Source organism: Gilliamella sp. B2828, assembly GCF_026537125.1.
Lineage (GTDB): Bacteria > Pseudomonadota > Gammaproteobacteria > Enterobacterales > Orbaceae > Gilliamella.
Window position 1 is genome coordinate 251929 of the sequence record NZ_JAFNMU010000002.1, and the last position, 97135, is coordinate 349063.

Annotated in this window: 81 protein-coding genes, 6 tRNA genes, 2 rRNA genes and 3 pseudogenes; 18 read left to right on the top strand and 74 right to left on the bottom strand. The window is 33.8% G+C overall.

Annotated features, from left to right (window positions below; translation table 11 throughout):
• Positions 1-54: 54 nt before the first annotated feature.
• The 9 genes from crp to accD form a co-directional block, all read right to left on the bottom strand.
• Positions 55-687 (bottom strand): cAMP-activated global transcriptional regulator CRP, encoded by a 633-nt coding sequence (crp, locus tag J3U19_RS02985; RefSeq protein ID WP_025316411.1) that lies wholly within the window; start codon positions 685-687, stop codon positions 55-57.
• Between the two features lie 86 nt (positions 688-773).
• Positions 774-980 (bottom strand): YheU family protein, encoded by a 207-nt coding sequence (locus J3U19_RS02990; protein ID WP_267340011.1) that lies wholly within the window; start codon positions 978-980, stop codon positions 774-776.
• A 299-nt stretch (positions 981-1279) separates the two neighbouring features.
• On the bottom strand, positions 1280-2311 hold the full coding sequence (locus tag J3U19_RS02995; RefSeq protein ID WP_267340012.1) for a hypothetical protein: 1032 nt from the start codon (positions 2309-2311) through the stop codon (positions 1280-1282).
• Positions 2312-2455: 144 nt separating this feature from the next.
• Positions 2456-5152, bottom strand: a complete 2697-nt coding sequence (locus J3U19_RS03000) for an inverse autotransporter beta domain-containing protein (protein WP_267340013.1) — start codon at positions 5150-5152, stop codon at positions 2456-2458.
• Positions 5153-5622: 470 nt separating this feature from the next.
• Positions 5623-7140, bottom strand: coding sequence for an amidophosphoribosyltransferase (gene purF / locus J3U19_RS03005; RefSeq protein ID WP_267345418.1), 1518 nt, complete (start codon positions 7138-7140; stop codon positions 5623-5625).
• Between the two features lie 18 nt (positions 7141-7158).
• Positions 7159-7644, bottom strand: a complete 486-nt coding sequence (locus tag J3U19_RS03010; RefSeq protein ID WP_267354561.1) for a CvpA family protein — start codon at positions 7642-7644, stop codon at positions 7159-7161.
• A gap of 126 nt (positions 7645-7770) precedes the next feature.
• A complete protein-coding gene (locus tag J3U19_RS03015) occupies positions 7771-8355 on the bottom strand; it encodes an SPOR domain-containing protein (protein ID WP_267345420.1) in 585 nt (194 codons plus the stop codon).
• Positions 8356-8367: 12 nt separating this feature from the next.
• Positions 8368-9639, bottom strand: a complete 1272-nt coding sequence (gene folC / locus J3U19_RS03020) for a bifunctional tetrahydrofolate synthase/dihydrofolate synthase (protein WP_267340017.1) — start codon at positions 9637-9639, stop codon at positions 8368-8370.
• Positions 9640-9645: 6 nt separating this feature from the next.
• Positions 9646-10536 (bottom strand): acetyl-CoA carboxylase, carboxyltransferase subunit beta, encoded by an 891-nt coding sequence (gene accD / locus J3U19_RS03025; RefSeq protein WP_267340018.1) that lies wholly within the window; start codon positions 10534-10536, stop codon positions 9646-9648.
• 320 nt (positions 10537-10856) lie between these two features.
• On the opposite strand from accD, the gene tmaR reads away from it, so the two are divergent.
• Positions 10857-11177, top strand: coding sequence for a PTS system regulator TmaR (gene tmaR / locus J3U19_RS03030; RefSeq protein ID WP_267340019.1), 321 nt, complete (start codon positions 10857-10859; stop codon positions 11175-11177).
• Positions 11178-11235: 58 nt separating this feature from the next.
• Here tmaR and yciH read toward each other — a convergent pair whose 3' ends face one another.
• The 12 genes from yciH to casA all read right to left on the bottom strand — a co-directional run bounded on the left by yciH (position 11236) and on the right by casA (position 23859).
• On the bottom strand, positions 11236-11556 hold the full coding sequence (gene yciH, locus J3U19_RS03035; protein WP_267340020.1) for a stress response translation initiation inhibitor YciH: 321 nt from the start codon (positions 11554-11556) through the stop codon (positions 11236-11238).
• A gap of 7 nt (positions 11557-11563) precedes the next feature.
• Positions 11564-12268 carry an orotidine-5'-phosphate decarboxylase gene (pyrF, locus tag J3U19_RS03040; RefSeq protein ID WP_267340022.1) on the bottom strand — a complete coding sequence of 235 codons (705 nt, stop codon included), beginning with the start codon at positions 12266-12268 and terminating at the stop codon, positions 11564-11566.
• A 34-nt stretch (positions 12269-12302) separates the two neighbouring features.
• Positions 12303-13475 (bottom strand): GDSL-type esterase/lipase family protein, encoded by a 1173-nt coding sequence (locus J3U19_RS03045; RefSeq protein WP_267345422.1) that lies wholly within the window; start codon positions 13473-13475, stop codon positions 12303-12305.
• A complete protein-coding gene (locus J3U19_RS03050) occupies positions 13468-14856 on the bottom strand; it encodes a DUF459 domain-containing protein (RefSeq protein WP_267345423.1) in 1389 nt (462 codons plus the stop codon). The genes J3U19_RS03045 and J3U19_RS03050 overlap by 8 nt, the downstream gene beginning before the upstream one ends.
• Before the next feature lie 18 nt (positions 14857-14874).
• On the bottom strand, positions 14875-16275 hold the full coding sequence (locus tag J3U19_RS03055; RefSeq protein ID WP_267340025.1) for an MBOAT family O-acyltransferase: 1401 nt from the start codon (positions 16273-16275) through the stop codon (positions 14875-14877).
• A 63-nt stretch (positions 16276-16338) separates the two neighbouring features.
• Positions 16339-17325, bottom strand: coding sequence for a DNA polymerase III subunit delta' (gene holB / locus J3U19_RS03060; RefSeq protein WP_267345424.1), 987 nt, complete (start codon positions 17323-17325; stop codon positions 16339-16341).
• Positions 17322-17963 carry a dTMP kinase gene (gene tmk / locus J3U19_RS03065; RefSeq protein WP_267340028.1) on the bottom strand — a complete coding sequence of 214 codons (642 nt, stop codon included), beginning with the start codon at positions 17961-17963 and terminating at the stop codon, positions 17322-17324. Before tmk ends, holB begins: the two co-directional genes overlap by 4 nt.
• Positions 17964-19195: 1232 nt before the next feature.
• Entirely contained in the window at positions 19196-19867 is a 672-nt protein-coding gene (gene cas6e / locus J3U19_RS03070; RefSeq protein ID WP_267340029.1) for a type I-E CRISPR-associated protein Cas6/Cse3/CasE, read from the bottom strand.
• Positions 19868-20611, bottom strand: coding sequence for a type I-E CRISPR-associated protein Cas5/CasD (gene cas5e / locus J3U19_RS03075; protein WP_267340030.1), 744 nt, complete (start codon positions 20609-20611; stop codon positions 19868-19870). It abuts the gene before it with no gap.
• A gap of 12 nt (positions 20612-20623) precedes the next feature.
• A complete protein-coding gene (cas7e, locus tag J3U19_RS03080) occupies positions 20624-21688 on the bottom strand; it encodes a type I-E CRISPR-associated protein Cas7/Cse4/CasC (RefSeq protein ID WP_267340031.1) in 1065 nt (354 codons plus the stop codon).
• A 5-nt stretch (positions 21689-21693) separates the two neighbouring features.
• Positions 21694-22311, bottom strand: coding sequence for a type I-E CRISPR-associated protein Cse2/CasB (gene casB, locus J3U19_RS03085; protein ID WP_267340032.1), 618 nt, complete (start codon positions 22309-22311; stop codon positions 21694-21696).
• A gap of 39 nt (positions 22312-22350) precedes the next feature.
• Positions 22351-23859 (bottom strand): type I-E CRISPR-associated protein Cse1/CasA, encoded by a 1509-nt coding sequence (gene casA, locus J3U19_RS03090; RefSeq protein WP_267340034.1) that lies wholly within the window; start codon positions 23857-23859, stop codon positions 22351-22353.
• Positions 23860-24458: 599 nt separating this feature from the next.
• Here casA and J3U19_RS03095 point away from each other — a divergent pair.
• A complete protein-coding gene (locus tag J3U19_RS03095) occupies positions 24459-24887 on the top strand; it encodes a hypothetical protein (protein ID WP_267340035.1) in 429 nt (142 codons plus the stop codon).
• 14 nt (positions 24888-24901) lie between these two features.
• Complete coding sequence (gene frdD, locus J3U19_RS03100; RefSeq protein ID WP_267340037.1) at positions 24902-25258, top strand: fumarate reductase subunit FrdD; 357 nt, start codon at positions 24902-24904, stop codon at positions 25256-25258.
• Positions 25259-25332: 74 nt separating this feature from the next.
• On the opposite strand, the gene J3U19_RS03105 is transcribed toward frdD, so the two are convergent.
• From J3U19_RS03105 to J3U19_RS03125, 5 genes and pseudogenes are all read right to left on the bottom strand, one after another.
• Positions 25333-26190: a hypothetical protein gene (locus tag J3U19_RS03105; protein ID WP_267340039.1), complete on the bottom strand. Its 858-nt coding sequence runs from the start codon at positions 26188-26190 to the stop codon at positions 25333-25335.
• A 236-nt stretch (positions 26191-26426) separates the two neighbouring features.
• A pseudogene (yejF, locus tag J3U19_RS03110) lies at positions 26427-28001 on the bottom strand (microcin C ABC transporter ATP-binding protein YejF); the annotation flags it as partial.
• A complete protein-coding gene (locus J3U19_RS03115) occupies positions 27998-29029 on the bottom strand; it encodes an ABC transporter permease (RefSeq protein ID WP_267340043.1) in 1032 nt (343 codons plus the stop codon). The gene J3U19_RS03115 and the pseudogene yejF, both read right to left, overlap by 4 nt.
• Entirely contained in the window at positions 29029-30117 is a 1089-nt protein-coding gene (locus J3U19_RS03120; protein ID WP_267340044.1) for a microcin C ABC transporter permease YejB, read from the bottom strand. Before J3U19_RS03120 ends, J3U19_RS03115 begins: the two co-directional genes overlap by 1 nt.
• A 1-nt stretch (position 30118) precedes the next feature.
• Positions 30119-32080 (bottom strand): extracellular solute-binding protein, encoded by a 1962-nt coding sequence (locus J3U19_RS03125; protein WP_267340045.1) that lies wholly within the window; start codon positions 32078-32080, stop codon positions 30119-30121.
• A 589-nt stretch (positions 32081-32669) separates the two neighbouring features.
• Between J3U19_RS03125 and cas3 the strand changes: the two genes are divergently transcribed.
• Positions 32670-35378: a CRISPR-associated helicase Cas3' gene (cas3, locus tag J3U19_RS03130; RefSeq protein ID WP_267345425.1), complete on the top strand. Its 2709-nt coding sequence runs from the start codon at positions 32670-32672 to the stop codon at positions 35376-35378.
• Between the two features lie 162 nt (positions 35379-35540).
• Here the strand turns inward: cas3 and J3U19_RS03135 are convergent, their stop codons facing one another.
• The 17 genes from J3U19_RS03135 to J3U19_RS03215 form a co-directional block, all read right to left on the bottom strand.
• Positions 35541-36257, bottom strand: coding sequence for a hypothetical protein (locus tag J3U19_RS03135; protein ID WP_267340048.1), 717 nt, complete (start codon positions 36255-36257; stop codon positions 35541-35543).
• A 913-nt stretch (positions 36258-37170) separates the two neighbouring features.
• Complete coding sequence (locus J3U19_RS03140) at positions 37171-37398, bottom strand: hypothetical protein (protein WP_267340050.1); 228 nt, start codon at positions 37396-37398, stop codon at positions 37171-37173.
• A 37-nt stretch (positions 37399-37435) separates the two neighbouring features.
• Complete coding sequence (locus J3U19_RS03145; protein ID WP_267340052.1) at positions 37436-37951, bottom strand: ClbS/DfsB family four-helix bundle protein; 516 nt, start codon at positions 37949-37951, stop codon at positions 37436-37438.
• A gap of 13 nt (positions 37952-37964) precedes the next feature.
• Entirely contained in the window at positions 37965-38279 is a 315-nt protein-coding gene (locus J3U19_RS03150) for a chorismate mutase (RefSeq protein WP_267340054.1), read from the bottom strand.
• Between the two features lie 660 nt (positions 38280-38939).
• Entirely contained in the window at positions 38940-39278 is a 339-nt protein-coding gene (locus J3U19_RS03155) for a hypothetical protein (protein WP_267340056.1), read from the bottom strand.
• Positions 39278-39583: a DNA/RNA non-specific endonuclease gene (locus tag J3U19_RS03160; protein WP_267340057.1), complete on the bottom strand. Its 306-nt coding sequence runs from the start codon at positions 39581-39583 to the stop codon at positions 39278-39280. The genes J3U19_RS03155 and J3U19_RS03160 overlap by 1 nt, the downstream gene beginning before the upstream one ends.
• 20 nt (positions 39584-39603) lie before the next feature.
• The gene (locus J3U19_RS03165; protein ID WP_267345426.1) at positions 39604-40260 is read right to left on the bottom strand and encodes a hypothetical protein; all 657 of its coding nucleotides are present in this window, start codon (positions 40258-40260) and stop codon (positions 39604-39606) included.
• Positions 40245-40970 carry a hypothetical protein gene (locus J3U19_RS03170; protein WP_267345427.1) on the bottom strand — a complete coding sequence of 242 codons (726 nt, stop codon included), beginning with the start codon at positions 40968-40970 and terminating at the stop codon, positions 40245-40247. Before J3U19_RS03170 ends, J3U19_RS03165 begins: the two co-directional genes overlap by 16 nt.
• Before the next feature lie 496 nt (positions 40971-41466).
• Positions 41467-41542, bottom strand: a tRNA-Ala gene (locus J3U19_RS03175).
• Positions 41543-41668: 126 nt separating this feature from the next.
• Positions 41669-42667: a protein translocase subunit SecF gene (secF, locus tag J3U19_RS03180; protein ID WP_416380342.1), complete on the bottom strand. Its 999-nt coding sequence runs from the start codon at positions 42665-42667 to the stop codon at positions 41669-41671.
• A gap of 12 nt (positions 42668-42679) precedes the next feature.
• Complete coding sequence (secD, locus tag J3U19_RS03185; protein ID WP_267340064.1) at positions 42680-44536, bottom strand: protein translocase subunit SecD; 1857 nt, start codon at positions 44534-44536, stop codon at positions 42680-42682.
• A 60-nt stretch (positions 44537-44596) separates the two neighbouring features.
• Positions 44597-44929, bottom strand: coding sequence for a preprotein translocase subunit YajC (gene yajC, locus J3U19_RS03190; RefSeq protein WP_267340065.1), 333 nt, complete (start codon positions 44927-44929; stop codon positions 44597-44599).
• Positions 44930-45117: 188 nt separating this feature from the next.
• Positions 45118-46983: an NADH-quinone oxidoreductase subunit N gene (gene nuoN / locus J3U19_RS03195; protein ID WP_267345428.1), complete on the bottom strand. Its 1866-nt coding sequence runs from the start codon at positions 46981-46983 to the stop codon at positions 45118-45120.
• Positions 46984-46989: 6 nt separating this feature from the next.
• The gene (locus J3U19_RS03200) at positions 46990-48534 is read right to left on the bottom strand and encodes a complex I subunit 4 family protein (protein WP_267345429.1); all 1545 of its coding nucleotides are present in this window, start codon (positions 48532-48534) and stop codon (positions 46990-46992) included.
• Positions 48535-48551: 17 nt separating this feature from the next.
• Complete coding sequence (locus J3U19_RS03205; protein ID WP_267345430.1) at positions 48552-50399, bottom strand: NADH-quinone oxidoreductase subunit L; 1848 nt, start codon at positions 50397-50399, stop codon at positions 48552-48554.
• Positions 50396-50698: an NADH-quinone oxidoreductase subunit NuoK gene (gene nuoK / locus J3U19_RS03210; RefSeq protein ID WP_267340072.1), complete on the bottom strand. Its 303-nt coding sequence runs from the start codon at positions 50696-50698 to the stop codon at positions 50396-50398. The genes J3U19_RS03205 and nuoK overlap by 4 nt, the downstream gene beginning before the upstream one ends.
• A gap of 1 nt (position 50699) precedes the next feature.
• On the bottom strand, positions 50700-51191 hold the full coding sequence (locus tag J3U19_RS03215) for an NADH-quinone oxidoreductase subunit J (RefSeq protein ID WP_267340074.1): 492 nt from the start codon (positions 51189-51191) through the stop codon (positions 50700-50702).
• 352 nt (positions 51192-51543) lie between these two features.
• Here J3U19_RS03215 and ppc point away from each other — a divergent pair, with 352 nt between their 5' ends.
• Entirely contained in the window at positions 51544-54192 is a 2649-nt protein-coding gene (gene ppc, locus J3U19_RS03220; protein WP_267345432.1) for a phosphoenolpyruvate carboxylase, read from the top strand.
• A 37-nt stretch (positions 54193-54229) separates the two neighbouring features.
• Here the strand turns inward: ppc and J3U19_RS03225 are convergent, their stop codons facing one another.
• From J3U19_RS03225 to aspS, 5 genes are all read right to left on the bottom strand, one after another.
• Entirely contained in the window at positions 54230-55288 is a 1059-nt protein-coding gene (locus J3U19_RS03225; protein ID WP_267340076.1) for an SEL1-like repeat protein, read from the bottom strand.
• Between the two features lie 132 nt (positions 55289-55420).
• Positions 55421-56887: a 4-hydroxy-3-polyprenylbenzoate decarboxylase gene (gene ubiD, locus J3U19_RS03230; RefSeq protein ID WP_267345433.1), complete on the bottom strand. Its 1467-nt coding sequence runs from the start codon at positions 56885-56887 to the stop codon at positions 55421-55423.
• A gap of 91 nt (positions 56888-56978) precedes the next feature.
• Positions 56979-57395: a hypothetical protein gene (locus tag J3U19_RS03235; protein WP_267340079.1), complete on the bottom strand. Its 417-nt coding sequence runs from the start codon at positions 57393-57395 to the stop codon at positions 56979-56981.
• Between the two features lie 10 nt (positions 57396-57405).
• Positions 57406-57858, bottom strand: a complete 453-nt coding sequence (gene nudB, locus J3U19_RS03240) for a dihydroneopterin triphosphate diphosphatase (RefSeq protein ID WP_267340081.1) — start codon at positions 57856-57858, stop codon at positions 57406-57408.
• 10 nt (positions 57859-57868) lie between these two features.
• Positions 57869-59626 carry an aspartate--tRNA ligase gene (aspS, locus tag J3U19_RS03245; protein WP_267345434.1) on the bottom strand — a complete coding sequence of 586 codons (1758 nt, stop codon included), beginning with the start codon at positions 59624-59626 and terminating at the stop codon, positions 57869-57871.
• Between the two features lie 286 nt (positions 59627-59912).
• Here aspS and J3U19_RS03250 point away from each other — a divergent pair, with 286 nt between their 5' ends.
• The 6 genes from J3U19_RS03250 (at position 59913) to J3U19_RS03275 (ending at position 64879) form a co-directional block, all read left to right on the top strand.
• Positions 59913-60458, top strand: a complete 546-nt coding sequence (locus J3U19_RS03250; protein ID WP_267340084.1) for a cysteine hydrolase family protein — start codon at positions 59913-59915, stop codon at positions 60456-60458.
• A gap of 31 nt (positions 60459-60489) precedes the next feature.
• Positions 60490-61266 (top strand): DUF3100 domain-containing protein, encoded by a 777-nt coding sequence (locus tag J3U19_RS03255; RefSeq protein ID WP_267340085.1) that lies wholly within the window; start codon positions 60490-60492, stop codon positions 61264-61266.
• A gap of 10 nt (positions 61267-61276) precedes the next feature.
• Entirely contained in the window at positions 61277-61726 is a 450-nt protein-coding gene (locus J3U19_RS03260) for a hypothetical protein (RefSeq protein ID WP_267340086.1), read from the top strand.
• Positions 61727-61746: 20 nt separating this feature from the next.
• A complete protein-coding gene (locus J3U19_RS03265) occupies positions 61747-63066 on the top strand; it encodes an amidohydrolase (RefSeq protein WP_267340088.1) in 1320 nt (439 codons plus the stop codon).
• A gap of 80 nt (positions 63067-63146) precedes the next feature.
• Positions 63147-63920 (top strand): molybdopterin-synthase adenylyltransferase MoeB, encoded by a 774-nt coding sequence (locus tag J3U19_RS03270; RefSeq protein WP_267345435.1) that lies wholly within the window; start codon positions 63147-63149, stop codon positions 63918-63920.
• The gene (locus J3U19_RS03275; RefSeq protein ID WP_267340090.1) at positions 63917-64879 is read left to right on the top strand and encodes a tRNA-dihydrouridine synthase; all 963 of its coding nucleotides are present in this window, start codon (positions 63917-63919) and stop codon (positions 64877-64879) included. Before J3U19_RS03270 ends, J3U19_RS03275 begins: the two co-directional genes overlap by 4 nt.
• On the opposite strand, the gene J3U19_RS03280 is transcribed toward J3U19_RS03275, so the two are convergent.
• The 6 genes from J3U19_RS03280 to J3U19_RS03305 form a co-directional block, all read right to left on the bottom strand.
• Positions 64874-65836 (bottom strand): hypothetical protein, encoded by a 963-nt coding sequence (locus tag J3U19_RS03280; RefSeq protein ID WP_267340092.1) that lies wholly within the window; start codon positions 65834-65836, stop codon positions 64874-64876. The genes J3U19_RS03275 and J3U19_RS03280 overlap by 6 nt on opposite strands.
• A gap of 331 nt (positions 65837-66167) precedes the next feature.
• Positions 66168-67046 carry an L-ribulose-5-phosphate 3-epimerase gene (locus tag J3U19_RS03285; RefSeq protein WP_416380341.1) on the bottom strand — a complete coding sequence of 293 codons (879 nt, stop codon included), beginning with the start codon at positions 67044-67046 and terminating at the stop codon, positions 66168-66170.
• Positions 67047-67125: 79 nt separating this feature from the next.
• Positions 67126-67770: a 3-keto-L-gulonate-6-phosphate decarboxylase UlaD gene (locus J3U19_RS03290; RefSeq protein WP_267340094.1), complete on the bottom strand. Its 645-nt coding sequence runs from the start codon at positions 67768-67770 to the stop codon at positions 67126-67128.
• A gap of 22 nt (positions 67771-67792) precedes the next feature.
• Positions 67793-68485, bottom strand: a complete 693-nt coding sequence (locus J3U19_RS03295; protein WP_267345436.1) for an L-ribulose-5-phosphate 4-epimerase — start codon at positions 68483-68485, stop codon at positions 67793-67795.
• Positions 68486-68489: 4 nt separating this feature from the next.
• A complete protein-coding gene (locus J3U19_RS03300; RefSeq protein WP_267340097.1) occupies positions 68490-68963 on the bottom strand; it encodes a PTS sugar transporter subunit IIA in 474 nt (157 codons plus the stop codon).
• 27 nt (positions 68964-68990) lie between these two features.
• Positions 68991-70757, bottom strand: coding sequence for a PTS ascorbate-specific subunit IIBC (locus J3U19_RS03305; protein WP_267345437.1), 1767 nt, complete (start codon positions 70755-70757; stop codon positions 68991-68993).
• Between the two features lie 444 nt (positions 70758-71201).
• Here J3U19_RS03305 and ulaR point away from each other — a divergent pair, with 444 nt between their 5' ends.
• Together ulaR and ulaG are read left to right on the top strand one after the other, a co-directional pair.
• Complete coding sequence (gene ulaR, locus J3U19_RS03310; RefSeq protein WP_267340100.1) at positions 71202-71963, top strand: HTH-type transcriptional regulator UlaR; 762 nt, start codon at positions 71202-71204, stop codon at positions 71961-71963.
• Positions 71964-71988: 25 nt separating this feature from the next.
• Positions 71989-73056 carry an L-ascorbate 6-phosphate lactonase gene (gene ulaG, locus J3U19_RS03315; protein WP_267340102.1) on the top strand — a complete coding sequence of 356 codons (1068 nt, stop codon included), beginning with the start codon at positions 71989-71991 and terminating at the stop codon, positions 73054-73056.
• A gap of 240 nt (positions 73057-73296) precedes the next feature.
• On the opposite strand, the gene murJ is transcribed toward ulaG, so the two are convergent.
• On the bottom strand, positions 73297-74838 hold the full coding sequence (murJ, locus tag J3U19_RS03320; protein ID WP_267340104.1) for a murein biosynthesis integral membrane protein MurJ: 1542 nt from the start codon (positions 74836-74838) through the stop codon (positions 73297-73299).
• A 129-nt stretch (positions 74839-74967) separates the two neighbouring features.
• Positions 74968-75225, bottom strand: a complete 258-nt coding sequence (locus J3U19_RS03325; RefSeq protein ID WP_267345453.1) for a citrate/2-methylcitrate synthase — start codon at positions 75223-75225, stop codon at positions 74968-74970.
• A gap of 758 nt (positions 75226-75983) precedes the next feature.
• Here J3U19_RS03325 and J3U19_RS03330 point away from each other — a divergent pair.
• Entirely contained in the window at positions 75984-77543 is a 1560-nt protein-coding gene (locus J3U19_RS03330; RefSeq protein ID WP_267340106.1) for an AbgT family transporter, read from the top strand.
• Between the two features lie 24 nt (positions 77544-77567).
• Positions 77568-78797 carry a peptidase T gene (pepT, locus tag J3U19_RS03335; RefSeq protein WP_267340107.1) on the top strand — a complete coding sequence of 410 codons (1230 nt, stop codon included), beginning with the start codon at positions 77568-77570 and terminating at the stop codon, positions 78795-78797.
• A gap of 120 nt (positions 78798-78917) precedes the next feature.
• On the opposite strand, the pseudogene J3U19_RS03340 reads toward pepT, so the two are convergent.
• The 11 genes and pseudogenes from J3U19_RS03340 to znuA form a co-directional block, all read right to left on the bottom strand.
• Positions 78918-79214, bottom strand: a pseudogene (locus tag J3U19_RS03340) (TonB-dependent receptor domain-containing protein); the annotation flags it as partial.
• A 110-nt stretch (positions 79215-79324) separates the two neighbouring features.
• Complete coding sequence (locus tag J3U19_RS11530) at positions 79325-79612, bottom strand: TonB-dependent receptor domain-containing protein (protein ID WP_416380552.1); 288 nt, start codon at positions 79610-79612, stop codon at positions 79325-79327.
• Positions 79613-79665: 53 nt separating this feature from the next.
• Positions 79666-80013 (bottom strand): hypothetical protein, encoded by a 348-nt coding sequence (locus J3U19_RS03345; protein WP_267345439.1) that lies wholly within the window; start codon positions 80011-80013, stop codon positions 79666-79668.
• 458 nt (positions 80014-80471) lie between these two features.
• Positions 80472-80547, bottom strand: a tRNA-Lys gene (locus tag J3U19_RS03350).
• Positions 80548-80678: 131 nt separating this feature from the next.
• On the bottom strand, positions 80679-81410 hold the full coding sequence (gene ybgF, locus J3U19_RS03355) for a tol-pal system protein YbgF (protein ID WP_267345441.1): 732 nt from the start codon (positions 81408-81410) through the stop codon (positions 80679-80681).
• A 63-nt stretch (positions 81411-81473) separates the two neighbouring features.
• A complete protein-coding gene (gene pal, locus J3U19_RS03360; RefSeq protein ID WP_267340123.1) occupies positions 81474-81959 on the bottom strand; it encodes a peptidoglycan-associated lipoprotein Pal in 486 nt (161 codons plus the stop codon).
• Positions 81960-82128: 169 nt separating this feature from the next.
• Positions 82129-83424 (bottom strand): Tol-Pal system beta propeller repeat protein TolB, encoded by a 1296-nt coding sequence (tolB, locus tag J3U19_RS03365; protein ID WP_416380257.1) that lies wholly within the window; start codon positions 83422-83424, stop codon positions 82129-82131.
• 400 nt (positions 83425-83824) lie between these two features.
• Positions 83825-84634 (bottom strand): bifunctional DNA-formamidopyrimidine glycosylase/DNA-(apurinic or apyrimidinic site) lyase, encoded by an 810-nt coding sequence (gene mutM, locus J3U19_RS03370; protein WP_267345443.1) that lies wholly within the window; start codon positions 84632-84634, stop codon positions 83825-83827.
• Between the two features lie 10 nt (positions 84635-84644).
• Positions 84645-86945: pseudogene (mrcB, locus tag J3U19_RS03375) on the bottom strand (bifunctional glycosyl transferase/transpeptidase); the annotation flags it as partial.
• Positions 86946-87104: 159 nt separating this feature from the next.
• Positions 87105-88466, bottom strand: a complete 1362-nt coding sequence (gene mepM, locus J3U19_RS03380; RefSeq protein ID WP_267345446.1) for a murein DD-endopeptidase MepM — start codon at positions 88464-88466, stop codon at positions 87105-87107.
• A 28-nt stretch (positions 88467-88494) separates the two neighbouring features.
• A complete protein-coding gene (znuA, locus tag J3U19_RS03385; protein WP_267340132.1) occupies positions 88495-89457 on the bottom strand; it encodes a zinc ABC transporter substrate-binding protein ZnuA in 963 nt (320 codons plus the stop codon).
• A 93-nt stretch (positions 89458-89550) separates the two neighbouring features.
• On the opposite strand from znuA, the gene znuC reads away from it, so the two are divergent.
• From znuC to J3U19_RS03400, 3 genes are all read left to right on the top strand, one after another.
• Positions 89551-90288: a zinc ABC transporter ATP-binding protein ZnuC gene (gene znuC, locus J3U19_RS03390; protein WP_267345448.1), complete on the top strand. Its 738-nt coding sequence runs from the start codon at positions 89551-89553 to the stop codon at positions 90286-90288.
• Positions 90289-90328: 40 nt separating this feature from the next.
• The gene (gene znuB, locus J3U19_RS03395; protein WP_267340134.1) at positions 90329-91129 is read left to right on the top strand and encodes a zinc ABC transporter permease subunit ZnuB; all 801 of its coding nucleotides are present in this window, start codon (positions 90329-90331) and stop codon (positions 91127-91129) included.
• 126 nt (positions 91130-91255) lie between these two features.
• On the top strand, positions 91256-92779 hold the full coding sequence (locus J3U19_RS03400) for a YifB family Mg chelatase-like AAA ATPase (RefSeq protein WP_267345449.1): 1524 nt from the start codon (positions 91256-91258) through the stop codon (positions 92777-92779).
• A 5-nt stretch (positions 92780-92784) separates the two neighbouring features.
• On the opposite strand, the gene J3U19_RS03405 is transcribed toward J3U19_RS03400, so the two are convergent.
• The 7 genes from J3U19_RS03405 to J3U19_RS03435 all read right to left on the bottom strand — a co-directional run bounded on the left by J3U19_RS03405 (position 92785) and on the right by J3U19_RS03435 (position 97028).
• The gene (locus J3U19_RS03405) at positions 92785-93123 is read right to left on the bottom strand and encodes a DUF413 domain-containing protein (protein ID WP_267345450.1); all 339 of its coding nucleotides are present in this window, start codon (positions 93121-93123) and stop codon (positions 92785-92787) included.
• A gap of 132 nt (positions 93124-93255) precedes the next feature.
• A tRNA-Trp gene (locus tag J3U19_RS03410) sits at positions 93256-93331 on the bottom strand.
• A gap of 8 nt (positions 93332-93339) precedes the next feature.
• A tRNA-Asp gene (locus J3U19_RS03415) sits at positions 93340-93416 on the bottom strand.
• A gap of 32 nt (positions 93417-93448) precedes the next feature.
• A 5S ribosomal RNA gene (gene rrf / locus J3U19_RS03420) occupies positions 93449-93564 on the bottom strand.
• Between the two features lie 152 nt (positions 93565-93716).
• Positions 93717-96615 (bottom strand): 23S ribosomal RNA (locus tag J3U19_RS03425).
• Positions 96616-96818: 203 nt separating this feature from the next.
• Positions 96819-96894 (bottom strand) — tRNA-Ala (locus tag J3U19_RS03430).
• A 57-nt stretch (positions 96895-96951) separates the two neighbouring features.
• Positions 96952-97028: transfer RNA gene (locus J3U19_RS03435), tRNA-Ile, on the bottom strand.
• Positions 97029-97135: the final 107 nt, after the last annotated feature.

The window sequence follows — 97135 nt, forward strand, 5'->3', positions numbered from 1 at the left end:
ACCGTATAATATAAATCATTTTATCAACTTGTTATCAAGTATTTGTTTAATCACTTAGCGTGTTCCATAAACAACAATAGTTTTACCATGAGCTGAAATTAAATGTTGATCTTCAAGCATTTTTAAAATTCGACCTACCGTCTCACGAGAACATCCAACAATCTGACCTATTTCCTGACGAGTAATTTTAATTTGCATACCATCAGGATGAGTCATGGCATCAGGCTGTTTGGCTAGATTTAATAAGGTTTGTGCAATACGACCAGCAACATCAAGGAAAGCTAAATTACTGACCTTTTCGGATGTCACTTGCAATCGACTAGCCATTTGGCTGGCAAGTTTCATTAAAATATCGGGATTGACCTGAACAAGTTGCTTAAATTTCTTGTATGAGATTTCAGCAACTTCACAACTTGTTTTGGCTTTAACCCAAGCGCTTCGCTCTGTTCCTTCTTCAAAAAGACCTAATTCACCTAAAAATTGATTTTGATTTAAATAGGATAATATCATTTCATTACCTTCATCATCTTTAATCAATACGGCAACAGATCCTTTTACAATATAATAGAGAGTTTCTGCTTTTTCACCTTGATGAATAAGGGTACTTTTAGCTGGATACTTGTGAATATGGCAATGAGATAAAAACCATTCTAATGTTGTATCCGTTTGCTGTTTACCAATCATCATTCCTTCCTCTCCATTAAATTTACAACCTACACACTATAACAAAGTTGGACAATAAATCATATACTAAGCGATAAGGATTTTAGCCATTATTTGACAAGTTTAATATCAATTGTTTGGTGTAATTCAGACCAAAAGATTGCCACTGTTCCATCAATTAATTGAGATTTTACTTGAGTAACCTTTTCTTGAAGGGATTTTTCTTGCAAACCATAATCGGTACCTTCCCGTAACACAAAGTGTTCAATTATGTTATCTAAAGTTTGTGGGTCAAGATTTTGCCAAGGAATAATCATGATAAATTAATATTATTTAGGATTACTATTATTTTAAAGCATCCATTTAAAAATAAGAAGAATCATTTCATTTTTTAATTTTATTTAACTAATAATAGTGAAAATAAATCATCTTATAAAATTATATTAATTATCTTAAAGACTAAAATAAAATTTCTATTATTCAATATAATGTTATGTGTGGTTTTATTCTATTTAAATAACTTATAAATATTTTTTAATAATAAAAAACCACTCATACGAGTGGTTTTAATAGCATTCAAAGTAATTATTATTACTTATAAAATATCAATTTATATTTATTGTTTAGTTTCAACAAATAATTTATAACCTTGAGCACCTGCTTTGTAGTTTGTGTTATATATTGAGTTATTATTTGCTGATTTACTTCCTAAGTAAATAGTATCGCCTTCAGCGGTTGTAGTGTCTGATGCTAATACTTCATCAACCGCAGCAGTTGATTGATAATCACCTATAAGTTTCCATTGATATGTATATGCTGAAGTTTTAACTAACTCACCTGAATCAATGTTATCGTTTTTATCAGCATCATTCCAAACTACAGCACCGAATTTATCGCCATATTTAGGATTAGTTGCACCAGCCTTAGCATAGTTAACTGTGGTATCTAGTTTATCAGTTGCATCATATTTAAAGATACCAACTTTAAAGGTAGAACTAACAATTGGACCTTTACCTATTGTTGGCTCACCAGGACCAACTGAAGTATCTGGTAAAGAGTCTGGCTCCTCACCACCAACTACTGGATTAGCACTTGACCAAACGTCAGATACGCTTATCCATTTATTGCTGTTAGGTAAACCAAATTCAGTACGTTCTTGCAATTTAAAACCAATTTGGTCTGCGCCAGCGAATTGATCATCAATTTCAAATATAATAGAACCTGATTGAACACCATTTACATTTGCCGCAGCTGTAAATGAAAGACCTTTAAGATCTTTAGCTGCTATTGCTTTCCAATCATTAAATGAACCATCATCTTTTTTAGCTCTTACATATACAGTAAGTGTATCTTTGATATTTCCATTATCTGCATCACCATCTTTATCCAATACATTATATGAAATCTTCAAATAGTCACCAACTTTAACGTTGTCATTGTTTCCAATACTTGTGGTACCAGCAGCATCAGTAGTGAATGTTACGGTAACAGTATGCTCTACAGTATCACCATTTATTTTAGAAAGTACTGGTGCATTACCTTGTATTACTTCGTTAGTTGTTGCATGTAATGTTGCAAATGCGCTACTTGATGCATAACCTGCTAATAATAAGCCAAATGCAATTTTTTTGATTGTTAAATTTTTCATGTTTAACTTCCTATTTTTATTTTTAAATTGAATATGTTGTATTTACATTAATACAACACTTTTGTTGGTGTTCCCAAATATAGGCTACCGAAATTATTCGTTAGCCTAAAACTTTATATTCCTATAACTTTACACATAGATTAGTTAATTACCTGTAATTGTTACTTGCAATTTAAATCCTTGATCTCCTGCACATGCTAATGGTGAAGGTCTAACCGACGGTTCTAAATTCAAATGAGCAGGCGCTCCAGCAACAACATCAATACCTTTACCTACTGTTGCATAACTAAATGTTTTCTTACTTCTTATGGTGTAGTGAGCACCAGTTCCCATAGCAACATTAAACCATGGACCATTAGGATTATCCTTATGACTAGGTAACGCAGAAGTTGCCGCACTACCAGGGCAGGCTTGTTCATTAGAACCAACAAGCGACCAAATAACAAATGGATCCGGAAGTTCTTGACCATCAACACCATAGCCCTTCACATAATATTCGCTATCTACTTGCCATTCTTTAATACCAGTTGGATCAAACTCTAGTGAATCGCCTTTGTTTTCTGCTACTAACACACCATCAGCCCGATAAACTTTAATAGTATTAGTCTTACCGCCTATGAAATCAATCGTCGCTTTATTGAAAGAAGTACCAAATCTATCAATGGTTATTGCAAAATCAACAGCACCAGCAAGATTAGAGGCTACATCTAAAATGTAACTATCACCTATAACTTCAATATCAGCAGCCGTTGCAGCATTAGAAGATACTTTTTGACCCTTCTTAACTTTTTCAAAACTTTTTACAATTACACAAGGTTCTTGTGATGGGCAAACATCAACATTACCCGACGTTCCGTCAATTAAAGTTACTTTTTTACCATTACTTGTAGCTGACCAACCCTTTAATACTGACGCAAAATTATTAGGTATACTGTTCATTAGTTCATCATCACTAAAACCTTCAATATCGTTTTCAGAAGTAATTGCTTTGATGTCACCTTTAGGTTTAAATAATGTTGCTAAAATAGTAATTGAACTTTTACCATCTGCAGCTCTTTTAGCCATTGAAGTCTTATTACCATTTTCATCTATCACCCAGACCCCAACTTTTCGCATAATTGGATTTGGTAATACTTCAAATGAAATTGAGTTAGATGTTGCAGATTTACCTTTTTCATCAGTTACTGTTACCGCTAAAGTATATTTACCTTTAGTACTAACAGGACGACGTTGACCGGCAGAATCAACATAACTAGGTGCTACAATTTTCCAATTGTTAATATTGGCACGAGGTGTTAACCAATTTGATGAATTACATGTTCCTGTTGCAAAACAAAAGAAACCACCGCCGGCATCGATTTCCATCATATCACCAGACCATGAAACGTTGCGTATACCTTTAGCATTATGAACTCCAATGCTAACGCCATAAGTCTCACCTTCTAATAACTGGAGTGATTCAAGACCCAAATCGACACTCATTTTCTTTTCTTTATATTCAAGAACTATATAATTGTTACGATCAACAAGATCATAACGACTACCTTTAACTGAACGAGCGACTTGAACCATATCAGGATCCATTTGATCTTTGAGAGGTACTCCAATACGGTAATTCATAGTCAATTCAGCTTTAGTTGCTTTATTACTATCTTGACCACGTTTATGTTCGGCTTTAACCGTAAATAGTGGAACAGGAGTATAATCAACACTCGCAGTTACTGCTCTAGGATCCTTCTGTAAATTATCTTTACCAAATAATGCTACTTTATCACCATAGTATTGTTCATACATCAACGAACCACCTAAGTGTGGATATTGTGGTAAGTATCCTTGAAAACGAATATCAAAGCCTCTTGCTGCACGTTCTAAATAATCATCGAAATCTTTAGAATCTTTCCAATCAGATAATGGATGATAGTAGTTAACGGCAAACTTCATATAGTCAGTCCAAGCTTCAGCACCAATCCCTAAACGATTATGTGAACGTTGAAAATCGTGGTCTAAAAATACGTTGTATCCTAATAACCATGTTTTATCAGCTACATCCCAGCGTTGTCCAATACCGAAGTTACCGATACGCCGATTATGCTCATATTCTTGAAATGATAATTGAGTAAAGATCAAAAAATCTTCGGTGTCATACCATGGACTAAACAATTTGGCATTGATATTGTTAAATGATCCCGTATCACTTACATCAAACTGTAATTGAGCAGTACCAAATTGTCCCAAAAAATTTTGTGCGGCACCTTTTAGTGGATCAATAACTTGGTTTCTTACACCATTACGTACATAATTTTCGGCATAATCTTTTGCTTTATTTTTTACATGACCAGATATGCCGCCATTTTCAGAAGAAGTGATTTGTTTCCAATCTTGAGTAGCTAAAGTCTGTAAGGTTGACGCAACTTGACTTGCTAAAGCATCTTTATCAGCTTTAGTGTCATAATTATCATCTGAACCTAATTTAGGTAAATTAGCATATTTATCTTGATTTTCAGAATCCGATTTTTTCATTGCTGGCAATATCGGAGAATTCTCAGGGAGTACTAAACGCTCTCCAACTTCTACCAAATCTTTTTTGTCATAACGTCCAGCATTTATTTCTCTTAATTCTGAAATAGAGACACCGCTTAAAAGTGCAATTTGATATAGGCTACGTTGTTGGTTATTCACCATCTCACGAACCTTTGTACCATTTTTTAACTCGATCACTTTATTACTATCGACTGCTGTTACTGTTTTAGAAACAGTATTATCGACTGCCCAACTCGTTTGACAGCCCAAAGCCATAATAACTAGTGTAGAGATAACTTTTAAATTAAGATTATTTCTCATCTTAATTATTCCTTATATTTCACCGACACATTGCTACACAGTAACAAGTTCTTTTTTTTATTTGTAAATAAAGCCCATTTACCATTAAATTTTAATAACAATTTATTCTGATAAAAAGATGCTTTAAATTTGTTTTCTTTCTATATTTATTATGTAAGGATTTTAAAATTTTTTTTAAAACCTTTATACGAGGTGAATGATATTACAAAATTGTCATTAATCAAAATAAATTTACATTTTTTTTGACTATTTTTTGTAAATAAAAATAACTTCTTTATTTTTCATAATGTTAAGTAAAATAAAGATTATATAATTTTATTAAACTAAGTGTTCAATTTAATAAACATTGTAATAATTAATATTAAATGACTTTTTTGTTATGATTAAGAGTGTTTAACAAATTGATTAGATAAGAAAGACAGATAAATTATTCAGTAATGTATCTGTCTTTTAACTTTTTAGATGATTTTTTATTGTTCTTCATTATAAATTTCTAGATTTTCCGATTCTTTGGATGATGTTGACTTTATCTTATTATTTCTATTTATTTTTAATGAAGACAAATAGGTATCATCAATGCCGTCAGTAATGTATTTTCCATTAAAAACAGAGCACTCCAAATGTTTTATACTTGGATTTAGAATTTTAATTGAATCAATTAAATCAGAAAGATTTTGAAAAATAAGTTTGTCAGCACCTATATCTTTAGCTATTTCATCAACCGTTCGATTATAAGCAATTAGTTCGCTTGCAACAGGCATATCAATACCGTAAACATTAGGATACCTTATTTCTGGTGCGGCAGAAGCCAAATAAATTTTTTTTGCGCCACATAAGCGAACCATTTCAAGAATCTTTTCCGATGTAGTACCTCGTACAATTGAATCATCAACTAAAAGAACATTTTTTCCCTCAAATTCAATACGATTTGCATTGAGTTTTCTTCTTACGGAGAGTTTACGCGCAGCTTGTCCTGGCATAATAAATGTTCGTCCAACATAACGATTTTTAACAAATCCTTGTCGATAAGGTTTATTTAATATTCTTGCAATTTCAAGCGCTGCATCACACGAAGTTTCTGGAATCGGTATAACAACATCAATATCAACATCCTTCCATTCTTTTGCTATTTTTTTCCCTAGTTTTTGCCCCATTAAAATGCGAGATTGATAAACAGATACTCCATTCATCAATGAATCCGGTCTTGCAAAATAAACATATTCAAAAATACATGGATAATATTGTGGGTTATCTGAACATTGCTGTGAATAAAATTGCCCATCTTGAGTGATATAAATCGCTTCGCCAGGTTTAACATCACGCATAAATTCAAAATCAAGGATATCTAATGCCACGCTTTCTGAAGCAACCATATATTCAATTTTTTGATTTTCTAGAATTCTCCTACCGATTACTAGCGGACGGATTCCATAAGGATCACGAAAAGCCACTAAACCATGTCCAATAATCATTGCTACACAAGCATAAGCACCTTTAATAATCTTATGTACATTATGAATTGCGGTAAAAATATTTTCTGAGCTAAGTGGGTAAGTTGGAAATTTATCTAGTTCGCTAGCAAAAATGTTAAGTAAAACTTCTGAATCAGAATTAGTATTGATATGACGCCTAGCTAATTCAAAAACTTGATTACGCAGTTTATCGGTATTAGTTAAATTACCATTATGAGCAAGAGCGATACCATAAGGTGAATTGACGTAAAACGGTTGTGCTTCCGATGGACTAAAGCTTCCGGCTGTAGGATAACGGATATGACCAATTCCTAAATTACCTTGTAAACGCTGCATATGATGTTCTTGGAATACATCTTTAACTAAACCATTAGCTTTACGCATACGAAAGCGATTTTGATCATCGATTGTAACAATACCTGCAGCGTCTTGTCCCCGATGTTGCAAAACAGTCAATGCATCATAAATTGATTGGTTGACCGTACTATTCCCTACAATACCTACAACACCACACATATAATGACTACCTCAAGCTTACTGAACTAAAAAGGAAGATGAATTTTGGATATAATCAAAAAACCAACGAATAATAATATGAAAATGAGGAATAAGCTGTGACTCTATCCAATAAGATGATTTTGACAATGGTGTAAAGGTATCAACAAAAAAGAGTAATGCTGCAACAACTAAAATACCTCGTAATATTCCAAAGCAAATACCTAAAACTCGGTCAGTGCCTGATAAACCTGTTTTTTGAACTAATTGACCAATAACATAAGAGACGACAGAGCATACCAATAATGTTGCAAGAAAAAGGATAGTAATTGCTACTGCGATACGAACAATATCGTTATCGAAATAGGTCAAGTATTGAGTTATATATGTATAAAAATGACCTGCAATAAAAAAAGCTAATATCCAACTAACAAGAGATAAAGCCTCCCGAATAAAACCTCGAACGATACTCACTAAAGCTGAAAAAGCAATAATACCTATAATTGTAATATCTACCCAATTCATCATAATAATCCACTATTTTATGTTATGAAAATATTTTTATTACTGCTAATCGTTGTGAATAAATAATACTATATTTAAATTTATTAAATTATAAATTAATTTTAACTTTGTTATAAAAAATCTTTCTTAATTAGATACTATAATACCTTTCAATTTTGTCAAATTATCTAAATTAGTAATAATTTGTTCTGCTTGTTCTTTTTTTGCATACGGACCAACCTGTAATTTAATCAATTGATTCTGATCAGGATTTTTAGGTATCACCTTCACGTTATAATTATTTAATCTCAATAATGCAACGAGTTCTTCAATTTTTTGTTTATTTTTTAGCGCGGTGAGTTGAATCATAAATGATTTGGGTTCCTGTTCTGAAACTTTGGAGTCCGACTCATCATCATTTTCGGAAATATCATGTAATGTTAATGGGTTTGAATTTTGATCTACACCTGAAATATACGAAGTATTAGGCATATTACTGATATTGATATTATCAAACTCATCACTTGATTCATTAGATGAATTTATGAATTGATTTTGTTGATTCACTATTTCTGGTTGTAAAATTGGGGTAGCTAAAGTTCGTTGATTCGATTTATCTGTTAATATCCATGGGGCTATTACAGCTAAAATTAATAATAATGTTGCAAAACCAACAAGTTGATTCCTTATTCTATTTTGATTACTGCTACAATTTTTTTGATTTTTCATCATGATCAATTATACTTAATCCGCTAATTCAGCTAAAACATTAGATACAGTATGAAACGAACCACATACTACTATGATATCATCTTTTCTAGCCTCTTGTAGAGCCATTTGATAAGCATCAAAAACGTTATCAAATGTTGACACATTAAGCTTATTATCCTCTATTAAATATTGTTTTAATACTTCACTTCGACATCCGCGCTCGCCATAAAGTGAAGCACAATACCAAACATCTCCTTTCAATGTTGACAATGTACTTTTAATATCTTTATCTTTAAGCATAGCAATAACAAATCTAACTTTTCCTAAATGTTTTTTTTCTGAATGTAATAATGCTAATTGTTTTGTTAGATAGTCAGCTGCATGGGGATTATGAGCGACATCAATTATGACAAGTGGTTCTGTATTTATTATCTGAAATCGTCCAACAAGATTCGAATTCAATAAACCTTCCCTTATCTGTCTTTCCTCAATTTGTATTGATGAATAACTTAAAGCTGCAATTGCTGTTGCAGCGTTAGCTAAAGGGACGTTAGGAATTGGCAAAGATTGATATTGATGTCGACTAGAATAAAAATCCCATTTATCTTTATTCTTTTGCTCATAAGACCAATCATAATTAATATAGTGAATAGGACAATTGACTGACTTAGCTGTATCTAAAATTGAGATAGGAATATCGGGTTCCCCCACTATTGCAATACTTTTAGACTTAAAGATACCAGCCTTCTCTCGACCTATACTTTCACGTGTGCTGCCTAAATAATCAACATGATCAATGCCTATTGTTGTCACAATTGCAACATCAGCATCGACAATATTAGTTGCATCAAGCCTGCCACCTAAACCAACTTCTAAAATAACCACATCTAATTTAGCTTGTTTGAATTGATACAGAGCAGCAAGAGTAGCATATTCAAAATAGGTAAGTGAGATTTCACCACGCGCATTTTCAATGTGTGTAAATGCATCTATAGTTTGTTGCTCTGTTGATTCTTGATTATCAATTCGCACTCGTTCTGTATAACGTAATAAATGAGGAGAGCTATAAACACCTACATGCAAATTGGCTGCAAGTAGCATCATTTCAAGCGTTTTACAAGTTGTTCCTTTACCATTAGTACCAGCGACCGTAAATATATATGGTGCTGGTTTCAATAAATTAAGACGCTGTGCAACTGTTTTGACACGCTTCAAACCAAGTTCGATCGTCGAAGGATGGAGTTGTTCTAGATAACAAAGCCATGCTGATAGATCAGACTGGGCATTAGGTTTTTCAACTTGCATGACTAGTTAAATTGCTTCATTATTAGTGACATCATAAAAAGGAGCTGGAAGTTTCATTAATTTTGCAATTAAACCAGCAATTTTTGGTCGCATATCTTTGCGATGAATAATCATATCAAGGGCGCCTTTCTCTAACAGAAACTCACTACGTTGAAATCCTTCAGGTAAGGTTTCACGAACTGTTTGTTGAATAACGCGAGGACCAGCAAAACCTATTAATGCTTTTGGTTCAGCGATATTAATATCACCAAGCATAGCTAAACTTGCCGATACACCACCCATTGTAGGGTCAGTCATAACTGAAATATAAGGCAAACCTTCATCTTGCATTTTAGCCAAAATAGCACTCGTTTTTGCCATTTGCATCAATGAGTAGAGAGCTTCTTGCATTCGAGCGCCACCACTAGTTGAAAAACAAATTAATGGACACTTATCGGCAATAGCTTGCTCAGCAGCACGTGTGAATAATGCACCAACAACTGAAGACATTGAGCCTCCGATAAATGCAAATTCAAAACAAGCGACAACAACCGGAATACCCAACAGTGTCCCTTTCATAACCACCATAGCTTCTTTTTCACGGGTTTCTTTTTGAGCAGCGGTTAACCTATCCTTATATTTTTTAGTATCTTTAAATTTCAAGATATCTTTTGGTGCAAGTTCTGCACCGATCTCAACATCCGAACCCTCATCTAAAAATCGGTATAATCTTACCCTTGCCGCAATATGCATGTGGTGATCACATTTTGGACAAACTTCCAAATTACGATCCAGTTCAGCTTGATAAATGACTTGCTCACAATTACTGCATTTAGTCCAAACACCACCAGGAATGTTCGCCTTTTTATGATCTGACGATATATTATTTTTACTTAGAATTTTCTCAATCCAGCTCATTATTATTCTCTCAATAGATACTCTTTAGAAATATTAGGCTATTGTATAATATTTTGTAATAATTCTTAATAGTTGTTTTAATTTTTCTCTTTTTTGTAAAAATATTTGAGGAAATGCATACGTTTGAGTATAAGATTAGTTACAAATTTCTACAATAATGAAAAATGCCGATAAACAATTCATAAAAAAGCGATTAATTATTAAATTTTCCAACAAAATTTGATGGTGTTTAAAAATATAATTAATATGATCTTAAAAAATTATTAGTATATAATTAGCTGAAGTTTATTTTTCAATTTTTTAAAATCAAGGGGTTTTAGATGGACAAGGAAAAAACAAGTGCACCATCATTTCAAGATGTATTAGAATACATTCGCCTATCACGTCGTTTAAATAAATTAAAACGTGAAATTTCAGATAATGAGAAAAAAATTCGCGATAACCAAAAACGTGTACTCTTACTTGAAAATCTAAGTGAATATATTAAACCAAATATGTCGTATGAAGAACTTCAAGCGATTATTGCGAATATGAAAAGCGATTATGATGATCGAGTTGATGATTATATTATTAAAAATGCTGAAATTTCTAAAGAACGTCGCGATATCAGTAAAAAAATGCGCACTTATCGTTCAAATTAAGGTTTGAATATATAACTCCCATAATTTGATCCATGGGAGTTATGTTTTATCAGTGAAATTATCCGCCGGCTAATTTCACTTTGAAGCCTTTATCTTCTAGCAATGACTTTAACAGATCTCGTTTGTCGCCCTGAATCTCAATTGTTCTATCTTTAACAGAACCGCCACATCCACAACGTTTTTTTAGTTCTCCAGCTAATTTAAACAATTGAACATTATCTAAATCAAAACCAGAAAGAACACACACACCCTTTCCTTTACGACCCGATGTTTGGCGCTGAATACGTATGATACCATCACCTTTAGGATGAGATGATTTTTGTTCAATTGGTTTAATTCGCCCTTGATCGGTCGAATAAACAAGAGGGTTAACAGACATAATTTAATTAACTCTTACTTAAATCAAGGGTAGATAAAATAGCTTGTAATGTTTTAGCGGGATCTTCTGCTTTAGTAATTGGTCTGCCAATGACTAAATAATCGGAACCAGCCGCTTGAGCGCGTTGTGGTGTCATGATTCGACGCTGATCATCAGGACCTGAGCCTATAGGACGAATACCTGGTGTGACCAATTTAAAATCACTACCAAGTCTAGTTCTAAAGCTTTGTACTTCTTTCGCTGAGCAAACAACACCATCAAGTCCACAATTTTTAGCCAGCATCGCTAATTTGGTCGCTTGTTCTAAAGGTGAAACATTAATACCAATATCTTTAAGATCTGCTGCTTCCATACTTGTTAATACTGTTACAGCGATTAAAAGTGGTGCATCTTTACCATAAGGATAGAGAACATCTTTTGCCGCCTCCATCATACGAGCACCGCCGCTAGCATGAACATTAGTCATCCAAACACCTAAATCAGCCGCCGCTGATACTGCCTTAGCCACGGTATTTGGAATATCATGAAATTTAAGATCTAAAAATATTTCGAAGCCTTTATTCATAACCTGTTTTATGAATTCAGGACCAGCATGAGTAAATAATTCCTTACCAATTTTTAAACGACAATCTTTCGGCTCAACCCGATCAATAAAATTCCAAGCTGACTTAACATCAGAAAAATCAATAGCAACAATAATTGGTGATGACATAACTCATTTATCCCTTTTTTATCTTAAATTTAATCTATCTCTTTTGTACAAATTCATTTAAATCATTATAAAAAATTCGCGCACTTTCTTTATAACCTTTCAAAGTTTGATGAACTAAATCTGGGCGAGCTAAACCTCGTTTACGCCATTCTTTAATAACAAATTTGCCTCCCATAGCTTTTTGCCAATCCCAAAATAAGGTTTTTTCAGTTTTAGCTACTTGCTTTTGAATATTCATTATTGCCGAAAATGATTTAGGTATATCTTTTTGATTAACCATTGTATCAGGTGGTGTCATTATTAAAATAGCGGCATTGGGTAATGATTTACGAATGAGCCGTATATTATTAATTAAATTTTTTCGGTATGCGTTAAGATCTAAGGTTTCATCAAAACTCTCATTGGTTCCATACTCAAGTATAATTAAATCACTTTTTGATAAAGAAAGTTCTTTAAACCAACTTGGACTCCATTTTTGCCAAATAGCCTGCCTTGCCCCATTTGTGGCAATTGCTGAGACAATAACACCGGGTTGCTGATAACGAGTTAACCAAATACCTCCAAGTTCAACAGTACTTTGTCCAGTTATTTTTATTGGCATTTTAGCAACAACAGATACACTTTGCCAAATATTGGCTTTAGGTGCATAATCAAATTTAATTCTATTATTGTTAATATCATAAAGCCTAAATAAATTAGACGTATTTTTTAGAGGTTTAAAAATTAACTGAACTCGCCAATCTGTATTATAATCTGTTTTAGGTAAAATCTGTAATACCGCATAATTTTGGTTAGGTTTTGCGATAAATCCCCCCATAGGAAAATCTCTATTGCTCAAAGTTCTACTACTTAAAACATCCCAGTTTTTACTTTTCCAAGTCACAGCTGCATGGCTTTGACCTTTTACCGCAATTGGTGTTATCCACCCGATACCAGCATTACCATATTTCTCCTGCATCAATGACCTAAATTCGCCAGTAAAAAAATCAGCAGCGGTATGAGAATCACCAAATTGAGTTATATTAACAACATTATTAACTCTTTTATTGGTCATCAATGATTTCAATCGAGTAGCAAATTGTTTAGCATTTGGGTCTCCGAAATCAATGACTCCAGCGTCCGTAGTTGCTTTACTTTCAGCCACACCATATCCAAACGAAAGAGACATAAAAATAACAGTCAGAAAAGACTTTAAAAACCTATTCACTATGGATATCCTCTAATTTTTTGAAAATTATTTTTTCCATAATGGCCTTTGCCAGAATTTTTTGACCTGAAGGTGTAAAGTGTACACCATCATCAACCCTTACTTTGATTTTCTCTTTATTCGTTTCAATAAAACTATTAAATTTTTCATATGAACAACCGAGTAATTCATTGGTTGTTAGAAAATGTTGTTGAGTTTTTTTAAGCTCTGACTGATATAATTTATTAAGATAAACCATACCATCATTTAGTTTTTGCTTACGCATACAAGGAGGTGCAAGCCAAAGGACTTGTACACGATGTTTTTGTACATGATCTAAAATACTGACAATACGTAAACGGTACTGTTTTTCCCATAGTTTAGACTTAAATCTTGCATTTGTTGCATAGCCTTTGACAGGAAAATCCCACGGATCATTAGCACCTAAAAAAACGACAAGTAATTTAATTGAAGGATCTTCAGATAATTTATCATCAATCGCTTTTGGCCAATCGAAAGCTTTAGGATAACTAAGTCCAGTGCTGCGTTTGCTTAAATCAATACTTTCAATTTTATATTGTTTGAATAACATTTTTTTAACATAGGGTGCAACACCTTGCATTAAAGAATCACCAGCAAAAAAAACTTTATCATTTTGAGTCAATACAATTGGTGTTGGCTGATCAACTAATGATACATCCTCAAACAAAACCTTTGGTATGTCATTTTGAGCTATCGGCGCAACTTGTGTTTGAATTGTTGTAACCTCTGTAGATGGTTGTTGAACTTTCTCATTAACATTATCTACAACATTGCTAATTGTTTCTTGTTTATTTTCTAACTTACTGTCTGGCTCGATAATTTCTAATTTAGGTAATTCATCTCCTATTGATTGTTCCTCCATAAATAATTTTAGAATATCTTCTTTAGTTTCAAGTTTATTTTCTTTTGATTCTGATAGAGTTTCTTCAATAGTCTCTACCGACTTAGTAGATTCATCAGATTGATCAGATTGATCAGATTGATCAGAAATCATTTTTTTAGAAGAGACTAAGTCATCTTGAGATGTGGTAATTTCTTTAGCTGTTTCTTTTTCGAACTCTTCAGAGGAGGTATCTTGAGTAAGCGTATTGGAATCCAATAGGTGTGAATGATAAGTTTGTTGCCAATAAATTAGTATTGATTTGTAATAAATTGACATCAATACAAGCGCTGTCAAAAGTAGAATCAAACAAATATACCGAGCGGATAAATTACTTCTAACAATTTCGGAAATAACATTATTTTTGACAAATTTTCTTGAACGCTTGAAAACGCCTTTATTCAATGCATTAGGGCATTGCCATTTCAGATTTAAATAGATTTTTTTCTTATTTTTCGAAAACGATTTTTTATAGTCCATAATAAGTTATCATCATAATCAAAAGTTAGCATAGATAAAGTTTGGCACACCTGAAGGTGCAATATATATAGTCAACCACAATACTGATATAAAAATGATAGGTAAATAATGTTGATTTATTTTACTTATCAGTAAAGTAAACCAATCTGGAATATTTTTTAAAATCGGATAAATAAAAAATACTACACAGATATTTAAAAAAATTACCGTATATTTTGGTTCAATTAAAAAGTTGTGTGTTAATGCAGTTAAATAATCCAATGCATCAGGTAAGCTTTCACAATTAAAAAATAACCAGGCAAAACACACGTAATGCCAAGTTAGAAACCTGGCTAATGTAGGTGAGCGCTCAGTTATCCAGCCACGGCCAAAATAACGATCACAAATATTAAGCACCATGATACCAACTCCGTGACATGCTCCCCAAATAATAAAATTAATTCCAGCCCCATGCCATAAACCCGATAACAACATAGCTAACATCACGTTAACTTGTGTACGAATAAATCCTTTGCGATTGCCGCCAAGAGGAATGTAAATATAATCACGAATCCAATGCGATAAACTAATATGCCAGCGACTCCAAAATTCCCGTAAATTACAGGCTAAATAAGGAAAGTTAAAATTATTTGGTAAACGGAAACCTAATAAAAAAGCCATACCGGTAACTAAATCAGTATAGCCTGAAAAATTTAAATAAATTTGAATTGCATAACCATAAAGCCCAACTAACAAATCAATAACACTAAATTCTAAAGGATTTGCAAAAATTGGTGTAACCCAGTTTTCACTTATAATTCCACCCAAACAATAAACCTTAATTACAGATAAAATAATTAAAGTAAATGCTCTAAAAGGATGTAAAATCTTGCGAGGATGGCGAGTGGTTATTTGAGGTAGAAAGTCTTTAGCACGATTAACTGGACCAGCAATTACACTCGGAAAAAAAGATAAAAAAAGTGCAAAATCCCAAAATTTGGCTACAGGTAATTCACTTTTTTTTACTGAAACGATATAGCTAACTGAATGAAGAGTATAAAATGAAATGCCAATAGGAATAAGTACTGTTACAACCGGTAGCGCTATTGGTAAATGAAAGAAATTAAATAAAGCCTGCAATTCGTACCGGAAGAAGTCAAAATATTTAAACAGCGACAAATTCGCTATTGATAGGCATAATGCCCATATTAACCACCTATTGTCATTTTGATCTGATGCAGCAATCCTAATTGAGAAAAAATAAATTACACAGGTATAAATAAAAAGAATGAGTGCAAACTGCAAGCTAAAACTCGCCACAATAAGATAGCTTGAGACTAAAAGTAATTTATTTTGTAATCTAGGAAAAAAACGATACCGCCAATATAATGCAAAAAAAACGATAAAGATTAATCCAAATTCAATAGATAAATAACTCACTGCATTCCTTTTTATAAAACATATATCGAACCTGAAAAGTTCTTTCAAAAATATATTAACGTCTTAATCACTAATCATCTCAGACTGAGCTAACACATTATAAATAATTAACTCTTTATTCAGGCCTGTTACAGACAATAATAAACGTCTAGCCTGCAACCATAATTCATAGAGTGCAGAAATTTTTTCATTACTTTTAGTTGCTAATAATCTTACTAATGGCACCTGATCACGATTAACAATAAAACGACCAGCTTTTTGTTTCGCTTTTAATGCATCGCTTAATAAAGCGCAAAACCAAATGATACATTCGATAAATTCTTCATTATCGAATGTTTTTGCCAGTTGCCAATAATCATTATGGGATACAACGCGTAATAAATGGTCACAAAATGCTTTTCTTTGCTGCCACTTTTCTGGTTTTAATAAAGCAAGTGCTGCTAGTGGCGCATTTTCGCTCAATAACAGTGCAGAGGCAAGCTCATTATTGCTACTTTGCTGACTATGTTTCTTTTTTAACCATTCAATGGATTGTTCCAATTTAGGAACGGATAAAAAATAAGAAAAACAACGACTATGAATTGTTGGTAATAGATGGCTATTATGCTCATCACTTAAAATAAAATAGGTATTTTCTGATGGCTCTTCTAATGTTTTGAGTAATGCATTAGCTGCGGCTTCCGTCATTAAAGCTGCATGCTTAATCCAAATGACTTTATTGCCGCCTTGTTGTGATTTTTCGTACACTTTAGTAGTAATATTTCGTATTTGATCAATACCAATAGATTGCTTACCTTGTTCATGAGTTATGATGTAAAAATCTGGATGATGATGAGACATAAACAACTTACAACTATGACAATTTAAACAGGGTTCTAAATTCTGTGCAGACAAACACAATAAACGATTGGCCACCATCATAATGAAGTCATCTTCACCACTTCCTTGCACATAGTTAATCAATAACGCATGATGAGTTCTTTTATGTATAATTCCTTCAGCAAATTGTTGATAAGGAGATATAAGCCAAGGATAATCATTTAAAATCATACATTAGCAACCTGTTTTGTTAACCATTTTGTTAAGATAAGTTCAATTTGCCTTGTTACTTGATCGATTGATTTAGATGCATCAACGATAAAAATGGTTTCATCTTGATTTGCCAGTTCTAAATAACGTTGACGGATTCGCTCAAAAAAGGGGAGGGATTGCTGTTCAATACGATCAAGTTCTCCTCTTGCCCTAGCTCGCATTAAGCCAATTTGTGGTTCAATATCTAAATATAAAGTTAGATCAGGTTTAAAGTTACCTAAAACTTGCTCTTTCAATGTGGTAATAAAAATTTTATCTAACTGACGACCACCACCTTGATAAGCTTGAGTTGATAAATCATGCCTATCACCAATAACCCATTTCCCCGCATTCAGTGACGGCTTGATTACATTATCAATCAATTGAATACGAGCAGCATATAACATTAGCAATTCCGCTTTATCGGTCAAAGGTTCATCATCTAAACCATTTTTAATAAGCTTGCGTAATGCTTCAGCAATTGGTGTACCACCAGGCTCACGAGTAAATTGTAAATCGCAAATATGATATTGAGTTAAAATACGAGCAACGGTATTGATTGCAGTCGTTTTACCCGCACCTTCAAGACCTTCAATGACAATAAATTTGCCTGTCATACTAAATTCCTAAACTATTTATGATGATCATATGTTTAATATCGAGCTATTGTACGCTATTTTTGATTATTATTTTAGTTTAGTTTAGCCACTAACTATTCCCTTCAATTTTCATGTTTTGAAATAAATTTTGTAACTATTTCGGCTTTTTGATAAATATAATTCGCTTATTGATATTCATTAAAAGATAAATACAAATAAGGATCTATATTAGTCAGGAGATAAAGTTGAACTTTATTAAGACTTTCAAAGTGTATACTGTTATCACCTGAAACCGACAACGGGGACTCTCTTGATTTCAATTTCGAAGGTTATCCCTGTGTTTACAGGGAACACAGAATACTTTAAAAAAACAAATAACTGCAAACGGTTTATCCCTGTTTATACAGGGAACAGGCTAAATAGATAATTCTTTGGTTTGGTTTTAGTTTATTAGCAAACCAAAATTCTACAAATTTCTTTAAATGACATGAACATATTGATTTTAAATAAGTAAAAAAGAGACTAAATTTAGTCCAACTAAATCAATCTGAATTATTCTAATAACACCATCAGTTTGGAGGTCGAATCCTTATTCAGGATGCGTTATTCCTGTAGGAACAACTTTATCTCATTGTATAAAAACAGTGATTTGTTACCAACAACAGTAATCTAATAGATCTTGATAGATCGCCAAAGTAAACATCAGTTCTAATTTTAAATAACCTAAATGGCTGAACAGCCCTAATCTAGATAATATATATTCTGAAATAACGACAGACATACTCATTACTAGTGACACTAAATCCAATATAGACGAGAAATTAAGGTTATACAATCTCAAAAGGTAAAATGTCATTAGAGCGTGAAGGAGCTCAATACTACCATAGCGAAATTCACACTAATTTTTACAATTTTTGAATATAAATCATAATGAAATTCTAATTTAACTCTATAAAACAAATTGTTCAATCCTTCGGCTCAAGTTATTTTAGAAAGCACATCCAAACGGTGATTTCACCGCCCAAAACAAATAAAAAATCAGAGATTAAAATTCATTTTACACCCATGTGTGTTATTTTTGTGTATAGCTTTAACATAGTACAAACAATCAAATCACAGAAAAAGATCCTAACTTGATTTATATTGATACATACAACCCCATTAAATATCAATCTATTCATATTAAAGAATATCATTAATGGTTTTTTAAAGAAATTAAATTTAATGGAATCTATTTCATATAATAATAACTATTGATAACGTTTAATTAAAAATAATCCACAACCAAACCCTTTACTTTTACCAATACCTTGATAAAGAGTTTCTAAAAAAAGTTGAGGATCGGTAACCGTTAAAATTCCCTCAAAATCAACACTAGTAAAAGTGATTGGGTTCATACCTGTTCGTTTATGGAGTTGATGTTGTTTTGTTCCGATAACATCGCAGCGAACCTGTTTTTCATTATTTTGAAATAGAGAAAATCCTCGATTTTCACTCTGTTTAATCAACCAATTTAAAGCAGCTTCATTTTGGCGATTTTTTAGATCTAATTCAGATAAATCTTGTTTTTTTGCGAGATATTTTACGTTCATCATTACATCAGATCGTTTGCCTTTTTTAAAAACAACTGGATTGACGCGCAATGAAAAGGCTAACTTCATCCCTAGACTTAATTGTGGGAAATAACGTTTGGTTTCAACAAAGAATAATTCATGATCTGTTATAGGAGCAACTTCTGATAATATATAATACTGGCTAACCTTATTAGTTTGCTCCTCACGAAATAAAAATGTGCGTTTATCTTGATTGGGAAAAAGCTGCCATAACCATTGATGAATTGCATATAAACCAGCATATTGTATTTTCTTTTGCATGACATAAGGAAGCCGATTTAATTTTAAGGTAATTCGAGAAAAATACATCTATTTGCTCCTTTTTAAAAATCCCGAATATTGCAGTCGTGGCTTAAACTGCCAACGAGTACGGTTAATCGGTTGATCTTGACGAAGCTGAATTTTAGTTACTTCCAAATTGTCATAAACCTCCGCATGCTCCCAATAATATTCATCAGCATTACTTTTTAATATATTGCTAATAGCAGAATCAGATTGATGATATTGCTGATAATATCTATCTGCAAAAATAAAGGCATCACTTAACGTTCCTTCAAAAATAGTAGGTGCCAATGGTAACGCCAGTGGTGAGTTTTTTCTTCCTATATATAATGGAAAAACAGGCTGTAATAACGCTTGTTTGATTTGCTCAAGAGTATAAGGTGCTTCTTGGGTTTGAGTTATAATAATTTGATAATAAATATCATTATAATATTCTCGTTGTGAAAGTAAGGTTTCAAGTTCACGTGGATTTCGACGAATCTCATCAAATCGAGTATAAAACGTTTCTTTTTTATTTACTCTTGGCGCTTGTACTGTCTGAAAATCACTAAACCAACTGCTCTTAGCTTTAAATGGACGGATAGCAAAATGGTAATGCTGATTAAACGTATTAAGTTGCTCATCTGTGCGCCGAATGCCTAATGCTGCAGCAATCAACCCCAATAAAGCTGAACGTGAAGGAATCTCATTACTATGGCGAACTTCACCTACAGCAGGTTGCCCCCATGATGTTAATGGTGCATAAATCTGAAAAATAAGATGTTTTATCATATCTATTATCCCTTATTTTTGCATAACAAAATCTAAAGCAGCCGTTAAATTTCCTTCACCTGTTTCACTATTAAGCTTATAACGACTATCAGCGCAAGAACCATAAACTTGATCAAATTTATTGAGTTGTAACTCTAAGCGTGTAATAGCATCGTTTACCATATCCTCGCTACGTATTGGATTAAAATAAGCTACTGCTAAAGAGCGGGGTTGCTGCTTACCTTTTTCTATCAATAAATAGGAAGTATATGCTCGCGATGCAAAACTATTTTGCATACCGGTTGGAGCAACTTTAGCAGCACATTCAATTAATGCTTTTAATGTAGTATCAACTAATGTTTCATCGCCATTTAAGTTTTCCAGCAATAAGTCTCGGCTGATACACACATAAATATAAAATAATGCAGAAGCAAAGCCCCGCTCACCCAAATGTGCAGAACCTGCATCTTGCTCTTTATTATTTAAATCATCAACGGCAGTAAAAAAATCGTCCTCAATAATAACACTGCTAACACCTAAGGCATGAGATACCTGACAAGCAGCTTCAACGTTATATGCAGGACTATCAGCTAACATTCGACCAAATAGTGCAATATCAATACTACTATTTTCTTTACGTAATAATTTTACTTCTGCATCTGTTGGCTCGCGTCGTTCAGTAATGAGTAATTCCACTAATCGTTTAATAGCTTGTTGTTCATTACAACTAATATGCACTAACTGTTCAATTTCAAAATTTGTCAATGGATCTTTTGGTGACTTTTCGTTTTTAAGTTTACCAAATTGCCCAGCAATTTTAATGGCACTATTTTTAGCAATTATATCGTCAACACCTTTATTTTTCATTACTTCGTAAACCCAATCTCTTGCAAACCGACGAGATCGAATACCCATATTGTTACTTAATGATTGATTGAAACAATCCGAGGTACGCCATGCTCTTTTTAAACTTTGCGAAGAAATACGTAAACGATCACTATTACCCATTTTGGCAGTTTTAGGGCGGCCTAAATCATCACGATTTAAATTAGAAGGCGCATAAGCAGTTAATAGATGTAATTGAATAAATGTTGTCATAATCGTTATTCCTTAGATGATTTTTTAGTCGAATAGTACTCCATTGCCCAACGAACAGATAGGCGTCGAAAAGGATTAATATCAGGTGACAAATTCTGCAAACGATCATGCCACTCTTGTACCCATAAAAAGATACCATCAGCAAGTGAAAAAAGATTGATACCATTATCTCCACGAGATTTGACGGCACGAATTAATCGTCGGCAAAATTCTTCAGGTGTGCTACTGGCTTGCAATTGTTCAAAACGTAGAGGAGATAAAGTATTATGTTGCCCTCCCCTTGTTTTTTCACCTAATTGTTCAGCAAATGATTTTTTGTCATTACTTTCACTTACAAAAGCAGCAACAGCAACAAATATTGCTAGTGCTTCTTGATGGATAGATGTTGATCTTAATCCCTGCTCCTCACTAAATAACGCATCAGCTAAAATAAAATAACCGGTTTGTAATATTACCCCATAAGGTAATGATGTACGCCGGAGTTCAGCTTTTAACTGACGCCCATTATAAGAAGCTCCATTAAAACGACTTGATCTTTGTTGTAACACTGAAAACCATTCATCAATGCATCTTTTATGGCTTTCATTTAATATGATTGTCCTTTTAATTAAATTGTTTGACATACTTTTTTTCATCCCTTACATATAATTATAATTAGTATTTTATATTTTTTTAAAACGCTTAAGTTTATTGAAATCTGTCAATAATTTCTCCCTTGCTGTTATTTTTTGGGATAAAACTGATTGTTCATCTGAATAAGCAAATGCAGTTTTATCATAGGTTTGTGTAATATAATTTAATAAAGTATTAGCCCAATCAGCTAACAAATCTAATCGCCCGTTTGGATTATTTTTTTGAACGATAAGTTGATTAACTAATTGATAGAAATACGGTTCAGTATCTTTCCAGAAAGCATGATTAACAACATTGGATTGTTTATTAATAGTTTCCATAGCCTTACGTAGAATTAGTAAAGTTTCTTTACTCAATTCTAATGCTAATGAAATAAGATTTTCTAAATCATTATCCGGCTCATTTAACGCAGGGATAACAGGGAATGTGTGTTCATACCAACAACGCGCTTTCATGTTGTCAAAATCATATCCAAAGCACCACAATCTGCATTTATCCTTACCTTTTAATCTTCGTTCATCGTTGACAAAGATAATTTTAGCAGCTACAACGTTTTCGTAATTGGTTACCATACCTAACCAATCACGGTAAATTAATCCACCCGGTTGACCTTTAATCGCTAAAAGCGCTCCTGTTTTAATATCAACTCGATATGGTGTTAAAGGATGACGCCAGTTTTGATATTGAATTCCGTAATTCTTAGTTTGATAATGAGTTATTAATTGTGTCGACGTTTCACCGCACAAATCACATTCACCTTGTTTAACATGATTAAAATCAAGTTCAATTCGGCGTGGCATTCCCCAAAAGGCTTGACAATAGTTTGCTTGCTCAGGAAATACACTTAAATTTTTTGGCGGTTCACTAGTTATTGTTTTGTTTAACCACGGAAAGACAGTTTCATCATAATGTGTAGGTTTTTCGTCATCACTGAGTGGCATCACATTTAACCACAACTTTTTCCATAATGGTGCCGCTTGATTCAATTCTGGCATTAACAAAGTTGTTATTGGTCCTCCACCTCGTAAACTGACTCGATGTCCTTGACCTCCTGATGGAGCATTAGTCTGTAAAGTAAATAACGCTATTGCAGCACAGTGTGGGCATATCGCTTTGACGAAATCACGCTTAATAAAGTGATCTGTATTCTTTTTTAATGCATTTTCACCAGGACCTTCTACTAATAAACCTGATATAGGCAAATAGTTAGTGTTTAATTTATTAAAATCTTGCATAAAAGCTGGCTTAGTTGCACCAAATTGCATTGCTGTTTGAACTTGCGAAAAAGCTTTATTAAGTTCTGATTGCAAAATACCATTATCCCAATATTCAAACCACTCTTCATGATCATATGGCGAGAAAGTCGTTTGCAATAAACCAATAAGAAATTGATAACCAGCACCTTGAAAATCAGGTCGAAAATAGGCGAGATCGAAAATTGTTTCATCAGAAATTTGGCAAGGATTAATTTTACTAATATGACCATCGAAATGAATAACTGGAATCCATTTTTCGTCTAATAAAGATAAAGAAGACAAATTATACTCCTTAATTTCATCTATAATCAGCATGTTAACCTTATTCCGATTATCGGCTTTGAATTAAACTATATAATCATTTTTGAACTTATTTTCTAACCTAAAATTAAAAAGATAAGACTGAAATTCTTTTTTGTCAATTGTTTGCTTTATTTAATAGTGCCAAACTTTAATACGGAAAGAGTTTATTAGCTATTTATGTAATTCATTATCATGTTGCACAATGATTTGATCTCGATAACAAAATAAAGAGAAAAAATAAAGTCTATAATTGGTTTTACTCCACTATCGTGGATTTTTTAATCAAAGACGATTCATCTAAACAGAATTTTATAATTTTTTCCATTAAATAATTGATAGAATGCGATCTCTATTTAATTTTTTTATAAACTATAGAGTAACCGTTTTTTACATTATTGACTACATATCATTGATGATGCTCATAATACTAGGGATAGGTTAAGGTTAAGCTAAAGCTTATATTATTACAGCCAAAAATTAGCGACATAAATCAGGTTTGCCTTTATAATTGGGAAGTTAAAGTTAACCATGATAAGTATTCTTCATTAAATGAGTTTAAAGGTGATATTGAGAGATTTATGAATCCAAAACAACACAATAGCTATCCCAGCAACGATAAACAAGAAAACGTTAATCATATTGATGTAGTTCAATTTAAGATAAAGCACCCTTTAATAATTGCTATTATGCATAAATTAATTCCCTTTGCGATGCTTTGGGGCAGTTTAGTATTAATGTATGGCGTAATTTGCATGTATACCAATAGTATGGGACAAGATGAGTTTTATCGTTTTATCTTTTTTTTACGTAGCCCTTTTGTAGTTGTACTAAATTGCATTGTATTATTGATTGCTATTTTTCATTCAATAAGTTGGTTTAATTTAATACCTAAAGTTATTTTTTCAACAAGATCGAATAAAACAGCACAGGATTATTTATTCACTGCCGGCTTATGGTTGGTTACAATCGCTATTTCAATTTACTTAGTGTTATTTGTTTCAAAATAAACGGTATTTATACAATGAAAAATCAAGAAATTCAAACTACACACAAAAAAGGAAAACTTGAGAAAGGATTATTTATTTTAGGCGGTACATGGACTGCTGTCTTTTTACCCGTCATCATAATAATAATTGCGTTCATTATTCCTTTTAGCGATGCAACAACTCGTTCTTACATACTTAAAGTAACAAATACCGAAACGGGTAAATTATTTTTATTTTTCATGATTTCATTGCCAATTTGGTGCGCATTACACAAGATTATTGTGATTTTACACCATCATAAAATCTACCCAAAACGGGAAAAGATACTTACCGTTGCTCTAGCTCTTGCCTGGACTATCCATGCCATTTATATTTTGTTTGTTCGAATGTAAATAATAAGATATTTAGATATGATTCATAGCCAAAAAGCGTTATCCGGTTGGATAACGCTGATTAATGTTAAAAATTAGTAATACGTCATTTCTCTAACAATATTCGTTTGTTTATTTTTTTGATCTTCTCTTATTTTTGTTGCAGTAAGCCAATTATTTTTGTCATTAAAGGTTAAAAATTGAGTAGTGGAGTTCACTGAATTTTTACTTGCCGATAAATAAGTTGATTGTATTGCTGTTAAGCGATGATTATTATCGTATTGATATAAAAAGTTACTTTCATTTTGGGTATTGTTACTAAACTGATATGACACATTAGCTAATTGCTGTTTTTGATAATTAAATGTATAAGATGATGCACCATTTTGATCAACACCGGTAAATTTACCTTGTTCATCCACTCCTTTAAGCTTCCACTGCACCTGTTTGCTGATCAGACAATTATTAATATCATATTCATAACTATCCGTTTCAATGAAGATAAAGTCTAAAGCCTCTTTCGCTTGTTGCGACTCAACTATTTTACCTTGACTGTCGGTTTTAAATTGAATGATACTGCTTGTTTTATCGTCCAAATCTTCAATAAAATTTTCCCAACCAACGGTTGTTTTTTGCAAATATTCTGAATAAACACGTTTATTCTCATCCGTGAATAAAACATATTGGCTTTGAGTAATTAATCCATTTTGATCATAATTGAGTGTATGCTTAGCCGTTAACTCATTATGATTATTCATTCTTGTTGTTGATGTTCTAACTTCTTGTTTAATACCATGGGCTGGTAAATCAATAAAATCCAAAATTTGAAAAATATAATTATTGGCTTGAACCCTATTTTGAGTGGAATCATCACCACAACTTAAAGCCATTACAGTTGGTGAAAGTAACAACAGACAGAGTGTTATTGAACACGGTAATATTTGTTTTTGCATGACTAACCTATTAAAAAGTGATAAATATTTATCCATTGGTAATAGTAACCTAACTTCAACTATTACTTTATATACAGCTATTTTTTGCGCATTAATAAAGCATTTTCCCAATCGACTTTTTTTTCTTGTTTTTGATTACGTGAACGATCATTTTTTGGATCACTCTTATCTACTTTTTCAGCTTTATCGGCATGAATTAAGGTTTTACTTCCTCTACGAGGGGGTTTATCTAAAAATGACAGTAATGCTTTGGTATATTCATGTTCGCAAGAATAAAAAATCTTATCTCGTGAACCTTGCTCGACAATTTGAGCATCCTTCATAACAATTACTTGATGACATATTGAATAAATTAACGCTAAATCATGACTAATAAAGAGATAACTGAGCTGATGCTTTTTTTGTAAATATTTCAGTAAATCAATAATTTGCTTTTGAGTGGTGTGATCTAAAGATGAAGTTGGTTCATCTAATATCAATAATTCTGGTTGTAAAATTAGTACTCGAGCGATAGCAATACGTTGACGTTGCCCTCCAGACAATTCGGTTGGATAACGAAAACGTAAATCAGGATCGAGACCGACCTCTTGCATAATACCAATTACCGCTTTTTTACGTTCACCTTGACTCAGTTTTTTATGAGTAATTAAACCCTCGATAATAATTTGCTCAACGTTAAAACGAGGATTGAGTGACGAAAACGGATCTTGAAAAACGACTTGAATTCGACTTCTAAATGGTAATAGCTTTCTGCCTGTTAAATTTTGTATGGGGTAGCTATCAAATAAGATTTCACCTTGAGATTTAATCAATCTTAAAATAGCCAATGCTGTAGTGCTTTTTCCTGAGCCCGATTCCCCGACAAGACCAACAGTTTCACCTTGATGTACTGTCAAACCAACATTATCAACAATTCTTTTTTGTTCATGACTAAAAAGCCTTTTTTTAGTTATTACATCCACATTAAGATGGTTAACGCTAAGCAATATTCCTGGAGTTTGAGGTAAAAGAACTGGATCACCACTTGGTTCTGAATTTAGTAATGTTTGAGTATATTCGTGTTCAGAACATAAAAAAATACGTTGCTTACTGTTATATTCTACAATTCTACCTTTTTGCATAACGGCCACTTTATCAGCTAACTTTTTGACCATACCAAGATTATGCGAGATAAATAACATACTCATATTCAATTCATTTTTAAGCTCTTTAAGCAATTGAATAATCTGTGCTTGTACGGATACATCTAAAGCGGTAGTTGGTTCATCAGCAATCAATAATTTAGGATGGGTTAGAATTGCCATGGCAATCATAACCCGCTGTCGTTCTCCACCAGATAGCTGATGAGGAAAAGCAGATAATTTACTTTTTGGTTCTTTAATTCCAACACGATCAAGATATTGCAAAATTTCGCTACGAGCAGCATTAAGACGCATACCGCGATGCAATGATAGTACTTCATAAAGTTGTCTTTCAACTGTATGTAATGGATTAAGCGACACCATAGGCTCTTGAAAAATCATACTAATTTGATTGCCACGAATTTTACGAAGCTCTTTATCGGGAGCATGAAGCAAAGATTGCCCCTCAAACAAAATATCACCCGTTGGATAACTTACCTGCTCTTTACGTAATAAACGTAAAATAGATAATGCAGTCACACTTTTACCTGAACCTGATTCACCAACCAATGCAAGTGTTTCTTGTTCATTAATATTAAAACTCACATTGCTTACAACACGCAATTGTGATTGTGTATCACGTTTGAAAGCAATACTTAGATCCTCAACAGATAATAAAGTAGTACTCATTGATACACTCCCTTGTTTGGATCAAAAGCATCTCTGATTGCTTCACCAATAAAAATTAGCAAAGATAGCAAAGTTGCAATAATTAAAAAAGAGCTAATACCAAGCCAAGGCGCTTGCAAATTATTTTTACCTTGTAGCAACAAACGACCAAGAGAAGGTGAATCAATCGGTAAACCAAAACCTAAAAAATCTAAAGAAGTTAATGTAGTAATTGAACCACATAAAATAAAAGGTAAAAAAGTTAATGTTGCAACCAATGCATTAGGTAAAATATGACGAAACATAATTTTGCTGTCAGCAACCCCCATTGCTTTGGCTGCGCGGATATAATCAAAATTACGAGTACGCAAAAATTCAGTACGCACAATACCTGATAAAGCCATCCAACCAAATAACACTGTTATCCCTAGTAACCACCAAAAATCAAGAGGTAAAATACTCGCCAATAAAATAATCACAAAAAGCTCTGGTAATCCACACCAAATTTCGATAAAACGTTGCCCAATCAAATCGACTTTACCACCGTAATAACCTTGAATCGCGCCGATGATAACGGAAATAATTGTGGTAAATAGTGTTAATAAAATGGCAAAAAACATCGAAATACGAAAACCATATAATATATTTGCCAACACATCAAACCCAGCATCAGTGGTACCTAACCAATGTGTGTTAGAGGGTGATGTAGGAAAGGTACTTGGTGTATCATAAATTAACGTATTATAACTATACCGAAATGGTGGCCAAACCATCCAACCATCAGCTTCTATTTTATGCTGCACAACCGGATCTAAAAAGTTAGTTTGCGTATCAAATTGTCCACCGAATTTACTTTCAGGATAGAAATGAAAAATAGGATAATAAAAACTATCCTGATATTTAATAACAATCGGCTTATCGTTTGCAATAAAATCGGCAAAGAGGCTAATCACAAAAAAGATCAAAAACAACCAAAGTGAAAAATATCCACGCCGATTATGTTTAAACCGTTGCCAACGTTGCTGATTAATAGAGTAATTGCAGGTCATTAATTGCGTGCCTCAAAGTCAATGCGTGGATCGATCACCATATAGGACAAATCAGATAATAACTTAGTAATCAGTCCAACTAATGTAAAAATATACAGCGAACCAAAAATAACAGGGTAATCTCGTTGAATAATCGCTTCATAACCCAATAGACCAAGACCATTGAGTGAAAATATTATTTCAATAAGTAACGAGCCGGTAAATAAGATGCCAACAAAAGCAGCCGGAAAGCCCGATACAATTAGTAAAGTCGCATTACGAAACACATGATTATAAAGGATCTGCTTTTCAGTTAAACCTTTGGCTCTCGCAGTAATTACATATTGTTTACGGATTTCATCTAGAAAAGAATTTTTGGTTAGCATAGTGAGAGAAGCAAATCCACTGATCACCATAGCAATAGTCGGTAAACAAATATGCCATGCGTAATCTTTTACCTTACCCCAAAAATCAAGCTGTTCAAAATGATTGGAAATTAATCCACGCAATGGGAAAATATCCCAATAACTGCCACCTGCAAACAGCACAATGAGTAATACCGCCAATAAAAAAGCGGGTATTGCATAACCAATAGTGATTAATGTACTTGACCAGAAATCAAACATTGATCCATCTTTAACCGCCTTACGGATCCCTAAAGGAATTGAAATAAGATAAATAATTAGGGTACTCCAGAGCCCTAATGAAATCGAAACAGGCAAACTTTTAGTAATTAAACCAATTACCGATTCACTTTTAAAAAAGCTATCACCAAAATCAAACATGACATATTTTTTTAATGTTTCAAAATAACGTTCCACTATTGGTTTATCAAAACCGTACTGTTTTTCGATCATAACAACAATTTGTGGATCAAGACCACGCGATCCTCGATAATTTGACTCATTTTTATATTGTTGCAATTTTACTGCATTATTATCGATTCCCGGCAAAATTGCTTGTACTGCCTCCGGACCATTTTCAATCATGGCTAATGCTTGATCAACCGGACCACCTGGTGCGACTTGGACGATAAAAAAGTTAATCGTTAAAATTACAAACAGCGTGGGAATAATGAGTAATAATCGTCGAGCAAGATAATTAAGCATATTAATGTTTCCGATTTTTAGTCAAGCTATTTGCTTTATCTGCATCATACCACCAACTATCGATACCAATAGCGTAAGCGGGATGAACAGCTGGCTGTCCAAATTTGTTCCAATATGCATAATAAGTATTGCTGTTATACCACATTGGAATCATGGGATATTCATGAGTTAAGATGCGATCAAGTGCGCGCCCAAGAGGAATCAGTTCTGATTCATTCTCTAAGTTTCGAGTAATTTCAGCGATAATTCCGTCAATTGCTTGGTTATGTAATCCTGAAGCATTCCATGATGAATTAAGATATTCACTTCCCCAAAGGATCATTAAGTCTGATGAGGGATAATTTTTAGCGCCATAATTACGTGGCATCATATCATAATCACGCTCACGCAAACGACGTGTAAACTGAGCATAATCAAGTGACACTATTTTCATGGTGATACCTAAACGAGCTAAGTTTTTCTGAAAAGGTGTCGCATATTTAACATCATCTCCGAGATATGTAACTAGTTCAAATTCAAAAGGTTGATTGGTTTTGGCATTAACTAATTTACCTCCTTTAATTATCCATCCTGCTTGTTTAAGTAGATCTGTCGCTTTTAATAAATTATCACGATTAAATCCAAAACCATCACTTTTAGAGATATAAAAAGCATTATCGAACGACTGTTCAGGGATAATATCTTTATACTGATTAAGCCATTTTAATTCTTGATCACTTGGAGTACCTATCGCAGCATAAATAGTATTTTCAAAAAAACTGTAAGGTCTTTTGTAGCTATCGTAATAAAAGGCATGATTTAACCATTGAAAATCAAATGCTAAAGTGATCGCTTCACGAACTTTGACATCATTAAACAAATCTTTTTTCAGATTAAAAGCTAACCACTTGGTATCTACAGCAGTTTGAATTGGTTTTTCTTGTTTGATAATATCATTTGAATCAAAATATTGGCCTTGATATTGAGTAAACCAATTTTTGGGCTGCCCCTCACCACGGAGATCATATTCACCTGCTTTAAATGCTTCTAACGAAATACTACTATCCATATAGTATTCAATGCGTTTTTCATCAAAATTATTCATCCCTTTATTAATAGGTAAATTGCTTGCCCAATAGTTAGGATTGCGTTGATAAACCACATAATGTCCCATTTTATAATCGCTGATAAAATAAGGACCACTACCAACTGGTGGGGTAGTAATTGGCTCAGAAAAATTGTGATTTTGCCAAAAATGTTGTGGTATAACAGGCATATTGCCAACAAAGGATAATAATTTTTCCCTATTTGATTCAGGTAAATCGATACGCACATGGTAGTCATCGAGTGCTTTAACAGTAATATTTTGATTATATAAACGATATTGTGGAACGCCTTCTGTCATAAATTTATGAAAAGTAAATTCAACATCATGTGCAGTGATCGGTTTTCCATCTTGAAAACGGGCATTAGGATTAATGGTAACTTCAGCCCAACGATAATTATCAGAATAAGTAACGGATGTCGCAATTAGCGGATAAAAACTTGTAATATCATCCGCTAAATTCGTAAAAAGGGTATCATATAATGATCCAGAATTTTTTTCGGGTGCGCCTCGACTAGCATAACGATTGAAATTATCAAAAGTACCTAATTCGGCGAGTTTAATCGTTCCGCCTTTGGGTGCTTTTGGATTTGCATAATCAAGATGATCAAATTCATCAGGATATTTAGGCTTACCTAACAAAGAAAAAATAGTTTTATGATAGATTTTTTCAGTAATTTGAACAGGTCCTACGAGAGTAGCCTCATCATTTATTATTGTTTGGCTTGGCAAAACAGTATCAGCTTTCACCTCTATTGAAGTTGGCGATTGTGCTGGCGGATTTTCTTGAGCATTAACCGTCATAGAACAAATAGTTAACCCACTTATACAGCTTGTGATAAGTAGTGTATTCATTTTTTGTTTGAATTGGTTAATCATCCTAATGTCATTCCTGTTTAATCACTGGTATAAATATTGGTGAGTACCATTGAAATTATTGTCATCATGATTCAAAACATTTTCCCACCTATAATAGTTCATCTATTTTGCCAAACTTCAACTAAATGAGCAAAACCTAATTAATAAACTCAAAAATAAATACTAGAGTTAACATTAAAACAGATATTACATTTATTAATACTGTCTTTATGAGTCGATAAATATAGGATTTAATTCACTTACTCTTTTATAAAACTAACCTTTATGTAAATAAATTTCAGGTAAATATAACGTTTGAGTTCACATTTAAAATTATTCTCTGTATTTTTACATTCAACCGATTATAGTATTAATAGAGTAAATTATAAGCTTTGTAAGCTTTAGAAGAGAAAGCGTTTAGTAAATAACTTAACAAAACAAATAACGACGAAAATCGATTTACTTGCATAATACCTATTTAATGTAACAATAGAGTATATAATAAAATTAATTATATAAAATTATTGGTTTTTTATTTATGTCTTATAGCTCAGGTATCCAATAAAGAAGGATAAATTAATCTATCGACAATTAAAAAAGGACAATGATTATGATGGCAGAATCTTTTTATCAATATTGGGGAAAATGTCGACAAAATAACGATAATCATACCTATCATTTGCTTGTGTATCATAATTTGGATGTAGCGGCATGCGGTTATCATATCGTCAAACATAATTATTTAAATTCTTTTGAATTATTTGAACAAATAGGTTTTTCCTCAAAAGATAAAGAACAAGCTGCCCTTTGGTTTGCTTATTTTTTAGCTTGGCATGATATTGGTAAATTTGCTAATGGATTTCAAAAACTATTTAAGCACAATAACCCACAACTGGTTTCTGCTGATCCCTCAAAAAGGTATTTTTCTAAACATGACTCGCTTGGTTATTGGTTATGGCGAGAATCCTTATTATTTAATCCAGAAATACAATTGGAGAAATATAATCGAAAAATTGAGAACTTATATGATATTTGGTTGTTAATTATGACTGGGCACCATGGGAAGCCACCTGAACTAAATATTAAAGGTAATTTATCATTTAATCAGAAAGATAAAAAAAGCGCATCCGATTATATTCAAACAATTAACCAACTTTTTACTCAAGATAACAAATTACAACCTTATCCAAAATTTTTTTTCAATAAAGCTCATCAAGAAAAACTGAAACAAATAAGTTGGTTGATTGCTGCTTTAGCCGTTATCAGCGATTGTTTAGGATCAAATGAACAATTATTTTCATTCATTTGGCAAGTGATGCCATTAACTGAATATTGGCAAAATCATGCAATCATTCAAGCTGAAAAGGCCATAACAACTTTACCCAAATCATCTCCTGTTGCTCCTTTTAAAAATGTGAAAAGTTTATTTCCTTTTATTGAAAAACCAACGCCATTGCAAGCGCATGCATTAACCTGTCAATTATCTAAAAAAGGCCCTGAATTATTTATTATGGAAGATGTTACTGGATCGGGAAAAACCGAAGCATCAATGATATTAGCAAGTAGATTAATGTCAGATCAAAAGGCAAAAGGAATATATATCGGTCTACCAACTATGGCAACAGCTAATGCTATTTATCAACGCACAGCAAATGTCTACGAGCAATTATACCAAGTAGGCAGTCACCCATCATTAGTGTTAGCACATGGTGCTAGCTATATGAATCCAAATTTTACGCAATCAATTTTAACGAAAGATGGCATCATTCAACAAAAATATCCTAAAGAAGAACAATTTATCAGCGCTGAATGTAAAGAATGGTTTGTCGATACACGCAAAAAAGCCTTATTGGCAGAAGTTGGCGTAGGTACATTAGATCAGGCTTTAATGGCTATTATGCCATTTAAACATCAGTCATTACGTTTATTAGGTTTGCGGCATAAGTTACTTATATTAGACGAGGTTCATGCTTATGACAGCTATATGGTAAAACTATTAGAGGCATTACTTCATTATCACGCTTTACAAGGTGGTTGCGCCATTATTTTAACTGCCACATTACCGGACTTTTTACGTGAAAAGTTACTCAATGCATTTTATAGAGGATTAACTAATAGCCAACAAGACTTATCTTTAAAACAGCCATTACCGTTTCCACTTATAACTCAACTTAATTATCATGGCTTAACTGTACAACCAATAGATACCAGAGAAGACGTGAAACGTGAAGTTAAAATAGACTGGATTACCGATGTTCAAGCAGGGATAAATCAAATTCAACAAGCAATAGAAAAAGGTAAGATTATTTGTTGGATAAAAAATAGTGTAGCAGATGCAATTGACTTATATCAACAATTACAACTCACCTTGAATATAGACACCGATCATATTTTACTTTTTCATAGTCGGTTTGCTTTTTGTGATCGATTGGAAATTGAAGAAAAAGCCTTAACATGGGCAGGAAAAATCTCAAATAATGAAATTCGCCAAGCAAAAGTGATCATTGCAACCCAAGTAATAGAACAATCTTTAGATCTTGATTTTGACGAAATGATCAGTGACATCGCGCCTATTGATCTCTTAATACAACGTGCAGGACGTTTACAACGGCATGTGCGAGATAAACATGGTAATATCAAACCTTATAATAAGCATGCGCAAGCCGAGGATGAACGCGATCCTCCAGTGCTTACGGTGTTTGCACCACCTTGGCAAGATGATCCCAAAGGAAATTGGCTCACCAATCCTGCCTTTCACAATACCAGTTATGTATACCCTAATCATGCTTATTTATGGTTAACTCAAAAAATCCTTATTCAGCAAAAGTCTATTAAAATGCCACAAGATGCACGTTTATTGATTGATTCTGTTTATGCTGAAGATATCGAGCTTCCTTCAGGGTTATTAGAAGCTTACTATAAAGAAAAAGGAAATTCGCTGAGTCAATCCGCTATAGCCAAGCAAAGCCTATTAAATTTCAACAATGGTTATAAACGAGATATTAATAGCTATTGGGATAATAGCATCGAATTATCAACCCGATTATCTAAAGATAATATCGATCTATATTTAGCTTATAATGAAGAGGAAAAAATAATTCCTTATAGTATTAATCGTGAATATGCATGGGAACAAAGCCGTGTGACCATCAGCCTATCAAAATGGCAAAGAATAAAAAATAGCATACCACAGCTTGATCCAGTAAAGTTAGAAAAGATTAGAAAAAAATTGCATAGACCACAAGCAATCATCGTTCTACTCGAAAAAGAGAAAGATTCACTATTTTACTCAAAATTATTAGGTTTTTATGCCAACTAATTGTAACAATAAATTGTAAACCATTAAGAAAATAAACTGATTTAAATCATAGATGAAATATTTTAAAACAGAATTAATTAAAAGAAAGGTGAAGAAAGAAAACAGTATAGATGCAGTGGTGACCAATATAAAATATCCTTAAAAAAGGAGCTATCGCTCCTTTTATTTCCAACTTACAATACGTATTGGATTGCCATTTATATCAACAATCGCTGTGACAACATTTTTAGTAATCTTACCGCTATCACCCTTTTTACCGTTAAATGTGGTGATAATTGTGAAAGTATCATCGTTATTTTCGATGTATTTCGTTTCAAGATGTTTATAAGTGCTAACATCTTTCATTTTAAATTTTATGAATTTTTCAAGTTTACGATGAGCACCATTCTCACCAGTAAATTGAGAACGAATTAGATGCTGTCTTTCTAATATGGTTTGTAACTCAGCTTGTTGAGTTTTATATTCCAAATTATCAGGAACAAGTTCTAATAATTTACTATATAAATCAAATTTCTTCTGTATTTCAGATTCAGGAGTAGCATTAAGCTCATTCGACAAATCTGCAATTTGTTTTTGAGTATTGACTTTTGTTAACTCAGTTTGAGCTTGATCTTTCAATTTCAATAATGCTTCGTCTTCTGTAACCTGATATTTACTCGCTAAAGAAATCGCTTCATCATATTTTTCTTCAGTGATTAACTGATTAATTTGTAAAAGAATATTATCTTTATTTGCATTAAACTCAGAAATGAGTATTTGTTTTTCTTTTTCCATCTGATTGTCGCTGCCAATTAATGAAGATTGAGTAAAAAACCAAAACGCACCAACAATCAAGCAACCACCCAAAAACCAAGCTAAAACACGCTGCCATGTTTTCATAAAAATCCTTAATCCTTTGACTACTAAAAGATTGCCTACTTTACAACAATTTAATTATTTAACAAATACTCTTTTTATAAAAATTTTATCATAACTTTATATAAAAATAACATTTATAGTTGACTGAAACCAAATAGAACCAAACTTTAAAATAGTAATCCGTTAATAATAACTTTTTGTATAAAATTAATATTTTATCTTTTATCCATATTTAGTTTATCAAAATATGAAGATTATATCTAAATTAGATACGTTGGCAAATGAAATGCATAAGTAAACCAATTATAAATAAAATAGCAACTAATACATAGAGTTAACAATAAAGTTCGTGTTTACTAACTCGAAGTTTAGTGATTGTAGGATAATAAATTAAAACGCATGCGATTCAAATAAGTAAGTTGACCTAACCTGCTGTTTTATTGCCTGTTTGGCTAATTGAGCTTGATATTGAGCTCCAGAATATTGCTATGAGTATAAAGGCATTGTTTTGTTAAAATCATCTCCTGCTTCTTTATCATCGGGTTGGTAAACAATATTAGATGAGGATTGACTTGTTTCAGTTTGTTTAAATGTTTTAATGATGACAACTATTTAAAATGCTTTAGTTATTGATATTAATAACTGTTTTACCTATGTTCAATAAAATGTTAAAAACGATCATTTCTGATAATGTCAGTAAATTTACTCAATATGACTCTTTAATTAAATAATTTGAATACTACTGCTGTGGATTAGAAATAATGGTTTAAACCAATCAATAATTTTTTACTTAAACGTATAGTTAACCTCAAACTTTTTTACATTCCACTATTAATTACTTAATAAAATCAGGGGTAATTATTTATTACTGATGACCAAAATGACTATAAATTAAAATTTAAAAAAAACAATGATCTATTATGCGCAACTGTCATTATTTAACTAAATCCAAAATATTATTGATGGCTGTTTTGGCTTGATGGCTATTTTTCCAACAAGTTGAGCCTGTTAATAATGCGCCTTTGCTTAGTATTTCATCTAAAGTGGCATGGCGTAATTTATCAAAAGAATCAAGTTCCATTTGTTCGAGTCTGTCAATAATTTTGCTACCCACAAATTTTAGTTGTAACAATTGTTGGCGCTCTTTTTCTGAAAAAGCCATATCATTCCTATTTGATTACATTGATATTAAGTTACATTTAAACTAGTTCGCTTAACTTTTTCCACTTTCTGATTTTGGTTCGAAACGATTTAAACGGTGCCACAGAATTGATATGAAGAAAGCGCGCTACGGTCCAAGATTCAGGGAAAGGTTTAGTCCAATTACGTTTGTCTTTAATAAATAATGTATCATCGTCCAAAGATTCAATCCAATTATTCCAGATAACAAGTTTCTCGTTAAATAATGTAATTAGTTCTTGTAATGAATAATCCTGATAAATCTTATAAAAGTGTTGATATAATGTGCCTAACTGATTCCATTTGTAGCCTTCTGCTGGTAATGTTGGGGTTTGTCCAGCAAGTTCATCATCATCCCAAGACTTAACAAGATCCAACCATCCTAACTGATAAGCAATCATTTGCACAGGAGTACGATCGACACCATGAATTAACTGATCTTTTAGAGATTCTGTTAACGTATCAAATTCTTCAATAAACAATTTAGCGGTTTTGTTTATTTCATTCAATAACTGTTGTTTACTGGTATAAGCCATAGACAGACTATCCTTATTTTGCTTTATTTTTATATTGATTTAATTCTTCATTAATAAAATAACGAATCAAATTAGCATATAACTCTTTAATAATATCGCCATTTAGTCCTAACTCATTGGCCCAAAGTTTTCGTTGCTCAAGCATAGTGTCAAAACGGGATTTGGCTTGCACGTCACTGGCACTTTTTTTAAATTTACTAGCAGCTTTTACATATTCAAAGCGAGCTGCAAATAGTTTAATAACAGTGTGATCAATCTGATCTATCTCTGAACGAATCTCGTCCATATTAGTACATTGTTTGGCGGTTAACTTAGGATTATATTGCATAATATTTAGCCTGTTAAAAATCAATCAATGACTATCCTAGCATTATGTTGTTTTATATAAAACTATTAATCATAATTTTTAATTTTGAATTATATTCAACTAAAAACAGTCAGAAATTGTTCGATTTTATCTATTTTTATTTCGTTAGGGGAGATTTTAATTATACCTTCACAGCGTTTATGAATTCGTTTGTTTAATTCTTGCTATAAAACGCCCACAATATTTGGGAAATCAGATTAGACGAAAATAATACTCTAATATACAGTTAGATACATTACAGTATAGTAATTTAATGTAAGAACTATTTTAGATCGTATTAATTCATTAGAAGTTTTTTTCGCGCTGGCAGTAATGAAAGCTCAGGATAACTACTGAAGCTAATTAATGCCTTCTCTTTTTTGCTCTACAAACATGCAAATATAACACGTTGAATTTATTATAATTATTCGATTAAACTAAGAGATACATGCCGTCACTGCCAAATAAAAAACAGTCTCTATCTCTTGATTTGGATTTTTTATTTGTGTACCAGTTAAAAGTAGAATTTTCCATACTATAATAATTATAGATATATTGTTTAGGTACATTATGTACCATACACCTAATAATATGCCTAATCATTTGATTATAAATGTTTATTACCTATCTTTAATAATAAGATTACTCTTCAATAAATGGTTCGTACTTAAATTCAATATTAATTTTTGAACTTTCAAGATCAACAGTAACAATACAACCAGCCCATATAGGTTTTCCGTTGGTTAAATTGTTTTCTAACATATATTTTTTTAGTTCTAGTATTGCATCAAAAAGATCATCTCTAGCTCGCGATACTGGTCTATAGTTTTTTATATTACCTAACGAATTTATATAATTAAAAGTATAAGTACCAACGTCGTTTGTTCCAGTTATCTCTATTCTTGCAATTATTTTTTTACTATCGTCTGGCGCACTAGTAATCAAAATTCCACCAATTTTATTATAAATATCATTATTCATTAATTTCCTCCGTGTGGACGATTATAAAAATCTTTATATATGGTGTCTTTTCCATCAATATAATAAGACACTTCAAATTTATATGGTCTTATACCACTACTATTATAAATAGGCTCAATTTTAACTTTAACCGTTTTTCCTTCTTCTAAGGCTTTTACCCATTTATTTTCCATTTGTTTCCATACACCACGATTAAGGTTGGCATTCATTGGTAGCAGGTTAATCTTTTCGCCAGCTCCATTTAGTAGGGTAGCAATTAAATGACCGCCTTCGTCACCTTCAATGCCTTGTTTACCTGCTTTCAATTGTTGATAAGTATTTCTGTCTAATGCATCAAGCTTAAGAGTCGCTTCACCTTTTTGATTCTACCTAAGTGATCAGTATGATATGTTTTATTACCATCTACAATATATATTGTATTAGACTGAGGATTATTAAGATCTTTATTCCAATTACCTTTACTGCCTGATTCGGTTTCAAGAGTTACAATTTCAAGCTTATAGTGAGCTTTCGTTTTAACGTCTGACACCAGCCATTTGATTCTTGCGTATTTTAATGCTCGTAATGAATGGGCAAAGGGTTCAGCAAGCGCACCTATCAATAATCCTTCTAAAGCATTTTTAAAACGTCCTTCAGCAACGCTATCATCGAGATCAGCTTGTAAATACTCAGTAACAGGATTTTGTAGTTCTTTAAATGATTGAACGAGATTGGATAGCCGTTCTTCGTGAGGAGCAAAAACCTTAAAATCCGTGACACCGCCCGCTATTATGCTTTGACCTAGCTTACCCATTTTCGATATAGGTTTGATAAACTTGATTGCTTTAGATGCAGGGATAAAACCGATAAGAAATTGGCTTACACCATGGGCAAGTGCGCCAGATGTGGTTTCGGTCTCAGGAACATTGGTCAATTGAATCGGTTTTTTTATTTCGTCGTCAACACCATATTCCATAGCTTGTTTAATTAGGGATGAATCCATGCTAAATCCGCCACAGATTGCGCCGCATCACGAATCCCGCCTAATAATTGTAATGGTACATCGTAATACCATGGACGAGCTTTTTGCTGCTTATCAAAGACGATATCCACATATTTGGCGTTTACCGGCAAGCTAACATAGGCGTAACCACTGCTGTCTAAAGTCCCTTGCTTAAGCATCTTCTGGCTGGCATTATCAAATATCGTAAATGGGTGATTCGCTAAATGATCAACCGTCAATTCAATATAATTATCTTGATTATTATATTTTGTCTTCAGCTCGTACATTTTTACTTCATCAGGGGTTAATTTACGAGGTGTTCGGTTACGATTTGATGTGTTATGTTCGGGTTGTAACATACCTGAATGATGTTCAATAGGCATTTCAAATAAAATAGCGCGTTGTGATTCTATTGCTTCTTTTAGTGCTGCAGAGAGTCTTTTATCGTCTTTATTACAGGTATTAGTCCCATAATATAAACCCAGCTCTTCAAGGGGTGGGTATAAGTTCTTACACTCGTCTTGATGTTTAACGCAATAATGGATAATTTCATCCATTTTACTACTATAATCATAGCGAACAGGTTTTAGCTTACTATATTGTATAAGACTGTTAGTGATTAAAGGATTAGGGCGAAAACTTGAATACTCTTCTTTTTGGTTTTGTAATTCTTGCCACTGCCTTGTGGTCATTAATAAATAATATTTCATGATATCTATGATTATTATATGCTGTAACGATAATTTAATTTACTTTATATAATATCGGTTATTAATTATTTTTTTAAATAGCAGATGTGTAACTATATATTTATCGTCTATTACCGTTAATGGCTTCCATTTTTTTGTGGAAGCGAACAATCGTCATTAATTTTGCACAATCTTTTATTCGTTACCGTTCGTTAGATATTTCAGGAGCGTGCTAAGCGGTTAGCTGCCTTTTAGGATATTAAATAGGTATCCATTTACTTGCTTAAACGCCTATTTTTATGATGAATAATTGTTTAAAAACCATGTAATCACAATAATTATATAGCCTTTAGTGTGTCCAAAAACTCATAAAGATAAAAATAATTTATTGAACTATTTACATTAAAATTTTGAGATTATGAGAGAGTTCAGCATAAAGTTTGTGTAAGATGGTTTTATACTTGGAAATATATACTTGCATGTCCATTTGTTAAAAGACTCTTACAAAATAGTGAATTGGTGGAGCCAAGGGGGATCGAACCCCTGACCTCAACGCTGCCAGCGTTGCGCTCTCCCAGCTGAGCTATGGCCCCCAATAGAAAGGGATAAACTGGGGCTAATGATATGCAACTAGAGATTAAGTGTCAATCTATTTGATTTTATTTGTCTGATAATTAATCAAGTGATTTCTGCCACAATCAATGTGGCAGAATATTAGTTTATGGTAATATTGAAGGTTGATCAGCGCCTTCTGCTTCTATTTTTGGAGGCATAAAGTGCTCGCGCTTAACGCCTAGTTTAAGGGACATATATGCAGCCACATAAATCGATGAAATTGTACCAAGTACAATACCAACGCCTAATGTTTCTGAGAAACCTTTCAACATAGAACCTCCAAAAATATATAGGATAACAACCACGGCAAGCGTTGTTCCTGATGTCATTAAGGTTCGATGTAGTGTTTGCGTTAACGAGATGTTGATAACATCATAAGGAGATGCCCGGCGTATTTTTCTGAAGTTTTCACGAATTCTATCAAATACCACAATAGTATCATTAAGTGAGTAACCAATAATTGACAACATTGCAGCAATAATAGTTAGATCTAATTCACGTTCAAACAGTGATAGATACCCAGCGGTAATAACTACATCATGCGCTAATGCAACTACCGCTCCAGTACCAAATCGCCATTCGAAACGAAATGCAATATAAATTAGTATACAAACTAATGCTGCACAAATTGCCAATATACCATCTTGGGCCAGTTCTGCACCAACCGTTGGTCCGACAAATTCAATTCGTTTAATTTGTGCATCTGCATCAATTTCTTTATGAACTAAATTAGAAATTTTTGCACCTAATGCATTATCAATTACTGATGATGCACTGCCATCTTCTTGCTTAGCTGAAGGTAATCGAATGATAATATCTTTACTACTACCATAGTATTGAACAACCGGTTCGTGATAACCAGCATGACGTAAACTATTACGTAGATCATCAAGATTAACGTCTTTGTTCACAGTTATTTCAACAGTAGTACCACCTGTAAAATCTTGCCCAAGGTTAAAACCTTTTACAAAAATAATAACAAATGATGCTACCACCAATAACATTGAGATAACAAAAGCTACAAAGCCAAATTTTAAAAAGTCGAGCACTCTGCGGCCATGATTCAATTCTCTTACATCATGATTTTCATTTTTATTAACAATCACAATAAACCTCTAAATTGATAACTTAGTAACACGGCGACCACCATAAATAAGATTGGCTAATGCACGAGTACCTACAATCGATGTAAACATTGATGTTATGATACCTATACCTAATGTTATAGCAAAACCTTTGATTGATCCTGTACCAACAGCATAAAGGATAACCGCAGTAATTAATGTAGTTATGTTAGCATCAAATATACTGCTCCAGGCTCCTGCATATCCTTCATTAATTGCATGTTGTACGCCACGACCATTGCTGAGTTCTTCTTTTATTCGCTCATTAATTAGAACATTTGCATCAACCGCCATACCGACTGTTAATACTATTCCAGCAATACCTGGCATACTTAATGTGGCTCCAGGTAATAAGGACATTATTCCGACAATTAGAATGAGATTAGCAACTAGTGCAAGGCTTGCAAATACACCAAACAAACGATACATGACCAACATAAAGATTACAGAAACTAATAATCCCCATACGCAAGATTCTAAACCTTGTGTAATGTTCTCTTGTCCCATTGATGGTCCAACTGTACGTTCTTCAATTATCTGAATTGGTGCAATCAATGCCCCTGCTCTTAAGAGTAGTGATAAGTTTTTAGCTTGATCAATGCTGCTTATACCCGTTACTTGGAATCGTTCACTAAAAATACCCTGAATTGTTGCAACATTAATAACACGTTCTTGTTTTTCAAGAATCGGTTTATCATTTTCATCACGTTTGCCTGTATCTTTATATTCAACAAATAACGTAGCCATTGCTTTATGAATATTTTTTTGAGTGAAGTTTAACATTGCTTTACCGCCTGAATTATCAAGCGTAATGGAAACCTCTGGTTGACCATATTCATTAACTCTAAACGTAGAATCAGTAATATGATCTCCTGTTAAAACGATGCGTTTATAGAGTAAAACAGGGCGTCCATTTTCCATATATTTGATTTCAGAACCGTAAGGTACACGTATTTCACCTGCCAACATAGCGGGTAAATTAGCGGTGTTATCTTCATTTACTTGTCTAAATTCAAGTGTAGCAGTGGCGCCTAAAATTCGTTTAGCTAAGGCTGTATCTTGAATACCTGGTAATTCAACGACAATTCGATCTGAACCTTGGCGTTGAACAATTGGTTCAGCTACACCTAATTGATTTACACGATTACGTAAAATAGTCGTATTTTGTTGTACAGCATCATTTTTAGCTTGTTGTAATCGTTGCTCACTAATGCTTAAGGTAATAGTGTTTTCATTTTGAGAGATAAGTTTAAAATCTGGGATAGCATTGATTTTAGTAATGGCTTTATTACGATCTTCGGTACTATCAAATTGTATAACAATTTGTTGGTTACCATCTTTATTAATTGATTTATATTTTAATTTGCTACTATTAAACTCAAATTTTAAATTTTCAATAGATTGTTCAATGAGTTTACTTAATGCAGTGGTCATATCAACTTCCATTAAAAAATGAACACCACCTCGCAAGTCTAAACCAAGCTTCATCGGCTCTGCGCCTAATACAGTAAGCCATTTTGGTGTTGCTGGAGCCAAATTTAAAGCAACAATATAAGCGTCACCTAACTCTTTAGAAATCAGTTCTTTAGCTTTTAGCTGAGAATCATTATCACCAACACGGATTAAGACGGATTTATTTTCAAAAATAAATGACTTGGTTTCAATGTGGTTATCTGCCAAAATTTTTCTGATTTTATCTTGTGTGGTAATATCAATTTCAGAAGTATTTGAACCAGAAATCTGTATAGCAGGATCTTCACCATAAATATTTGGAAGCGCATAGAGAAGGCCGACGCAAATCACGACGACCAACATAATGTACTTCCACAAAGGATAGCGATTTAACACGACGTATTCTCTTGTGGGATTAGGTAATTAACACAATGAACTATAATAGGAAATACACTATTATAGTGATTTCATTGTCCCTTTTGGTAAAACAGATGTGATGAAGTCACGTTTGATCACAACTTGAGTTGAATCATTTAATTCTAACGCAATATAACCATTTTCGTTAACTTTTGCTACTCGACCAATAAGCCCACCATTGGTTAATACTTCATCACCTTTAGAAATCGCAGACATTAAGTCACGATGAGCTTTAGCGCGTTTTTGTTGTGGGCGCATAATCATAAAATAGAAAAACAAACCAAATACAACTAACATAATAGGTAAGAAATAAGGATTATTTTCAACTGCAGCACCATCAGCAGCATAAGCATTAGAGATTAAAAAGTCCATACAGGTCCTCTTGATTCAAATAAAATATTAAAGGTCAGAATTATAACACAAGAAACAATTCTGTTATTAACTATTTCTTGTTAAGAAGTTTCAGGTTAACTATACGTTTGAGTATAAAAAATAACGATCTATATTAGATAAGCTACAATTATTCCGCCAACAAAATAATGAAAGCGGAAGCGTTTTTATTAGGTTGTTAAGTATTGCGCCATGCTTACCAAGTTAAATAACCATTTTGGATAAATGCCGCAAATCAAAATTAATAGTGCAGATAATGCTATGATAAGCTCACTTATTTTTATATCCTGCCATTTTAATTTAATTACTGGATTGTTTATTAATTGATCATCACGATAAGTTGGTCTGATATAAAGATTAATTATTAAACGCGCATAAAAATAAAGTCCCAACGCACTACCTATTACTACAGCGGCTATTAACCACCACAATTCCGCAGTAACACCTAATAATACCAGTAAAAAACGACCTACAAAACCGGCTGTAAGCGGTACGCCCGCTAATGATAATAATCCTATTCCCATTGTTAAGGCTAAAATTGGTCTACGCCAAAATAATCCTGAAAGATCGACTTCATTTTCATGATCTTGCAGTTCATTTGAATGAGATTCCAGACTAATCACACCTAAAATGCAAATGTTTGCTAAAATATAACCGATTAGATAGACGCCGATGGTTTCTAAAGCAAGCACTTGATATTGCACGGAAATTAAAGCAATTAATAAATACCCGAAATGTGCAATGGAGGAGTATGCAAGCAACCGTTTTAAACTACTTTGCATTAATGCGATTAAATTACCCCATAAAATAGACAAAAAGGCCATGATCACCAAAATCATACGGATGGTTTCATTATTAACAATCGGTGCCAATAAAAACAACCTTGCAATAGCACAGAATAGTGCAACTTTACCAACTGTTGATAAAAGCAAAGCCACAACTGTTGGTGCGCCTTGATAAACATCAGGTAACCAAAGTTGAAATGGAACCAATGATAGTTTAAAGCCTACACCAACGAGTATTAAGCAAACCCCCATGAGTAATAAATTACTTGGATAAGACATCGTTGATAGTTGATAACTCAAACCACTGAAAGTCAGCTCGCCTGTTGTAGCATAATAAAAAGCAATTCCCATTAATAAAAACGCACTCGCCACAGCTGATAAAATCATATATTTAACCGCGGCTTCTAAGGAGTGGGTTTGGATATATTGATAGCCTATTAATCCGACAAAAGGTATTGAAAGCAATTCGATACCAATAAAGAACGAAATTAAATGACTAGCATACACAAGTGTTATACCGCCTAAAGTCATAAATAATAAAATGACGTAAAAAAGACCATGAGGTAACTGCTCTTGTACAAACCAACGATAAGCCAAACTAGATACGGTAATGGCAATAATTAAAATTAAGCCAGTGTAGAGCAATCCATAATTATCACAGGTAAAAAGTGCTGTAATATGGCTCGCTTTCCATTGCGGCACAGAAGCATCAGCTTGTAAATTGTTGCTACCTTTATTGTTATCTGCTGCCGTTGTAGGATCAGTATTGACATTACTTCCAACAGGAGTACTCTCTTCGTTATTAGTATATGTCACAGAATTAGTACTAGTTTCGATATTAGTGTGAGTTTCAGTATTAATATTTGTTTTGTGATTAATGCTAGTACTTACTTCAGTATTATTTTCTTTTTTGGTATCAGCTTGCGTATTAACATTATTATCATTAGATGCTGCACCCACTTCAGTCGGTACAGCATCTACGGCAATAGTTTGCTCACTTGAGGATGCAGCATCTTGAATTGATACATCAGAATTGTCCGATATTTGCATATTATCATTACTAATATTAGTAATCATTTGGGTACTAGATGAAATATTGTATCCAATAATGACAGCACAAGTTAACGCACACCCTAAACCGCATACGGTTATAATAGCGCACACTTTAGAGTTTATTTTTATAAAAAATAATAAGATAAGCAAAACAATGATAGTAAAGCTTATTACAAATATAGGCGATAATGCTATCATAAGTTATTACTCTCCTACTCGTTCCGCAGTTATATATTGCTGTGTTTGATTCACCACCGAATAAGACATATCTAAAACTATTTGTGGATATAAGCCAATAAAAATAAGTACAATAAATACACTAGCTAGTAGTGAAATATCTCGTTTACCAAGTTGATGTTTTGTTACACAACCTTTTTCAACAACACCATAAAATATAGGTTGCATTCGAATAATAAAAGAAACAGACAATAGTAATAGACCAACAACGAGCAAAATTGTATAAGATGAAAAAGACGAATAACTACCAAGTAACATCATATAATTTCCGACAAAATTAGCTGTGCCTGGAATACCTAAAATTGCTAACATAAAAAATAAGGTGAAAGAAGAGATATAGCGTACTTGTTGTTTAAGACCAGTGAATTGATTGATGTTGCGTGTTGAATAACATTCAACTAACAAGCCACTAATTATAAACATACCAACGATAACTAAATTGATAGCAATCATTTGTATTACAATACCTTGATAAGCAATAACAGAACCACTATAGATAATTGCAGTTACAAATCCCATTAAGGCGATATGTACATAAGCTATTAATTTTTTGATGTCGGTTTGAATAAATGTTAGTAATGCCGAGTAGATCACTGTAAGTAATGCCATTATCATAATTAACGGCATAATCATAACAGAAGCATTAGGAAAAAGTGGAATAACTATACGTAACAAGCCGAATGTCGCGGTTGTGAGTAATAATCCACTTATCATCATTGAGCCAGTAGTTGATGACTCAATGTGAGCATCTATAAACCAGCTATGAAAGGGTACAAACGGAACGCGAATAATAAAGGCAGCTAAAAAACCTAACATCAACATAAACTCAGTGTAACTTGAAATTGGTGTTTTGGTTAGTTCTTGGTAATCAAATGTCCAATAACCCGATAAAGTCCAGTTAATTAATGCCAACGAGACAACTGAAATTAACATCAATAGACTACTAATTTGTGTATAAATTAAAAATTTACTCGCCCCGTTAAATCTTAATTGAGAATTTGAGTCTCGCCTTCCCCATAAAGAAATTAAAAAATAGATTGGTATTGCCACTGCTTCCCAAAAAAAGAACATTAAAAATAGATCGATTATTACAAATAGCATCATAATGGCAGATGTCATAAATAAAATGCATAAATAAAATAAACCGAAATTATTCGGGTTTTCTTTGCTTGAATAACCAATCGTCAGTAATACAATAAATAGAGTTGAGGTAATTAAAACTAATGATAAGCCATCTAAAACTAAATGGAAGTGAATATTCAGCAAAGGAATCCATTCAATATTAACTTCTTCTTTCCAATTATTGCCTTGCTGTAAAACAGTTATCCCCTCATGCCATAAACTTAATGATAACAATAAAGTTATAAAAATAGTTATGAAAGCAATAATCATCGGTAATTGATACCATCGCGAAACCATTCGAGAGGATCTCACAATTCGCAATAAAAATACATGGCATAACCAACTAATAAATCCACCTATAACAGGTAAAAAAACAAGCCATAACAACATGAATGATTACACCTTTATTAAATAAAAACCAGTAACATTAATATAATAATGCTACCTATAACAATAGATACCATATACCATCGAATATGCCCATTTTCTAAGCTGACAATATATGAGTTTATTTTTTTTATGCCCAACATAATCCAATTATCCCAAATCGCCAAAGGATCTTTTTTAAGCATATTCGCTAAAGACACATAAGGTTTTACAAAAATGACATTTAGAAAATAATCAAATCGCCAATCGCAACTACATAATCTTACGATGAATTTCACCATTGGCGTATCAAGTACCTCTCGCACTTCACTATTTGGATGTGCATATAGAATATAAGCAATAACAAAGCTTAAGACAGTTACCGCAGCTAACAACAGTTGAAAAGATAACTGACTATCAGTATCAAGCTTGGCAATTGGAAAAATATCTTGAACCGGTATTGGAAAATAGATAAAAATGGCCGTTGTAAACATCAGTAAGATAAAAATTGGACAATAACTAATCCATTTTGTTTTAGCGAATTCAGCAATTTTTGGTTTATGGTAAAAAACCATAAAAATTAAGCGCCATATACTTAAACTAGATAACAAAATGCCTAATAAACCAATCGTTCCTGCTATTAAATGATCTTTTATCATTAATCCCCAAATAATATCACCTTTAATATAAAATGAAGCTGAAATCCAAGGAATTGCACTTAACGATAACATAATAATCAAAAATATGGCATATAAAATGGGGAATGATTTTAAAAGTCCTCCAAGTTTATTAATATCTCTCTCACCTTGACATTTTTTGAGTAATATTGCCGATGCTAAAATTAATAAAGTACTGGTTACAACATAATTAATTAAGCAATTAATAGATAAACCCCAACTTTGGGTTGCAAAAGCATAAAATAAATAACTGATTTGAGCTAAATTAATATAAGTTGCAATTCGTTTAACATCACTTTGTACTAAGGCGATGGAGCTTGCAAATAAGACCGTCAGCGATGAAAATATTGTCATGATCGCTAACGTATCACTAGACATAATAAACAAGTTACTTAATCTTAAAATCAAGTATACTCCTGCTAATATAACAGTAGATGATTGCATTAAAGCTACAGCAGGCATTGGTGCTAGTGTTGTTTCGACAAACCACGATTGCATTGGAAAAAGAGCAGACTTACTAATAGCACCTAAAAATAGCATCAATGTGATCCAAAAGATGATATCGGAATCAATCGCTAAATTATCATGGGCTTGTGTTAAAATCTCACGAATATTTAAAGTACCTAAGGTTTGATAAAGTAAAAATACACCAACAATTAAAAAGATATCCGTTAAATGCATAATCACAAAAGCTCTAACGGCAGCATAACCATTGCGCAATTGTTTATAATAAATACCAATAAGTAAGTAAGTACTTATACTCACCCCTTCCCAACCAATTAACATAACTAATAAATTATCAACCAATATAATAGTTAATATACTTGCGATTAATAAATTGCTATAGGCATAAAAAGTATAAATATCTTTTTTTGATGTTAGATAGCTTGCCGCAAAGAAATAAATTAATAATCCCAAAAAGGCAATTATAACTAAAAATATCAATGATAAACCGTCTAAGGTTAAAGATAGAGGTACGATAAAATCCCCAACCGAAAACCAATTCCATAATGGTCTGGTATACACTAATAACATATCCGGTACTGTGTTTTTTATATAATCAATACAGGTAAACATAGTAATAAGATCTGTGATTAGCATTGTACTAAAACCGATAATCATGACATTAATCGGTCGGAGATGTCTACCTAGACAAACTAGCAATAAAAAAGACAGCAAAGGAATAATAATAGTTAAGTAAAGTAAATTCATCCTTTCATTTCACTCAGTGAATCAATATTAAAGATTTTACGGCGATATATTAGTTTCATTAGCAAAGCAAGTCCTACACAAGCTTGAGCTAATACAGTAACCACCGCCAAAATAGCAAGAAGTTGTCCTTCCGATTGTTGCCAATAGCTACTTGCAGAAACTAATGCAACGATAGCACCATTATTCATAACCATAAGGCTTAATAACAAAAAATAAAGATTACGACGAATCATTACGCCTAATAAACCTATCACAAATAAAATTGAGGCAAGAATAAGACTATACATAAGAGAAATCATATTACTTCTCCGACAAAAGTCGATGCATAAAATGATAAGCGATCACAATTGCACCTAATAATAAAAAACCAGCAAGTTCAGATATCAAAATATAAGCATATACCGACATTTCGTGCATCAATTCATGCGACTCTTTGATTTGCGAATAGTCTGTACTAACGACACCATAAATAAGAACAACAAGTAAAATAAATGCTAAGACTAAAGGCCCTAACCAAATTTTAGGACTGATACCTCGTTTTCTATTTTCTACATTATCTATACGAATTCGCAATATAACCGCAACAGATAGAAACAAAATCACTGTACCGCCAATAAATAATAAAATGTATAGAACAACAGAAAAATATGCATCAAGCAAAATAAATATTAAGGCCGAAGAAAAAAGTGAAACAATAAAGTATAAAATAGCTTTATCAACACGTAAGCAACTAATTGCTTTTATACTGGCAAACACCGCAATAATCGACGCAATATAGAAAACAATAAGCATTAAATAATAATCCAATATGCATTTATAGTTCCGTTAGTATATACCCAAATTATATTAAGATACAGTTTACTGACATTGTGTTAACAGAAAACAAACATAAAAAAAAGCAATTTGGTTAAAAAATAATAGGAAATTTTATTTTTATACAACAGTAAAGTAAGACAAATATAATTAAAATCATAAAAAAAATAAAAATTATAAAATTTTATAATTTAAATTCAATCTAGTATTGTTATAAAGTATATAAGTTATATCACATTAACTAACATTTATTCCAACACCTTTAAATTGTCATGCTCATTAGGCAGATTAAAGTTTGTTTTGACTTAATAAAGATAAAAACGAGAAGATAATGAACAGTGAATATTCCTCTATGCGAAGCAACGTCAATATGCTAGGTACTTTACTAGGTGATGCAATAAAACGGGCTGCAGGTAATGATGCATTTGACTTAGTTGAACAAATCAGACAATTATCAAAAACCGCTCAACAAGGTAATAAACAAGCTCATAATAAGTTACTTAAACTCATCGAAAATCTTAATGATGAAGATTTATTACATGTGGCTCGTGCATTTAACCAGTTCTTGAATTTAGTTAATACCGCAGCAGAATATTATGGAATATCGCCACATGGTGAAGCATCAAGCAGCCCTAAAAAAATGACAGAACTGTTTACCACCCTGAAAAATCTTAACTTCTCATATCAGACGATTAATCAAGCCATTAATAATCTTTCTATCGAACTAGTATTAACTGCCCACCCAACAGAAATCAATCGTCGTACCATGATAAATACTTATACTGCGATTAATAGCTGTTTATCGCAACTGGATCACAACGACTTAGCGGATTATGAAATAGAACGAATTATGCGTCGTTTGAAACAATTAGTTTGTCAAGCTTGGTATACCGATGAGATACGTAAAAATAGACCAACGCCACTTGATGAAGCTAAATGGGGATTTTCCGTTATTGAAGATAGTCTTTGGGAAGGTGTACCACTTTTCTTGCGTGAATTTAATGATCAGCTTGTTGATGCATTTAATGAACAATTATCTGTTGAGCATGTACCAATTAAATTTACTTCATGGATGGGAGGGGATCGCGATGGCAACCCGAATGTAACAGCAAAAGTGACTGAAAAAGTTATGTTGCAAGCTAGATTAAAATCAATTGAATTTTTTTTAGCGGATATTCAAATTTTGGTTCGTGAATTATCCATGACTGAATGCAGTCAATCTGTTATTGATCTATTGGATGAAAATAATAGATCTGCAACTGAACCTTATCGAGCTGTAATGAAACAACTGCGTACACGTTTGGTAAAAACTCATAGTTATATAGCATCATTATTAAATAACGAACAAGCGTTACCTCCTGCGGATATTTTGATTAAAAACGAACAATTATGGACACCACTCTATACGTGCTATAAATCTTTAATTGAAAATGGCATGTCAACTATTGCACACGGTCCATTACTCGATACTTTACGACGTATAAGAAGTTTTGGTCTACAACTTCTAAGATTAGATATTCGTCAAGATAGCTCAGTACATACTGAAACGCTCGATGCATTAACACAAGAACTTAACTTGGGAAGTTATGCCAAGTGGTCGGAAGAAGAAAAACAAGCCTTTTTGTTAACTGAACTGCAATCTAATCGTCCACTGTTACCTTATCATTGGCGACCAAATGAAATGGTTCAAGAAGTCTTAGATACCTGTCACGTTATTAAAAAAGCCGGTGAAGAATCGATTGCGTCTTATGTCATTTCGATGGCAAAAGCACCTTCTGATGTCCTAGCCGTTTACTTACTTTTAAAAATTGTTGACTGTCAAAAAAATATTCCTGTTGCGCCTTTGTTTGAGACCTTAGAAGATTTAAATAATGCAAAATCTGTTATGCAAAAGCTTTTAGATATTCCTTGGTATCGTGAAAAAATCAATGGCAAGCAGATGGTTATGATTGGCTATTCTGATTCAGCTAAAGATGCTGGAACGTTTGCTGCATCATGGGCACAATATCGTTCACAAGAAGAGTTAGTTAAATTATTTGACAAATATAATATTAATTTGGTGTTATTTCATGGTCGTGGTGGATCAATTGGTCGAGGGGGGGCACCCGCACATGCCGCATTACTATCACAACCACCAGGATCATTGAAAGGAGGACTTCGTGTCACTGAACAAGGTGAAATGATTCGTTTTAAACTCGGTTTACCCGAAGTAGCACTTAGTAGTTTGATGCTATATGCTTCAGCCATTTTGCAAGCAAATTTATTACCACCACCCGAACCTAAACAGGATTGGCGAGATATTATGGATAAAATGTCTGATATCTCTTGTCGTTGTTATCGTAGTTACATTCGTGAACGATCTGAATTTGTCGATTATTTTAGAGCAGTAACACCAGAAACTGAATTAGGTAGATTACCACTCGGCTCACGTCCACAAAAAAGACGAACAGGAGGCGGTATTGAAAGTTTAAGAGCCATTCCATGGATTTTTGCTTGGACACAAAACCGTTTGATGGTTCCTTCCTGGCTTGGTGCAGGAACAGCGCTAAAACAGGTTATCGAAGAAGGTAACAAAAATCTACTTAAAGACATGTATCATAACTGGCCTTTCTTTAATGCTCGTTTAGGTATGCTCGAAATGGTGTATGCTAAAGCTGCACCAAATATCCATGAATATTATGAGCAAAGACTTGTCAAGCCAGCCTTATGGCCACTGGGAGAAGAGTTAAGAAACTTATTGACTCAAGATATTAATACGGTATTAACTATCACCGATGATATCAGTTTGATGGCTGATCTACCATGGATCGCGGAATCTGTTGCATTACGTAATACCTACATTGAGCCACTAAATTTATTACAAGCCGAATTATTAAGTCGTTCGCGCAATCGTAATAATGAGGATGAAAATAGTAATGTTGAACAAGGATTAATGATCACTATCTCGGGTATTGCTGCGGGAATGCGTAACTCAGGATAGTAAAAACAGGAAAAAATAAAAAGAGCACCAGCTCTTTTTATTTTTCTAATAATTCATCTAAATACGCTTTAGCATCTTGGTCACCTTGTTCACTAGCTTTAGTAAACCAATATATTGCTTTATTAATATTTTTTTCCACCCCTTCGCCTTCTAAATACTTAATAGCGAGATTATATTGTGCATCAACACTACCTTGTTCAGCCGCTTTCATATACCATTCAATGGCCTTTTCAGTATCTTTTGACACACCGCCACCTACGTCATACATAACGCCAATATTATATTGAGCATCAGCATTGCCAGCTTCCGCAGCTTTAGTAAACCAATTCGCAGCCTGCACATTATCGGGTTTTGTGCCTGTGCCAGTTGCATACATGATACCTAAATTATACATAGCAAGCACATGACCATGTGTAGCAGCTTGAGTATAAAAATAGATAGCAGCGACATAATCTTTGGTTAATCCATCACCATGCTCTGACATTAATCCCAAATAATATTGTGCTTCTGGATTACTTTCTGTCGCAGCTTTACTAAACCAATCAGCAGCAATCATACGATCTTGTTTAACGCCATCACCAAAAAAATACATAATGCCTAAATTTAAATAAGCATCTAAAACACCTTGTTTACCAGCTTCAACAAAATATTTAACCGCATTTGACACATTTTTGTCCACACCTTCACCATTTTTATACATTAACGCTAAATTATATTTGGCCAATGCATAATCTTGATCTGCGGCAAGTTTGTAATATTTGAACGCTTCATATGGATCAGCAACTGTTCCCAAACCATTTTGGTACATATACGCCAAATTATTTTGTGCTTTCGCCAAACCTTGCTCTGCCGATTTTTTATACCAGAATAATGCTCTGATATCGCTAATTTCAACACCTAATCCTTGTTTATAAATAGTACCTAAAGAATATTGTGCCTCAGCATTACCGTTTTCAGCAGATACACGCAAAGAAGGAATCAATGCTCCAGGTTCGGCAACTTGTAGATCCGTATCTGATTGCACTTTAGTTTCATGCGCCAAAGCACCATAAGAGATGGATAAAACTAGTACTAATAAGATTTGAAATTTTTTCATAATTTTTTTATTACCATAACATGGTCGATAATTATACATAACCATCTAAAAAAAAATAGTTTTTATTTTTTGGTTCATTTATTTACCGTACATAATTTTAACTTTAATTATTTTTTACTCACAATCTTTAATTCAAGATATTCCAAGCTTGTCCCAAATTTCATCAATATGGGCAATAATTTTGGGATCTTTTTTTATTATTTTTCCCCACTCTCGACTGGTTTCGCCTATCCATTTATTGGTTGCATCTAACCCCATTTTAGAACCTAATCCGGAAATAGGTGAAGCAAAATCTAAATAATCAATCGGGGTATTGTCGATAAATGTCGTATCACGATGCGGGTCCATACGTGTTGAAATGGCCCACATGACATCTTTCCAATCTCGAGCATTAATATCGTCATCACAAACAATCACAAATTTAGTGTACATAAATTGACGTAAATAGGACCATACACCCATCATGACACGCTTAGCATGCCCAGGATATTGCTTTTTTATAGTGACAATAGCAATACGATATGAGCATCCTTCTGGTGGCAAATAAAAATCGACAATTTCAGGAAATTGTTTTTGCAAAATTGGAATGAACACTTCATTTAATGCAAGTCCCATGACCGCAGGCTCATCAGGTGGTCGCCCAGTATAAGTTGAATGATAAATAGCATCTTTACGACGTGTAAGGTGAGTTACGGTAAAGACAGGAAATTGTTCAATTTCATTATAATAACCTGTATGATCACCATAAGGACCTTCTTGTGCTAACTCATTGGGATCGATGTAACCTTCAAGAATAATTTCAGCCGATGTAGGCACATCTAACTCATTGGATAATGATTTAACAACTTCTGTTCGTTTACCCCTTAATAACCCTGCAAAAGCATATTCAGGTAAAGTATCGGGTACGGGTGTAACCGCAGCTAAAATGGTTGCAGGATCAGCACCAATTGCAATACTAATCGGAAATTTTTCATTAGGGTGTGCTTGTTGCCATTCGGCAAAATCCAATGCACCGCCACGATGAGATAACCAGCGCATAATTAATTTATTTTTACCTAAGATCTGTAAGCGATAAATACCAATATTTTGCCGATCTTTATAAGGACCTTTAGTGATAGTCAATCCCCAAGACAACAGAGGCGCTACATCTTCAGGCCAACAATGCATAATGGGTAAATGGGTTAAATCAATCTCATCATTTTCAAAAACCACTTCTTGACATGGTGCTGACGATCGTTGTTTAACTGGCATATTTAAAACTTGTTTATATTTAGGTAAAACATTAAAAAACTGACGAATACCTCTAGGTGGATCAGGTTCGCGTAAAAACGCTAACAATTCACCAATTTCACGTAAAGCTGAAGTGTCTTCGCACCCCATGCCCATAGCCACGCGTTTAGCAGTACCGAATAAATTACACAAGACTGGCATATCATAGCCAATCGGATTTTCAAACAATAAGGCAGGTCCTTCATTACGTAGTACCCGATCGGCAATTTCTGTCATTTCAAGATAAGGATTAACAGGATAAGTAATTCTTTTTAATTCACCTTGCTGTTCAAGATAATCTAAAAATCCACGAAAATCAGAAAAGTTCATTTATCATCACTCTCTATTACTTGTTAACCTTTTGTAAATCGTATTCAAAGGTACCTATTAATCCATAAGATGGTTATCTCTTTAACCATCATTAGTCTTCATCAAAATTTTCACTGTAAATCGGTGTTTGTTTATTTTGATTACACTCTACAATTTTAGGTAATAAAACTTCAAATTGGTTTTTATCAATTTCAGTAAAATTATCAGGTTCAACTTGATAATATAGATATTGTTGGCTCTGATCATCAAATTGGAAAGAAGCTAACCAATAATTTCTATCATCACTATTTTCATTCGCAAATATCTTAATAATACTACTTTCGCGCTTTTCGGGTTGATTATGTAATTTATAATCGATTATTTTCTCAGCAATATGAGAATCATATTCATCAAAAATAATATAATCACTTTCATTTGTTTGACATTTTTCAATATTAATTTCGGCATAACTGCTGGTTATTGAAAAAAATAAACAAAATAATACAATAATATACTGGCTTAATTTCATTTATTACCTCTTAACTCGATTTAAGAAAGTTGTTAATTTTACTAATAGCCTGACTATTATTAGACGATACAGTTAGGTTAGCAGCATCACTCATAGCCAGCCATTGATAAGCTAAGTGCTCGGTAAGAACAGGAATTACTTCGTTAGCAAGAGGCAAATAAAACCAATGTTCTTTATTTATCTTAACTTCTGGCGAATATCTATGTCTAAACTGTGGAAAAATCTCAAATTCAACTGTATGGTTAGCATCAATTAGTTTAAGATCATCCTTAATAATATCAATGCCTGTTTCTTCTAAAACTTCACGAATTGCTGTTTGTCTTGGCAATTCATTTGTTTCCATGCTACCTGTAACTGATTGCCAAAATAATGGATCATCTTTGCGTTGTAACATAAGACAACGTTTGGTTGTCTGGCAGTAAATCACCACCAGAACCGACTCAGGTTTTTTATATTCTCGCATCAAAATATCTTTATTTCTTAGATACTTCAATGCCAAGCTCAACCAATGCAGCAGAATTTGCAGGACTTGGTGCATCAGTAAGTAAACACGTTGCAGCGGTCGTTTTAGGAAATGCAATCACATCGCGAATATTATCTGTTCCAGTAAGTAACATACTCAATCTATCTAATCCAAACGCTAAACCTGCATGTGGCGGTGTACCATATTTTAGAGCATCAAGTAAAAAACCAAATTTTTCACGTTGATCTTGTTCATCAATTCCTAATATTGAAAACACAGCTTGTTGCATTTCACTTCGGTGAATACGTACCGATCCTCCACCAACTTCATAGCCATTAATTACCATATCATAAGCATTCGCTACAGCATTTTGAGGATTATTAATTAACTCTTCAGGTGTGTAATCTTTTGGTGATGTGAACGGATGATGCATAGCGCTTAAACCTTCATCTGTTTCTTCAAACATAGGGAAATCAATGACCCAAAGTACCGCCCATTTATTTTCATCAGTGAGATCTAAATCTTTACCAACTTTCAAACGTAATGCACCTAAAGCATCACTAACAACTTTATAACTATCAGCACCAAATAACAAAATATCACCATCTTTCGCATTGGCACGGTTTAGTAACGCTTCCATTTGCGATTCACTAAAGAATTTAGAGACCGGACTTTGTACGCCCTCTAAACCTTTACTGCGTTCATTAACTTTAATCCAAGCCATACCTTTGGCACCATAAACAGAAATAAACTGCGTATATTCGTCTAACTGCTTACGTGTTAATTGGGCGCCATTTGGAACACATAATAAAGCCACTCTTCCTTTAGGATCATTTGCTGGTGTTGAAAATACTTTAAAATCGATATCTTTAATCAAATCGGCCACATCAATGATTTCAAGTGGATTACGTAAATCTGGTTTATCACTACCATAACGACGCATTGCTTCGTCAAAAGTCATAATCGGGAATTTGCCTAAATCAACATTTTTAACATGCAACCAAAGTTCGCGTATCATTTTTTCCATAATTTCACGTACTTGTTCGGCTGTCATAAACGAAGTTTCAACATCTATCTGTGTAAATTCTGGTTGACGATCGGCTCGTAAATCTTCATCACGAAAACATTTAACAATTTGATAATAACGGTCAAACCCAGACATCATAAGCAATTGCTTAAATAATTGTGGTGATTGTGGCAATGCATAAAATTCACCTTTGTGAATTCGGCTCGGTACCAAATAGTCGCGAGCACCTTCTGGCGTAGCCTTGGTTAACATGGGTGTTTCAATATCTAAAAAACCATTCTCATTCATAAATGAACGAACAAAGGCGGTAATTTGTGCACGGGTTTTAAAGATGGTGCTCATTTCAGGTCGGCGTAAATCTATATATCGATATTTTAAACGCTGTTCCTCACTGTTATTTTGGTTAAAATCCAGAGGTAATACATCACTACGATTAAAAATAGTAAGTTCGGTTGCTAAAATTTCAACCTCGCCAGTTGCCATATCTTTATTAATTTGACCTTGAGGTCTCGCTCTGACCTTTCCTTTAATTTGAATACAAAATTCATTGCGTAACTCACCAGCTAATTGATATGCTTGTGGATAATCAGGATCAAAAAAAACTTGTACAATTCCTTCACGATCACGCATATCAATAAAAATCATACCGCCTAAGTCACGACGTTTATTAACCCATCCACATAGTGTAACTTCTTGATTAACATAATTTGCGTTTAATTGTCCGCAATAAATTGTTCTCATTAAATATATCCTGTGTACAATTGTCTAAAATAATAATTATTATAGAGCAATTTATCAGGGTATAAAGACTCTGTTTTAAAATAATCACTATTTATTTTATTTATACTTAATTTATCATAATAATTTTACTTTATACGTATTTTATTAATATTATTTAAATTCAATAAGATAATAAATTTAAACGCGACTTATGTTGTTATACATTAAAAAATGTTTAATTTATTAACTTGTAATATCAAATAATTATTAATAAGCTTAAGTATTATTTAAATATTATTAATTTGATATGAAAGCTTTAATTTCAATTGACTACACAAATGATTTCATTGCCGATGATGGCGCATTAACTACAGGCTCTGCTGGTCAACAAATTGAATCAGAATTGTTAAACATAACGGATTCATTTATTAAAAATAATCAATTAATCGTTTTTGCAATTGATGCCCATGACCCGACCGATGAATACCATCCTGAAAATGCACTTTTTCCACCTCATAATATGATTGGAACGGTTGGACAACAATTATTCGGTCGTTTGCACCAACTTTATCAAAGACATCAAAATTCAACCAATATTTATTGGATCAATAAACGTCACTATTCAGCATTTTGTGGTACAGATCTTGATTTACGTTTGCGAGAAAGACATATCACCGAAATCCATCTAATTGGTGTTTGTACGGATATTTGCATTTTACATACAGCCGTAGATGCCTATAACTTAGGGTATAAAATAGTTATACATCAAAATGCTGTCGCAAGCTTTGATCCTATTGGTCATCAATGGGCTTTGAAACACTTTCAAAATGCCTTAGGAGCAACATTAATATAAAAACAGATAACAATATAAAAGAGGAGTAGGAATGGAAGTTTTACGAGACTATAAATTGCATATAATTGCACTGTTAGTAGTCATTAGTTGCGAACTAATCGGTAAACAATCAATATGGATTATCGCCGTTTATCCAATATTATATGCAATGATCTTTGGCGGAATAATTAGCCTACCAAAGCTAAATATATTAACCCATAAAAATATGCACAATGCAAGTATCGTTATGATGGTTACATTAATGTTACTCATTGCAAAACTTGGTGTAGCGGTAGGTCCGAAAATTGATATGATTTTAGAGGATGCAAAATTAGCTCTTATTTTTCAGGAATTAGGACATTTTGCCGGAACAATTTTACTTGGGTTACCGTTAGCAATGCTATTAGGTATGAAAAGAGAAGCTGTTGGGGCGACCTATTCCGTTGCTCGTGAGCCGAATATAGCCATTGTAGCAGATAAATATGGTTTAGACTCTCCCGAGGGTCGCGGTGTAATGTCTATGTATGTATGCGGCACACTTTATGGTGCAATTTGGATGAGTATTCTTGCCAGCCTAATAGCTCACTTGGATATTCTTCATCCTTATGCTTTAGCTATGGGAGCGGGCGTAGGTAGTGGAAGCATGATGGCTGCATCACTTGCTCCGATAAGTGATCTATATCCAGATTTATCAGAAAACATTAATGCTTATGCAACCACAGCAAATTTAATGTCTGGTATTGTTGGTATTTATATTTATACACTCTTTTCTTTGCCTTTCGCTTCATTCATGTATAACACTTTAGACCGTATTCGACACAATAAATAAGGATCCGATAATGAAGATTTTAGAAACAATTTTTGTACTTATTTTAGTGGCGATTATTATGGCAGCTGGCAATACTGTGGGATATAAAATTGATTTTATGCTATCACTTGAAGCATTGTCTATTTTAGTTGTCATTTCTATTTTAGGATTTTTACTAAGTAAGTTACCCGGATTAAAAAAATTCCCAATAATTTTATGGGTATCGGTTGTTGCAGCTACGGTTTCTTCACCAATATTTCCATATCATGAAAAAGTTGTTGCAATGACAGATCACGTTTCATTACTTGCTATCTGTACGCCAGTACTAGCTTATGCTGGACTCGCCATAGGTAAAGATCTTGCGTTATTTAAAAATATTTCTTGGCGAATTATTCCCGTATCTTTAGCTGTGTTTTCAGGTACATTTATTTTTGCAGCCTTAATCGCTCAAATCACTTTGCATTGGGAAGGCGTGATCTAATTTGGATAAGGATTTTATTTATGACAAAAGAAGAACTAAAGAAAAAAGTTTGTGATGCAATTGCAAATCGCAAAGCAGACATCAAGTCGATTGCTGAAGCGATTTGGTCTGAACCAGAGCTTGGTTATAAAGAATACAAAACCGCTAAAAAAGTAGAAGACGCTTTTGAAAAATTAGGTGTACCTTTTAAAAATAAATTAGCACTCACTGGTGTTAAAGGTCGTCTTAAAGGTGGTAAAGGAAGCCAATATAGTATCGCAATTATTGGAGAACTTGATGCAATTATTTGTGCCGACCACCCTGCTGCGGATGAAACGTCTGGAGCAGCTCACTGTTGTGGTCATAATGCACAAATCGCTAATATGATGGCTGTCACTATGGGGCTAATAGACTCAGGGGCTATGCAATTTTTAGCTGGTGATGTAGTACCATTTGCAGTCCCAGCAGAAGAATATGTTGAAATTACCTATCGAAATCGATTGATTGAAGAGGGGAAAATCAAATACATTGGCGGTAAACCAGAATTGATTTCACGTGGTGATTTTGATGATATAGATATGGCATTACAGATACACTTAACGAGCATACCGAATGAACGCCAAGATGGTTTTATTGAAATCTCAACGACGAGCAATGGTTTTATCGGCAAGTTAATTAAATATAAAGGTGAAGCAGCCCATGCCGCAGCAGCCCCACATGCAGGAGTGAATGCTTTAAATGCTGCAATGATGGGAATGATGGGTGTTCACGCAATTCGTGAAACATTTCAAGAAAAAGATTACATTCGATTCCATCCAATCATTACCCAAGGCGGTGATTTAGTGAATGTTGTACCAAGCGATGTTAGAATGGAAAGCTACGTACGAGCAGGCAATGTCCCTGCTATGATTGATGCCAATGAAAGAATAAATCAAGCATTGAAAGCTGGAGCTATGGCAGTTGGTGCAACTTGCGAAATTAAAGATTTACCAGGTTATTTACCATTACATAATAACCCAACACTTAATAATCTATTGAAGCAAAACGCTGAAAATTTAATTGGTGAAGAAAACGTTTCAATCGCACCGCATATGACTGGAAGTACAGATACTGGCGATCTATCGCATATTATGCCAGTAAGTCACCCTTGGATTGGTTCGGTTAGAGGAATTTTACATGGTAAAGATTATACTGTATATGATGAACAGATGGCTTATATACGACCTGCACAAATGATGGCTTGTACGATTATCGACTTACTTTACGATGATGCCAAACCCGCTCAAACACTCATAACAAACTACAAACCACTTATGACAAAAGAGGAGTATTTAAAATTCCTATCTGGTTTTGACAAATAAAGTTTAAAACTTGGCACAATCTTGTGCCAAGTTTTTTGTTATACTACTTACTTTATTATTAACAACAATAATCACATCATATGTTAACACTTACCGATCAAGAATTATTTCGTTATGACAGACAAATAACTTTGCATGGTTTTGACATTGAGAAGCAGCAAATTTTAAAAAATAGTTCAGTATTAATTATTGGATTAGGAGGATTAGGTTGTTCAACTTCTTTGTATTTAGCTGCCTCAGGTATTGGTAAGTTAACTTTAAATGATTTTGATACCATATCCGCTTCAAATTTAAATCGACAAATTTTATATACCTATAAATCAATTAATCAAAACAAAGTTGATGTGGCTAAGTACGCTTTAGTCAATATAAATCCTAATATACAAATTAACACCGTTAATCAACAGCTTGATGACCGCGATCTCATTTCACTCATTAAGCAGCATAATATTATTATTGATTGTACGGATAATTTAGTTACCCGTGAACAGATTAATCGCTGTTGTTTTCAAGAAAAAAAACCATTAGTTTCAGGCGCAGCAATACGAATGGAAGGTTTGTTAAGTGTATTTACTTATCAACCTAATGAACCATGTTATCACTGTTTAAGTCGTCTATTTGGGAATGAACAGCTAACTTGTGTTGAAACGGGTGTAATGGCACCTTTAGTTGGTATGTTTGGATCAATGCAAGCCATAGAAGCAATAAAAGTCCTGACTCATTATGGTCGTCCATTATCGGGTCGATTATTGATGGTTGATACAATGAATATGCAATTTAATCAATTTACGTTATCTAAGCAGGAAAATTGTCCTGTTTGCGGTAATCACAGAACTGACCAATCAGAAAAATGAAACAAAATAACCGTATTATTTTAGCTCCAATGGAAGGGGTACTTGATTATCAAGTGAGACAAATTTTAACTGAGATCAATCAATTTGATTATTGTGTAACAGAATTTGTACGAGTCACTCATCATCAATTATCCAACCGCACCTTTTATCGCCTTTGTCCTGAACTCCATAATGGTGGCAAAACTGCATCTGGTACCCCTATTCGAGTACAAATTCTTGGCCATTCACCACAGTGGATGGCAGAAAATGCAGTAAAAGCAATTGAACTGGGTTCATTTGGCATTGATATTAATTTTGGTTGTCCGGCTAAAACCGTCGTGGGCAGTCAAGGAGGGGCTTATTTATTACAATATCCTGAACAAATTTTTAATATCGTTAGTCAAGTTCGACAAGCCATAAACCCCTCGGACATATTATCAGTTAAAATTCGCTTAGGTTGGTCTAATAAATCACATTGCGATGAAATAGCCAATGCAATTGAAAGTGCTGGAGCTAATGAGATTTCCATTCATGGTAGAACTAAAGAGGATGGATATAAAGCGGATAAAATTGATTGGCAAACAATAGCAAAAATCAAACAAAACCTAACAATTCCTGTAATTGCCAATGGTGAAATTTTTTCTATTGAAGATGCGCAAAAATGCATTGCTCAAAGTCAAACCCATGACATTATGTTGGGTCGTGGAATTTTAGCTATCCCCAATCTAGCCAATATGATCCGCAACCAACAACCAGCATTAAGTTGGTCACAAGTATTGGAAATTTTAATCCGTTATGCAAATTCATCCATCGATGATGTTAAACCGCTTTATCATTCTGCCCGTATTAAACAGTGGCTTACTTATTTAAAGTACCATTATGTAGAAGCATCAGAGATGTTACAAAACATTAGAACATTAAAATCGCAACAAGAAATATATACATTCTTAAAACAACAAATGATACAGCCCATACTATAAATTAATCTGATATTTAAATGATGGATGAAAGTAATACTTCGTTAATTTTCGAATAAATAAGCACGATAAAGTGAATGATATCGCACCCAACAATATGATTACTATGGATGTTAGGTTTGTATTTTGTAATGACACATAATAAATTAACCAATTTGCAACTTTCCATAAAACAAAATTTAAAATAAAGATAATAAGGTTTAAGGAAATTGCGCACTTGATTATTCTATCGGTTTGTAACACAACAAACATTTGTGTGAACATATTTTTACTAACCAAAATGACAACTAATAAGCTAAATAAATAACAACAAATTGGCAAAAAAATATGTTCCCAAACTGAAATAAAATAGTAACTGTTATGTACTAAGACATCTAAAATAAAAGAAGGAAAAGCAATTAAAATAAAAAAGAAAAATACTAAAAACAAAGTAAAATGAATTTTAGTACTATTAATTATAGTCAGTTCGAAAATCTGTTTACCTTTGTCAAAATGATGATTTAATACTTTGATATAATAATAGGTAAATAATCCAGAAAATAGGTAACATAGGCTATAGGGGATAATGCATAAAACTAAAATAAATAACCATGAAGCCATATTAATCATATTTATCAAAATATTATCAAAAATAGCTTCGGCTATGGCATTAATTAAATAGCCTATCATACAAACAATAATGACATTAAACATTAACAGAGTAATATTTTTAGAAGTCACTTGATGAACATTGACTCGATGTAAACTGATCGTTGAAATACCAAATAATAACAAACACTCTGGAATTGTACGTAGTAATTGATATGGTGCAAGTTTATATAATATACCCCATAAAAACTCATAATCATGAAAGGTCGATATAAAGGTAATACCAAATCTAATATTGAAACTAAAAGCACTACAGAAAAAAAATAGTGCAATAAAAATAAAAGGTAGCTTAAAAAAAGCTAATTTTTCCATTTTGATACTCAAGATCAGTAAATTCTCTTTTTTAAAAATTTTGATAACAACAAAAAAATTAAGGTCAACAACAATGTTTTATCGTGTCATTATAAAGCCATATTGTGTTTAAAATATGCTCATGCTAATACCAAAGGCTTTTTAATCGACAACAATCATTAGATCTTATATTATTGATAATTATTATAAAACTTTATATTTTTGAGTCAATAACCTTAATAAGAAGTGCTGATTTTCGGTGAATTATTATATAAAATAGGATTAATGCTTCATCACTTAAAGAATGATGAAGCAAATTGTAAAATAGAAATGTATTTTTTATGTCTTCAATCTATACGTTAAAGAGTGGAAAATCGGATTGACCAGCAATCGATTTTAAATGTTGTTGTGCTGTAAGAATATTTTGTTTCCACTGATTATCTTTCGCCCACATTTCAATCACTAATGGCGCACAATAATCAATAGATTTAAGTGTGCTAAAAACCGCAGAAAAATCGACCTCACCTTCACCGATCACCAAATCTCTAAATTGACCTGGATAATTGGGTTTTACTTTATAGGTATCTTTTAAATGAATTTGCACAATATGATTACGGCTTAATAATAATTCAGTGCTAACATCATAATTCCAACCGGATATATTTCCCACATCAGGATAGGCCATAAAATAAGGTGAATTTATCTCAGCTTTTAAAATTTCAAACTTACTAAGTGAATTTAGATAGCTAGTATCCATAATTTCAACAGCTAACATCACACCAGCTTTTTCTGCCTGTTTTGCGCACCATTGCATACCTGCAACAAAGCGTTGATGTGTTTGTAAGTTAGCTTGCTCATAATAAACATCATATCCAGCAAGTTGGATAACTCTAACACCAAGTTTATAAGCAAGAGTAATTGCCTTACACATTATACTTTTAGCTTTCTCTCTGATCGTTTTATCATCAGAACCAAATGGATATTTACGATGTGCACTAAGACATATTGAATGAAAAAAAACACCATTATCTTCACAAAGATGACGCAATGCATAGATTTCCTCATCGGACCAATCAAGCCTAGATTGACGCTCATCGGATTCATCAATAGAAAGTTCTATAAAATCGAAATGTAAAGATTTTGCCTCTAACATTTTTTGCTGCCAAGAAAGTGTATTCGGTAGTGCTTTTTCATAAATACCCATACATGGAGTTTGTCTGGTTATATTCATTGTATTATTTGACATAATTTAGATCCGATATTATTAAGGTAAAACTTAACGGTCCATTTCGTGACTGTTAGGTCACTACTTACCAAAACTTAGCAATCTGCTCTCTTAAGTCTTGAGCAGTTTTTTGACCATTTTCGTTGGCTAAAGCTCGTCCAGCGATAAAAGCTTTAGTTTTAATACCTGCAAATAGATGAATATCTTCAGGTACAATACCGCCAGTTATTGATAGTTCTAAATCTAGATCAGAAAGCTGTCGCATTTTAGTTAAATCTTCTTTACCCCAACCAATACCCGCTAATTCAGCATCACGAGAACGATGATAAATTGCCTGTTTGATCCCCAATTTTCTCCATGCTTTTGCATCATCGAAAGTCCAATGTCCATAAAGTTCGATTTGAATTTCACGGCCAAACTCATCAGCCACTTTTTTACAAGCTTCAATTGTTGCAATATGAGCAGCAGCTGAAACTGTTAACCAGTCGGCGCCCGCTGAAAACGCCATTTTTGCTAAAATGGCACCTCCATCAGTGGTTTTCAAATCACAAACTAGAATATGATTGGGATACTTTTCCCTTAAGATTTTCACACCATTAATACCTGATCCGAATGCAAGGATGGTTCCAACTTCAATAATATCTACAAATCCAGCTACGTTCTTGGCTACCGCTAAAGCTGTTTGTAATTCTGTTTGATCTAATGCAATTTGTAATTTTGGTTTAGTCATTTTATTCGTCCTCTTATAAATACTATTTTTGACCATAGTAAGCATGTGATCCATGCTTACGAAAATAGTGTTTATCCGATAAAGTTTGTTGAATTTTGATTGTTTTATTAAGTTGCCTTGTTGATAGTGCCATCATGGCTACCTCTTCAAGCACCACGGCATTATGTACGGCATCAGATGCATTTTTTCCCCAACAAAATGGAGCGTGTCCAGAAATAACAGCTGCTGGCATCGCCATAGGATCAATGTCTCTTCGTTTAAATTCTTCAATAATAACTAGACCGGTGTTTTTTTCGTAATCGGTACTGATTTCACTATCAGTTAAACGACGAGTACAAGGCACATCACCATAAAAATAGTCAGCATGTGTTGTACCCAAAGCTGGAACATCTAATTCTGCTTGAGCCCATACAGTTGCATAGCGAGAATGTGTATGAACAATACCGCCAATATTTTCAAAAGCTTTATAAAGTTCTATATGGGTTGCGGTATCACTAGACGGATTTAATTTACCTTCAACAATTTCACCTGTTAATGACACCACAACAATATCATCAATTTTCATGTTGTTGTATTCGACGCCTGATGGTTTAATAGCAATAACATCTTTGGCTCGGTCGATCTCTGAAACATTCCCCCAAGTAAAAGTAACTAAATGGTATTTAGGCAAGGTTAAGTTAGCCTGCAATACTCTTTCTTTTAATGTTTGATACATAAAATTAGTCTCCCAATAAAGCGTTATCAATAACAGCATAAACATCTTCTTTGCTGTTACATGCTCTCAATTTATCCAGATCGATACCTGTTGGACTGTCTTCATCATCTAGTATTTGAGTGACTTCCATTAAACCTTGCATATGCTCATCTGAGGTGCTTCCCGCTAGGGTAACTAATACATCAACAGGTTGATCTTCACCTTCAAAGTAGACTGGCGTATTTAATGTTACTAAAGCAAAAGCAGTTCGATTTACCCCATCTTCCGGTCTGGCATGAGGCATAGCAAAATTTGGTGCAATAATAATGTAAGGTCCCATTTTTTTTACGCAGCTAATAATTGCATTATAATAAGAAGGGTTGATCGCTTTGGAAGCAACGAGCATATCGGTGCCTAATTTGATCGCCTCTTGCCAAGTTGATGCATCCGCTTTTAGTAAAATAGAGTTATTTTCAATTAATGATTCTTTCAATGCCATTGTTGTACTCCTTATTTAATCAATTCATTATTGAGCAAGCACTTTTCTAATAAGTTCAATAAGTTCTTCACCAAATGTATGCGGATTTAACATGTTTTGGACCCCCAAAGCATGTTGCCCTTCATTAACTTCAATTTCGTTAATTAAATGTTTCGATGCCACAATAATGTCTACATTAGGTAACCGTGACTTGTAATCTGTCACCGCGCAAGAATCCATGACATTGGCAATGCCTTTTTTATCTAAATAATTAGCTATTTTCATTTTCATCATCATTGAAGATCCTTGGCCGCTACCACATACAGCAAGGATTCGTACTGCTCGACCTTCGCTTATTGCCACTTCATCCATTTTTTCAACAACATTTTCATTAATATCTTGATGAATATTATTTTGTTCTGGTTCCGTTTTTGTATTTGCTTCATCTTGGCGTAATTGTTTAGCGGTAAAGAACATATACACTAAAGCCAGAGCGATAATTAGATAAATAAATAAGTGAGAGAAAGATAAACCCTGTAAAATAGGTGGGAATAATATCGCCCAATCAGCCATCCCCATCCAAGAGTCAATTGGAGTGCCATTTTTTGCAAAGAGATGAATTACCCAAGCTGAACCAAATACCTCAATCATTCCCATTACAAAACAAATTTTCATAATGGCTTTCCAACCACCAAAGTGATTAGCAAATACCCCAATAGTTGCATTAGAGAAGAACATTGGTATAAAACCAGGAATAATCATAATGGGGGATTTAAATATAAGTAACAAACCAATTGCTAAAAACTGCCCTAATGCCCCCCAAATAAAGCCAAATACCATAGCATTCGGTGAAAAAGCATAAATGGCAGCACAATCAATGGCTAATACCGCATTAGGAATTAATTTTTCAGAAATACCTTTAAACGCTTCCGACAATTCAGCTACAAACATTCTGACCCCACCTACTATGATTTGTATAGCGACAGCAAACTTGAGACCCGTTTCTAGAATGTAGATTGTCCAATGAGTTGAACCTGCCATGGTTTGCAAATTGTCTAAACCAAATGAAAGAAGAATAATGCCAAAAAAGAACGTCATCATTATTGCTGTTGCGGCGATGCTATCATGAAAAATATGTAACCAGTTAGGTAATTTCAGATTATCAACTGAGTCATTTTTATTGCCTAATTTAGGTGCTAATTTAACTGCAATCCAAGAACCTAATTGTTGTTGATGACCAATCGAAAAACCTGCACCTCCAGTAACGGCTTCTGTAGGTTTAAACATCATATTCGAAAAAATTCCCCAATATAATGCGGTAATAATGGCAGAATAAATTATTGTTTCCCACATACCATAACCAAATAGAAAATAAAACAGGGTAATTAATCCTACTTGTTGGAACATGATATGCCCTGTTAGCATGATGGTGCGAATTCCCGTGATACGACGAAAAATGACCAAAAGGATATTAATAGCCAATGCGAGTAAGACAGCATAACCGACCCATGAGTAGTGATCACCCATACCATTTTCAACAGCAACCATTGAAGCGTAAGTATCAATGATAGATCCCTTAATACCATGATACTCCGCCAATTTGGCAATCACCGGCTTAAATGTTGAAACCAGTACATTAGAACCAACTTGTAACAACATAAAACCAACAATGGTCTTGATTGTTCCTTTCAAAATTGTGGTGATATCTTTGCGTAAAAGACAATAACCTAACATTGTTACCAAGCCGAGTAACAAAGGTGCCTTGGTCATGACTTGACTATAAAAAATATAAAATATGTTATAGATTACTTCCATATGCCCCTCTCATTGGTTATGGGCTCTTTTAAAATTTGAAGTTTATATCGTGCTTTCAAAGCAGTAATAAAACTTATCCTAATGCCCTTTTTATATAGTTATTCACTGTGGTGTGAATCTTTGAGCTAAATTAACCCTATACTTTGTTAAACAAATTAAGATTACTTGATTAACGCATGTTATATTCTATAATCAAAATAAATCACACAATGATTATTTGTGATTATTTTGATGAAGATCACTTTTCTATGGAATCCAAAATCATATCTGTGATCGACTTCACACAATAATGAAAAAAAACTGCAACAGCTTCAACATATACCTATAATTATCAATATATTAAATAAAACATGACGAATAAAAACAATAAGATAATTGACAATTTTAATAATGAAAATTATTATCAAAATAATCAAAAATGCTCAATTTAAATGAGGAATTTTAATGAATGAATTAACGCGACATAATGAAATCGTCGCATTGGTTAACGAAAAAGGTGAATTAAAAGTGACCGAATTAATCAGCCATTTTTGTATATCACCCGCTACCGCTAGAAGAGATATCACTAAATTAGATCAGGATGGTCGTGTCAAAAAAGTACGTAACGGCATTATTCGTCTTGAAGAACAAAAACCCATATGGGCTCCAATAGATAATAACAATACTGATCACTATCACGAAAAGGCTCGGATTGCGATTCGTGCGGCTAAGTTATGCGTCTGTGATGAAAATATAGTCATTAATTGTGGCTCAACAGCATTTTTATTGGGACGAGAACTTTGTGGAAAAAATGTATCCATCATCACTAATTATTTTCCTTTAGCATGTTATTTGATTGAACATGACCATGAAAACGTAATTATTATGGGTGGGTTATATAATAAAACACAAAATATCATACTTAATCCTATTGCAAGTATTACCGATTCTTATGCCGCAAAATGGATGTTTACAAGCGGAAAAACATTAACATCAACAGGACTTTATAAAAGCGAAATTTTAAGCGCTGTTGCTGAACAACAGATATTAGAAAAAGCAGAAAAATTAGTTGTAGTGGTTGATAGCTCAAAGATCGATACCAAAGCTAACTCCGGCATGCTTTTTTGCCCAATAAATAAAATTGATATTTTGATTACAGGGGTGCAAGCAAATAAGGAGGTAATTGAATGCATCAAAAAGCAAGGAGTTGAAGTGATATTAGTTTAACTATTAAATAAAAAAGGAACATAGAATGAGTAAAGTAAATGAAATTACCCGAGATTATTGGATTTTAAGCACTTTTCCTGAATGGGGAACATGGTTAAATGAAGAGATCGAAAACACCGTTGTGAAACCAAATACTTTCACCATGTGGTGGCTAGCTTGTACCGGAATTTGGTTAAAATCAGCAGGTAATACTAATATCTCTGTCGATTTTTGGTGTGGTACAGGAAAAAAAACACATGCTAACCCATTAATGAACAAACAGCATCAAATGATGCGTATGGGTGGCGTTCGTGAATTGCAACCTAATTTAAGAACCAGCCCATTTGTGTTAGATCCATTTGCAATTAAAGAAATTGATGCAGTAATGGCAACCCATGATCATGCCGATCATATTGATGTTAATGTTGCTGCGGCTGTAATTCAAAACTGCTCTTCAAAAGTGAAATTTATTGGTCCAAAAGCTTGCGTTGAGTTATGGAAAAGTTGGGGGGTACCTGAGGATCGTTGTATCGTTGCTAAAGTTGGTGAAACAATTGAAGTAGGTGATATTACAATTCGTGTGCTAGATTCTTTTGACAGAACGTCCCTCGTTACTTTACCAAAAGGGGTATCTTCTACCGACAAATCGATTCTAGACGGTATGAACGATCGTGCAGTTAATTATTTATTTGAAACATCAGGAGGATCACTTTACCATTCAGGAGATTCACATTACTCTAACTATTATGCTAAACATGGTAATAATTATAAAATTGATGTGGCATTACTTTCTTATGGCGAAAACCCTCGTGGTGTTACCGATAAAATGACTTCATCAGACATTTTGCGTGCGGCTGAGTCTCTTAATACTAAAGTGGTAATTCCATTCCATCATGATATTTGGTCAAATTTCCAAAGTGATCCTCGTGAAATTGAAGTTCTTTGGGAAATGAAAAAAGATCGTCTTGAATATCAATTTAAACCATTTTTCTGGCAAGTTGGAGGGAAATATACGTATCCTACAGATCAACATAAAATGCATTATCAACATTATCGAGGATTCAGAGATATCTTTACCGATGAACCAGAACTGCCTTATCGTTCATTCTTGTAAGGATAATAAAAATTATTTAAACCTATATACTTAATTGAATTTTGTAATATACCAATTTTAAAAAAAGTTTAGTAGATTAATTCCGTAAGTCTCTGGACCGATGATTATATCGGTCCATCATAATTGGCTAAATTCTATTAGATATTTATAATAGAATTTAGCCAATTTAACTGCATTTTTTACTGAAACGTTATGTTAACCTGAAACTTTTTGACAAAATTTTATTAACTCTACTAGCTATTATAAATCAATACGTTTAATAAAATGTTTTATCTTAAATCCCATTGCGATCAATGATGTAAAATAAACAACAATACCAGAAATAACTAATATCAATAGTCGCCCAATACGCATTAACATTGATCCGGTTGACCAATCGGGTGATAGTTGTGCACCAAACCATAAAACAACGGACATTAAAATAACAGCAATAATGACTTTAGATAAAAATTTATACCATCCTGGCTGTGGTTGATAGAGTTGTTTTTTTTGTAATTGCCAGAATAATAACGCCGCATTAAAACAAGCTGCAAGACCAATTGAGAGCGAAAGTCCAGCATGCTGTAATGGACCAATAAAAACAAGGTTCATCAGTTGCGTTAAAATTAAGGTAATAATCGCAATTTTGACGGGAGTTTTAATATCTTGCCGTGAATAAAAAGCAGGTGCTAATACTTTAATTAAAATCATGCCAAGTAAACCAATAGAGTAAGCAACCAATGCTCTCTGAGTCATTAATGCATCATGTAAGGTAAATTGTCCGTATTCGAATAAGGTTGATATAAGTGGGCGTGATATGACACCTAAAGCGACAGTACTTGGTAACGCTAAAAGAAAACAGAGCCGCAATCCCCAATCTAACAATTCTGAATATTGTTTATAATCACCTTTAGAAAAGCTTCTAGATAACGAAGGTAATAAAATGGTACCAAGGGCAACCCCTAGCACTCCAGCAGGAAACTCCATAAGTCGGTCGGCATAATACATCCACGATACCGAACCAGAAATAAGAAACGAAGCAAAAATCGTATTAATAATTAACGAAATTTGCCCAACAGATACCCCTAAAATAGCAGGAGCCATCTGTTTTAATACTCGCCAAACACCACTATCTTTAAAGCTAATTTTTGGTAATACCAACATACCAATTTTTTTTAAATAAGGGAGTTGATAAAGTAATTGTAAAATTCCCCCTATACCAACCGATACCGCTAGTGCTAATACTGGTGGATTAAAGTAAGGTGTTAGAAACAGCGTAAACATAATCATGCTAATATTGAGTAAGGTAGGTACAAACGCTGGGACTGAAAAACGATTCCAAGTATTTAATATTGCTCCAACCAATGAAGCGAGCGAAATGAAAAAAATATATGGGAAGGTAATACGTAACATGGTTGTAGCAAGTTCAAATTTTTCAGTAGACTCTTGCATGAACCCAGGTGCTGTTAACATAATAATAAAAGGTGCACAAATAACGCCAATTAAGGTAATAATGGCTAATACTAAAGTTAATAAACCAGCAACATAAGCTACAAAAGTCCTTGTTGCCTCAATCCCTTGTTGATTCTTATATTCTGCTAAAATCGGCACAAAAGCTTGTGAAAATGCGCCCTCAGCAAAAATACGCCGCAATAAATTTGGTAGTTTAAAGGCAACAAAAAAGGCATCGGTAGCCATACCGGCACCAAAAAAGCGAGCAATGATGGCATCACGTATGAAACCTAATACTCGAGATACCATAGTCATGGAACTCACTGTAGCTAAAGATTTTAAAAGATTCATTTATATAATACAGAGTCAAAAACCGACAATAAGTGATAGTCTACAAACTATTGGTTTAAATCACCATGCTTTTTTTAATAAAAGAAGCTTTTGTGCACACCGTCAGTCTCAACGTGACGGATGACGACTTTAACAATCTTTTAATGAAATAAAGTGCATAAGTTCACCAATATTTTTATAGGCAAGTCGAATTATACGTCGATCATCAAAATTTACTTTTTTAATTTGATGCGCACACCATTTAGCGATTCGAGACATCACAAATAATGATGTATAAACTTCTTTAGGTAAACCAATCATGTCATAAACAAAGCCAGAATAAAAATCAACATTAACACATACTAGTTTTCTAGTTCTAGCATTCTTTCGATTAACAACAGCATTAATTTCCCGTTCTTCAAGCCGAGTTAAGAAGTTCTATTCTTTTTTCTCGTCGTTTTCTTCTGTTAGTTCAAGTGCCATCTCTTTAAGTAATACGGATCAAGGGTCTGATACAGTATAAACTGCATAGCAAATCCCATTCATTAACTCTTTTTTATCCGACATTTGTTTATGTAATAAACGTTATAAATAGTTGTCAATTTTGATCACATTCATACAGAATTCATTAATTGGAAAAGCGTCATTTAGGTCGCTACCTGTTTCATAGTATTCCGATCAAGTGCAAAATTAACATAATCTTCACCACGTTTATAATTTTTAAGCTCCTCTTCTTGAGCTAGATATGCATGAAGAATTTTTTGTGGATTGTGCTGTTAGATATATTTAATTAAATCAATATCGAAAACGATAATACTCCCACTGTTTGTATTATAATATTTCCTTATGCGTTACGTTTAATCATTTTGAATATTTATATTTTTTTATGATTCAATCTATTACTAAAAATTGTTATGCAATTACATTGTTAATAACAGTAACAGTAACGGTAAATGGTTAATTTGAAAAAAGAGCATTAATAAGGCTATATTAAAAAACATGGATCAAGATGCATTTCAAAGATATTTTAAAAATAACAAGTTATAGTAATGATGGAAGTGTTTAAATTAGATAAAAAAATAGTATAAAACTTAACTGATACTTGGTTTACCTACCATATTGATATGTGCTAAATTGTCGGTCCGAACAACATATATACTTTTTTTATGAATCAAACTATAAACTCGTCACCGATAAGAACCGGTGGCTTTTTAAACACTATAGAACGAATTGGAAACAAAATCCCCGACGTCACTACACTTTTTTTCTTTGCTTTGATTATCTGTTTTGTTGCTTCATTATTACTTTCATTTTTGAGCTTCGATTTTATAAATCCGGTAACTAAAGAAAAACTAGTAGTCATTAATATGCTAGCACCTGATCATTTAGTAAATTTTTTTACTAAAATGGTACCCAATTTTGTAAATTTTCCACCATTAGGCATTACTATTGTTGCCACATTAGGTATAGGGATTGCAGAAAGCAGTGGCTATATTAATATATTACTTAAAAAATTATTGGCTATAACCCCAAAAACATTAGTTACACCCTCTGTTATCTTTGTCAGTATGATTTGTCATATTGCGGCTGACTCTGCTTATGTTATTTTAATGCCTGTTTCGGCAATGATGTTTTATGCAACAGGTCGTCATCCTTTAGCAGGGATAGCTGCCTCATTTGCGGGATTAGCAGGTGGTTTTAGCTCAAGTTATACGCCATCAATCATCGATCCAATTATGCAAGGTTTTACCCAAAGTGCGGCACAAATTATCGATCCATCTTATCAAGTTAATGTTTTATGTAACTATTTTTTAAGTTTTGGTGGTACATTCTTTGTATTAATTGCTTGTTGGTTTATAACGGATAAAATTGTTGAACCTCGCTTAAAAGCAACTATGCCACTAAATAACGATCTTGAACTTAATAAGTTAGCTAATTCACCCACTGTTACGTCTTTAGAAAATCGTGCTTTTAAAATAGCTTCTGGTGTTTTTTTGATTATTGCTATTGGGTTAATATTATTATTGTTACCGGAAAATTCTTTACTGCGTGCATCTGATGGTAGTTTAACCAGTAATCAAGCACCTATTATGCAAATCATCGTACCTTTATTATTTGTTTTTTTTGCTGTTCCTGGTTTAATCCATGGCGTAATCACAGGCGCATTTAAATCATCACGAGATATTGTTCAATCAATGGAAAAGATTACTAAATCCCTTATTTCTTTTATTGTTTTTGCATTCTTTTGCGCGCAGTTTTTATATATATTCTCACATTCACAAATTGGAACATTGATTGCCATTGGTGGGGCTGAATTTTTAAAAGCCTTACATTTGCCATCGGTCGTCACTATTTTTGGCGTGATCATTTTAACAAGTCTGTTAAATGTTTTAATTACTTCTGCTTCGTCAAAATGGGCTATTTTAGCGCCAATTTTTGTTCCTATGCTCATGTCTGTTGGTATCTCACCAGAATTAACACAAGCTGCCTATCGTATTAGTTCGGCAGTAAATGTTAGTACACCAATGTTTGCTTTCTATCCTTTAATTATTGCCTATTGTCAGCAGTATTGTAAAAATACTGGAGTAGGTACTTTAAGTTCAATGATGATCCCATATACCGCAGGCTTACTTATTGCCTTAACAATTAATTTATTGCTATTTTGGTTACTAGGACTGCCTATCGGCTTTGATAGTGGTTATGTTTATCCACCAGTAAATAATTAGTCATCGATAAAGAGTTACAATAATATGAATATTACAGAACAATTAGTTGAACGTTTTTTACGTTACGTTAGTGTACCAAGTCAAAGTGCGGTTGGTTGCGCACTTGTTCCTTCTACGCCAGGGCAAACACAATTAGCCAATTTACTCAAACAAGAGTTAATTGATCTCAATCTACAAGAAGTTCATCTTGATGAGCATAGTATTGTAACTGCTAAGTTACCTGGCAATAATTTAAAAGCACCTAAAATTGGTTACGTTGCTCACCTTGATACAGTTGATGTTGCCTTATCAGATAAAATTAACCCACAGCGAGTCACCTTTACTGGTGAAGATATTTTGTTGAATAAAGATAAAAATATTTGGTTTAAAATCACTGAGCATCCTGAATTGAATAAATACATTAATGAAGAATTAATTGTTACTGATGGTACAAGTGTGCTTGGTGCAGATAATAAAGCGGCAATTGCTGTAATTATGACGATGTTAGATCAATTACAAAAGCAAAATTGTACCTATGGCGATATTTATGTTGCTTTTGTACCAGATGAAGAAGTCGGTTTAAACGGTGCGAAAAAACTTGATTTAAATCGTTTTAAACCTGATTTTGCTTACACAATTGACTGTTGTGAATTAGGTGAAGTTGTTTATGAAACATTTAATGCAGGATCTGCAACTATTGAGATTGAAGGCGTATCTGCCCATCCCATGTCAGCTAAAAATGTTTTAATTAACCCTATTGGTATTGCTAACGATATTATTAACTGTTTTGATAGTTTCGAAACACCTGAACATACTGAAGGTAAAGAAGGTTATTTCTGGTTTAACGATATTATTGGTAACCAAAGAACAACAACATTAAAACTAAGCATCCGAGACTTTGATTTAGCTAAGTACGAAGCACGTAAAACTTATATCCAAGAGGTGATAAGTTTTATGAGTTGTAAATATCCAAGAGCAAAAATTGACTGTCAAATAACTGATACTTATAGCAATATAGCTAATTATTTAGGAGAAGACAAGCGTTCAATTGATCTAATTTATCAATCATTTGAGCAATTGAATATTAAAGCAAATACAATTGCAATGCGTGGAGGAACAGACGGTTCTGCGCTATCAGCAAGAGGTCTGACCACGCCAAACTATTTTACTGGCGCACATAACTTTCATTCATGTTTTGAGTTTTTACCTTTATCATCATTTTTAAAGTCATTTGAAGTAACAATGAAAATTATTGAATTAGCTGCTAAGGTTTAAAAATAATGAAAAAAGAGGGAATGCTATTCCCTCTTTACTGTCTTAATATGCCATTAAATTTTTTTAATACACAAATAGTTGAAGTTACGACTTTCCAACCTTAAAAACATTGATTAAGTATCATAATTTATAACTTGCAGTGAGTATGAAGGCTCGCGGTGTACTGGGCATACTACTTGAACGCCAATACTCTTTATTTAATAAATTAGTTATCGCTAAAGTCAAATTAATAGATTGAGTTTGATAACCCATTGCAACGTTCCATGATGCATAACCAGGCCGTTTAATCTGATTGTTATCATCATTAAACATTGAACCCTTATAGTTCATTTCTAGCTCAGTAACCCAATTTTCATGAGGTATGAAACGTATACCCAAATAACCACTATGCTTAGCTGTATTAGATAAATATTTGCCTTTGTTAACTGGTGTTTTTTATCTTTATGAACTTTTGCTTGCTGATAGCCAATACCACTATTAATGTACCAATTATTAATCAATTTTCCGATTGCACTTAATTCTATACCTTAGCTTCTATCATTACCTCTAATTTGCCAATTATAAGGAGCGTTGACTGCATCAGGTTGATAACGAATATTATAAAGCTCAAGGTTATAAAATGCGATTTGAGAAGAGAGCCTATCATTAATCCAATCACTTTTGAGTCCAACTTCATATTGACGAGAATATTGCAGCTTTTCATCATAAACAGCCTTGGAATCTGTCGCAATAGTGATTAAACCTCGACCTCCGTATGGGGAAAAACTTTTACTATAAGATACATAAAAACTTTGTGATTCTATTGGCTGCCAAATTCATCCGATTCGAGGACTTAAAGAGTGGCCATCCTATGACCGATTTCGATAATTCAATTTATTAGCCTTACGGAAAAACCTCCGATTTTGACACCTTCATCTCGCATATCATAGGTTGCATCTACTTCAGGTAATTTATTTACTATGATACTCAGATCATTTTGCCCATATATTTCCTCTTGTTGAAGAGAAAATGAGTTTATAGTTTGAGGAATATCCTTTATATCAAAGAATGTTTTAGTTGCAATTGATGGTTTTTTTATTCTCTGATCATTATTATCCTTAATCTTAGCGACAACTTTCATAGTTTCAATATCATCTTTAACTTTTTCTTGAGCGTCAACAATAAAAGCACTAGAGCTTAATAAGCAAGGTAAGAGTACTTGATTAACTAATTTCATTATTTTTCCTATTATTTGTTGTATTATGTGAGAAATACTAAAACAACAATAATGATTATTATTTGCACATAAAACTTAATTTATTTTTCAGCTCTGTAAAATAGATTTTCAATTATATTCTATTGAAATACTTTAATATTATTAAAAATAGGTAATATGAATTTATTAGGAAATACCTTTGTAATAATAAATATTTTTATTGAAAATAATTTTTTAGAATTAAGAAAAGATGAATAAAGATGGTAGGATCTAAGTTTGATAATTAAACGATTTTTGTACTTAACCTATTTAAAATCAACAATAGATATTGTCCAATATTCGTTAAAAAAGTTGACTAAAGTTAATTTTTTTATCAATTTAAGTATATCAAGTCAGAACTGTTTTAGTGTTTTAGTGTTTTAGTGTTTTAGTGTTTTAGTGTTTTAGTGTTTTAGTGTTTTAAGAAAACATAGAGGAAGTGGTGGGTCGTGAGCGATTCGAACGCTCGACAAACGGATTAAAAGTCCGCTGCTCTACCGACTGAGCTAACAACCCATATTGAATAAAATCTCTGTGCTTAACAACTAACGTTACAAGCGATTTCGGGTTGCTATAATACTTATAATTACTAAGCAGCGCAACCCTTTTATTCGTATTTTTTCTCAATAGCTGTTTATTTATACATTTTATTTGAGTGATGCTAATTTTTGCTTCGCAAGGTCAACAATTTTTTTATCTTTAGAATATTTACTTATAACTTGTTGAAAAACAGTTTTAGCATTTTTTTTATCATCTTTATCCAATAGTATAATTCCTACTTTATAAAGGCTATCTGCAGCTTTGGAAGAAGATGGATAATTTTTTACAACAGTAGCATAATAAAATGAAGCTTCATCTTTCTTTCCTTCTTTATAATAAAGTTGACCTAACCAATAATTAGCATTGGCCAAATAAGTTGATTTAGGATAATTTTTTATAAACTTTTGAAAGGCAACTATAGAATCAGCATTTTGTTTATCATCATTAACAAATTGTACGATAAAGTTATAATCAGTTTTATCATTACCAGAATTTGTCCAATTTGATAAATCAGATGGGGGGTGATCATTATTAGGTGAAGTAGGTAAAGTTATATCATCGCCTAATGAATTAGGATTAGAAGATAATCCTGAACCACCAGCCAGTTGCTGAAGAATCATTTTTTGACGTTCTATAGTCTGATTAAGTTGGTATTGAGTTTCTTCTAATTGACCACGAAGTGTATCAACATCTGCTTGTAATTCACTAATTTTCTGTTGACTTTCAACTAGTAATTGTCCTTGTGCTTGAATTGTTCTTTCTAACTCTGAACTCCCTGCAACACAACCATAACTGTTAAATAGAAGATATAAGAACAATATCAGTGCTTTTTTATGCATATTATTATACTCGGTGTAAACTTGAAAAAAACGGCTGTATAAAACAGCCGTTAAATAAACTAATTAGAAACCAGAATATGTTATGACTGCACGACGGTTTTTAGAATAAGCTTGTTCGTCATGCCCTAATACAGCTGGTTTTTCTTTACCGTAAGATACGATGTCCATTTGTCCGCCGGAAACACCATTACCTTGTAGATATGATTTAACTGCATTCGCGCGACGTTCACCTAATGCAATATTATATTCTGGAGTACCGCGTTCATCAGCATGACCTTCGATTACGACTTTAACACCTGAATTTGCACGCATGAAAACTGCATGAGTATCTAATAATGTTGCATATTCTTGTTTAACGTTGTATTTATCAAAATCAAAATATACAATATTCATTTGTTGTAATTTACGAACTTGTTCTAAAACTTTTTGTGATGCAGAAATACTTGTAGTTCCGCTTTCGTTGGTAGAGGTATTGTTTGATGAACATGCAGTAACTGCCATTAATGGAAAAGCGACTGCAGCTACTTTAAGAAAGTTAGAAAATTGCATTGTATTAACTCCTTTGTGTTTTAAAAATATTACTTATAAATTTTATCTTTTACTAATTATAAAAATAACACAATTTATCAATTAGAAATAATAGCGCTATATATTATAACGCCATTACATTTTGTACAATTTTAATATTCAGAATATAGCATAAATTTCAATCCCTTATTTATAAATAGGGCGACCAGGCAGGGAATTTTACTTGTCCATCAGTTGCAGGTAACTTAGCCTTGAAATTACCATCGGTTGAAACAAGATTCAAAATTGTACCTAATCCTTGAGTTGAGCTATAAATAATCATAGTTCCATTAGGTGCAATACTGGGTGTTTCATCCAAAAATGAATCCGTCAATCGTTGATAAGTATTTGTTTCTATGTCATATCGTGTAATATGCTGTTCACCGTTATTTGTCGAAATCATTGCAATAAAAGAACCATCAGGAGCAACACGAGCATTCTGATTTTGTGTATTATCCCATGTTAAACGTTGTGGAGTTCCGCCATTGATATTAATGGTGTATAGTTGAGGACGACCAGCTTGATCCGACGTATAAACAATTGTTTGGCTATCTGGCATCCATGATGGTTCAGTATCATTACTACGCCCTGACGTAATTTGAGTTAATTTTTTTGAACTCAAATCCATAGTATACAAATTTAGACTTCCATCTTTGGATAATGCAAAAGCTAATTTACTTCCATCTGGAGAAAAAGCAGGGGCACCATTATGTTTTGGAAAAGCAGCAATTGTTTGAACAGCACCAGTTTCTAATGATTTTACAACTAATGATGAACGACCGCCTTCAAAAGTTACATAAGCAAGTTTTTTGCCATCTGGTGACCATGTAGGTGACATTAATGGTTCTTTAGAACGGTGGACAGTCATTTGGTCATATCCATCATAATCAGACACTCTTAATTCGTGTGAAAAAAGCCCTCTATTAGTTTTAACTACATAAGCAATACGTGTTCTAAAAGCACCTTTTATACCTGTTAGTGATTCAAAAATTTCATCACTAGCTGTATGAGCTGCATAACGAATCCAACGTTTATCAATAGAATACTGATTTTGTACTAAAACTGCACCAGGTCGCGTTACTGTATCAATTAATTGATAATTAATTAAGTATTTTCCCGAAGCATCAGGTTGAATCGTGCCTACAACTACAGCAGAAACACCAATTTGATCCCAAACAGCAGGAGTAACTTCTGAAGGAGCTGTTGGCTTTTGTGGCATATTATTAACATCAATAGGGTTAAATTTACCACTGTTGCGTAAATCGGAAGCAATAATATCTTCAATATTTTGTGGGGGCACACCAGATCCTGTCCACTTAAAAGGTACAACAGCTATTGGTTTGGCAGAACTGACGCCATCAGTGATAATAATGCGAACATCTGCATTAGAAATCATTGTGTAAAATAACACAAATAAAGTTATCAAAAAGCGACAAGCAAATTTGATCATCTTAAATTCCTTAATAAAAGCGAAATAAATTGCATTAAAATAAATGCAAATTAGAAATAACGCGATTGAAATATCTTTGAACTTTAATAGTCTACCACTAATTAATTAGCGCTACATATTAAACTTTATAAAAGATAAATACTTTAATGCTATCAAAAGATATCCGATATCACGTAACAAGTCTAGCCACTTCAAAGCAAAAACGTTTCAAATATTTACTTCTTTGCTACATTTCAATAATTAGCTTCTCAGTTAGTAAACACTAATTAATTGAAAAATTGGTATGTATACTTATCAGAATTAATGAAGTTTTAAAAATGAATATAGATGTTTTTTTACAAAGTTTAACTTACATCTATTATTTTAAATAGTTAATAACATAAAAATAAATTGTTCATTATTTTTGGCATTGTTCACAAAAGAAAGTATTACGTTGTCCAATTTTTTGTGATTTTATTTCCGCATTACAAATATGGCATTTTTCACCATCTCTACCATAAACTTGAAGTTTTTGTGTAAAATAGCCCGGTTTTCCATCCGATTGCAGAAAATCTTTAAGCGTAGTACCGCCTTGTGCAATTGATTTAGTTAGCACTTGCTTAATGGCTTTAACTAATCTCTCAAATTCCTCAAATGTTATAGTATGGACTTTTCGAATAGGATTAATTTTTGCCATAAATAATGATTCTGAAGCATAAATATTACCAACACCAACCACAATGTGATTATCCATAATCCAACTTTTAATGGGAGTATGTCGATTTTTTGCTTTTTCAAACAAATAATTTGCTGAAAATTTATCACTTAAAGGCTCTGGTCCCAAATGTTGCAATTGAAATACTTCATCGAGTGAATTAGCCCAGAGCCAAGATCCAAAACGCCTTGGGTCCGTGTAACGTAATATCACACCATTTTCTAAAACCAGATCAATATGGTCATGCTTTTCAGCGTTTTGATAATTTTTTAAAATACGTAAACTACCTGACATGCCTAAATGAACAACAATCCAGTTACAAGACAACTGTAACAATAAATATTTAGCGCGTCTTTGTATATCTAATATAACTTGTCCTTGTGCATGTGTAATCGCATTATCAACAGGCCAACGCAACTTAGGTTGTCGAACAATTATTTGTTTAATCGTCTGACCTTTTAAATGAGGTAAAATACCACGACGACTTGTTTCAACTTCTGGTAATTCAGGCATATAATCTTACTTAATTATTTAACATTTCAGAAATCCAAGATGGTGCTGATTTATCAGACACCGACTGATTACTACCGTAACACAAACTTTGTGGATTAGCAGTCCATACTGGTAAAGTACGAACCCCACTTCCAACACATTGCCACTGACCATTACTATCAATTGGGACCATAAAAATATTTTGTGGTATAGGAAGTACTAATGTCTTAGGTGGATTATTTTGTAAATATTCACTATAAATTTTAAGTGCACCCGTTGCTCCCGTTAATTTCATAGGAGAATGATCATCAAGACCAATCCAGATAACGGCAACATTTTTACCATCAACTCCAGTAAACCAACTATCTCTTGAATCGTTACTTGTTCCAGTCTTAGCTGCAAGCTTAAATGGTCCATATTTGACTTTTAATGAGCGCGATGTACCTGATTCTACAACTTGCTGCATTGCATAAGTTGTTAAATAAGCGGACTGAGCTGATACGGCTTGTAATTGTTGAGGATAACTTTGATAAACCAATTTTCCTTTATCTGTTAAAACATATCGAAGAATAGTCAATGGCGAACGTTGACCATTATTAGTAATAGTTTGAAACATTTGTGCAGTTTCTAATGGCGTTAATTCTAAAGCTCCAAGTAATCTTGATGGTAAATTAGGTATGCGATCTGCTGGTACACCTAATGCTTCTAAAGTATTTTTACTTGCATCAAGCCCTAATTCCATACCTAAATTAACAGTTGGAACGTTAAGTGAAAGCGCTAAAGCATCCACTAACATAACACGATCACGAAATTTTCGATCAAAATTTTTCGGTTGCCAATAACTTCCATTATCGACTTTAATTGATAACGGATTATCATTAAGCCAACTATTAAGTTGATAATTGTCTGGTTGACCTAAAGCAGTCAAATAAGTTGAAGGTTTAGCTAAGGAACCTATAGATCGTCTTGTTAACCATGCTCGATTATAACCAGGATAACGTGGTTCAGCACTACCGATTATTGCCCGAATTTCACCTGTTTCTCGACTAACAATAACCATTGCGGTTTGCAAATCTTTGTTAGTGGATTTACGTAATGCCTCTATTTGGTTAGTTACTGCTTGTTCAGCAGCAGCCTGAGCAACAGGATCAAAAGTAGTAAAGATCTTCATTCCTGAAAGATGATCAGCTTTATCCCCTAACTGCTTTCTCAGTTCACTACGTACAACTTGCATAAATGCAGGTTGAGGGGAAATAACCCCTCCTTTAGGTAATACAGAAAGTGGGCGTTGACTTAATAAGCTATACAACTCATCATCAATGATACCTTGTTGTTGAATAAGTTTTAAAACAATATTGCGACGTTCAAGAACTTGCTTTGGTTGTGTCCAAGGATTATAAAGTGATGCGCCTTTTACCATACCAACTAAAACTGCTTGCTGATCCAAAGTAAGTTCATTTACTGGGCGTCCAAAATAATACAAACTAGCTAATGGAAAACCATGAATCTCTTCACTACCAGCTTGTCCAAAATAGACTTCATTGAGATATAATTCTAATATTCTTTCCTTGCTATATCTAGCATCTAAAATCAAAGCCATATAAGCTTCACGGATCTTCCTACTTAAGCTACGTTCATTAGTCAAAAAGAGATTTTTTACTGTCTGTTGTGTTAAGGTGCTGCCACCTTCTGTACGACCTGTCGTTAAATTAACAAAAATTGCCCGTCCAATAGAATATAAACTCACTCCATAATGATTGTAAAAACGCTTATCTTCAGTGGCTATTAATGTTTGTATGAGTGAATCGGGGAATTCTTTTAATGGTACAAACAATCGCTGCTCACCATTAGGAGAATGCAGCATAGTAATTAATTTAGGATCAATTCGAAGTAACCCAAAATCACGGCCAGTATCTAAATTAGTAATACGATCAATACGATTTTCATAAAATGATATTTTGACACGAAATGCTTGTTCTTCACCATCAGGAAAAGTAAAAGGTCGACGATAAATTTCTACTGTATCGTTACTAACAATGAACTCCCCAGGACGAGTAGCTTTAGTGTCTTGCTGGCGATATTGAGCCCCTACTAACATAGTTACTACATCACTTAAACTGTATTCACTATCTGGCTCAAGATCGATAATTTGACCATAAACTGCAGCAGGTAGCTCCCAAACATTACCATCAATACGTTCTTTGATTTGCTGGTCAAGATAGATACCATAAATTATAGCTACAGCGGCAAAAACAAGAAATAGTTTAAACAAAAGCGACCAAAGTCGTCGCCATACAGTCTTTTTCTTAACCTTTTTAGAAGATCGTTTTTTGGTTGTTTTTGTTGATTTATTCAAGCTGCACCTAACATTTATTATTCAATAAAAATTACTCTTATAATAGCATAATTTTTTAAAGATACCCTGACCTTCTTTTTTGTTAAGAAGTTTCAGGAAATGGGTACGTTTTAATATAAAATTAATCTATAAATTTTAAAAATTTAATTGGGAACTAATCTCTTTAACTTTTGACAAAAATGCTTTTTTGGACTTACCGGTTAATCCTTCTGAGATAGGTAAGCTTGCTGTTAATGGATTAACTGGTTTATTATTAATATGTAACTCAAAGTGTAAATGAGGACCTGTCGATCGTCCAGTGTTGCCAGAAAGACCAATCTTATCACCCTGCTTAACCTGCTGACCAGGTTTTACCAAGATTTTATCCAAATGCATATAAGTTGTCATATACTGCCGTCCATGACGAATAGCAATATAGTTTCCTGCCGAACCACTGTACTTGGCAATAACCACTTCACCATTACCTACCGATAAAACAGGTGTCCCTCGAGAGACGGCAAAGTCAACACCATTATGAGGTGTAACGATACCAGTAACTGGATTTAAGCGACGGGGATTAAATCCTGATGATACGCGAGCCTGCTTTTCTAAAGGATATCGGAAAAAGCTTTGAGATAAGCTACCACCATTAATATCATAATATTTACCATCATCAGCTAAAATAGCATAATAATCTTTACTACCATTTTTAATGCGAACACCGATTAATTGGCTATTTGACAAACGTTTACCATGGACTTCACGTGATAAAATTATCGAGAATTTATCGCCAACTTTTAAACGACGAAAATCTAAACGCCATTGTAAAGCACGAGTAATGACACCAATTTCACTACTCGTTAACCCACTTTTACGAGCATCAGCAACGAAACTGGTTTTTATATCCCCTTTTATAATTACATCCTGTGGTACTACTTCTACAGTTTCAGAGCTTTCAATAAATTTATTGCCTGATTTTTCGTAAATTCTGATATTGTTACTGGATATTATCCAACTAAAACTTTGCAAATTATGGGAGTCATCTGTAGTCCAACTAACTTGCTGTCCAATTCTTAAATTGGCTAGCTGTTTAAAATTAGTTGTTAATTGGTAAACATCCCTTTTATTAACGTTATACCTCAGTAAAATATCATGTAAAGTATCACCCCGCGCAATAGTATATTGCACAGTATTACCCTTATCTTCAATAATGTCATCTAGCTCATCTTTAACTATTTCATCCTCAGGCACATCTGAAGATTCAGTAATTTGTTCTATTTTTGACTTACTGCCAACAACTTCAATTCGACCATCGCCAACAACAACTGGAGAATTAATACTATCTTTTACTGTCGTTTCAACTTGAGGAGTCAAAGGAACATATACCGTGCGATCCAAATTAAGTGGCCGCCATAATACGGTAAATAAGATAACCACAAAAAACACACCTAATAGTGAAAAATAGGAGAAATTAAATTTATTCTTTTCAATATCAGGGGATTCAATCTTACTTGCCAAAATTAACCTTAACTATTTATTATCTATATTACTTTTTATCTAAACAATCCAACAGTTGCTGTGTCAATCTTAATAAAAATTGTGAATAGGCATTTTTCGATAAAGTGATATCTGTACCCAAAGGATTCAATTCCCCAATACGAACATCTGTTCCATTCACTATTTTTTCAATAACTGCAGGGCTAAACTGTGGCTCTCTAAATACACATACAGCTTGATGTTCTTTTAATTCTCGTTTAATAGAATAAACGGTTTGAACACCTGGCTGTACTGCTGGATTTATAGTAAAACTACCTAGATTTTTTAATCCGAACTGCGATTCAAAATACCCATAGGCATCATGAAAAACAAAATATCCGCTATTTTGTACGTTAATGAGTTTTTTTGCAATGTTTTGTTCTGTTTCAGCTAGTTTAATGGCGAATTCGTTTAAATTTTCATCGATAATGTCTTTTTTATCTGGATATATACTTATAAGTTTATCATGTATTGCTTGCGCAATTTCTTTGGCAATTTTTGGGGAAAGCCAAATATGCTCATCGTATTCACCATGATGATGATCATGATCAGAATCGTCGTTATGAGTATGTATTTCTTGTTGATCATGATTATTTGTACTGGTTCGTAGTAAACTTTTAATGGTTGGTATATCCATTAATTCAATCTGTTTATTTTTATCAAAATTTTTCAAAACGGTAGGCATGAAAGTTTCTAAATCATCACCAACCCAAATAATCAATTCAGCTGTTTTTATTTTAGCTAAATCCGATGGTTTTAAAGAATATGTATGCGGAGAAGTTCCATCAGGTAATAAAATATCAGTCTTTATTACGCCATCACAAATCGCTTGAGTAATAAACCCAATAGGCTTAACAGAAGAAATAATGTTTGCATTAGCCTCTAAAGTAAATCCATTAATAATGAGCAATGGACTTATGATTGTTAAAAACCGCAATAATTGATTAAATTTAATTCGAGCATTTTTTTTCACATCATTATCCTATGTTTATAAAATATGGTAGAATATATCACATTATTGTTATAATATAACATAACATATAGGTGAGCAAGGATTCACGCTAAAATGACTCAGCTAATTTCGCTAGATGGTATTTCAGTTGAAATAAAAAACCAAAAAATTCTACATAATGTTTCGTTATCAATTAGGACAAATCAAATTGTGACATTACTAGGACCAAATGGTGCTGGTAAATCAACTTTAGTTAAAGTCATTTTGGGATTAATGCCTTATACCTCAGGAACGATCACTCGTTCTGCTAACTTAACAATTGGTTATGTTCCGCAATCAATCAAATTAAATCCGACCTTACCCATTACTGTAAAGCGTTTTATGTGTTTGAATAAACGATTAAATAAAAAAAATGTTTTAAACATTCTTTCTATGGTAAAAGCAGAATATTTAATTGATAAATCAATGCACCAATTGTCTGGAGGCGAACTACAAAGAGTACTACTTGCTCAGGCATTAGCTAAACGTCCCCAGCTATTAATCCTAGATGAGCCAACACAAGGAGTTGATGTTAATGGACAAGTTCTATTATATGATTTGATTAGTAGTGCCAAAACACAGTTTAATTGTGGTGTTTTAATGGTTTCACATGATCTGCATTTGGTAATGGCTAAAACGGATGAAGTCATCTGTTTAAATCATCATATTTGTTGTTCAGGCACACCCGCTATTGTTTCAAATGATCCAGAATTTATTTCTCTTTTTGGTCAACAAGGTGCATCTCAAATCGCTGTTTATAAACATCATCACAACCATCAACATGATCTTTGTAAACATGCTAATGAACACTAAAATAATTGAACATTCATACCTAAAATAGGAACAAAAGATAATGATTGAGTTGTTATTACCGTCTTTATTAGCAGGTCTATGTTTAACCACAGTAACAGGTCCTTTAGGTACATTTGTTGTATGGAGAAGAATGTCATATTTTGGTGATACTTTATCGCATGCAGCTTTACTTGGTATCGCATTTGGTTTTTTACTTAATATTAATTTATTTTATGCTGTCATTTTTATAACGCTTTTGCTTGCTATCGGATTACTTTGGCTGGAATCTCAAAAGCAATTACCTATTGATACTTTACTTGGCATTTTGGCTCACAGTGCATTATCACTAGGTTTGGTAGTTATTAGCTTAATGAAGAATATACGTATCGATTTAATGGGATACTTATTTGGGGATCTTTTATCTGTATCCTATTCAGATCTCATTCAAATTATAATTTGTGTGATGCTGATTGGCACTTTACTACTTTGGCAATGGAATAATTTTTTATTTACTACTGTCAGTGAAGAATTAGCATTCAGTAACGGTATTAATATACAATTCACGAAATTACTTTTGACCCTTTTGTTAGCGTTAACAATAGGAATTGCAATGAAATTTGTAGGAGCATTGATTATTACTTCGCTCCTTATTATTCCTGCAGCGACAGCCAAATACTATTCGAAAACGCCTGAATCTATGGCAATAATAGCAATAATTATTGGTATGTTATCTATCATTGGAGGATTGATATTTTCTTTCATCTATGATACTCCGACAGGCCCTTCTGTTGTATTGGCTAACACTTGTCTATTTTTTCTATCATTATTTTTTTCGAAATTTTTAATAAGTAAAAAAGAATAAATAACAGCAAAAATACGATCTTTATTGCGAACAAACACGCATAAATTTCATAATGAGATTTATGCATCACTTATATATAAATAAAGTGATAATAAATTTAAAGATTAAAGATTAAAGATTAAAATTATGTCACTTGCTACTGTTTTTACTCGCGCATCCATCGGAATACAAGCTCCACAAATAAATGTAGAAGTTCATATTAGTAATGGATTACCTGGTTTTGTCCTAGTTGGGCTTCCTGAAGCAACCGTCAAAGAATCAAAAGATCGTGTTAGAAGTGCTATTATTAATAGTGGATTTACTTTTCCTGCAAAGAAAATAACAGTCAATTTATCACCTGCTGACCTTCCTAAGGAAGGTAGTCGTTTTGATTTACCTATTGCTATTGCAATTCTTGCTGCAACACAACAGATTCCCTCTGATAATTTGTCTAATTATGAATTTTTAGGAGAACTCGCTTTATCAGGAGAAATTAGAGCGGTTAAAGGTGCTATACCTGCTGCAATTTCATCCCAAAAAAAACAACGCTCACTAATAATATCGGCAGAGAATCAATCGGAAATATCTTTAATACACCAAGGAAATACGTTAATCACAAATAATTTAGTTGAAGTCTGTCAGCATTTGACTGAAAACTTAAGTTTACCTTTAGTAGCTTACAGAGAATATCATAATAGTGATGATATCTCAGCAAATTTGCAGGATATTATTGGGCAAGAACATGCTAAAAGAGCATTAGAAATAGCTGCCGCCGGAGGTCATAATTTATTATTAATAGGTCCACCTGGAACAGGTAAAACAATGTTAGCAACTCGGTTAACATCATTATTGCCTCCATTATCTGATACAGAAGCACTAGAAAGTGCGGCAATTACCAGTTTGGTCAGTTCAAATGGATCAATCAAAAATTGGCGCAAACGTCCCTTTAGATCTCCTCATCATAGTGCTTCAATCGCAGCATTAGTAGGAGGAGGATCGATACCTAAACCTGGAGAAATATCTCTGGCTCACAACGGAGTGTTATTTTTAGATGAACTTCCTGAATTTAATCGTAAAGTACTAGATGCGTTAAGAGAACCTATTGAATCAGGAGAAATCATTATTTCAAGGGCAAATGCTAAAATAAAATTTCCAGCAAGGTTTCAACTTATTGCAGCAATGAATCCTAGCCCTACAGGACATTATCAAGGAACACACAATAGAACAACTCCCCAACAAGTTATTCGTTATCTAAATCGACTTTCAGGACCATTTTTAGATAGATTTGATATATCCATTGAAGTTCCACTTTTACCAAAAGGAGCATTAAGTCAGAAAGCAATAAAGAGTGAATCCACAGAAAAAGTAAAAGAAAGAGTTTTATTAGCCAGAAACATTCAAATGGAAAGAAATAAAAAACTAAATAGTCAATTTACCTCTAATGATATTCAATTTTATTGTCAGCTATCTGATGAAAATAATGAGTATTTGGAACAAGCTTTGATAAAATTAGGACTTTCAGCTAGAGCATGGCATCGAATATTGAAAGTATCTCGTACTATTGCAGATTTAGAACTATCAAAAAACATAGAACGAAAACATATTTCAGAAGCTTTAAGTTATCGTTCTATGGATCGATTGTTAATTCAATTACACAAAAATATTGGTTAACAGAATTAATCATCACTATCTACGAAATCATCATTAACATCAACTTGTGGTTTACCACCAGATAATGTATGAAAACGTTTAGGCTTATTAATTCGAGAAAGATACTTTAACCATGCTTTTTCTAAATCGGTTGAAGGTTCCTTTTTTCCTTTACACACTGCTACAAATGATTTCTCGTCTGCTGTAACAGGCTTTCTTGTTTCCATATCAAGATCCCTAAAAGCACAACCATATTTTTCTAAAATTTGTGCTTCTTTAATTGTAAAATCACCATGACGAGAAAATCCCCTTGGGTAATTCTTATTATCAAAAAAACGTTGTTGACTTACAAAACTTTCAGCCATTTTATATCCTCTAGATTGTAAAAGTATTTGGGCGGGAATTATAATTCACTAACTTAATCTGTAAACAAAAATTTTTTATTTATGTTAGTAAAAATTGCTGAACGGCTAAAATTAAAACAAAATCATTACTTTTGGCAGGGGCGGAGAGTCTCGAACTCCCAACACCCGGTTTTGGAGACCGGTGCTCTACCAATTGAACTACGCCCCTAAATAAGGTGGCGGAACGGACGGGGCTCGAACCCGCGACCCCCTGCGTGACAGGCAGGTATTCTAACCAACTGAACTACCGCTCCACCGAATTTGATGTGTATATATAAATTTAAAAGTCTGGCGGCTCCCTACTCTCACATGGGTAATACCCACACTACCATCGGCACTTCGGCGTTTCACTTCTGAGTTCGGCATGGGGTCAGGTGGGACCACCGCGCTATTACCGCCAGACATATTCTGTCTTCTCTTTTTCTATTGATGATGATTATCACATATCCTCATCAATCGCTCAATCCGGAACAAACTGTTTCATCAATCTTTCATCATCTTTCGATGATTTCTTAATCTCTCAACTTCGCGTATCCAAAACAACTCCGAGTTGTAAGGTTAAGACTCTCGGTTCATTAGTATCAGTTAGCTCAATGTATCACTACACTTACACACCTGACCTATCTACGTCTTAGTCTCAAACGGACCTTACTGAATCTCTTCAGGGAAAACTCATCTCGAGGCTAGTTTCGTACTTAGATGCTTTCAGCACTTATCTATTCCGCACGTAGCTACCGGGCAATGCAATTGGCATCACAACCCGAACACCAGCGGTGCGTTCACTTCGGTCCTCTCGTACTAGAAGCAAACCCTCTCAATTTTCCTACGCCCATGGCAGATAGGGACCGAACTGTCTCACGACGTTCTAAACCCAGCTCGCGTACCACTTTAAACGGCGAACAGCCGTACCCTTGGGACCTACTTCAGCCCCAGGATGTGATGAGCCGACATCGAGGTGCCAAACACCGCCGTCGATATGAACTCTTGGGCGGTATCAGCCTGTTATCCCCGGAGTACCTTTTATCCGTTGAGCGATGGCCCTTCCATTCAGAACCACCGGATCACTATGACCTACTTTCGTACCTGCTCGAGCCGTCACTCTCGCAGTCAAGCTAGCTTTTGCCATTGCACTAACCTCCTGATGTCCGACCAGGATTAGCTAACCTTCGTGCTCCTCCGTTACTCTTTGGGAGGAGACCGCCCCAGTCAAACTACCCACCAGACAGTGTCCCTTACCTCGATTCAGAAGTATAGGTTAGAACATCAAACATTAAAGGGTGGTATTTCAAGGTCGACTCCACACACACTGGCGTGCATGCTTCTTAGTCTCCCACCTATCCTACACATTAAGGCTCAATGTTCACTGTCAAGCTATAGTAAAGGTTCACGGGGTCTTTCCGTCTTGCCACGGGTACACCGCATCTTCACGGCAATTTCAATTTCACTGAGTCTCGGGTGGAGACAGCCTGGCCATCATTACGCCATTCGTGCAGGTCGGAACTTACCCGACAAGGAATTTCGCTACCTTAGGACCGTTATAGTTACGGCCGCCGTTTACTGGGGCTTCGATCAAGAGCTTCTGCTTACGCATAACCCCATCAATTAACCTTCCAGCACCGGGCAGGCGTCACACCGTATACGTCCACTTTCGTGTTTGCACAGTGCTGTGTTTTTATTAAACAGTTGCAGCCAGCTGGTATCTTCGACTGACTTCACCTCCATCCGCGTGGGACTTCAATTACCATCAGCGTGCCTTCTCCCGAAGTTACGGCACCATTTTGCCTAGTTCCTTCACCCGAGTTCTCTCAAGCGCCTGAGTATTCTCTACCTGACCACCTGTGTCGGTTTCGGGTACGATTAACTATAACCTGAAGCTTAGAGGATTTTCCTGGAAGCAGGGCATCAATTACTTCACTACCTTAGTAGCTCGTCATCACGCCTCAGGGTTTCAGTGACCGGATTTGCCTAATCACACCCCTACACGCTTAACCCACCATCCAATAGGTGGTAAACCTAGCCTTCTTCGTCCCCCCATCGCAGTTATAGCCAGTACGGGAATATTAACCCGTTTCCCATCAGATACGCCCTTCGGCCTCTCCTTAGGGGTCGACTCACCCTGCCCCGATTAACGTTGGACAGGAACCCTTGGTCTTCCGGCGAGCGGGCTTTTCACCCGCTTTATCGTTACTTATGTCAGCATTCGCACTTCTGATACCTCCAGCATGCCTCACAACACACCTTCTACGGCTTACAGAACGCTCCCCTACCCAATACACTTACGTGCACTGCCGCAGCTTCGGTGCATAGTTTTAGCCCCGTTACATCTTCCGCGCAGGCCGACTCGACTAGTGAGCTATTACGCTTTCTTTAAATGATGGCTGCTTCTAAGCCAACATCCTAGCTGTCTAAGCCTTCCCACTTCGTTTCCCACTTAACTATGACTTGGGGACCTTAGCTGGCGGTCTGGGTTGTTTCCCTCTTCACGACGAACGTTAGCACCCGCCGTGTGTCTCCCATGATTAAACTTGTCAGTATTCGGAGTTTGCATCGGGTTGGTAAGCCGGGATGGCCCCCTAGCCGAAACAGTGCTCTACCCCCAACAGTTATACATGAGGCGCTACCTAAATAGCTTTCGGGGAGAACCAGCTATCTCCCGGTTTGATTGGCCTTTCACCCCCAGCCACAGGTCATCCGCTAATTTTTCAACATTAGTCGGTTCGGTCCTCCAGTTAGTGTTAACCAACCTTCAACCTGCCCATGGCTAGATCACCGGGTTTCGGGTCTATACCCTGCAACTTAACGCACAGTTAATACTCGGTTTCCCTTCGGCTCCCCTATTCGGTTAACCTTGCTACAGAATATAAGTCGCTGACCCATTATACAAAAGGTACGCAGTCACTATTACCCAACGGTAACAGCTCCCACTGATTGTACGTACACGGTTTCAGGGTCTATTTCACTCCCCTCCCGGGGTTCTTTTCGCCTTTCCCTCACGGTACTGGTTCACTATCGGTCAATCAGGAGTATTTAGCCTTGGAGGATGGTCCCCCCATCTTCAGACAGGATATCACGTGTCCCGCCCTACTCTATAAGCTTCCACATAATGCATTTTCATGTACGGGACTTTCACCCTCTGTCGTGCGACTTTCCAGACGCTTCCACTAATACATTATGCTACCCGCTTGGGCTGCTCCCATTTCGCTCGCCGCTACTTTGGGAATCTCGGTTGATTTCTTTTCCTCGGGGTACTTAGATGTTTCAGTTCTCCCGGTTCGCCTCATCTGACTATGTATTCACCAGATGATAGTGCAGTCACCTGCACTGGGTTTCCCCATTCGGACATCAACGGCTATCGCGCCTTTTATCGGCTCACCGTCGCTTTTCGCAGATTAACACGTCCTTCATCGCCTCTGATTGCCTAGGCATCCACCGTGTACGCTTAATTTCTTAACCTTACAACTCACAGTTGTCTTGGTTTTAATTACGCTTTTTTTCTCTTTTTTACTTCAGCGCATTCATATTTTCATACAAATGCTTTCCGTAAAAACGAGAACTCGTTTCTTTCAGCTTGTTCCTAATTGTTAAAGAGCTTTATCTTTCTATTTACTCTTATAAGTAAATACAAACATAATTTAGTTAAAAAGAGACTTCTTTAATGGTGGAGCTAAGCGGGATCGAACCGCTGGCCTCCTGCGTGCAAGGCAGGCGCTCTCCCAGCTGAGCTATAGCCCCATTTTCTTTCACTTCTTCAACCCGTTAAAGCCAAAATCAGCAAAAAATAAGTTGAATTGGTGGGTCTGAGTGGACTTGAACCACCGACCTCACCCTTATCAGGGGTGCGCTCTAACCACCTGAGCTACAGACCCAATAAAGTGACTCTTTTCTTAACAAACAATCTGTGTGAACACTTACGAGCACTTCGTAAGGAGGTGATCCAACCGCAGGTTCCCCTACGGTTACCTTGTTACGACTT

Bases quoted from the DNA above. Each gene is read 5' to 3' on its own strand.
- J3U19_RS03225 (WP_267340076.1), bottom strand. From the start codon at position 55,288: ATGAAAAAATTTCAAATCTTATTAGTACTAGTTTTATCCATCTCTTAT.
- J3U19_RS03265 (WP_267340088.1), top strand. From the start codon at position 61,747: ATGACAAAAGAAGAACTAAAGAAAAAAGTTTGTGATGCAATTGCAAAT.
- yajC (WP_267340065.1), bottom strand. From the start codon at position 44,929: ATGGACTTTTTAATCTCTAATGCTTATGCTGCTGATGGTGCTGCAGTT.
- holB (WP_267345424.1), bottom strand. From the start codon at position 17,325: ATGATTTTAAATGATTATCCTTGGCTTATATCTCCTTATCAACAATTT.
- ppc (WP_267345432.1), top strand. From the start codon at position 51,544: ATGAACAGTGAATATTCCTCTATGCGAAGCAACGTCAATATGCTAGGT.
- pepT (WP_267340107.1), top strand. From the start codon at position 77,568: ATGAATATTACAGAACAATTAGTTGAACGTTTTTTACGTTACGTTAGT.
- J3U19_RS03280 (WP_267340092.1), bottom strand. From the start codon at position 65,836: ATGGAAAAATTAGCTTTTTTTAAGCTACCTTTTATTTTTATTGCACTA.
- J3U19_RS03135 (WP_267340048.1), bottom strand. From the start codon at position 36,257: ATGAAAACATGGCAGCGTGTTTTAGCTTGGTTTTTGGGTGGTTGCTTG.
- murJ (WP_267340104.1), bottom strand. From the start codon at position 74,838: ATGAATCTTTTAAAATCTTTAGCTACAGTGAGTTCCATGACTATGGTA.
- J3U19_RS03250 (WP_267340084.1), top strand. From the start codon at position 59,913: ATGAAAGCTTTAATTTCAATTGACTACACAAATGATTTCATTGCCGAT.
- J3U19_RS03405 (WP_267345450.1), bottom strand. From the start codon at position 93,123: ATGGCTGAAAGTTTTGTAAGTCAACAACGTTTTTTTGATAATAAGAAT.
- J3U19_RS03400 (WP_267345449.1), top strand. From the start codon at position 91,256: ATGTCACTTGCTACTGTTTTTACTCGCGCATCCATCGGAATACAAGCT.
- cas3 (WP_267345425.1), top strand. From the start codon at position 32,670: ATGATGGCAGAATCTTTTTATCAATATTGGGGAAAATGTCGACAAAAT.
- J3U19_RS03120 (WP_267340044.1), bottom strand. From the start codon at position 30,117: ATGCTTAATTATCTTGCTCGACGATTATTACTCATTATTCCCACGCTG.
- J3U19_RS03105 (WP_267340039.1), bottom strand. From the start codon at position 26,190: ATGCAAAAACAAATATTACCGTGTTCAATAACACTCTGTCTGTTGTTA.
- J3U19_RS03345 (WP_267345439.1), bottom strand. From the start codon at position 80,013: ATGAAATTAGTTAATCAAGTACTCTTACCTTGCTTATTAAGCTCTAGT.
- ulaG (WP_267340102.1), top strand. From the start codon at position 71,989: ATGAGTAAAGTAAATGAAATTACCCGAGATTATTGGATTTTAAGCACT.
- crp (WP_025316411.1), bottom strand. From the start codon at position 687: ATGATGATTGGTAAACAGCAAACGGATACAACATTAGAATGGTTTTTA.
- accD (WP_267340018.1), bottom strand. From the start codon at position 10,536: ATGAGCTGGATTGAGAAAATTCTAAGTAAAAATAATATATCGTCAGAT.
- J3U19_RS03300 (WP_267340097.1), bottom strand. From the start codon at position 68,963: ATGGCATTGAAAGAATCATTAATTGAAAATAACTCTATTTTACTAAAA.
- J3U19_RS03125 (WP_267340045.1), bottom strand. From the start codon at position 32,080: ATGATTAACCAATTCAAACAAAAAATGAATACACTACTTATCACAAGC.
- folC (WP_267340017.1), bottom strand. From the start codon at position 9,639: ATGCAAGTTGAAAAACCTAATGCCCAGTCTGATCTATCAGCATGGCTT.
- J3U19_RS02990 (WP_267340011.1), bottom strand. From the start codon at position 980: ATGATTATTCCTTGGCAAAATCTTGACCCACAAACTTTAGATAACATA.
- cas7e (WP_267340031.1), bottom strand. From the start codon at position 21,688: ATGACAACATTTATTCAATTACATCTATTAACTGCTTATGCGCCTTCT.
- frdD (WP_267340037.1), top strand. From the start codon at position 24,902: ATGAAAAATCAAGAAATTCAAACTACACACAAAAAAGGAAAACTTGAG.
- mutM (WP_267345443.1), bottom strand. From the start codon at position 84,634: ATGCCTGAATTACCAGAAGTTGAAACAAGTCGTCGTGGTATTTTACCT.
- J3U19_RS03050 (WP_267345423.1), bottom strand. From the start codon at position 14,856: ATGGACTATAAAAAATCGTTTTCGAAAAATAAGAAAAAAATCTATTTA.
- J3U19_RS03200 (WP_267345429.1), bottom strand. From the start codon at position 48,534: ATGTTGTTATGGCTTGTTTTTTTACCTGTTATAGGTGGATTTATTAGT.
- nudB (WP_267340081.1), bottom strand. From the start codon at position 57,858: ATGCGAGAATATAAAAAACCTGAGTCGGTTCTGGTGGTGATTTACTGC.
- ybgF (WP_267345441.1), bottom strand. From the start codon at position 81,410: ATGCATAAAAAAGCACTGATATTGTTCTTATATCTTCTATTTAACAGT.
- J3U19_RS03010 (WP_267354561.1), bottom strand. From the start codon at position 7,644: ATGAATTGGGTAGATATTACAATTATAGGTATTATTGCTTTTTCAGCT.
- znuB (WP_267340134.1), top strand. From the start codon at position 90,329: ATGATTGAGTTGTTATTACCGTCTTTATTAGCAGGTCTATGTTTAACC.
- J3U19_RS03255 (WP_267340085.1), top strand. From the start codon at position 60,490: ATGGAAGTTTTACGAGACTATAAATTGCATATAATTGCACTGTTAGTA.
- J3U19_RS03260 (WP_267340086.1), top strand. From the start codon at position 61,277: ATGAAGATTTTAGAAACAATTTTTGTACTTATTTTAGTGGCGATTATT.
- ubiD (WP_267345433.1), bottom strand. From the start codon at position 56,887: ATGAACTTTTCTGATTTTCGTGGATTTTTAGATTATCTTGAACAGCAA.
- yciH (WP_267340020.1), bottom strand. From the start codon at position 11,556: ATGTCTGTTAACCCTCTTGTTTATTCGACCGATCAAGGGCGAATTAAA.
- J3U19_RS03285 (WP_416380341.1), bottom strand. From the start codon at position 67,046: ATGAATATAACCAGACAAACTCCATGTATGGGTATTTATGAAAAAGCA.
- J3U19_RS03215 (WP_267340074.1), bottom strand. From the start codon at position 51,191: ATGCTTATTGTTTTCTATATTGCGTCGATTATTGCGGTGTTTGCCAGT.
- pal (WP_267340123.1), bottom strand. From the start codon at position 81,959: ATGCAATTTTCTAACTTTCTTAAAGTAGCTGCAGTCGCTTTTCCATTA.
- J3U19_RS03330 (WP_267340106.1), top strand. From the start codon at position 75,984: ATGAATCAAACTATAAACTCGTCACCGATAAGAACCGGTGGCTTTTTA.
- J3U19_RS03165 (WP_267345426.1), bottom strand. From the start codon at position 40,260: ATGGATTCATCCCTAATTAAACAAGCTATGGAATATGGTGTTGACGAC.
- J3U19_RS03095 (WP_267340035.1), top strand. From the start codon at position 24,459: ATGAATCCAAAACAACACAATAGCTATCCCAGCAACGATAAACAAGAA.
- tmaR (WP_267340019.1), top strand. From the start codon at position 10,857: ATGGACAAGGAAAAAACAAGTGCACCATCATTTCAAGATGTATTAGAA.
- ulaR (WP_267340100.1), top strand. From the start codon at position 71,202: ATGAATGAATTAACGCGACATAATGAAATCGTCGCATTGGTTAACGAA.
- J3U19_RS03235 (WP_267340079.1), bottom strand. From the start codon at position 57,395: ATGAAATTAAGCCAGTATATTATTGTATTATTTTGTTTATTTTTTTCA.
- purF (WP_267345418.1), bottom strand. From the start codon at position 7,140: ATGTGTGGTGTTGTAGGTATTGTAGGGAATAGTACGGTCAACCAATCA.
- J3U19_RS02995 (WP_267340012.1), bottom strand. From the start codon at position 2,311: ATGAAAAATTTAACAATCAAAAAAATTGCATTTGGCTTATTATTAGCA.
- J3U19_RS03150 (WP_267340054.1), bottom strand. From the start codon at position 38,279: ATGCAATATAATCCTAAGTTAACCGCCAAACAATGTACTAATATGGAC.
- aspS (WP_267345434.1), bottom strand. From the start codon at position 59,626: ATGAGAACAATTTATTGCGGACAATTAAACGCAAATTATGTTAATCAA.
- cas6e (WP_267340029.1), bottom strand. From the start codon at position 19,867: ATGTATTTTTCTCGAATTACCTTAAAATTAAATCGGCTTCCTTATGTC.
- J3U19_RS03145 (WP_267340052.1), bottom strand. From the start codon at position 37,951: ATGGCTTATACCAGTAAACAACAGTTATTGAATGAAATAAACAAAACC.
- J3U19_RS03295 (WP_267345436.1), bottom strand. From the start codon at position 68,485: ATGTATCAAACATTAAAAGAAAGAGTATTGCAGGCTAACTTAACCTTG.
- J3U19_RS03015 (WP_267345420.1), bottom strand. From the start codon at position 8,355: ATGATGAAAAATCAAAAAAATTGTAGCAGTAATCAAAATAGAATAAGG.
- J3U19_RS03270 (WP_267345435.1), top strand. From the start codon at position 63,147: ATGTTAACACTTACCGATCAAGAATTATTTCGTTATGACAGACAAATA.
- J3U19_RS03290 (WP_267340094.1), bottom strand. From the start codon at position 67,770: ATGACTAAACCAAAATTACAAATTGCATTAGATCAAACAGAATTACAA.
- J3U19_RS03140 (WP_267340050.1), bottom strand. From the start codon at position 37,398: ATGGCTTTTTCAGAAAAAGAGCGCCAACAATTGTTACAACTAAAATTT.
- J3U19_RS03000 (WP_267340013.1), bottom strand. From the start codon at position 5,152: ATGAGAAATAATCTTAATTTAAAAGTTATCTCTACACTAGTTATTATG.
- J3U19_RS03275 (WP_267340090.1), top strand. From the start codon at position 63,917: ATGAAACAAAATAACCGTATTATTTTAGCTCCAATGGAAGGGGTACTT.
- J3U19_RS03115 (WP_267340043.1), bottom strand. From the start codon at position 29,029: ATGACCTGCAATTACTCTATTAATCAGCAACGTTGGCAACGGTTTAAA.
- J3U19_RS03305 (WP_267345437.1), bottom strand. From the start codon at position 70,757: ATGGAAGTAATCTATAACATATTTTATATTTTTTATAGTCAAGTCATG.
- J3U19_RS03170 (WP_267345427.1), bottom strand. From the start codon at position 40,970: ATGAAATATTATTTATTAATGACCACAAGGCAGTGGCAAGAATTACAA.
- J3U19_RS03205 (WP_267345430.1), bottom strand. From the start codon at position 50,399: ATGAATTTACTTTACTTAACTATTATTATTCCTTTGCTGTCTTTTTTA.
- casB (WP_267340032.1), bottom strand. From the start codon at position 22,311: ATGTCAAACAATTTAATTAAAAGGACAATCATATTAAATGAAAGCCAT.
- cas5e (WP_267340030.1), bottom strand. From the start codon at position 20,611: ATGATAAAACATCTTATTTTTCAGATTTATGCACCATTAACATCATGG.
- pyrF (WP_267340022.1), bottom strand. From the start codon at position 12,268: ATGTCATCACCAATTATTGTTGCTATTGATTTTTCTGATGTTAAGTCA.
- tmk (WP_267340028.1), bottom strand. From the start codon at position 17,963: ATGACAGGCAAATTTATTGTCATTGAAGGTCTTGAAGGTGCGGGTAAA.
- nuoK (WP_267340072.1), bottom strand. From the start codon at position 50,698: ATGATTTCTCTTATGTATAGTCTTATTCTTGCCTCAATTTTATTTGTG.
- znuC (WP_267345448.1), top strand. From the start codon at position 89,551: ATGACTCAGCTAATTTCGCTAGATGGTATTTCAGTTGAAATAAAAAAC.
- J3U19_RS03155 (WP_267340056.1), bottom strand. From the start codon at position 39,278: ATGAATAATGATATTTATAATAAAATTGGTGGAATTTTGATTACTAGT.
- nuoN (WP_267345428.1), bottom strand. From the start codon at position 46,983: ATGATAGCATTATCGCCTATATTTGTAATAAGCTTTACTATCATTGTT.